This window comes from Vibrio sp. NH-7 (assembly GCF_053643215.1).
On the sequence record NZ_CM132187.1, the window covers coordinates 2,882,499 to 2,997,841 of the forward strand.

94 protein-coding genes, 11 tRNA genes and 6 rRNA genes (2 of these 111 cut by a window edge) are annotated in these 115,343 nt (G+C 47.3%); 39 read left to right on the forward strand and 72 right to left on the reverse strand.

The genetic code is table 11. The features are described 5' to 3' along the window. Positions 1 to 353 carry the final stretch of a tRNA (uridine(54)-C5)-methyltransferase TrmA gene (gene trmA, locus ACUALS_RS13390; RefSeq protein ID WP_038216085.1) on the forward strand. It extends 754 nt beyond the left edge of the window, so only the last 353 of its 1,107 coding nucleotides appear in the window; the start codon falls outside the window, past its left edge; its stop codon occupies positions 351 to 353. A gap of 63 nt (positions 354 to 416) precedes the next feature. On the opposite strand, the gene ACUALS_RS13395 is transcribed toward trmA, so the two are convergent. Together ACUALS_RS13395 and fabR are read right to left on the reverse strand one after the other, a co-directional pair. After that, positions 417 to 803, reverse strand: coding sequence for a YijD family membrane protein (locus ACUALS_RS13395; protein ID WP_005476634.1), 387 nt, complete (start codon positions 801 to 803; stop codon positions 417 to 419). Beyond that, the gene (gene fabR / locus ACUALS_RS13400; RefSeq protein ID WP_005476630.1) at positions 803 to 1,444 is read right to left on the reverse strand and encodes an HTH-type transcriptional repressor FabR; all 642 of its coding nucleotides are present in this window, start codon (positions 1,442 to 1,444) and stop codon (positions 803 to 805) included. Before fabR ends, ACUALS_RS13395 begins: the two co-directional genes overlap by 1 nt. A gap of 285 nt (positions 1,445 to 1,729) precedes the next feature. Here fabR and sthA point away from each other — a divergent pair, with 285 nt between their 5' ends. Beyond that, positions 1,730 to 3,130, forward strand: coding sequence for a Si-specific NAD(P)(+) transhydrogenase (gene sthA / locus ACUALS_RS13405; protein ID WP_005476613.1), 1,401 nt, complete (start codon positions 1,730 to 1,732; stop codon positions 3,128 to 3,130). Between the two features lie 77 nt (positions 3,131 to 3,207). On the opposite strand, the gene fghA is transcribed toward sthA, so the two are convergent. From fghA to lexA, 5 genes are all read right to left on the reverse strand, one after another. Next, a complete protein-coding gene (fghA, locus tag ACUALS_RS13410; RefSeq protein ID WP_454448511.1) occupies positions 3,208 to 4,047 on the reverse strand; it encodes an S-formylglutathione hydrolase in 840 nt (279 codons plus the stop codon). 71 nt (positions 4,048 to 4,118) lie between these two features. Next, positions 4,119 to 5,267 carry an S-(hydroxymethyl)glutathione dehydrogenase/class III alcohol dehydrogenase gene (locus ACUALS_RS13415; protein WP_039481774.1) on the reverse strand — a complete coding sequence of 383 codons (1,149 nt, stop codon included), beginning with the start codon at positions 5,265 to 5,267 and terminating at the stop codon, positions 4,119 to 4,121. 211 nt (positions 5,268 to 5,478) lie between these two features. After that, positions 5,479 to 6,750 carry an MATE family efflux transporter DinF gene (dinF, locus tag ACUALS_RS13420; protein ID WP_454449261.1) on the reverse strand — a complete coding sequence of 424 codons (1,272 nt, stop codon included), beginning with the start codon at positions 6,748 to 6,750 and terminating at the stop codon, positions 5,479 to 5,481. Between the two features lie 107 nt (positions 6,751 to 6,857). Continuing rightward, a complete protein-coding gene (locus ACUALS_RS13425) occupies positions 6,858 to 7,670 on the reverse strand; it encodes a class I SAM-dependent methyltransferase (RefSeq protein WP_038193436.1) in 813 nt (270 codons plus the stop codon). Between the two features lie 87 nt (positions 7,671 to 7,757). Next, positions 7,758 to 8,378, reverse strand: coding sequence for a transcriptional repressor LexA (gene lexA, locus ACUALS_RS13430; RefSeq protein ID WP_005476617.1), 621 nt, complete (start codon positions 8,376 to 8,378; stop codon positions 7,758 to 7,760). A gap of 439 nt (positions 8,379 to 8,817) precedes the next feature. On the opposite strand from lexA, the gene plsB reads away from it, so the two are divergent. After that, entirely contained in the window at positions 8,818 to 11,253 is a 2,436-nt protein-coding gene (gene plsB, locus ACUALS_RS13435) for a glycerol-3-phosphate 1-O-acyltransferase PlsB (protein WP_454448512.1), read from the forward strand. 32 nt (positions 11,254 to 11,285) lie between these two features. Here the strand turns inward: plsB and ubiA are convergent, their stop codons facing one another. Further along, positions 11,286 to 12,140, reverse strand: a complete 855-nt coding sequence (gene ubiA, locus ACUALS_RS13440; RefSeq protein ID WP_038216093.1) for a 4-hydroxybenzoate octaprenyltransferase — start codon at positions 12,138 to 12,140, stop codon at positions 11,286 to 11,288. After that, the gene (locus ACUALS_RS13445) at positions 12,127 to 12,678 is read right to left on the reverse strand and encodes a chorismate lyase (protein WP_005476626.1); all 552 of its coding nucleotides are present in this window, start codon (positions 12,676 to 12,678) and stop codon (positions 12,127 to 12,129) included. Before ACUALS_RS13445 ends, ubiA begins: the two co-directional genes overlap by 14 nt. Positions 12,679 to 12,843: 165 nt before the next feature. Here ACUALS_RS13445 and ACUALS_RS13450 point away from each other — a divergent pair, with 165 nt between their 5' ends. Then, positions 12,844 to 13,251: a flagellar basal body-associated protein FliL gene (locus ACUALS_RS13450; RefSeq protein ID WP_454448513.1), complete on the forward strand. Its 408-nt coding sequence runs from the start codon at positions 12,844 to 12,846 to the stop codon at positions 13,249 to 13,251. 30 nt (positions 13,252 to 13,281) lie between these two features. Here ACUALS_RS13450 and glpG read toward each other — a convergent pair whose 3' ends face one another. The 6 genes from glpG to ftsY form a co-directional block, all read right to left on the reverse strand. Next, positions 13,282 to 14,130 carry a rhomboid family intramembrane serine protease GlpG gene (glpG, locus tag ACUALS_RS13455; RefSeq protein ID WP_454448514.1) on the reverse strand — a complete coding sequence of 283 codons (849 nt, stop codon included), beginning with the start codon at positions 14,128 to 14,130 and terminating at the stop codon, positions 13,282 to 13,284. A 9-nt stretch (positions 14,131 to 14,139) separates the two neighbouring features. Then, entirely contained in the window at positions 14,140 to 14,466 is a 327-nt protein-coding gene (gene glpE, locus ACUALS_RS13460; RefSeq protein ID WP_005476615.1) for a thiosulfate sulfurtransferase GlpE, read from the reverse strand. Positions 14,467 to 14,878: 412 nt separating this feature from the next. After that, on the reverse strand, positions 14,879 to 15,736 hold the full coding sequence (rpoH, locus tag ACUALS_RS13465) for an RNA polymerase sigma factor RpoH (protein ID WP_038140594.1): 858 nt from the start codon (positions 15,734 to 15,736) through the stop codon (positions 14,879 to 14,881). A 167-nt stretch (positions 15,737 to 15,903) separates the two neighbouring features. Continuing rightward, a complete protein-coding gene (ftsX, locus tag ACUALS_RS13470; RefSeq protein ID WP_005475599.1) occupies positions 15,904 to 16,872 on the reverse strand; it encodes a permease-like cell division protein FtsX in 969 nt (322 codons plus the stop codon). Further along, the gene (gene ftsE, locus ACUALS_RS13475; protein ID WP_005475644.1) at positions 16,862 to 17,536 is read right to left on the reverse strand and encodes a cell division ATP-binding protein FtsE; all 675 of its coding nucleotides are present in this window, start codon (positions 17,534 to 17,536) and stop codon (positions 16,862 to 16,864) included. The genes ftsX and ftsE overlap by 11 nt, the downstream gene beginning before the upstream one ends. Positions 17,537 to 17,624: 88 nt before the next feature. Continuing rightward, on the reverse strand, positions 17,625 to 18,833 hold the full coding sequence (gene ftsY / locus ACUALS_RS13480; RefSeq protein WP_454448515.1) for a signal recognition particle-docking protein FtsY: 1,209 nt from the start codon (positions 18,831 to 18,833) through the stop codon (positions 17,625 to 17,627). 212 nt (positions 18,834 to 19,045) lie between these two features. Between ftsY and rsmD the strand changes: the two genes are divergently transcribed. Together rsmD and ACUALS_RS13490 are read left to right on the forward strand one after the other, a co-directional pair. Then, complete coding sequence (gene rsmD, locus ACUALS_RS13485; RefSeq protein ID WP_454448516.1) at positions 19,046 to 19,648, forward strand: 16S rRNA (guanine(966)-N(2))-methyltransferase RsmD; 603 nt, start codon at positions 19,046 to 19,048, stop codon at positions 19,646 to 19,648. Positions 19,649 to 19,658: 10 nt separating this feature from the next. Next, on the forward strand, positions 19,659 to 19,925 hold the full coding sequence (locus ACUALS_RS13490; protein ID WP_005475595.1) for a DUF1145 domain-containing protein: 267 nt from the start codon (positions 19,659 to 19,661) through the stop codon (positions 19,923 to 19,925). Positions 19,926 to 19,964: 39 nt separating this feature from the next. Here ACUALS_RS13490 and ACUALS_RS13495 read toward each other — a convergent pair whose 3' ends face one another. The 4 genes from ACUALS_RS13495 to ACUALS_RS13510 all read right to left on the reverse strand — a co-directional run bounded on the left by ACUALS_RS13495 (position 19,965) and on the right by ACUALS_RS13510 (position 22,914). Beyond that, a complete protein-coding gene (locus ACUALS_RS13495) occupies positions 19,965 to 20,549 on the reverse strand; it encodes a YhgN family NAAT transporter (RefSeq protein ID WP_454448517.1) in 585 nt (194 codons plus the stop codon). A 134-nt stretch (positions 20,550 to 20,683) separates the two neighbouring features. Beyond that, a complete protein-coding gene (locus ACUALS_RS13500; protein WP_454448518.1) occupies positions 20,684 to 20,917 on the reverse strand; it encodes a YecH family metal-binding protein in 234 nt (77 codons plus the stop codon). A gap of 66 nt (positions 20,918 to 20,983) precedes the next feature. Beyond that, complete coding sequence (locus tag ACUALS_RS13505) at positions 20,984 to 21,607, reverse strand: lysoplasmalogenase (protein ID WP_005475639.1); 624 nt, start codon at positions 21,605 to 21,607, stop codon at positions 20,984 to 20,986. Positions 21,608 to 22,545: 938 nt separating this feature from the next. Continuing rightward, positions 22,546 to 22,914, reverse strand: a complete 369-nt coding sequence (locus tag ACUALS_RS13510; protein ID WP_005475608.1) for a hypothetical protein — start codon at positions 22,912 to 22,914, stop codon at positions 22,546 to 22,548. Between the two features lie 327 nt (positions 22,915 to 23,241). On the opposite strand from ACUALS_RS13510, the gene ACUALS_RS13515 reads away from it, so the two are divergent. Further along, on the forward strand, positions 23,242 to 23,571 hold the full coding sequence (locus ACUALS_RS13515; protein WP_038140609.1) for a DUF2500 domain-containing protein: 330 nt from the start codon (positions 23,242 to 23,244) through the stop codon (positions 23,569 to 23,571). On the opposite strand, the gene ACUALS_RS13520 is transcribed toward ACUALS_RS13515, so the two are convergent. The 7 genes from ACUALS_RS13520 to rhtB form a co-directional block, all read right to left on the reverse strand. Then, the gene (locus ACUALS_RS13520; RefSeq protein ID WP_454448519.1) at positions 23,572 to 24,585 is read right to left on the reverse strand and encodes an acyltransferase; all 1,014 of its coding nucleotides are present in this window, start codon (positions 24,583 to 24,585) and stop codon (positions 23,572 to 23,574) included. Between the two features lie 102 nt (positions 24,586 to 24,687). Then, positions 24,688 to 25,908, reverse strand: coding sequence for an organoarsenical effux MFS transporter ArsJ (gene arsJ, locus ACUALS_RS13525; RefSeq protein ID WP_005475591.1), 1,221 nt, complete (start codon positions 25,906 to 25,908; stop codon positions 24,688 to 24,690). Between the two features lie 73 nt (positions 25,909 to 25,981). Beyond that, the gene (locus ACUALS_RS13530; protein WP_454448520.1) at positions 25,982 to 26,488 is read right to left on the reverse strand and encodes a cyclin-dependent kinase inhibitor 3 family protein; all 507 of its coding nucleotides are present in this window, start codon (positions 26,486 to 26,488) and stop codon (positions 25,982 to 25,984) included. Between the two features lie 10 nt (positions 26,489 to 26,498). Further along, positions 26,499 to 27,500: an ArsJ-associated glyceraldehyde-3-phosphate dehydrogenase gene (locus tag ACUALS_RS13535; RefSeq protein ID WP_005475641.1), complete on the reverse strand. Its 1,002-nt coding sequence runs from the start codon at positions 27,498 to 27,500 to the stop codon at positions 26,499 to 26,501. A gap of 23 nt (positions 27,501 to 27,523) precedes the next feature. Then, complete coding sequence (locus tag ACUALS_RS13540; RefSeq protein ID WP_454449262.1) at positions 27,524 to 27,865, reverse strand: metalloregulator ArsR/SmtB family transcription factor; 342 nt, start codon at positions 27,863 to 27,865, stop codon at positions 27,524 to 27,526. Positions 27,866 to 27,990: 125 nt separating this feature from the next. Next, on the reverse strand, positions 27,991 to 29,229 hold the full coding sequence (locus ACUALS_RS13545; protein ID WP_454448521.1) for an EAL and HDOD domain-containing protein: 1,239 nt from the start codon (positions 29,227 to 29,229) through the stop codon (positions 27,991 to 27,993). Between the two features lie 18 nt (positions 29,230 to 29,247). After that, entirely contained in the window at positions 29,248 to 29,865 is a 618-nt protein-coding gene (gene rhtB, locus ACUALS_RS13550) for a homoserine/homoserine lactone efflux protein (RefSeq protein WP_038140619.1), read from the reverse strand. A gap of 83 nt (positions 29,866 to 29,948) precedes the next feature. Here rhtB and ACUALS_RS13555 point away from each other — a divergent pair, with 83 nt between their 5' ends. After that, positions 29,949 to 30,950 carry an alpha/beta fold hydrolase gene (locus ACUALS_RS13555; RefSeq protein WP_454448522.1) on the forward strand — a complete coding sequence of 334 codons (1,002 nt, stop codon included), beginning with the start codon at positions 29,949 to 29,951 and terminating at the stop codon, positions 30,948 to 30,950. A gap of 103 nt (positions 30,951 to 31,053) precedes the next feature. Continuing rightward, positions 31,054 to 31,881 carry a Cof-type HAD-IIB family hydrolase gene (locus ACUALS_RS13560; RefSeq protein WP_454448523.1) on the forward strand — a complete coding sequence of 276 codons (828 nt, stop codon included), beginning with the start codon at positions 31,054 to 31,056 and terminating at the stop codon, positions 31,879 to 31,881. Between the two features lie 52 nt (positions 31,882 to 31,933). Here ACUALS_RS13560 and ACUALS_RS13565 read toward each other — a convergent pair whose 3' ends face one another. Beyond that, positions 31,934 to 32,413 (reverse strand): EVE domain-containing protein, encoded by a 480-nt coding sequence (locus tag ACUALS_RS13565; protein WP_454448524.1) that lies wholly within the window; start codon positions 32,411 to 32,413, stop codon positions 31,934 to 31,936. Positions 32,414 to 32,451: 38 nt separating this feature from the next. Between ACUALS_RS13565 and ACUALS_RS13570 the strand changes: the two genes are divergently transcribed. Together ACUALS_RS13570 and ACUALS_RS13575 are read left to right on the forward strand one after the other, a co-directional pair. Next, the gene (locus ACUALS_RS13570) at positions 32,452 to 33,984 is read left to right on the forward strand and encodes a COG3650 family protein (protein WP_454448525.1); all 1,533 of its coding nucleotides are present in this window, start codon (positions 32,452 to 32,454) and stop codon (positions 33,982 to 33,984) included. Between the two features lies 1 nt (position 33,985). After that, complete coding sequence (locus ACUALS_RS13575) at positions 33,986 to 34,591, forward strand: tRNA-uridine aminocarboxypropyltransferase (protein ID WP_454448526.1); 606 nt, start codon at positions 33,986 to 33,988, stop codon at positions 34,589 to 34,591. Here the strand turns inward: ACUALS_RS13575 and ACUALS_RS13580 are convergent. From ACUALS_RS13580 to lptM, 7 genes are all read right to left on the reverse strand, one after another. Then, the gene (locus ACUALS_RS13580) at positions 34,588 to 37,065 is read right to left on the reverse strand and encodes a bifunctional diguanylate cyclase/phosphodiesterase (RefSeq protein ID WP_039627826.1); all 2,478 of its coding nucleotides are present in this window, start codon (positions 37,063 to 37,065) and stop codon (positions 34,588 to 34,590) included. The genes ACUALS_RS13575 and ACUALS_RS13580 overlap by 4 nt on opposite strands. 97 nt (positions 37,066 to 37,162) lie before the next feature. Continuing rightward, positions 37,163 to 37,885: a 5-amino-6-(5-phospho-D-ribitylamino)uracil phosphatase YigB gene (gene yigB / locus ACUALS_RS13585; protein WP_005475646.1), complete on the reverse strand. Its 723-nt coding sequence runs from the start codon at positions 37,883 to 37,885 to the stop codon at positions 37,163 to 37,165. Beyond that, positions 37,882 to 38,814 carry a tyrosine recombinase XerC gene (gene xerC, locus ACUALS_RS13590; protein ID WP_454448527.1) on the reverse strand — a complete coding sequence of 311 codons (933 nt, stop codon included), beginning with the start codon at positions 38,812 to 38,814 and terminating at the stop codon, positions 37,882 to 37,884. The genes yigB and xerC overlap by 4 nt, the downstream gene beginning before the upstream one ends. After that, positions 38,786 to 39,490, reverse strand: a complete 705-nt coding sequence (locus ACUALS_RS13595) for a DUF484 family protein (RefSeq protein ID WP_005475618.1) — start codon at positions 39,488 to 39,490, stop codon at positions 38,786 to 38,788. The genes xerC and ACUALS_RS13595 overlap by 29 nt, the downstream gene beginning before the upstream one ends. 22 nt (positions 39,491 to 39,512) lie before the next feature. After that, positions 39,513 to 40,343 (reverse strand): diaminopimelate epimerase, encoded by an 831-nt coding sequence (gene dapF, locus ACUALS_RS13600; protein ID WP_038140637.1) that lies wholly within the window; start codon positions 40,341 to 40,343, stop codon positions 39,513 to 39,515. Positions 40,344 to 40,353: 10 nt separating this feature from the next. Further along, positions 40,354 to 41,607: a diaminopimelate decarboxylase gene (gene lysA, locus ACUALS_RS13605; RefSeq protein ID WP_038140639.1), complete on the reverse strand. Its 1,254-nt coding sequence runs from the start codon at positions 41,605 to 41,607 to the stop codon at positions 40,354 to 40,356. A 38-nt stretch (positions 41,608 to 41,645) separates the two neighbouring features. Continuing rightward, a complete protein-coding gene (gene lptM, locus ACUALS_RS13610; protein ID WP_005475620.1) occupies positions 41,646 to 41,762 on the reverse strand; it encodes an LPS translocon maturation chaperone LptM in 117 nt (38 codons plus the stop codon). A gap of 75 nt (positions 41,763 to 41,837) precedes the next feature. Between lptM and cyaY the strand changes: the two genes are divergently transcribed. Then, positions 41,838 to 42,152 carry an iron donor protein CyaY gene (cyaY, locus tag ACUALS_RS13615; RefSeq protein ID WP_005475593.1) on the forward strand — a complete coding sequence of 105 codons (315 nt, stop codon included), beginning with the start codon at positions 41,838 to 41,840 and terminating at the stop codon, positions 42,150 to 42,152. 44 nt (positions 42,153 to 42,196) lie between these two features. On the opposite strand, the gene ACUALS_RS13620 is transcribed toward cyaY, so the two are convergent. Next, the gene (locus tag ACUALS_RS13620; protein WP_038190177.1) at positions 42,197 to 44,725 is read right to left on the reverse strand and encodes a class I adenylate cyclase; all 2,529 of its coding nucleotides are present in this window, start codon (positions 44,723 to 44,725) and stop codon (positions 42,197 to 42,199) included. A gap of 336 nt (positions 44,726 to 45,061) precedes the next feature. On the opposite strand from ACUALS_RS13620, the gene hemC reads away from it, so the two are divergent. The 5 genes from hemC to ACUALS_RS13645 all read left to right on the forward strand — a co-directional run bounded on the left by hemC (position 45,062) and on the right by ACUALS_RS13645 (position 51,888). Continuing rightward, positions 45,062 to 46,000, forward strand: a complete 939-nt coding sequence (hemC, locus tag ACUALS_RS13625) for a hydroxymethylbilane synthase (RefSeq protein ID WP_454448528.1) — start codon at positions 45,062 to 45,064, stop codon at positions 45,998 to 46,000. A 5-nt stretch (positions 46,001 to 46,005) separates the two neighbouring features. Next, the gene (locus ACUALS_RS13630) at positions 46,006 to 46,749 is read left to right on the forward strand and encodes a uroporphyrinogen-III synthase (RefSeq protein WP_454448529.1); all 744 of its coding nucleotides are present in this window, start codon (positions 46,006 to 46,008) and stop codon (positions 46,747 to 46,749) included. A gap of 3 nt (positions 46,750 to 46,752) precedes the next feature. After that, the gene (locus tag ACUALS_RS13635; RefSeq protein ID WP_038140649.1) at positions 46,753 to 47,958 is read left to right on the forward strand and encodes a uroporphyrinogen-III C-methyltransferase; all 1,206 of its coding nucleotides are present in this window, start codon (positions 46,753 to 46,755) and stop codon (positions 47,956 to 47,958) included. After that, complete coding sequence (locus tag ACUALS_RS13640) at positions 47,958 to 49,136, forward strand: heme biosynthesis HemY N-terminal domain-containing protein (protein WP_454448530.1); 1,179 nt, start codon at positions 47,958 to 47,960, stop codon at positions 49,134 to 49,136. The genes ACUALS_RS13635 and ACUALS_RS13640 overlap by 1 nt, the downstream gene beginning before the upstream one ends. Before the next feature lie 172 nt (positions 49,137 to 49,308). After that, on the forward strand, positions 49,309 to 51,888 hold the full coding sequence (locus ACUALS_RS13645) for a DUF2339 domain-containing protein (RefSeq protein ID WP_454448531.1): 2,580 nt from the start codon (positions 49,309 to 49,311) through the stop codon (positions 51,886 to 51,888). A gap of 206 nt (positions 51,889 to 52,094) precedes the next feature. On the opposite strand, the gene ACUALS_RS13650 is transcribed toward ACUALS_RS13645, so the two are convergent. From ACUALS_RS13650 to trxA, 18 genes are all read right to left on the reverse strand, one after another. Further along, a tRNA-Asp gene (locus ACUALS_RS13650) sits at positions 52,095 to 52,171 on the reverse strand. A 42-nt stretch (positions 52,172 to 52,213) separates the two neighbouring features. Next, positions 52,214 to 52,329 (reverse strand): 5S ribosomal RNA (gene rrf, locus ACUALS_RS13655). A gap of 102 nt (positions 52,330 to 52,431) precedes the next feature. Further along, positions 52,432 to 55,319, reverse strand: a 23S ribosomal RNA gene (locus ACUALS_RS13660). A gap of 308 nt (positions 55,320 to 55,627) precedes the next feature. After that, positions 55,628 to 55,703 (reverse strand) — tRNA-Val (locus tag ACUALS_RS13665). A 29-nt stretch (positions 55,704 to 55,732) separates the two neighbouring features. Beyond that, a tRNA-Lys gene (locus ACUALS_RS13670) sits at positions 55,733 to 55,808 on the reverse strand. A 2-nt stretch (positions 55,809 to 55,810) separates the two neighbouring features. Beyond that, positions 55,811 to 55,886: transfer RNA gene (locus ACUALS_RS13675), tRNA-Glu, on the reverse strand. A gap of 88 nt (positions 55,887 to 55,974) precedes the next feature. Further along, positions 55,975 to 57,526: ribosomal RNA gene (locus tag ACUALS_RS13680) — 16S ribosomal RNA — on the reverse strand. Positions 57,527 to 57,844: 318 nt separating this feature from the next. Continuing rightward, a 5S ribosomal RNA gene (rrf, locus tag ACUALS_RS13685) occupies positions 57,845 to 57,960 on the reverse strand. Between the two features lie 102 nt (positions 57,961 to 58,062). Beyond that, positions 58,063 to 60,951, reverse strand: a 23S ribosomal RNA gene (locus tag ACUALS_RS13690). A 251-nt stretch (positions 60,952 to 61,202) separates the two neighbouring features. After that, a tRNA-Ala gene (locus ACUALS_RS13695) sits at positions 61,203 to 61,278 on the reverse strand. A 38-nt stretch (positions 61,279 to 61,316) separates the two neighbouring features. Further along, positions 61,317 to 61,393, reverse strand: a tRNA-Ile gene (locus ACUALS_RS13700). A 64-nt stretch (positions 61,394 to 61,457) separates the two neighbouring features. Then, positions 61,458 to 63,009: ribosomal RNA gene (locus ACUALS_RS13705) — 16S ribosomal RNA — on the reverse strand. Together the 16S, 23S and 5S rRNA genes with 6 tRNA genes alongside form the textbook arrangement of a ribosomal RNA operon. Before the next feature lie 496 nt (positions 63,010 to 63,505). After that, the gene (gene fre / locus ACUALS_RS13710) at positions 63,506 to 64,219 is read right to left on the reverse strand and encodes an NAD(P)H-flavin reductase (RefSeq protein ID WP_038193155.1); all 714 of its coding nucleotides are present in this window, start codon (positions 64,217 to 64,219) and stop codon (positions 63,506 to 63,508) included. 14 nt (positions 64,220 to 64,233) lie between these two features. Next, positions 64,234 to 64,503 carry a 2Fe-2S iron-sulfur cluster-binding protein gene (locus ACUALS_RS13715; protein WP_038139759.1) on the reverse strand — a complete coding sequence of 90 codons (270 nt, stop codon included), beginning with the start codon at positions 64,501 to 64,503 and terminating at the stop codon, positions 64,234 to 64,236. Continuing rightward, a complete protein-coding gene (gene ubiD / locus ACUALS_RS13720) occupies positions 64,500 to 66,356 on the reverse strand; it encodes a 4-hydroxy-3-polyprenylbenzoate decarboxylase (RefSeq protein ID WP_454448532.1) in 1,857 nt (618 codons plus the stop codon). Before ubiD ends, ACUALS_RS13715 begins: the two co-directional genes overlap by 4 nt. A gap of 95 nt (positions 66,357 to 66,451) precedes the next feature. Beyond that, complete coding sequence (locus ACUALS_RS13725) at positions 66,452 to 67,444, reverse strand: hypothetical protein (RefSeq protein WP_005475052.1); 993 nt, start codon at positions 67,442 to 67,444, stop codon at positions 66,452 to 66,454. A 108-nt stretch (positions 67,445 to 67,552) separates the two neighbouring features. Then, positions 67,553 to 68,812, reverse strand: a complete 1,260-nt coding sequence (gene rho, locus ACUALS_RS13730; RefSeq protein ID WP_005475035.1) for a transcription termination factor Rho — start codon at positions 68,810 to 68,812, stop codon at positions 67,553 to 67,555. 192 nt (positions 68,813 to 69,004) lie between these two features. Further along, positions 69,005 to 69,331, reverse strand: coding sequence for a thioredoxin TrxA (gene trxA, locus ACUALS_RS13735; RefSeq protein WP_038139762.1), 327 nt, complete (start codon positions 69,329 to 69,331; stop codon positions 69,005 to 69,007). Between the two features lie 111 nt (positions 69,332 to 69,442). Between trxA and rhlB the strand changes: the two genes are divergently transcribed. Together rhlB and gppA are read left to right on the forward strand one after the other, a co-directional pair. After that, entirely contained in the window at positions 69,443 to 70,744 is a 1,302-nt protein-coding gene (rhlB, locus tag ACUALS_RS13740) for an ATP-dependent RNA helicase RhlB (protein WP_005475024.1), read from the forward strand. 6 nt (positions 70,745 to 70,750) lie between these two features. Then, the gene (gppA, locus tag ACUALS_RS13745) at positions 70,751 to 72,241 is read left to right on the forward strand and encodes a guanosine-5'-triphosphate,3'-diphosphate diphosphatase (protein ID WP_454448533.1); all 1,491 of its coding nucleotides are present in this window, start codon (positions 70,751 to 70,753) and stop codon (positions 72,239 to 72,241) included. A gap of 120 nt (positions 72,242 to 72,361) precedes the next feature. On the opposite strand, the gene ACUALS_RS13750 is transcribed toward gppA, so the two are convergent. From ACUALS_RS13750 to recQ, 3 genes are all read right to left on the reverse strand, one after another. Next, positions 72,362 to 73,033 carry a 7-cyano-7-deazaguanine/7-aminomethyl-7-deazaguanine transporter gene (locus ACUALS_RS13750; RefSeq protein ID WP_038139764.1) on the reverse strand — a complete coding sequence of 224 codons (672 nt, stop codon included), beginning with the start codon at positions 73,031 to 73,033 and terminating at the stop codon, positions 72,362 to 72,364. Positions 73,034 to 73,237: 204 nt separating this feature from the next. Then, the gene (locus ACUALS_RS13755) at positions 73,238 to 73,555 is read right to left on the reverse strand and encodes a DUF3630 family protein (RefSeq protein ID WP_005475036.1); all 318 of its coding nucleotides are present in this window, start codon (positions 73,553 to 73,555) and stop codon (positions 73,238 to 73,240) included. Further along, the gene (recQ, locus tag ACUALS_RS13760; protein WP_454448534.1) at positions 73,548 to 75,383 is read right to left on the reverse strand and encodes an ATP-dependent DNA helicase RecQ; all 1,836 of its coding nucleotides are present in this window, start codon (positions 75,381 to 75,383) and stop codon (positions 73,548 to 73,550) included. Before recQ ends, ACUALS_RS13755 begins: the two co-directional genes overlap by 8 nt. 152 nt (positions 75,384 to 75,535) lie before the next feature. Between recQ and rarD the strand changes: the two genes are divergently transcribed. The 3 genes from rarD to ACUALS_RS13775 all read left to right on the forward strand — a co-directional run bounded on the left by rarD (position 75,536) and on the right by ACUALS_RS13775 (position 78,054). Continuing rightward, positions 75,536 to 76,450 carry an EamA family transporter RarD gene (rarD, locus tag ACUALS_RS13765; protein WP_454448535.1) on the forward strand — a complete coding sequence of 305 codons (915 nt, stop codon included), beginning with the start codon at positions 75,536 to 75,538 and terminating at the stop codon, positions 76,448 to 76,450. Positions 76,451 to 76,522: 72 nt separating this feature from the next. Next, positions 76,523 to 77,317, forward strand: coding sequence for an AraC family transcriptional regulator (locus ACUALS_RS13770; protein WP_334475462.1), 795 nt, complete (start codon positions 76,523 to 76,525; stop codon positions 77,315 to 77,317). 74 nt (positions 77,318 to 77,391) lie between these two features. Continuing rightward, positions 77,392 to 78,054 (forward strand): LysE family translocator, encoded by a 663-nt coding sequence (locus ACUALS_RS13775; RefSeq protein WP_039481820.1) that lies wholly within the window; start codon positions 77,392 to 77,394, stop codon positions 78,052 to 78,054. An 887-nt stretch (positions 78,055 to 78,941) separates the two neighbouring features. Here the strand turns inward: ACUALS_RS13775 and uvrD are convergent. After that, entirely contained in the window at positions 78,942 to 81,113 is a 2,172-nt protein-coding gene (uvrD, locus tag ACUALS_RS13780) for a DNA helicase II (RefSeq protein WP_005475069.1), read from the reverse strand. Positions 81,114 to 81,381: 268 nt separating this feature from the next. Between uvrD and ACUALS_RS13785 the strand changes: the two genes are divergently transcribed. The 4 genes from ACUALS_RS13785 (at position 81,382) to ACUALS_RS13800 (ending at position 83,808) form a co-directional block, all read left to right on the forward strand. Continuing rightward, complete coding sequence (locus ACUALS_RS13785) at positions 81,382 to 81,642, forward strand: BufA1 family periplasmic bufferin-type metallophore (protein WP_005475027.1); 261 nt, start codon at positions 81,382 to 81,384, stop codon at positions 81,640 to 81,642. 79 nt (positions 81,643 to 81,721) lie between these two features. Continuing rightward, positions 81,722 to 82,585 (forward strand): MNIO family bufferin maturase, encoded by an 864-nt coding sequence (gene bufB / locus ACUALS_RS13790; protein ID WP_454448536.1) that lies wholly within the window; start codon positions 81,722 to 81,724, stop codon positions 82,583 to 82,585. Beyond that, a complete protein-coding gene (locus tag ACUALS_RS13795) occupies positions 82,582 to 83,343 on the forward strand; it encodes an HvfC/BufC N-terminal domain-containing protein (protein ID WP_454448537.1) in 762 nt (253 codons plus the stop codon). Before bufB ends, ACUALS_RS13795 begins: the two co-directional genes overlap by 4 nt. Before the next feature lie 9 nt (positions 83,344 to 83,352). Next, positions 83,353 to 83,808, forward strand: coding sequence for a DoxX family protein (locus ACUALS_RS13800; RefSeq protein WP_038193125.1), 456 nt, complete (start codon positions 83,353 to 83,355; stop codon positions 83,806 to 83,808). Here ACUALS_RS13800 and ACUALS_RS13805 read toward each other — a convergent pair. Next, positions 83,805 to 84,023 carry a hypothetical protein gene (locus ACUALS_RS13805; protein WP_043887271.1) on the reverse strand — a complete coding sequence of 73 codons (219 nt, stop codon included), beginning with the start codon at positions 84,021 to 84,023 and terminating at the stop codon, positions 83,805 to 83,807. The genes ACUALS_RS13800 and ACUALS_RS13805 overlap by 4 nt on opposite strands. A gap of 95 nt (positions 84,024 to 84,118) precedes the next feature. Further along, on the reverse strand, positions 84,119 to 86,161 hold the full coding sequence (prlC, locus tag ACUALS_RS13810) for an oligopeptidase A (RefSeq protein ID WP_038216027.1): 2,043 nt from the start codon (positions 86,159 to 86,161) through the stop codon (positions 84,119 to 84,121). 152 nt (positions 86,162 to 86,313) lie between these two features. Here prlC and ACUALS_RS13815 point away from each other — a divergent pair, with 152 nt between their 5' ends. From ACUALS_RS13815 to ACUALS_RS13850, 8 genes are all read left to right on the forward strand, one after another. Then, positions 86,314 to 87,153: a 23S rRNA (adenine(2030)-N(6))-methyltransferase RlmJ gene (locus ACUALS_RS13815; RefSeq protein WP_454448538.1), complete on the forward strand. Its 840-nt coding sequence runs from the start codon at positions 86,314 to 86,316 to the stop codon at positions 87,151 to 87,153. Positions 87,154 to 87,355: 202 nt separating this feature from the next. Then, entirely contained in the window at positions 87,356 to 88,711 is a 1,356-nt protein-coding gene (gorA, locus tag ACUALS_RS13820) for a glutathione-disulfide reductase (RefSeq protein ID WP_038139790.1), read from the forward strand. Between the two features lie 160 nt (positions 88,712 to 88,871). Next, positions 88,872 to 90,197, forward strand: a complete 1,326-nt coding sequence (locus ACUALS_RS13825) for a serine/threonine protein kinase (protein WP_454448539.1) — start codon at positions 88,872 to 88,874, stop codon at positions 90,195 to 90,197. Position 90,198: 1 nt separating this feature from the next. Further along, a complete protein-coding gene (locus ACUALS_RS13830) occupies positions 90,199 to 91,650 on the forward strand; it encodes a chromosome partitioning protein ParA (protein ID WP_454448540.1) in 1,452 nt (483 codons plus the stop codon). Further along, positions 91,650 to 92,225 carry an ECF-type sigma factor gene (locus ACUALS_RS13835; RefSeq protein ID WP_005475111.1) on the forward strand — a complete coding sequence of 192 codons (576 nt, stop codon included), beginning with the start codon at positions 91,650 to 91,652 and terminating at the stop codon, positions 92,223 to 92,225. Before ACUALS_RS13830 ends, ACUALS_RS13835 begins: the two co-directional genes overlap by 1 nt. Continuing rightward, on the forward strand, positions 92,222 to 93,778 hold the full coding sequence (locus ACUALS_RS13840; RefSeq protein WP_454448541.1) for a hypothetical protein: 1,557 nt from the start codon (positions 92,222 to 92,224) through the stop codon (positions 93,776 to 93,778). Before ACUALS_RS13835 ends, ACUALS_RS13840 begins: the two co-directional genes overlap by 4 nt. Positions 93,779 to 93,969: 191 nt before the next feature. Continuing rightward, on the forward strand, positions 93,970 to 96,279 hold the full coding sequence (locus tag ACUALS_RS13845; RefSeq protein WP_454448542.1) for an acid phosphatase: 2,310 nt from the start codon (positions 93,970 to 93,972) through the stop codon (positions 96,277 to 96,279). Positions 96,280 to 96,404: 125 nt separating this feature from the next. After that, a complete protein-coding gene (locus tag ACUALS_RS13850; RefSeq protein ID WP_038192511.1) occupies positions 96,405 to 96,656 on the forward strand; it encodes a DUF6482 family protein in 252 nt (83 codons plus the stop codon). 35 nt (positions 96,657 to 96,691) lie between these two features. Here ACUALS_RS13850 and ACUALS_RS13855 read toward each other — a convergent pair whose 3' ends face one another. The 11 genes from ACUALS_RS13855 to ACUALS_RS13905 all read right to left on the reverse strand — a co-directional run bounded on the left by ACUALS_RS13855 (position 96,692) and on the right by ACUALS_RS13905 (position 105,985). After that, positions 96,692 to 97,942 carry an NADH:ubiquinone reductase (Na(+)-transporting) subunit B gene (locus ACUALS_RS13855; RefSeq protein WP_454448543.1) on the reverse strand — a complete coding sequence of 417 codons (1,251 nt, stop codon included), beginning with the start codon at positions 97,940 to 97,942 and terminating at the stop codon, positions 96,692 to 96,694. Between the two features lie 149 nt (positions 97,943 to 98,091). Continuing rightward, complete coding sequence (locus ACUALS_RS13860) at positions 98,092 to 99,045, reverse strand: SPOR domain-containing protein (protein ID WP_454448544.1); 954 nt, start codon at positions 99,043 to 99,045, stop codon at positions 98,092 to 98,094. A gap of 158 nt (positions 99,046 to 99,203) precedes the next feature. Further along, positions 99,204 to 100,142: an ABC transporter permease gene (locus ACUALS_RS13865; protein ID WP_005475087.1), complete on the reverse strand. Its 939-nt coding sequence runs from the start codon at positions 100,140 to 100,142 to the stop codon at positions 99,204 to 99,206. 2 nt (positions 100,143 to 100,144) lie between these two features. Further along, positions 100,145 to 101,122 (reverse strand): ABC transporter permease, encoded by a 978-nt coding sequence (locus tag ACUALS_RS13870; protein ID WP_005475081.1) that lies wholly within the window; start codon positions 101,120 to 101,122, stop codon positions 100,145 to 100,147. A 190-nt stretch (positions 101,123 to 101,312) separates the two neighbouring features. Continuing rightward, on the reverse strand, positions 101,313 to 102,866 hold the full coding sequence (locus ACUALS_RS13875) for an ABC transporter substrate-binding protein (RefSeq protein ID WP_005475040.1): 1,554 nt from the start codon (positions 102,864 to 102,866) through the stop codon (positions 101,313 to 101,315). Positions 102,867 to 102,956: 90 nt separating this feature from the next. Beyond that, positions 102,957 to 104,672 (reverse strand): dipeptide ABC transporter ATP-binding protein, encoded by a 1,716-nt coding sequence (locus ACUALS_RS13880; protein ID WP_454448545.1) that lies wholly within the window; start codon positions 104,670 to 104,672, stop codon positions 102,957 to 102,959. Positions 104,673 to 105,417: 745 nt separating this feature from the next. Further along, positions 105,418 to 105,494, reverse strand: a tRNA-Pro gene (locus tag ACUALS_RS13885). 53 nt (positions 105,495 to 105,547) lie between these two features. Further along, positions 105,548 to 105,623: transfer RNA gene (locus ACUALS_RS13890), tRNA-His, on the reverse strand. Positions 105,624 to 105,669: 46 nt separating this feature from the next. After that, positions 105,670 to 105,746, reverse strand: a tRNA-Pro gene (locus tag ACUALS_RS13895). Positions 105,747 to 105,799: 53 nt separating this feature from the next. Beyond that, positions 105,800 to 105,875 (reverse strand) — tRNA-His (locus ACUALS_RS13900). Between the two features lie 33 nt (positions 105,876 to 105,908). Beyond that, positions 105,909 to 105,985: transfer RNA gene (locus ACUALS_RS13905), tRNA-Arg, on the reverse strand. Positions 105,986 to 106,298: 313 nt separating this feature from the next. Between ACUALS_RS13905 and ACUALS_RS13910 the strand changes: the two genes are divergently transcribed. Then, entirely contained in the window at positions 106,299 to 106,712 is a 414-nt protein-coding gene (locus ACUALS_RS13910) for a c-type cytochrome (protein WP_005474391.1), read from the forward strand. A gap of 69 nt (positions 106,713 to 106,781) precedes the next feature. On the opposite strand, the gene rep is transcribed toward ACUALS_RS13910, so the two are convergent. Then, positions 106,782 to 108,800, reverse strand: coding sequence for a DNA helicase Rep (gene rep / locus ACUALS_RS13915; protein ID WP_454448546.1), 2,019 nt, complete (start codon positions 108,798 to 108,800; stop codon positions 106,782 to 106,784). Between the two features lie 199 nt (positions 108,801 to 108,999). Here rep and ACUALS_RS13920 point away from each other — a divergent pair, with 199 nt between their 5' ends. The 4 genes from ACUALS_RS13920 (at position 109,000) to ubiK (ending at position 114,226) form a co-directional block, all read left to right on the forward strand. Next, positions 109,000 to 109,581 (forward strand): TetR/AcrR family transcriptional regulator, encoded by a 582-nt coding sequence (locus ACUALS_RS13920; protein WP_331399424.1) that lies wholly within the window; start codon positions 109,000 to 109,002, stop codon positions 109,579 to 109,581. An 18-nt stretch (positions 109,582 to 109,599) separates the two neighbouring features. Continuing rightward, positions 109,600 to 110,706, forward strand: coding sequence for an efflux RND transporter periplasmic adaptor subunit (locus tag ACUALS_RS13925; protein WP_331399423.1), 1,107 nt, complete (start codon positions 109,600 to 109,602; stop codon positions 110,704 to 110,706). A gap of 11 nt (positions 110,707 to 110,717) precedes the next feature. Continuing rightward, entirely contained in the window at positions 110,718 to 113,840 is a 3,123-nt protein-coding gene (locus tag ACUALS_RS13930) for a multidrug efflux RND transporter permease subunit (RefSeq protein ID WP_334475444.1), read from the forward strand. Between the two features lie 134 nt (positions 113,841 to 113,974). Continuing rightward, complete coding sequence (gene ubiK, locus ACUALS_RS13935) at positions 113,975 to 114,226, forward strand: ubiquinone biosynthesis accessory factor UbiK (RefSeq protein ID WP_038139805.1); 252 nt, start codon at positions 113,975 to 113,977, stop codon at positions 114,224 to 114,226. A gap of 287 nt (positions 114,227 to 114,513) precedes the next feature. Here the strand turns inward: ubiK and ilvC are convergent, their stop codons facing one another. After that, a protein-coding gene (ilvC, locus tag ACUALS_RS13940) for a ketol-acid reductoisomerase (RefSeq protein WP_454448547.1) crosses the window boundary here: on the reverse strand, positions 114,514 to 115,343 show its 3' portion. Its footprint extends 655 nt past the window's final position; only the last 830 of its 1,485 coding nucleotides appear in the window; its start codon lies off the right edge, out of view; it ends in the stop codon at positions 114,514 to 114,516.

Sequence of the window (115,343 nt, forward strand, 5' to 3'; positions counted from 1 at the left end):
TTGCAGCCAACAAGATCGACAACGTGCAAATTCTGCGCCTTTCTGCTGAAGAATTTACCGAAGCGATTGAAGGCAAACGCGAATTCCGTCGCCTAAAAGATGCGGGCGTAGATCTTAAGAGTTACAACTGCAACACGATTTTTGTCGATCCACCACGTGCAGGTATGGACATTGACACGTGTAAGATGGTGCAAGGCTATGAGCGTATCTTATACATCTCATGTAACCCAGAAACCTTAAAAGAAAACTTAGACGTTTTGAGTGAAACACACAACGTGACTCGCTTTGCTCTGTTCGACCAGTTCCCATTTACCCACCACATGGAAGCGGGTGTGATGCTAGAGCGTAAATAGGCGCTTTGCTGAAACAAAAAACGAGCCATTTAGGCTCGTTTTTTTATATCTAGAATCGACTCACTATGACTCCGCTTTTGCTGTTGTCGGAGTTAGAAAACCCAGTTTCTTCGCAACCCATAGCAGCAAGCCCAGCGTGATGAAGATCGCTAGCATATTTGAACCCGCATCTGGGTACTGAGCCTTGATAAAGGCCGAGTGACCGAATGCACCCACAAAGAAACACGCTAGGCCCACTAACGGGATATCTTCTGATACAGGTTTACTTAGATACTCTTGGTACAGAGTCTGAACTGCTAGTACTAGAGCAATGAGTGGAAAAATTGAGAAAGAAACTTGGCTCATTGTTAGCCAAGACAGCATTGCGTCCCCACACATACCCGCAACAAGTGCCAGCACTAGGGTTTTCTTCTCAGAACCACGATTAACTTGGTTTGTTTCGTTCGACATTAATCTATCCCACCTTTTAATCGGTTACGTTCACGTTCTTTGCGATACCAATAAGCCCCTTTGGCCATCATTCGCAACTGCATAATTAGACGCTCGGCAAGTTCGTCGCGTTCACGTCCTTCTAAATCTAAAGCTTCTGCGCCAGAGTTAAAGACCAAGGTAACCGATGCTTCGGCTTGAGTGAAAGCTTCTTCACGGGTCATCCCTGTACCAATAAGGTACTCCGTTAACTCAGCTGAAAAATGTTGAATTTCTCTCGCAACTGCGGCACGAAACTCGGCAGAGGTGCCAGAGCGCTCACGCAGCAATAAACGAAAGACGTTGGGGCTACTTTCGATAAACTCCATAAAGGTTTCTACCGATGTGCGAATCACACTGCCCTCTTTAACAATGCGCTGGCGAGCCTGACGCATTAATTGACGAAGCAATAAACCGCCTTCGTCTACCATAGTTAACCCGAGCTCATCCATATCTTTGAAATGGCGATAGAATGAGGTGGGGGCGATTCCCGCTTCTCGTGCGACTTCTCGTAAACTGAGGTTAGAGAAACTTCGATCTGCACAGAGCTGACTAAAGGCGGCATCAATCAATGAACGACGCGTTTTCTCTTTCTGCTGTGCGCGGATTCCCATGGATTTCATAACTACGGATCTTTTTCTTATTTTGGTAGCCTTTAATATACAACGATTGACTTAGGGAGATAACCCAAAAATCTCGCTCTGTGACTACCGAGGGCAATTAAACCCAGTTCCACTCAATTTTCAATCTTTTCGAGTTCAATTAGAGATATACCGCATTCCTTTCTCAGATTTGAACGAATCTACGTGATCTCACCGACTCTCTAGTCGGCTGGTAGTGTACGCATTAACGGAATCAGTTAAAATCTCGCTACAGCAATGTTAAGACTATATAACAAGGAAAAAACTATGGCGGAGAGCAACCACTTTGATGTAATCGTAATTGGTAGTGGTCCCGGCGGTGAAGGGGCAGCGATGGGGTTAACCAAAGCGGGATTGAATGTTGCCATTGTCGAGAAAGAAAGCAGTGTGGGGGGCGGCTGTACCCACTGGGGCACCATTCCATCAAAAGCATTACGCCATGCAGTGAGCCGTATCATCGAGTTCAACAATAATCCGTTATTTTGTCATAACAACACCAGCCTACATTCGACCTTTTCAAACATTCTTGGTCACGCTAAATCAGTCATCGATAAACAGACTCGACTGCGCCAAGGATTTTACGACCGAAACCAATGCTCTTTGATTTTTGGTACTGCGCGCTTTATTGATAAGTACACCATAGCGGTCATGCAAAGTGACGGTACTGAAGAGACTTACAGTGCCGATCGATTCGTAATTGCCACTGGCTCTCGCCCTTACCAGCCCGCCGATGTGGACTTCATGCACGAGCGCATTTATGACAGTGACTCCATTCTGAGCCTTAAGCACGACCCGCGACATATCATCATTTATGGCGCAGGCGTTATCGGTTGTGAGTATGCGTCTATTTTCCGCGGATTGGGGGTGAAAACGGATTTAATCAACACCCGCGATCGTCTCCTGGCTTTCCTAGATAACGAAGTCTCAGATGCCCTTTCTTACCACTTCTGGAACAGTGGCGTTGTCATTCGCAATGATGAAACTTACGAGAAAATCGAAGGCACCGAAGATGGCGTAATCGTCCATCTTGAATCGGGTAAAAAAATGCGTGCCGATTGCATCTTGTACGCCAACGGCCGAACCGGTAACACAGACAAACTCAATTTATCAGCGGTAGGCTTAGAAGCGGACTCTCGTGGCCAGCTAAAAGTCGATGGCAACTACCAAACTGAAGTCGAGCACGTCTATGCCGTGGGCGATGTGATTGGCTACCCTAGCTTAGCAAGTGCGGCGTATGATCAAGGTCGCTTCGTGGCACAAGCCATTACCAAAGGTAAGGCTGATGGGAATTTGATTGATGATATTCCAACCGGGATTTACACCATTCCAGAGATCAGTTCAGTGGGTAAAACCGAGCAAGAGCTCACTGCCGCTAAAGTCCCTTACGAAGTGGGCCGTTCATCGTTCAAACACCTTGCGCGAGCCCAGATCGCAGGCAAAGACATAGGCAGTTTGAAGATTCTTTTCCACCGCGAAACCAAGGAAATTCTGGGCATTCACTGCTTTGGTGAACGCGCTGCGGAAATCATTCACATCGGTCAGGCTATTATGGAGCAAAAGGGTGAAGCGAATACCATCGAATACTTTGTTAACACGACCTTTAACTACCCGACGATGGCGGAAGCTTACCGTGTTGCGGCATTGAATGGATTAAATCGCCTGTTTTAAGGTTTTAAAAGCTCAAACCTGAACAAAGCCGCACTTCCATTGAAGGGCGGCTTTTCTATATCTGCGACCTGTGACACTTACTGATTTAAGTAAGCCGCATGAAACTGCAAATGGTCATCAATGAAGCTAGAGATAAAGTAATAACTGTGGTCGTAGCCGGGCTGCATCCGCACTTGCACCTCAGAATCGTGCGCCTTCGCAGCCGCAATCAATGCTTCTGGCTTTAATTGCTCAACCAGAAAGCCGTCTGCCTCACCTTGATCGACTAAAATCGGTAGCCTCGCTTGAGCCTGTTTCAAAAGCTCACTTGCGTCGTACTCCTTCCACGCCTCAAAATCACTCCCTAAGTAAGCGTTGAATGCTTTTTGCCCCCAAGGACATTGCATTGGATTACTGATCGGACTGAACGCAGAGATAGAACGGTAAGCATTAGGATTTTTAAGCCCAATGGTAAGCGCACCATGCCCACCCATGCTGTGACCCGAGATAGATTTGACGGTCGATACGGGGAAATTTGCTTCAATCAACGCTGGGAGCTCTTCGGTGACATAGTCGTACATATGATAATGACGAGACCAAGGCTCCTGTATGGCATTCAAATAAAAGCCTGCACCTTGCCCCAAATCGTAGCCGTCATCATCCGCGACATCGCTACCACGCGGGCTAGTATCTGGAGCAACAATCGCAATCCCCAACTCTGCCGCCTTACGAAATGCGCCTGCTTTCTGCATGAAGTTTTCATCCGTGCAGGTCAATCCCGATAACCAGTATAGAACTGGAACAGGCTGCGCCTTAGATGCATTAGGCGGTAGAAAAATCGCAAAGCGCATATCGCAATTGAGACGAATTGATGTATGTATGTATTGTTTATGCCAACCACCGAATACTTTGGCTTGGCTAATGTTTTCTATGGTCATGTCCACCTCAAGGGTTCATTCGACAATAAAAAGAAACGCCCGTATTTAAGGGCGTTACCTTTAAAAAGTGATTACTTATCCATGTGAAGAACAGTACGGATAGATTCACCTTTGTGCATCAATTCGAATGCTTCATTTACGTCTTGTAGACCCATGGTATGCGTGATGAATTCTTGCAGACCAAACTCACCCGCCATGTAACGGTTTACAATTTCAGGGAGCTCTGAACGGCCTTTAACGCCACCGAAAGCAGAGCCACGCCATACGCGTCCTGTCACAAGCTGGAATGGACGAGTCGAGATCTCTTGACCTGCCCCGGCAACACCAATGATGACTGACTCACCCCAACCTTTATGGCAGCACTCCAGCGCTTGACGCATCACGTTGACGTTACCGATACACTCAAACGAGTAATCAACGCCGCCGTCAGTCATCTCTACGATGACTTCTTGAATTGGCTTATCAAATTGCTGTGGATTAATCACATCAGTTGCGCCAAGTTGCTTCGCAAGATCGAACTTGCTCTCGTTGATATCGATACCGATGATGCGGCTCGCTCCAGCCATACGTGCACCGATGATCGCCGACAAGCCAATACCGCCTAAGCCGAAAATGGCTACGGTATCACCTTGCTCAACTTTTGCCGTGTTAAGCACCGCACCCATACCCGTCGTCACACCACAACCTAGAAGACAAACTTCTTCCAGTGGCGCTTCTTTGTTTACTTTCGCTAGTGAGATTTCTGGTAGTACCGTGTACTCAGAGAAAGTAGAACACCCCATGTAGTGGAATATGGTCTCACCGTTGACAGAGAAACGGCTTGTGCCATCTGGCATCAGACCTTTACCTTGAGTTTCGCGCACGGCCTGGCAAAGATTCGTCTTACCCGACTTACAGAATTTACACTCGCCACATTCTGCGGTGTAAAGAGGAATAACATGATCACCGACTTCAACGCTTGTCACACCCTCACCCACCATTTCGACGATACCGCCACCTTCGTGACCAAGAATCGATGGGAAGATTCCTTCTGGATCCTCACCCGATAAGGTAAATGCGTCAGTATGACAAACGCCTGTCGCAACAATACGAACAAGCACTTCGCCAGCTTTCGGAAGTTGTACATCGACCTCTTCCATTTTTAGCGGCTCGCCAGCAGCCCATGCAACCATTGCTTTGGATTTGATATGAGTTTGACCCGGTTTAAGTTCAAGTGCCATTGGAGTTTCCTTCAAATAGGGAGTTAGGATGACGTAATAAGCGTAGTCGAGCTTTCGTCTTACTTCTGCGTCGTTGTATGGCGCTTATTTTAGGCACTTATCCAACAATGATAATCCGTGCAACCTGCAAATCATTATTACCTATTTGTAATAATCGTTACGATGGACAAAAAACCGAGTCCTAAGACTCGGCCATTTCTACGCAATAGGGCTATACGAGGAACTGCTCTCTTCGCCACTGGCTAAATAATACCACCCCTAAAGTGATGCCTCTCATCGCCATGAAACTCAGCATTGCCATCCATAAAGAGTGATTACCTAAGTCGCTCGCAAAATAAAAGATAGCGAAGAAACTGCAGGTCGATACAAACATACTGTTGCGCATCTCTTTCCCTTTAGTGGCACCAATAAAAATGCCATCCAGCAGAAAGCACCACATCGAAACAAGCGGCATCGCCACCAGCCATGGTAGATACTCCAGCGCCATCGCATGCACTTGTTGAATGTCCGTGATCACACTGATCAAGCGCGATCCAAACATAGCAAACACCAGGGTGAGTAACGTGCAAATCACCAAGCTCCAAAAGAAGGTCCCGATCAATGAGTCACTGAGTTGTTGCCTGTCTTTAGCACCAATGGCTTTACCAACCATCGCCTCCATCGCGTAGGCAAAACCATCCATGCCATAAGAAATCATCATCAGAAAGCTCATCAATACCGCATTGGCAGCAACAATCTCATCGCCAAAACTTGCACCTTGAAAGGTCATAAAGGTGAAAGTCATTTGCAGGCACAGTGAGCGCAAAAAAATGTCGCGGTTAAGTTTTACAAATCGACTCAGACCGTTGGTGGTATCTTTAATTAACCCAAGTATTGGTGGCAAATTATCTTTATGCCACTTGCGCCATACACACCACAGACCAAAGCTCATCCCAGTATAATCTGCGATCACAGACGCCAGAGCTGCGCCCTCGACTTTCCAACCAAAACCAATGACAAAGAGAACATCCAACGCAATATTCGTGACATTGGAAATGATCACCATCCACATTGGCGCTTTGGCATTTTGTGTTCCAAGCAGCCAACCAAGCAGAACAAAGTTAGCCAATGCCGCAGGAGCACTCCACGCACGAATAGAAAAGTATTGCTGGCCATAGTGCTTGACTTGGTCACTGGCGCTGCTGAAAGAAAACACCCAATCAGCAATCAATTGATGAAACAAGAGGAAAACAGTCGCAAAGCCGAGCGCCATCAGCATGCCTTGGCTAAACACTAAACCAAGCTGATGCTTGCTACCCGCTCCGTATGATTGCGCCGCAAGCCCCGTAGTCGACATACGTAAAAAGCCGAGTAACCAAAAGGTCACACTGATCATAGTGCTTCCCAGCGCCACACCACCGAGATACCAAGCGTGGTCAAGGTGACCGATCACCGCAGCATCGACCAAGCCCAACAGCGGAACGGTAATGTTAGAGAGAACCATAGGAATCGCGAGCAGTAACACTTGCTTGTGTACATCGCGATTAGAGAGAGTCTGAAATAATTGCACGTCGCCACTCGAATAAAGATTGAATGGCAAGTGTAACGGGATCACCAGCGAAGCTGAACTAATACCGGTGTGAGTCGCTGCTTAAGTGGATGCAATTTTGTGAGCCATCGTTGCCATAACTTCCAACGGCCACAATCTCGCTCTAGAGGAGAATAAGTTTTTACCCAGCGAGACCAAGGTAAGTAGTTAAGCATCGCTTGGTTAGGGTTACTGTAGCCATGCGCATAGTGACCAGCCCCCATTTTTTGACCTAATTTAGACGCGCTTAAGTCCCCTGCCAGCACCACGCAAGCTCTAGCACTATCAAAGTGACAGCCAAGCGCTTGGACGAACTTAGCCACTTCTCGCTCAGTGCAATCAAGTAACGCGTGTTCACAAACGATCATAACCGGGGTTTTATCTGGGATAGGTAAAGATTCGAGCCAAGTGAGGTCGCTGACACTGCCACAGACATGATGATAGCGCTCACTTTTATGAAACAGCTTTTGCCGCCAGAGCAAGTTTTCTGTCACATCGAGTTCTAACCAATGGCAGCGACCGTTATCAACGCGGTAAAAACGAGTATCTAAACCCGCACCGACGTTAATAATCCAGCCATCTGGGTTGCGCTTAATGAAGGCTGAGACTTGTTGGTCACACAGTTGCGTTAGGGTAACGTGGAGGAGTTGCTTTTGGTCAATATCACCAGAAAAGCATTCGGGAGCAAGATGACAACGTTGGCAAGCTCGTGCTGCAATAGGATCGTAAACCAATCCATTATCGACCAAACTTTCACGGCTGCGAAGCCACAAAGGCTGCAATAAATTTGCCGGGATTTGATAGCGATGCTGAGCTAAATTTTGATTCGCCGCCATTATCATCTTCCTTCCATAGCAAGAGAGAAGATGATAATGAATATCAATTACAAAATCAACAAGTGAGAATTAATCTCATCTTTTGAGTTACATCCAATCGGTATTTCGGATGATGCCTACAGCTAAACCTTCAATCGACAGGTGCTGAGAAGTTAAATCCACCTTGATCGGTTCAAACTCTTCGTTCTCAGCATGAAGCAAGACTGTAGAACCTTTGCGCTCAAGGCGCTTAACCGTCACATCTTCATCAACGCGAGCTACAACCACTTGACCATCACGCACATCTTGCGTTTTGTGCACGGCTAATAAGTCACCGTCCATAATGCCGATATCTTTCATACTCTCGCCATTTACACGCAGCAGAAAGTCAGCTTGAGGTTTAAACATGCTAGGATCGACTTGATAGTGCGTTTCAACATGTTCTTGAGCCAAGATGGGTTCACCTGCAGCGACTTGACCGATTAGCGGCAAGCCTTGCTCATCATTGGCGGCATCTTCAAGTAGGATGCGGATCCCGCGTGAAGCGCCAGGAATTATTTCTATCGCTTCTTTACGAGCAAGCGCTTTTAAATGTTCCTCAGCGGCATTTGCTGAGCGGAAGCCAAGCTCACGTGCAATCTCAGCGCGTGTCGGAGGCATACCGGTGTCATCAATTTTACTTTTGATTAGATCAAATACTTGTTGCTGGCGTGGCGTTAACGGCTTCATAAGTCACCTGTCTTTTTATACAGTTAACTGTGAGTATATCCAGTAATCTTTTAAATGAAAAGCAAATTGATTGTTTTTTGAATAGCTTACCCATCACGGCAATTTTTCCACAGACCGAGACTCGCCTTCTCGCACGCCAACGCAACATGACCGAGCCTTACGTACGTTTAAACTCATTGACTCAACTCATACCGGATAAGAGGCTTAGCCAAGCAGGCTGTTTCACTTTTTACTTTACCGACATCAAAGTGAACAAATTCGTCGGATGAATAGATTTGGCGAAAATTGACGTTTTACTGGTCAATTTTAAGTAAAAGGTTCGACCAGTTTCTGATATCCTTGCTGGCTAAAAATATCCGCTTGGGCGCATCCCCACTTCTATACTTGAGAATTGGAAATGCGCTTATGCTATTTATCTATTTTGAGGCTCAGAAGCTTTATGTCTTCCGGACAATCATTTTCTCGTTCTTTACTAAAACTGCCACTGTCAGTTTTGGTAAAGGGGACAGCTATTCCTGCCAACCCGATTGATGATCTCAGTATCGACATCAATAAACCGATCATCTATGCACTGCCGTACCGTTCAAACGTTGACTTAATCACACTGCAAAAAAAGGTGGTGGAGTTAGGACTCCCTGACCCGTTTGAATCCGTGGAAATCAACGGTAAATCATTCAAGCGCTTTGTGTTCACTTCTTCCCGTGAAACCGTGATGAACAGTGACCAGGACGTACCTAACGAGTCGATCGCACAATTTTCGGACTTACTCGAACAGCACAAACTGGATTCAGAGCTCGATGTGCAAGTGATTCCGACAACCGTTTTATGGGGTCGTAAACCAGGTAAAGAGTCGCAGCAGAAACCTTACTTGCAGTCACTCAACGGCCCTCAAAAAGCCAAAGCCGTTATTTTGTCAGGTCGCGACTGCCTAGTGCGTATCAGCCCTGTTGTATCACTTCGATATATGGCGGACTCTCACGGCACCGATACGTCTATCGCACACAAACTCGCGCGCGTTGCACGCATACACTTTTCCCGTCAAAAGCTGGCGGCATCAGGGCCAAACCTGCCGAGTCGTCAGGCTCTGTTCAAACGCCTGATGAAATCAGAAGCGATCGAACAAGCCATTCTCGACGAAGCTAACTCGAAAGACATTCCGATCGAGAAAGCGCGTAAAGAAGCCCATGCCATCATGGATGAGATCGCCGCAGACTTTTCTTACTCGCTGATTAAAAACGGTGAGCGCATCTTAGGTTGGTTATGGAATCGTATCTACCAAGGCTTAAACATCACCAATGCTTCTACGGTGCGTAAGCTTGCGCAAGATGGCCATGAGATTGTTTATGTTCCGTGTCATCGTAGTCACATGGATTACCTTCTTCTGTCCTACGTGCTCTACCGTGAAGGGATGGTTCCTCCGCACATTGCTGCGGGCATCAACTTGAACTTCTTCCCAGCGGGACCGATTTTCCGCCGTGGTGGTGCGTTCTTTATTCGTCGTAGCTTCAAAGGCAATAAACTCTACTCAACGATTTTCCGCGAATACTTAGCAGAGCTGTTTGCCAAAGGCTACTCGGTTGAGTACTTCAGTGAAGGAGGCCGCTCACGAACAGGTCGCCTACTGCAAGCCAAAACGGGCATGCTCGCGATGACCATTCAAGCCATGCTGCGCGGTTTAAACCGTCCTGTCACCTTGGTTCCGGTCTATATTGGCTACGAACACGTGATGGAAGTGGGCACTTACGCTAAAGAGCTTCGCGGCAAACGCAAAGAGAAAGAGAATGCGGGGTTAGTGCTGCGCACAATTCGCAAGCTGCGCAATTTTGGCCAAGGTTACGTAAACTTTGGTGAGCCTATTCCGCTAAACCAATACCTTAATGAGAAAGCACCAGAGTGGAGCAAAGATATCGATCCTATGGGTAGCACTAAGCCTCAGTGGCTTAACCCTGTGGTGAATGACTTAGCGACCAAGATGATGACTCATATTAACGATGCGGCGGCGGCCAACGCGCTGACCTTATGTGCAACAGCCTTGCTTGCATCTCGTCAACGCGCATTGTCCCGCGACAGCTTGGTCAATCAAATTGATTGTTACTTATCGCTGCTGAAAAATGTGCCTTACTCGTCGACTTACACGGTACCGAGTGAAGATGCGGAAGCGCTGGTGAAACACGCAGAGTCACTGGATAAATTCCTGATTGAGTCAGACTCGATGGGCGATATTATTTCTCTCGATCGTAACCAATCGATCTTGATGACTTACTACCGCAACAACATCATCCACTTGTTAGCGTTACCATCGCTGATTGCTCAAATGCTCGTGCGCCAGCAACAACTGTCTCTTGAGCAGATCAAAACCAACGTGGCATTAGTTTACCCATTCCTCAAACAGGAGCTCTTCCTAAGTATTGAGGAAGAAAAACTAGGCGAGATGACAGAAGCCTACATCGAAGAATTGGCTCGTCAAGGCGCAGTGACAGTAGACGCAGAGCAAAATGTCGCGATTCGCCAAGCCAATACGCAAGTGCTGGTTCTGCTCGGTCGTACCATTACTGAAACTCTTCAGCGCTACTCTATTGCTCTGAACTTGTTGGTTGCCAACCCAGAATTGGGTAAATCGGATCTAGAGCAGAAGAGCCAAGATATCGCTCAGCGCTTGGGTCGCTTACATGGTATCAACGCACCTGAGTTCTTTGATAAAGGGGTGTTCTCATCAATGTTCAGCACCTTGAAGCAGCAAGCTTACCTCGATATCGATGGCAACTGTGACAAACAGCGATGCCAGACATTGGCGAAGCTGCTTTACTCTATGCTTTACCCAGAAGTGAAGTTGACCATCAAAGAGAGTATCTGTCAGACGACAGAACAGAAATAAACAAAAAGGGCATCTCGATGATGCCCTTTCTTTTAAATAAAGGCGATTAGCAATCCAATCGCGATAACCATGCCGACATAATTATTGTTGAGGAAAGCTCGAAAGCACAGCTCTCGTTCACGATGACGAATCAGGTGCTGCTGGAAAACAAACAAGGCACCTGCAATTAACAAGCTCCAATAGAAACTAGCCCCCAATTGATACCAAACGCCGAGGTAAATCAGCATGGCCAAGGTGATCAATTGCAAAACACCGATCACCATCTTGTCGAAACGACCAAATAGAATCGCTGTGGATTTAATCCCAATTTTCAAGTCGTCGTCGCGATCCACCATGGCATACTGCGTGTCATAAGCGATGGTCCATAGCGCATTAATGGCAAAGACAAACCAAACCACCATTGGCAGCTCATTTGCTTGCGCCGCCCAAGCCATCGGAATCGACCAACTAAAAGCCAAACCCAAAAATAGCTGAGGCAGATGAGTAAAGCGCTTCATAAATGGATAGATAAATGCCAGCACTATCCCCGCAAAAGAGAGCGCAATGGTGAGCGGATTCATGGTTAGCACTAACAAGAAAGAAGCAACACCCAAGATGATAAACAGCGTGATCGCTTCTTTGGAAGTAACCCGCCCTGAAGGTAATGGTCTTTGACTAGTACGCTTAACATGACCATCTACTTTTCTGTCAGCAAAGTCATTAATTACGCACCCAGCGGCACGCATAAACACAACACCTAAAATAAACACCACTAGCACTTTAGGATCGGGCACCCCTTGCGCGGCGATGATCAATGCCCACAAGGTCGGCCAAAGCAGAAGCAAGGTGCCAATTGGCTTATCCATCCGCATCAATTGCCAATACGCCTGAGCCTTACTCGCCGTCATGCCATTTCTCCTTGGTGTACATTGGCGCTGTGGGTAAAAAGAGTTCCGCAACCAACATAGGTTTATGATTCATCCATAATCTTGAGCGACGCGCGAGCATGTCACCTTGTGGTGTGTTTGCCCACCCGACTTGTAACGCATCTCGCTTAACATTATCTGCGCTGAACACCGTCAAACCCAAAGGGATCTCCCCTTGCTGTGCGAGGTCATGTTGTTGATCTTCCATTGAGGAAAGCGGAATTAAGGTCCGACCCAACACCCAAGCCTCTCCGTCACCATTTAATACTACCTTACGTAGCAAACAGGGCTCTTGGTTCAACAAGTCAACTTCTTGATGATTCAGCTTCTCCGCTTTCACAATTTTGTTGTGGACAAGGTCAACCGTTAGACCGTCGCAATAGGAGCTGAGCAAACGTGACAATGAGCCCTGTTCCAGCAGCCACTGCTTGGAAATCGCGTCGGGAAAGTTAAACTCAGCCGGTTCTTGCCAGCTTACTTGGCGCAATGCAGATAAATAGAGCGCAATCAATTGATTCATACTAGTATTCAATAAGTAGCCTTATCGGCGTACAATAAAGCTTCGATCTGAAGTGTTAACCACCACATCGAGTACTTAACGCATTTTTATTACAAACAGATGCTCCATTGTAACAAGACTCTGGCGATTCGAGTATCGTGATTGGAAGAAAGAAAAGTTATAAATATGATTAAACGTTACCTAGCCCAAATATTTGTCGCATGGACACTGTTGATGAGTCTTCCGACACTCGCTGAGGAAGAAGGGGTTCCAAAGCTCGCGTACTTTACACTCGAACCGGATCTAACGACCAACTTTTACACCAAGGGCAAAAAGCTCGGCTACATTCAAGTGCGCATCGATATTATGGTTGCAGCGGAAACCGACTTGGCCATTATTGAGTTGCACCAGCCACTGATTCGAGATGCCGTCATTGAGCTATTGGGTCAACAGTCAGAAGACACCATCACTTCGCTCGCCGGTCGTGAAGACTTACGTAAATCGTTAGTCGAGCAGCTAAACTCCATCCTACTGCCTGAAACAGGGAAAACGGTCATCGCAGACCTTCTCTTTACCAAGTATCTCTATCAGTAGCGAGCGAGTCAAAAGACGATAAAAAAGCGGCTAACTGCCGCTTTTTTGATGTTTGTTGTAACGCTCCGCATCCAGTAATCCGATTGCTACCCCTGCCAGTAATCCTGCCAGGTGTGCGGTATTGGCGATGGCCATAAATGGCTGAACAAAACCGAGTACGATCCAGACCAACATAAACCCAATCACAGGCTTTGGCATACTTAAACCCAATTGCGGGGCTTTGTACCCTATCATCCAAAGATAACCAACCAAGGCATAAACCACACCTGACAAGCCACCAAAGTTAGCGCCTTCTACCCAGTATTGACCCGCGCCAGATAATGCTGCTGACACCACAAACAATTGAAGAAGTTTGCCAGAACCCAAGCGCTGCTCAATATCGCCCCCCAACTGCCACCACCACAGTAAGTTGAAGGCGATGTGCATTACCGAAAAATGGAGTACTGCGTGACTCATCCAGCGCCACAGTTGCCACTCTTGTCCCGCAAACGCAGGAAAATGGAGCGCAGCAAAGACCGCATCCCCGGCCCCCAACTGTTGCATGGTAAAGATAACCACACAAATCAGCATGATGGCTAAAGTCATTGGCCCCGCTTTGGCTTTGATCATCGCCAGCATGCTCGGCGAGCGATAGGTAAACTGGTTGGTTCGTGATTCGGCCATATCCCATGACGCCGCTTGATATTTGGCATCATTAGGATTAGCCAAGAAGTGATTGAGCTCGGATTCGGCTTCAACTTGGTGTTCAGGATTACTCAACCACAAAGCAAACTGACCTCCTCCCTCAGGCATCATCTTAATATCGATCTGGCGAGAAGCCATATAATCGATAAAGGCTTGTGCCATTCTTGGGTTTGTTAATGAGATCAGTCTGACCATAACATCTTCCTAGTTCATGTTGGATTCAATCGGCAAGTTGGCACGCTGCCAAGCTTCAAAGCCGCCATCCACACTATACACCTGCTCAAAGCCTTGGTTAACCAAATACTGTGCTGCGCCTTGGCTACTGATACCGTGATAGCACATCACCAATACAGGCTGTTCGAACTCCACATCATTCATAAACTGGACAATGCTGTCGTTGGTAAGGTGATAAGCAGACTGTGGATGCGCGACAGCAAAGGATTGCGGATCTCGAATATCCACCAAGCGCGCTTCTCCTTGCTCTAGTAGGGCTTGCGCGCCCGCCACATCGATATGTTTAAACTGGTCCATTGACTTTCTCTTTAGGGAATTATTATTTGCTGCCATTGTAACCTATCCAGTGCTCAACAAGTACACGAGGTTAATAAGGTTATCCACTGGCGTTTGTTTGTTAACCATCTGTGGATAATTTTGTGGATTACGTTGATAAAGTATGATTCTAGAAATGGATCCACTATATGTAGTGATGATCCTTATTTAAATGTGTGTAAAAGTAAAAGTATCCCCACCAGGCGATTGCTCTCTGTGCCTTTATTCACCCTGCTTTCTGACATCTAGCAAAGAAATTTACCACAGAGTTACCCACAGGAAGGTCTGGCTATTTTCGATCCAAATCTTCCCTCAATCGGTGCAATTTTCGATCGGCAATAAAAAAGCCGAGATCATTTGATCTCGGCTTTTCTGAATCTTGCGCTATGTGGGGTTAAAAATCACCGACCGCCACTTTCAGCTTCTTCATCGCATTCTTTTCTAACTGACGAATGCGCTCTGCAGATACGCTGTAGGTCTCAGCTAATTCTTGCAGCGTCGCTTTGTTGTCGTCCAACCAACGAGAACGGACAATGTGTTGGCTACGCTCATCCAAACTCGCCAAAGCTAAGCTCAAACGATTGTTAGTGTGCGCTTCCCAGTTTGCCGCTTCAACGTTGTCAGCCACATCTGACGCTTTATCTTCCAAATAAAGTACTGGGGCTGTGTACGACGTACCAGTATCGTCATCGTCCGCTTGCATTTCAAATGTCGAGTCTTGCGCTGCTAAGCGAGACTCCATTTCGCGAACCTCTGAAGGCTCAACGCCAAGCTCTTTTGCAACAGTTTCAACTTCACCGTTGTTAAACCAACCTAGACGCTTTTTCGACTTACGCAGGTTGAAGAACAATTTACGCTGAGCTTTGGTCGTGGCAATTTTCACGATACGCCAGTTACGCAAAACGTACTCATGAATTTCGGCTTTGATCCAATGAACAGCAAATGACACAAGACGAACACCTACCTCTGGATTAAAGCGTTTTACGGCTTTCATCAGGCCGATGTTACCCTCTTGTACTAAGTCTGCCATTGGCAAACCGTAACCAGAATAACCACGAGCAACGTGCACAACGAAACGCAAGTGCGAAAGGATAAGTCCTTTAGCCGCCTCGATTTCACCGTCGTAATGCAGTTTCTCTGCGAGTTCACGTTCCTCGTCAGCAGTCAGCATTGGGTAGCTGTTTACTTTGCGGATGTAGCTGTCCAAGCTATCTTGTGTAACTACAGCCATTGGGTACGCTTGGTTAGTCATTCAATTCCTCATCAATCTCTGATCTGGAGTCATTTTTAACCCGATAATCTTGAACCTAAAATGAACAGGTTTCAAGCAAGGGAAAGTAATTATGCATAAACAAATTGTTTACACAAGTAAAAGTACACGGTAGCGTCTACTTTTTCAAATAGTAGGACACGCTGAAATTAAACTGGTTCAATTTCTTTTAGATGACGTTGCGCAGACACTTTCGCAGCTAGGCATCCAATGAAAGTTCCCAGCATTAAAAGCAGTAAGCTTTCATCCCAGCTCAGCCCAATGAGTCTGAAGCGGCTATCATAAAGTAAAGCCAATTGCTCGACACTGCTGTTCAGTAAAACTGTGATAATCGCCGTTAAAATCCACGCAGACAGCGCACCTAACAAGCCAAACCACATACCTGAATACAAGTAAGGGCGCAAAATAAAGCCATTGGTTGCGCCAATCAGTTTCATGGTTTGAATCTCTTCTTTATTGGCTAATACGTTGAACCTTAGCGTATTGCCCACAATGAGAAATACCGAACCCAACATCAATAACGACAGCGTAATCACAATGCCGCTGACTAAGTTTTTGATTGCGTCAAGGCGCGTTAGCCAATCTTCATCCATCCGAACATCAGTAATATCTTCTTCCGCGCGGATTAGGCTAGCGAGCTCTTTCACCTTGGCTTTCTCTTCCATGCTCGGAGTGATTACTAACACCCCTGGCAAGGCGTAATCATCCAACAACGAGATTGCTTGTTCAAAGCCTGAATACTCACTCAAATCATTAAGACCTTGCTGCGGCGAAATATATTGCACGGCCGCGACTTCTTTCATGCTCTCAAGATTATCTTTCAAAATCATGATGCGAGCTTCTGGTGTGCTTTCCGCAATATAGCCACTGATTTGAGAAGGGCTGGTGACATGTGACGAAGCCACTGACAGGTTTTTACCAAGCAAATAGAGCGCCGATGGCAGCGCCAAAGCCATAGAGATCACAGCAAGCGTAAGAAGATTGCCCAATGGTCGCTCGGTGAACTCCAATAAAGAGGCTTTTGCTTGCTTGAAATGAATGGTCAGAAAACCATCGCGCTTGACTCGATTCACCGTTCGCGCTTTGGTTGCTTTGCGGTTACGGGTGTTACTGGCCATAATCTTCAACCTCGCTCAAAAAGCCTTGGTTCAGTTCAAGGTGACGATATTGTGGGCGAGTATTCACTAACCCAATATCATGCGTGGCTAGAAGAATCGTCACGCCGGCGCGGTTAAACTCTTCAAGTAATTTCAATACGCGACTCGACAGCTCTGGGTCTAAATTACCCGTAGGCTCATCAGCCAATAACAAGGTAGGGCGATTGACCACCGCGCGAGCAATACCCACACGCTGCTGCTCACCACCAGATAACTGGCTAGGAAGACACTTAGCTTTGTCCAGCAGGCCCGTCTTATCCAGAGCGGCATTCACTCTGCGCTTTATTTCGTGCTCGGAGATCGACTCAATGCGCATTGGCAGCGCGACGTTGTCATATACAGGGCGATCCATCAGCAAGCGGTGGTCTTGGAAAACAATACCGATGTTACGACGTAAAAATGGGATATCTTTATTGGGAATACGTGTAATGTCGTGATCGTTGAAGTAAATCTTCCCATCCGTTGGGCGCTCAATCGCACAGATCAATTTAAGCAAGGTGCTTTTGCCCGCACCAGAATGACCACCTAAAAAGGCCATTTCTCCACGACGCAGATGAAAGTCGACTTTTTGCAGCGCTTGACGACCACCACGATACGCTTTACTGACTTGCTGAAACTTTATCACCCGTAATTCCTCTTACGAACTTTTCTACTTTCGTGATTCCCAATCCATAAAAGTGACCGTTCATTGGTCACTTTTATGGAGCAGACAGTTAGTCTTCGCGACTAAACAAAGCGTCGATAAACTCTTGGGTTTCAAATGGGCGTAAATCGTCGATGCCTTCACCGACTCCAATGTAGCGGATTGGGATCTGGAATTGGTCTGCCAACGCGAAAATAACGCCACCTTTCGCCGTACCGTCTAGCTTAGTCAGAGTGATACCGGTAAGCGGCGCAACGTCGCTAAACAGCTTCGCTTGGCTAATCGCGTTTTGCCCAGTACCCGCATCCAAGGTCAACATGATTTCATGTGGCGCTGAACCATCCACTTTCTGCATCACTCGAACAATCTTACGCAGCTCTTCCATCAAGTTCGATTTGTTTTGTAGGCGACCCGCGGTATCCGCAATCACCACATCCACGCCTTTTGCTTTGGCTGACTCAATAGCATCATAAATGACAGAAGCACTGTCTGCTCCCGTGTGCTGAGCAACAACCGGGACATTATTACGTTCACCCCAAACTTGCAGCTGTTCAACGGCCGCGGCGCGGAAAGTATCACCTGCGGCAAGCATCACTTTCTTACCTTCAGCTTGGAACTGTTTTGCTAGCTTACCGATTGTCGTAGTCTTACCAACACCGTTCACACCGACCATCAAGATCACGTATGGCGTTTTTGACGTATCCACTTCGAGCGGCTTTTCTACTGTCGATAAGATTTCCGCCATCTCTTCTTTCAGTAGACCATATAGGGCTTCACCATCTTTGAATTCTTGGCGCGACGCTTTTTCCGTCAGGCTATCGATGATCTTGGTCGTGGTATCCATACCAACATCAGCAATCAAGAGCTGCTCTTCTAACTCTTCAAACAGGTCATCATCGATCTGTTTTCCTTTGAACAAGCCAAAGAAACCGGCGCCAATATTGGCTTTCGTGCGTGCAAGGCTGCGCTTTAGTCGTGCGAAAAAGCTTTCCGTTGGCTTTTCTTGCTCTACTACGCGAGGCTCTTGCGGTTCCGGCTGCTCATCAACTGGAGCCTCTTCAACTATTGCTTCTGCTTCTGCTTCTGCTTCTGCTTCTGCTTCTGCTTCTGCTTCTGCTAGTTTAGTGTTCTCTTCCTGAGGCGCGTCTTCAATAGGTTGCGTCTCTTCGGCAACAACGTCACTTTCTACTTGTTGTTTCTCATCAACCGGTTGTTTTGCCTGGTCATCATCACCAAAGCCAAGCCAAGAAAGTAATCCGCGCTTCTTTTTTTCCGTCATCTGGGGCTATCCTAGATTGTCTTATATTTACTCTGTGACTCTTTTCTCTTGGGATTATCCCAAACAAGAAAAGAAAAATGACAACAGAGTGAAAAGTTTCCAGCGTATTGGCGATGGGGTACACTCTGTCATCAATGAATTTTGGGCTGTACTCAGGGCTTAATTGCTGAGCGACTGGGTATAGTATCACTTTATTAGCGGTCAAAAAATCTATGGTAAGACGTCGCCATCAAAACACATCACAAAAAAAGCCATCCACAGGCTTCGTTCGTATCATTAGTGGCTTATGGAGAGGTCGAAAGCTGCCTGTCCATGATGCAGAAGGATTACGCCCAACGACCGATCGCGTTAAAGAAACCCTCTTTAACTGGATCGCGCAAGATGTACCCAAAGCCAAATGTTTGGATTTGTTTGCAGGTTCTGGTGGCCTGAGTTTTGAATCAGCGTCTCGTCAAGCAGAGCATGTGACCATGGTAGAGCTCAATACCGCGGCATTTAAACAGCTCAAACAAAACATCGCCGCATTAAAAGCCACCAATATTAGCGCGCACAACACCGATGCATTGAGCTTTCTAAAGCAGCCAGGAACGCCGCATCACGTGGTTTTTATTGATCCTCCGTTTCGTAAAGGATTACTCGACGAAACCGTAATCTTGCTGGAGCAGAACAATTGGCTGGCGGAAGGCGCGATGATTTATATTGAAACAGAAAAAGAGTTGGCATTGGAGTCGATTCCGGCACACTGGCAACTGTATCGAGAAAAGACGGCTGGCCAAGTGTGCTACCGACTATTTGAGCGACAACAAGACTCGTAAGGACGTCGTCATGAAAGCATTACTATTACTCGCCAAAGCGGCTATTGGCTTTGTTTGGTTTATTTTGGTTCTCAACATTTTTATGCCCTTTCCAGGCAATGCCGCTATCGCGCTTTATATTATGGCGGCGTTCCTGTTATTCATGCACGGACTGCAAATGCTGATATTCATCGGTGCGTTTGGAGATAAGATCGCCATGAGCAAATGGGAAAAATGGTCGATTCTTATTTTTGGTATCTTTGCCTTGCTCGATATCCGACGTAAATACATGTCCTAAAAACCAAAAATGCCGCGAAGTCGCGGCATTTTTTATCTCTTAACCTAAATAGCTTTTTACGCCATCGAGGAACATTTGGGTTGAAATCATAATCAACAAAAGTCCCATCAAGCGCTCAATGGCTTTGAGTCCGCGCTCACCCAAAATCCTATGGAAGAAGCCATAGAACATCAACACCACAAACGTCACCCCCCAAGCTAACAGTACGGCAGCCGACAACTCCAAAAGCTTGTCGGGGTGCTGACTAGAAAGCAGCAGTAGCGCAGCGATTACCGATGGCCCCGCAATCATTGGAATCGCCATCGGAACAAAGAAAGGCTCTTCACCTGCCGCTAAGCCAACAATACTGCCGCCCGTAGGGAAAATCATCTTGATTGCGATGATAAAGAGAATAATCCCGCCCGAGATACTCAGCGTTTCTGGCGCAACGTGAAGGAAGTTGAGGATGCTCTTTCCTGCAAAGAGGAACAGCATCAAAATACCCAGCGCAAATAGAAGCTCTCGGACTAACACTTTGCGGCGACGTTTCGGATCTAAGTGCTTCAGTATAGACAGCACAATCGGCAAATTGCCTAGCGGGTCCATGATGAGAAATAACATGGTCGCGGCAGAAATTATATCCATGGATTAGCCCCCAAAGCAGCACGGTTTGAATAAATGAACAAAAAGACGGCGAAGTATAGCAACGTCGCACGTTAATTTGGAGGCAAAACAGATTGATTCAGTGAATAGAGATTAAATAAGCGTACTTACAGCGATCAATGACCACACACACGATCCATATTGACAGACCATTTACCATCATGCTGGACGATTTTCTGTTTTTGAATAAAGAACGTCAGCAACGCGTCTAGGTCAAAGCCATTCAATTTACAGGTTCGAAACATCGCGTGTTCACCGAACTCTTGATTCACTGCTTGACGCAGCTCCGCCTCATTCATTGGTTTTTCTCTAAGTAAGTTTAGAACGTTATGTGCATGAATTTCCGTCATGACTGCTTTCTCCGACAATGGCATTGCGGCAAAGCATAATCGTAACCAGAGAAAAGAACTTTGACTTTAGATAATCAAAGAAGCGGTAATCAAAGCGTGCGCCAGTAAGTAGCTACCAGATATGAGATAACGGCCAAAGGCTATCGGATGTCGATAATCATGAACCGCAAGCAAGCCTGCAGAAAGTGTCAGGATGATGGTACCAAGAAAACCAAGTGAGCCAGACACGGTGCCTGAAAACAACCAAACTTCTCCCGCAGCCCAATTCAACTGCAGCAGCATCATCCCCATGATCACAACGGGGAAAATCAGTTTATCGATCTTAGGTAGCATTAGGAAAAACACCACAATACCAATGGCAAGAAGCATGGCTGGTAACCACCACACAATTTCCCCTGACAACTGCTGCCAAAAAGAAGTGCTGTAACACAGCTGAGCGCCGATGTACGCCGAAAAGCAGAGTCGCTTGTGCTTATTAAAGAGATAGAGACTGTCCGCGAGCGCAGAAATGATAAGCCCGAGCGTCACCCACCATGCAGCAAGCCCAACCAAGCTTTCTTGGCTCCATAGCATGACCACCAGCATGAACATTGTCAGTGTTTTAAACACCGCTGCTTGCATCTTCTGATTGCTTTCACTGGCAGAAATACTAATAAAACCTGATAGTGCGACTGAAAGCCAACTCCACATGCGACCACCTCTTTTAAACTGAGTCGCTAGTGTAGGGAGGGCACTTCATATGTCCAGAGTGGGAAAGTAAAACTTGGATCTCGATTATGCTTCTACACGTTTGCATTTCTATCTGCAATGTCAGGTCAGGGCTAGCACCAGCCGTTTAAAAACCCCAAAAAAACCATTTTATACACCTACAAGGATGAAAACATAGCATAGTAACAAAATCCTCCTTGACCAACGAAAAAACAAACAAGCAAAACAAGATAAATTGACCTTAAAAACAAAAACTTAAGAAAAAAACACAAAATCCAACAGCACCATTCCCTCTCGTTTTACTTCCAGTTTTATCACTCATACTCTAATGGAACAAACCCAATAATGACATCAATTCTCATCCACCAAGAAAACACCAACAAAACTAACAACAAACTCTAAAATATCAACACCAGAAGACCACTAAGCCCCAAAAGAACAACAAACCTTTTATTAACATAAACAAAGAAGGATTATTTTTCATTTAAAACAGCAACTTAAAAATAAAACAATGATATAAGAACAAATAAAAACCAGCTCAAAAGTAACGATTTAAAATTGAAAAAACGCCTAAATAAACCCATAAGTACAAGTTTAAAATTGATTTTTTAAGCAGTAAGTAAAGAAAAACTTGATCAAACCATAAAAACATTGCTATTCTAAAAAGCATAGAGTTAAACATCACTATTAAGGAGCAGTGTTATGATTACTTCTTCACAAAAACAAGGACTTGTAATGATCGCGGTTGTTGTTGGCCTAATGACGCTGCCGATGATGTACTAGTCAGATTACAGAAAACAAAAAGGGACGCTTTCGCGTCCCTTTTTGTTATAAAGCAGATAAAACGATCAGATTCAGTTCAATAACTAGACACGCGTCTAATTACTCTCCAACCCTAAAATGTCCCACTTTTCTGGCGTTTATTGTAAATGCTTCGATAAAACATCCCAATGTGCATAATAGAAAAATAATGCCGCGACAGTGATGAGTGTCATCAAGGTGATAGCCGCCCGCCATACAAAACGACTGCTACGCGGAGTCAGCTCTTTTTCACACTCATCGCACGTGGTCAAAAAATCTCTCTGGCTATCGAGTTTGTAGTCTTCTTCGTGCACAACTTTATTGCGAATGGTCGCAATATAGCGCAGCTTACTTATGACATCGTGAGGCAATCGCTCTTCACAACTGGTGATAAGTTGATGAAGTCCTTTGCCTTCCGCGTGATACTGGGTACGAAGCAGCTTTTCCAACTTACGTGTGCGGATAACAACTTTCTCTATATCAGACATGGCTTCCCTCCATCGCTAGTAAAGTTTAGGGGCAAAACAAAGCCTTTTACAACTTCGAGTCTCCACTCTTGGTTAGCCTTTGTTCTTACAGTCACTGCGAATTATTATCTCCCTTTTCATTGCTGGACAAAATTGTTCCCCTAGTAAATTAATGTAAAGGAATCAATTACTAGCTATATCAGGATACTGACAATTTTCTGAATCCCTTGTGATGTGCGTCTAATAAATCATTCAAGATACGCACCAACTTATCACTCAATTGCGCCAAGCCTCATCTCTAATACAAATAACCGCTAGAATAGCCAACATTAGAAGGGAGATCTCATCATGCCAATCACACTGATTGTTGCGATTCTTGTGTTCATTTTAGTGAGTGCTTGGGCATTCCAGCGTTTTTTTAGTAAGCATATTCAAGGGCAAGGAGCTCCAGAGCAAACGGCTGAAGTGACCGTTTTGGATAAGCAAGCGATTGAAATTGAGGACCCAGCGCCAGGGCAAGATGACCAAGAATATTGGATATACGTTCAGAAAGGGCGTTTGGGGCCAAAGCGTGAATTCCAAATTGGCATCCATTATTACCACGCACTTAACCCTGGAGACAAAGGCACACTCACCTACCAAGGTGACAAATTCCTGCACTTTGCGCTGAAGCGTTAACTAAGGAAGCAACCATCTTGTTTTAGCGGAGCGAGACAACAACCAACTGGTAAACAGTGCTCCTCCGCCACTCAACACAATCCACACCGGAATCACCCAACCTGGGTGCCCCTGATACCAAGCATATTCTTTCATTGGCCATAAAAAGATAGGATGAAGAATATAAATCCCGAGACTGTGCTGGCTAATAAAACTAATCACGTGCTGAGCTCGCTCAGATAACCCTTCACCAAAGTATCGACAAAGCATAAAGACCATGCTCGCCGCCGCAACTACATTGAGCGTTTTATAGGACAACCAGCGACCAACCGTGTATTTATCTGCTGCCAGGCTATTGGTCACCACCATATAAACCGTAATGGCTAACGCCGCGCAGCCAAGCAAGCTCACTAGCGCTACGCTGCGTTTGGTTAGCGGTATTCTCTGCCATAGAATATAGCCAAGTGGTAAGTACCCACTATAGAGCCAGAGTTCATGACTCCAAACCCCATCAATCCCCATCAAGTAAAGCAGCGTTGTAACTAACCAAAGGACGGTGAACAAATATAGTGGCGTATCATCTTCGCGCTTCACTACCCATTGGAAGATGGGAATCACAAAGTAGAGCGGGATAAAGTAGTAAAAGAAACCAAGGTGATAGTAGGTCGCATGCTGAGGGCTATTGAGCAGAACCTCTTGGGAAACTTTGGCGTCAAAACCGTTGGCTGTCCAACCTGAGAGATAACCATAAAATAGCGACCAAACAAGAAACGGCACCAAAACCTTCCCTAAACGCCGCTTGACATAGTAGTGAAGATCAAAAGGTCGCTTATCACTCAACATCAAAGCGCCGGAGATCAAAATGAACACAGGAACAGCCCAACGTGTCACTCCGTTTGTTGCAACAGCCGTAAACCACTCGTCAAAAGGAATGACTCCCAGTTCATGGCGATACGGCGCTAGCACATGGATGGCAATCACAGCCACAGCCGCCACACAGCGCAGCAAGTCAAAAAACTGGACACGTTCTCTCATTATTCAACCTCAGTGTTATAACCCTCTGAATATAGCAACAAAAAAGCTGACCAAGGTATAAGCTTGGTCAGCTTTTAGTCATGAGAAGGTCGGAGGTTGCGTTTACGCCGTCGCGACTTGATTCACTTTCGGTAGCTTAAGTGAAATAAGCGTGGTCAGCGCTAAGAAGGCAAACGAGACCCACAAACACGCTGCGAGTCCAGCCATTTGGAACACCCAACCAGACAAAATCGTGCCAATCAGACGCCCCATGGCATTGGCCATGTAGTAAAAACCTACATCCAAAGAGACACCATCACCTTTCGCATAGCTGACGATTAGATAAGAGTGAAGTGACGAATTGACGGCGAAAATCGCCCCAAAAATCATCAATCCCCCGACAATCACGAACTCAGGTTGCCAGCCAATCTGAACAGCGTAAGCAATCGATGCGGTGACTATCGCTAATCCACCAGCCCAAAGCATTGCGGCGTGACCATCGGGCACTTTGCCTTGTGCTTTGCCGGTAATCTTGGGCGCAACGCCCTGAACAACACCATAAGCAATTGTCCAAGCTGCAAGAAATCCTCCAACCCACGAATGATCCCAACCAAAAACGCTGCCGAGATAAATGGGTAGTGCCACGACAAACCACACATCACGAGCACCAAATAGGAACATACGCGCCGCCGAGAGAATGTTGATCGACTCAGACTTAGAGAAAATTTGCTTAAACTTCGGCTTGGTCTTCGCTTTGCCCAGATTGGCTTCTAAGCTGAGAACACTACCAATAAACACCAGAGTCAGCACCGCCGCCATGGTCAACACCGCATAGGTAAAACCAATGGTAGAGAGAAGCAAGCCGCCGACAAAGAACCCTGCGCCTTTCAGTGCATTCTTCGAGCCAGTGAGGATTGCAATCCACTTATACAGCGCGCCTTGCTGTTCGTCTGGCACCAAAGTTTTAATCGAACTTTTGGCGCTCATTTTATTGAGGTCTTTGGCGATCCCAGACAGTGCCTGAGCGGCCATGACCCAAGGAATCGTCAGCCAACCACTAGGCACCGCTAACATGGCCAGCGCGACAATTTGCATCCCTAGCCCGAGGTTCATGGTCTTGTTTAAGCCCAGCCTAGCTCCCAACCAACCACCAACGAGGTTTGTCACCACACCAAAAAATTCATAGAACAAAAACAACGAGGCGATTTCTAGCGAGCTGTAACCCAAATCGTAGAAATAGAGCACCACTAGCATACGCAGTGCGCCATCAGTAATGGTGAAGTTCCAGTAGTTGAACGTCACCAACATATATTGACGCACGCTCTTGCTGAGAGTAGAGAACATAAGGTGAAATCCTCAAATGTGCGGTTCACAGAGCTTTCGGACACCCATGTTCCAAAAGCTCTGCTCCAATGCCTTACAACGTAGAAACCGCTGTAATGTATTCAACTTGAACAGGCTTAGTGAACGCGCCTGGGCGAAGGGCTTGAACTTGAGTGATGATGCTTTCTAGCGGCCAACCCTTTTCTAGCAATAGATGAGCGGCAAACAACCCAGTACGACCCGAGCCACCCATACAGTGCATCGCAACCTTACCGCCGTTATCGACGATCTTATGAAGTTCAGGGCTTGCAGCTTGCCACTTCGCAGCGAAGTCTTCATCAGGGGCACAATCATCTTCGATTTCTATTTGAAACCACTGCATTCCCAACTGCTTGGTCAAAGTCCCAAGCTCAGAGACCTCTTTGCTAGCAAGCTCGGCGTCATCTAGCGCAGTCACAATCGCGGCAACGCCTTGCTCTTTAAGCTGCTGCAGCGACGCCTCGAGCTCCACACCTTTAGTACCAGGACAAGGAGTCAGTACTAACGCACCAGCATCAACATCCAGTTGCCATGTCGGGTGAATCTGAACAGAATCTGTCATCTTATCCCCCTTACGCCATGCCCACGTTACGGACCAACTCAGCCGTACGTGTCGCGTAACCCATTTCGTTGTCATACCATGCGTAGATCTTCACCATACGTTTGCCAACGAGCATAGTTGATAACGCATCCACGATGGTTGAGCGCTGATCGCCTTTGTAGTCAATCGAGACAAGTGGACGCTCTTCATAGCCAAGAATGCCAGCCAGTTCATTTTCTGACGCCTGTTTAAGCAGCGCGTTAACTTCTTCAGCCGTCGTATCTCGTTTGACTTCAAAGATGATGTCAGTCAGGGAAGCATTCGCTAACGGTACACGGACTGCATGACCGTTGATGCGGTTTTCGAGCTCAGGGAAAATCTCGACAATCGCTTTTGCAGATCCCGTCGTTGTTGGAATCAGGCTCATACCACAAGCACGAGCACGGCGCAGGTCTTTGTGCGGCGCATCCAGAATGGTTTGGGTGTTAGTCAGATCGTGAATGGTAGTAAAAGAGGCGTTTTCAATACCAAGCTTCTCATTGATCACTTTCACAACTGGCGCGATACAGTTGGTAGTACAAGATGCCGCGGTGACAATTTTGTGTACGGCTGGGTCAAAGATTTCATCATTAACACCCACCACGATGTTAGCCACACCTTCTTCTTTAACCGGCGCAGAAACGACTACACGCTTCACACCTTGCTCTAAGTACTTATTGAGGAAAACACCTTCGCGATGAACTCCTGTTGCTTCAATCACTACGTCGCAACCAGACCAATCGATCGCATCTATATCGCGCTGCTGCGACGTTTGAATGCGCTTTCCATCGATGATCATCTCATCGCCTTCTGCGGTCACAGCGTGGTGCCAACGCCCCTGTACAGAATCGAACTCTAGCAGGTGTGCTAATGTTGCGGTGTCTCCTGCAACGTCGTTGATTTGAACAAATTCTAGCTCTGGCCAGTCAAACGCGGCGCGCAATGCCAAACGCCCAATACGACCGAAACCGTTAATGCCTACTTTAATCGTCATAATGCTATCTCTTCCATTGTCTATTATTGGCAGCAAACAGGACGAGCCTGAATCGCGTGTAATCGTTCTAGGTCTTGTTGGTACTCCGCCTTCAAGCAGTTTGAAGCAACAAGATCATCAATCAGTTTATTCATCCACCCCGGCAGATCCGAGGCCAAGCGATAGAACACCCACTGTCCTTGTCTCACATCGACTAAAATGCCGTTTGAACGCAGCTGGGCAAGGTGGCGAGAAATTTTAGGTTGGCTTTCTTGCAGCGCTTCGGTGAGTTCTCCGACGCATAAGCACTCTTCACGTACAATCAACAATAAGCTGCGAACACGTGTTTCATCGGACAATAGTTTGAAAAACTGATGCGGTAACATATAAAACATACTCATATATGGATATGCGCATATCTTTATTTATTTACGCGTAGAGATCAACACACGCGAGGCAGTGTCATAAAAATTTCATACTGACTGAAATGGGAAAGGCGAAGCGGTGTAGATTACACCACGCGATTGATGTCTTGACTCCAGCGCTGTGCAGCAGAGATTTTAGGCATGATATCGTCAACGGAGAGGTTAAGCTGATGACACGCCTCTTTAATGCCATACCAATCGGCGCGTTCATAGCACTCCTCAACCTTGAGCAGTAAACCATAAGGCCCTTGTCGCTCAAGGAGTGCAAGCTTGATAGATGAACACAAAGGGAGTTGTTCCACCAGCTCATCCAACGAGACATCGATGAGCGCATCAAGCATCGAGAACAGACCAATAAGAAACGCCTGATCCCGATATTCATTGAATGGGTTGTCATTCGACATCAACTGACAAAACTGAGCGCGCTGCAGTGACAGGTTGTAGAGCTCTTTGGGTTTCCTTGTCGAAACAAACGAGGCCACCGCTAAAGAGACAAAAATTTTGAGTTTATCTTGGCCAAGGTAAATCAGCGCTTGGCGAAAGGAAGAGATGGACACTTCCAAACGATCAGACATGGTATTAACAAAACGGAGCAATTGATAAGACAGCGACACATCTTTAGCGACAATTTTCTCTATCTTGACGAAGTCCACTTCCGGTTGGCAGACCTCTTTAAACAGCTCCATAGCAATCAGCTGTTCTGGGCTTAAATAGCCTTTACGAGTGATTTCAGGTTTACCAAAAAAGTAGCCCTGAAAAAAACTAAAACCTGCTGAACGCGTGGTCAGAAACTCCGCCTCGGTCTCAACACGCTCGGCAAGAAAACGGCGTTTTACCCCTTTGCCGATGCGCTCTTTTACAAAGTCACAGGCGGACTCAAGCCCCATCGCCATGATGTCGAGTTTAACGATTTGCACAAAGGGCAAAAAGCGCTCCCACTCAGCGCTGTAAACAAAATCATCAAGTGCAATTAAGTAACCGGCTTGGCTGAGCTTTTTGACCGCAAGGTAGAGCTCATCATTGGGCGTGCAAGTTTCCAGCACTTCGATAACGACCTTGTCCTTAGGCAATACCATAGGTAAGCCACGTATCAAGCTCTCTTGAGGGAAGTTAATAAAGCAACGAGAAGTGTCAATCGCTGGGTTGGTGCCCAGCGATAAAAAATTTTCGACAATCAACCTGTAGGTCGCACGATTCGATTCGATGTGGCTGGGGTAAGCATTCTTTTCGCCGTCACGAAACAGCAACTCATACCCTAAAGTTTGTCGCTTCGCGTTAAAAATCGGCTGACGAGCCACATAGGTATCGCGCGTTATACGTTGCATTCAAGTCCTTGCTGTCGTCTATGCTTTAGCAGTCGCCAAAAGCGCTCCACAGCCCACAAACATGGAGCCAAAGAGCTTATTGATTCTCGCCATCATACGATCCGAGCGAATAAAGCGCCCCATCTGAGAAGCCAATGTGGTGTAACCTAGCATTACGATAGAGTCAATCAATACCGTAGTAATACCCAATACCAATAGTTGCGAGACCTGGTCTTGAGCCGGATCGATAAACTGCGGAAAAAGGGCAACCAGAAAGACGATGGATTTAGGGTTGGTAAGGTTAATGAATACCGCCTTTTTCATCAAGGTAAAAGCCGATAATTCTTGCGCAACCGATGACGTATTGAGCCCAGTTGAATCTCGCCACTTTTGAATGCCAAGCCAAACAAGATAAACCACGCCTACCCACTTGATCACCGAGAACGCAAAAGCGGACTGCGCCACCAAGGCACCGATTCCGGCGCCAACGAGCATAATATGGATAGCTAAGCCAATCTGTAACCCTGCGATAGCCGCTACGGACTTACGTGTACCGTAACTCAAGCCGTTACTGATAGAGTTAACGGTTCCAGAGCCCGGCGCCAAGCTAAAAACGATCGCTGTGACCACATAAGCTAACCAAACATGTATATCCATTGTGTTTTCCTCTCGACTAAATGCACCTAGCCACACATAATCTAGCTGTGTTTTACCAAAACCCCTTCAGGCTAACAAAATCCATGAATAACTCGAGCTCTAGCATTACTGCTTCTTATACTCAAGAGTCGAATTTTGAGCAAGCAATCAATGGTCGAATTGCTGAGCTATGGCACTCTAGAGAAGAAGGCATGGTGAGATCTTTTGATAAAACCCAACTTTTCTGGGTCAAGTTGACCAAGCCTGAACATCGCAAAGCGATTGTTGTCGTTAATGGTCGAATCGAGTGTACTTGGAAGTATCAAGAGCTGTTTTACGACCTGTTCCAGCAAGGGTACGACATCTATTCGTATGATCATCGTGGTCAGGGCTACTCTGACCGACTGATTGACGATAAGCAAATGGGTTACGTGCATGAATTCGACGACTACGTAAAAGACCTCAATCGCATGGTCACTCACTTTGACTTAGCCGATTATCAGTCATGCTATCTGCTGGGTCATTCCATGGGAGGCAACATCGTCACCCGCTACGTGCAAAGCTACCCTCAGCACCCTTTTGACGCCGTGGCGTTGAGTGCACCAATGTTTGGTGTGAATCTCCCTGGCCACATCAAACCAATCGCCACCTTATTGGGTCAAATACTCACCGCCATTTACCCCAAGCCGACTTTTGCTCCAGGTCAAGTGGCCTACTTCCCGAAACCGTTTGAGGGTAACCTACTTAGCCAAAGCCATGTGCGTTATCGCTGGTTTCGTGCCCTTTACGATCAAAAGCCAGAGATTCAAATTGGTGGCGCCAGTACTCGCTGGGTATGGCAAGGCTTAATGGCTTCTAAACAATGCCTCTTGATGACCCGTCACATCAAAGTACCCCTGCTCTTGCTGCAAGCGAGTGAAGACCAAATCGTCTGCAATCAAGATCAAATCCGCTTTATGAAGAAGCTCGCCAAGACCAACACTCAATGTGCGATGAAGATTTTATATGGATCTCGACATGAGGTGCTGTTTGAGCAAGATGCGTATCGCAATGATGCATTAGACACCGTGATGATGTTCTTCGAGCAGCATCCGCGGCAAAAATAGGAAAAGCCAAGAAGTGATCTTTACCCTCTTTTTCCCCTTTCGCTTCAAGTAAACTGGTTGCTTAACCCATTTCGGGTCGCCAATAGTTGTTAATGAGGGTGATATGACCGACACACGCAAAGAAACGCCTTTTCACATCGTCGCATCAGATTTAGATGGGACTCTTCTAGCTCCAAACCACCAGCTGAGTGACTTCTCTAAACAAACGCTGAAGGAGCTTCATCAGAAGGGCTTGACGTTCATCTTTGCTACTGGTCGTCATCACGTAGATGTTGCTGGGATTCGCGAAATTGCGGGGATTCCGGCTTATATGATCACCTCCAACGGTGCTCGCGTCCACGACCAAAATGATCAGCTGATGTACAGCAAAAACGTACCAGAAGGCTTAGTACAAGACGTGATCGATGTGATCAGACAGGATCAAGATATCTTTATCCACATGTACCAAAATGAAGATTGGTTGTTGGATCGTGACGATGAAATGTTGGCAAAATTCCACAGCGAATCTGGTTTTTCCTACAAACGCTTTAACGCGGAACGTGCCCCAACCGATGGCATCGCTAAGATCTTCTTTACCCATCCAGAGCAGGATCACGACCATTTAGTCGTCTTTGAAAATAAACTTCGCGAAACCTTCGGTGATCAACTCAACATCGCTTTCTCTACCCCTTGGTGTTTAGAAGTTATGGCTGCGGATGTCTCCAAAGGCGAAGCTTTAAAGGCGGTCGCAGAGTCTCGCGGGCTTACCCTCGATAACTGCATTGCTTTTGGTGATGGCATGAATGATGTCGAAATGCTTTCAATGGCAGGAAAAGGGCTTGTGATGGGGACTTCTCACCACAAAGTGATGGATGTGCTACCAAACAATGAAGTTATCGGTAGCAACGCCGATGACGCCGTCGCTCACTACCTGAAAGCGCATCTTATCTAATAACAAAGTCAAAGGCTGCCACTGGCAGCCTTTTTCACGTTCTCCGCTTTACTTACCTTGCATCCCTCTGGCTTGGCAATTTCTCCTTTCCCAAAATGGCCTGCCACTCTTGATCTGTTACCGGCATGATCGATAAGCGATTACCTCGCTTAACTAAAGGCATATTCTCGAGCTCTGGCATCGTTTTCAACACACTCAACGGAATGACGCGTTCGGTTTTACGGACAAACTCAATATCAACCATCACCCAACGAGGGTTTTCTGGCGTAGACTTCGGATCGTAATAATCACTATCAGCGTCAAAGGCAAAATGATCTGGATAAGCTTCTCGAATCACTTTCGCGATACCCGCAACTCCCACCTTTTTACACGAGGAGTGATAAATCAGCACTAAGTCTCCCTCTTTGACATCATCACGCATCATATTTCTTGCTTGATAGTTGCGTACCCCTTCCCAACAAGAGGTCTCTTGTGTGCGAAGAGTGTCAATAGAGAAGGTGTCCGGTTCAGTTTTAAATAACCAATATGCCATAATAGCTTCCGATGAATTTCGTATGAGGAAGATATAGCATGAAGGCGTTGCAAAACCCAGTCGCACTGGCGACTTTACTGACACTCCAAGCCTGCTCGATGAGTGCTACGACGCCAGAGACGCCACCGCAGCCGACGGCAACGCTGAGCAACCCAACGTCAATCAAGCCGCAAACCTTCGTGATGCGCGGCCAGGTGGTGCTAGGGCATGAAGTCAGCTCAATCACGCCCTGTGGCAGTCAGCAGCAATATTGGCTCGACCTTCCTCGTGACCGCTTTAATCAAGGACTCACTCTGGTCCGAGCTCCCTACGAACCCCTTTATGGTGAAGTGATCGGCCACCTTGCCCCAGCAGGCAAAGATGGCTTCGCCTCCGATTACCCCGCGCGCTTTGTCGTTGATCAAGTCAACCTGCTGAGTGCGGAAAACCCAAACCGCTGCGATCGACCATTGAAGTCCACACACGCATTTGGCACTGAGCCATCATGGTCAGTTAAATTTAACCAAGGCGAACTGACGTTCAGCCAGATCGGCAAGCCCGTTCAATCGTTGGCCATCACTTCCAGTCGCATCGAGATGGAAAACCGCCGCTATACCTTTAAACGTGGCAACTTGGAATTGCAGCAACAGAGCTGTGTCGATGGCATGAGTGACAGTCTTTACGGTTGGACATCGACCTTCACGCTCGACAACAAAACCTATCATGGCTGCGCAACCCTCGCGAACCAAGATGCTACGCAGGACTGGGTCGCCACCTACCAAGCCCAAGCGGTAAAAAGTAACCCATTCAGCGTCACCTTAACTTTGAACCCCGACCACACTGCCGCCACCGTCTATCGTTACCCAAGCGGTGATGCCGATACTGTCGAAAAAGGTTACTGGCAGCAGCTTTCTCCCCAGCAAGTACAGGTTGTAGGCACTCACTTACAGGGACAACCTTTGCTGTCAGAGCGTTTGTATCTGCGTGATGGCTACCAGCTATCAACCCAACAAGAAAAGGTCGGTGACGTAGTCTATGATATTGCCAATGGCGGCTTAACCTTATTTAAAACCAAAGCCACCTCCAGCACTGAGACGATTACCAACCAACGTTCGCTTTCTGCGGATAAAGTCCCCTCCAGCGACCAGTACAATCCTGCCGTAGACAAGGCGCTGCGCGAATATTTCAAACAGCATAAAACCGATCCAACAGGGACTCGCTACCGCTGGCTCACCTACGATCTCAATGGAGATGGTAACCAAGAGCTATTAGCGCAACTCGATTGGTGCGGTTCTGGCGGTTGCACCCTACTAGTGTTTGAGAGCCATCAACAAAAATGGCGCTTCAATAGCCGCATTACGCTAGTGCAAACACCGATTAACTTAGGCAAGAAAACGCATCACCAATGGCAAGACTTAGTGCTGTTTGTGAGTGGCGGCGGCGCGGTGCCTAACCAGCATGTGATGCAGTACGATGGCATTAGCTACCCACTAAACCCAAGCACGGCTCCTACTGCAAACTATGACGAAATTAGCCAAGTTCAGCTGTTTTCTGATGGATTAACCCCATTCCAAGGAGGAGTGACGCTATAACATGGTAGCCTCAACCCCTTGCCCCGAGTGCGGACTACTGCATAACTGCGTCTGCGCTCAATTGCCTCAAGTGTCGGTCAATGCCCATATCGCGCTATTGATGCATGAGAATGAGCTCACGCGCGATACCAATACCGGCCAGTGGTTGCTCAAATCTTTGCCTAGCAGTAGCCAACATGTTTGGCAACGCACCTCACCGTGCCCGAAATTGCTAGCGTTACTGAAAGATGAACGCTATTTACCCGTACTGCTGTTTCCCAATGACCTAAGCCATCCAGTCAGTAGCGCGCAAGATCAAGCCACGCTAGAAGGGAAAATACCGCTGTTTATTATCCTTGATGGAACGTGGCAGGAAGCAAAGAAGATGCTGAGAAAAAGCGCGTGGCTTGCGGATATCCCCTTAGTCCACATCACGCCTTCTCACGCTTCTGTCTATCAACTAAGACGAAATCAATCGCAAGGCAATCTATGCACTTTGGAAGTCGCGGCGGAGGTGATAAGAGAGTTGGGCGGGAAGAGCCAAGCTGATAGTCTGATCCACTTCCTCGCCCATTATATGCGGGTGTTCAAAGCAGATAAGAGCGGTCATCCCTACCGCTCCAATTAGAATAAGCGTGTCGGCTCAGCCAAGTGGAAACCTTGGAGGTAGTCGACACCTAAGTCTTCTGCGATTTGGCACACTTTCGGGTTATGAACAAATTCCGCCACTGTTTTGGCATTCAGTACTTGGCATAACTGCACCAACTGCCCCGTGATTTGGCGCTGCTTGTTGTCGACATCAATGGTCTTAATCAAGCTGCCATCGAGCTTAATCACATCGGGCTCTAGACGAATGATTTCATCGATATTGGAGTAGCCCGATCCAAAATCATCGACCAAGATACGCACGCCCATTTTCTTGAAGTGACCACACACTTCGGCCATCCGCGCAAAGTCTTTGATTTGCTCAGACTCAAGCACCTCTATCCCTAGTCGGCTTGGATCATTGAGCTTTCTCACCGCTTGTTCCAATATCGAGAGCGTTCGATCGCTCAACATATCTTGTGGCGATAAGTTGATGGAAAATGACTCCTGTTTATCCGCCATAAAATCTAACGTTGAAGTCATCATGTATCGGCTCAAGCGCGTGTAAAGATGCGTCCCTTCGATGATCGGTAAAAAACGTCCTGGGGAAATGATCTCTCCATCGTCTTCAATGCGCACCAAACATTCTTGGGAAATTTGCTCGCGACTGTAAGCAGCAAAGATCGGCTGGCTATAAGTAATAATCCGCTGATTGAGAATCGCTCGACTGACACTGCCCATTAAACCTAATCGGTCTTGGTGCTCTTCCATCGTCGTGCCGCAATCGCGCGCGTTCATAAAGTGGGTGTTGCGCTCTTTACCACGGCGCCTAGCATCAATCGCTTTGAGTAGAAGCTCATCCCCCGTTACATCAGGAAAATCCGCCACACTCGCAATCCCACCGATAATCGAAACAGATAAGTAGTCGACATCAGGTAGACCATATGGCTCAAAGTTGATGTGCTCTATCTGATCAGCAAACTGAGAGAACTCCTGTTTGATCAAATCGCTCGGTTGCTGAGAGTGAAAGACGATCGCCCATTCCGCAGTGCCAATGTAGTAAAGACTCTTCACCATCTCAGAGCCGTGACGGCTCGACAAACGGTCAACAAAGTGGTCACTCAAATCACTGATGAGTTCATCGGCAACTTGATAGCCATACTTCTCGTTCACTTGGTGAAAATTTGACAGCTTAAGCGTGATCACATGTTCATCAGGCGCCACCACTTTCAGCGCTTCTTGCAAGGCCACACGGTTTTTCAATCCGGTTCGTTTGTCCAAGCGATAACTGTTGATGAGTTTTTCGGTTTGCGCGGCGAGCTTGCGTTCCATCTCAAGACGCACCTCATCCAACTCCTCAATGGAGTAACGAATTAAGTGGAAAAGCGGAGAGATAGGGTACGATTCGGTTTGTTCTGAAAGGTCGATAGGCGGTCGGCGAGAGTCTTCACTGAGGGCAAGATAAGTCATGCTATGGTGCAACACATCTTGATGCTTCTCTCTGAAAAGCTCGCCCATACAATAAGAGCCGTTACAAGATTCAAACTTATCGAAGGGTTTGATTTCACTCATCCCTTCGATGAATTCGAGCCGAGATTCGCAGTTATAGATAAAAATGGCTTGCGGATTAAACTGAGCTAAGTTGCGAACATCATGCCCAACTTGCTCCAATGTCAGTGAGGGGTGGTTGTAACACAATTGCAGCTCATCGCCGAGTTCAATCGGCTTATCGAACTCAATGCTGCCGTCTGGGTAAATGGCCGTGGGAATACAGATTTGTTGATTCGTCAGTTGCAGTGGAAAGCTCAGCATCTGCTCCAAACTCAACTCTCGACCGTCCGCTAAGCGATCACGATAAACCTCATGCGCAGGTTTGTGATTGATCGTGTGTAAGATTGAGCCTGAAACACTGGTCGCGCATAAAGGGCTACCAATGGTATTCCACTCCGAAAACGCATTACGCCAAATTTGCAGCACCTCACTGTGTAAGGCTACAAATACCGCCCCTTTGTGATACGTTTTCACACCATGCAGCAACCACTCCTTACGTCCATTCACCGACGCAGCCAATCCACCACAGATTGGTACATCGCATCGCTTACCTAACGCTTGGTACAGGTTGTAGTCCCAACTGTTGGTAACGTGAGAGAAGCTAATGATCGCTTTGGACTTCTGATTAATCGCCAACTGCTCAATGACCGTGCAGGCATCTTGCTCTGGGTCATCATTCAGATCGAGAGAAAAAGAAGAGAATTGCGTGTGTTCAAATTGAGCGACACAAATCAACGTCCCACCATGATGAATTTGACTCTCATACACCACATGCCGAGTGCTATGCCCAATCACTTCGCTGTCAGGGAGAACTTGCTTGATATAAGCCGCATATCGAGACGCGATCGTCGCTGGTTGAGTCGACAATATTTGTACTAAATTCGAACTACCTAATCCTTTGGGCAGTTGATTGATAAACGTCATCAATTGCTGGTTGTCAAAAACCAGCGCGGAGTAAGTGCGCATTCTATAAGCCTAAGACGTTGATATAATGAGATCTCTTCTGAATATAACCTAATCTATGTCTCGGCAGATGAAAAGCGATTATTTTGTAAGAATGTGCCTAAATCTCACTCAAAAGTAGTAAGTCTTGCAATCGTTTCACCTCGACATCGGGCAAAGTTGTTGCTCTAGGCTGGTCGTAGATGGATTGAAACTGGTCATTGAACCAACAAGCGGATAATCCACTGTTTTTAGCGCCCAAAACATCCGTAACAACATGGTCGCCAACATGCAATATCGAAACGCGAGGCAAATCTAAAAATTGCACCGCTTTGTCAAAAAGTTGCGGGTGCGGTTTCGCATAACCATCAGGACCCGCCTTTAGAATTAACGAAAAATACCCCGCTAAGCCAATCTTATCGACATCCACATTGCCATTCGTGATTGCCACCAGCGGCATCACTGACGCAAGTTGAGCCAACACCTGATGTGATTCATCTGGAACGGTAAAATCACTGCGAAATTCCAGCACTCGCTCAATCAGTTCACTGGCGGCTAAATCTGCTTGCGCTTGGCTGTAACCCAGTTCCATCAATCCGGTTAGGATCTGTTGATATCGCCAAGCCGTTACATCATTTTTTAGCCAAGCATCGTCGCTGAGCACCTGACGCTTTATCGCTCGCCACCAATCAGAAGAACGTGTCGCAGAGACAGGATGATGCTGATGCAGCCACGCCATCGCTTTGGCTTCCACCTGACGAATGACCGGACGGTTGTCGTACAAGGTATCATCCAAATCAAATGTCATTGCCTGAATCGGGCCAAGTTGGCGATAAAAAATCATTCCTTGTTGCTCCGTTTTTTCGCTCGTGGATGGGCTTGATCGTACACTTCTGCTAGATGTTGAAAGTCTAGGTGGGTATAGATTTGCGTCGTCGAGATATTCTCATGCCCTAAAAGCTCTTGGACGGCCCTCAGGTTGTTGCTCGACTCCAAAACATGGGTTGCGAAAGAGTGGCGCAGTTTATGTGGACTGATGTGACTGGCGACTGCCTGCTTTTGTCCCCACTCTGCCATCCGCTTTTGAACATTACGATGAGAAATACGCACACCGAGTTTAGACACAAAAAGCGCGGACTCATCGGATTTTGCCAAGGTTCCACGCACTTTCATCCACTTGCCGACCCACTCAGACGCCATGCCAGAAAAAGGCACTTTACGTTCTTTGTCGCCCTTACCAACGACACGAATTTCACCGGAGAAAAAACTGACGTCTTTCACATTGATGCTCACGAGCTCCGCCAGACGAAGGCCTGCTCCATACATCATTTCCATCATGGCGCGATCGCGAATCGACAACGGATCGTCTTCGTTCACTTCGAGCAGTTGCCCCACCTCATCGACATCGAGGTTTTTCGGCAATGGGCGCTTCTTACGCGGAGCAGACACGCCTTTGGCGGGATTCGCGCTCATCTCTCCACGCAAAATAAGAAAATCGAAAAAACTGCGTAAAGAAGAGAGTCGCGTGGCTAAGCTGCTCGCCTTCATGCCATCACGCATGCCTTTACTCGCCAACTGTCTTACCCACGCAGAGTCAACTTGAGACCAATCTTTCAGACCAAGTTGTACGAGGTGCTGCGCCATGGTTTCAAGTTGCTGCTTGTAGTTGCGTTGAGTGTGGAGACTTAACCCCTTCTCACTTCGTAGATATTCGTAGAAGCGTTCAAGGGGCTTTTGTAGACCATTAGGAAGAGGTGTTGCTGATTCGCTCATCTTGTTCACATTGCCATGGAAGAGACTCAATTAAATGAGAAAGCACCAACGCTAAATGGCGTAAGAAAAGAGTATCCATATGCGGTTGGAAGTGCCCACCATCGGTACTGGAAAACGCCAATACGCCCTGTAACGACTTTCTCTTTAATGGTAGCACGACATAAGAGCCCATCTCTGGTGCGCGATGGTTGTCACCAAATAGGAGCTCTCGATCCGCTTTGCGCATGCGCCCCAAGTAAGCCTCTTTGCCATTCAAATGATTGGTAGCAAAACGCAAGTAGGACTCTTTCGCCAATGAGTAGTAGCTTGATTCAGACTCCAGTAGACGCACATACGCGACCAAACCTAAAGACTTTGCCATCTCTTCAATTGCTTTAACAACCGACAACAACGAATCGCATTTTAGGATTTGCTCCTGCAGAGCCATAAACTCGTGGAAGGTTTGATCGTTACTTTTAGCAAGCGACATCAGCGAAGTGATGTCCTCTTCGAGCTCTTCAATACGTTGACGCTGACGGTTCAATTGTACATGTACAAGCGACACCGTTCCTTGCTCTTGATGGGGTAGCGCAAGGCGGTCCACTAACTCACGACGACTCAGAAAAAAATCGGGGTTGTCACGTAAGTATTCTGCAATGACTTCTTCCGTCAGAGCGTCCGCTTCAATTTGAGACACGTTGATTCCTTGATTGTGTGATTTAGCAGCTCAACTGCCCATCAAAAACATGAGTCGCAGGTCCTGTCATAAACAGAGGTTTACCCGGCCCTTTCCAACTGATCTTTAAGTCGCCACCTGGTAAATGTACTGTGACATGTTCATCCAGCAAACCTTGAACAACACCGACTGCGACGGCGCCACACGCACCACTGCCGCACGCTTGTGTTTCACCCGCACCGCGTTCGTAAACACGCAGGTTCACTTCGTTGCGGCTAATCACCTGCATAAAGCCAGCATTGACCCGCTCAGGAAAACGCTCGTGAGACTCAAGCAGTGGTCCTAAGGTTTCCACATCGGCGGTGGCGACATCATCCACCACGGTCACCACATGCGGATTACCCATACTCACAGCGCCACAGAAAAGCGTTTTGTCTTCGGCACGTAAAATGTAGGTTTTTTCCGTTTGTTTGGCTTTGAATGGGATCTTGTTTGGTTCAAACTCAGGCACACCCATATTGACGGTGACTTGGTCATCCTCTTCAATATTGAGCACCATTTTGCCTTTCTTTGTGCTCACGCTAATACTGTATTTGTTCGTCAATCCTTTCATTCGGACAAAACGGGCAAAGCAGCGTGCGCCGTTACCACACTGTTCAACTTCACTGCCATCGGCATTAAAAATCCGGTAGTGGAAGTCGGTTTCAGGATCATAAGGCGCTTCAACCACCAGCAGTTGGTCAAAGCCAACCCCTGTATGACGATCCGCCAAACGGCGGATCAGATCAGGCGAGAAAAAAATGTTTTGGGTAATGCAATCCACGACCATAAAGTCGTTACCCAAACCATGCATTTTAGAAAAATGGAAATGCATACAGGTCCAATTACTCCGGAAGAATGTTTTCTAGTGCCCATAAACTGGACAGCTCTTCACGTTGACGCACAAGATGAGACTGATCGCCATCAACCATCACTTCAGCAGCACGCACGCGAGTGTTGTAGTTTGAAGACATCACGAAGCCATAAGCGCCAGCAGAGCGCACAGCCAGTAAGTCATTTTCCTCTAAAACTAAGCGACGGTCTTTACCTAAGAAGTCACCAGTTTCACAAATTGGCCCGACCAAGTCGTACTCTTTTGCTTCCCCTTCACGAGGAGCGACAGGGACGATATCTTGCCACGCTTGGTACAACGCAGGGCGCATCAAGTCGTTCATTGCAGCATCAATGATGGCAAAGTTTTTGTGTTCTGTGTGCTTTAAGAATTCAACTTTGGTCAACAAGATACCGGCATTCGCGGCAATCGCACGACCCGGTTCAAAGATAAGCTCAAGGTGCTTGTGGTTATCAAGGCGGCTCAATAATGCTTTCGCATAGTCGGATGGCTCTGGCGGCATTTCATCGCGATATACCACACCAAGGCCACCACCAACATCAAGGTGTTTGATGTCAATGCCTTGCTCTTTCAAGTCATCAATGAGGGCAAGCAGGCGATCTGTTGCATCGATAAAAGGTTCGATGTCTGTCAACTGAGAACCGATATGGCAATCAATGCCTTTCACATCGAGGTTCTCTAAGCTCGCAGCAAATTGGTATACAGCGGGAGCGCGGTCAAACGCGATACCAAACTTGTTGTCACGTAAACCAGTAGAAATATAAGGGTGCGTATTGGCATCGACATCAGGGTTGATACGCAAAGAGATAGGCGCTTTGACACCGAGCTGTCCCGCGACTTTATTCAAGCGTTCAAGCTCAGGTTCAGATTCAACATTAAAGCACTTAATACCCAGCTCAAGCGCGCGCTGCATCTCTTGCTCGGTTTTACCCACCCCAGAGAAGACCACCTTGCTTGCATCACCGCCTGCGGCAATCACACGCTCTAGCTCACCACCAGAGACGATATCGAAGCCCGACCCAATGCGCGCTAACGCATTCAAAACACCTAGGTTTGAGTTCGCCTTCACCGCGTAACAGACAAGGTGAGGATGGTCACCAACCGATTTATCGAAAGCGTTCCAATGGCGCTCCAGCGTTGCTCGAGAGTATACGTATAATGGGGTTCCGTACTGCTGAGCCAAATCAGACAATGCGACGTTCTCGGCCCAGAGTTGGCCATCATCCTGATAGTTGAAGTAATCCAAAGTGCTTTCCCTTATATTCTGATATTACTTAGTCATTATTATGAAGATTGTTCATTTTGAGGCGCTTCATCTGGCATGTACAACGAACCTGTTTGGCCACAACCAGCCAAACCCAGTACGGAGACGACAAACAGCGCTAAGATTGATTTTTTCATCGGTTCTATCGTGATTATTTCATCAATGCCCCCTATAATCGCACCACACTCAGGAAAAGCAATAGGATAGATAGGATGAACGAGACTGAATTTCATCAGTTGGTGGATGTAAAAATGCAAATCATCGAAGAAATGATTGATGATTCAGGTGCGGACATCGACTATGAAACGTCTGGCAACGTGATGACGCTCGAGTTTGAAGACCGCAGTCAGATTATCATTAACCGCCAAGAGCCAATGAAAGAGGTTTGGTTGGCGTCTAAGTCTGGCGGCTTCCACTTTTCTCTGCAAAATGATCAATGGATCTGTTCTAAAACAGGCTTAGAGCTGATTGCGATGGTAAAGCAAGAATGTGAAAAGCACTGTGCGGAAGAGATCGAGTGGGAATAAACCCACCAGTACATCAAAAAAGGCCATCACGATGATGGCCTTTTTTACGCATTTACAATTCTATTTGGCTTGGGACAACCTGCACTATCGCTGCGATATGGCACGATATAGGCTTCACCCTCTTCTGGGCGAACGATTTGATAGTACTGCGGCAAATTAAAATTAATAAACTTAGATGCAACCTGGCTATCATCCTGAGACGACGTGTAAAAGCCGTTTACACTCGCAATCATCTCATCTTTTTCGCCACTAAACTGGTGATAAACTTCAACCCGATTCGACTCATCTAACACATAGATATTGAAACCTTGCTCGTTGTCTTCAAAGAAGAACTGAACGAGACCTTCACTGGCGAATCCATCAACGATTTCTGGCAACGGATGATCTTGCTCTTTATCGAGCATCAGCAGCGGCGAACCCTTCAGTTTATTCGTTGAGATACTGCGGTAGAAGTCGACTGAATTTTCAAGCATTTGTACCGACACGCCACGACGTTCAAAGAACAAGCCGTAGGTTTGCTGCCCAATACGCAACGCTTTGAAACGGCGACGCTTCTCTTGTTCCACCGGTTTCAAACGTAAATCGATACACTCGGCAAGCAGTTGGTAAACCATGTTTCGCATCACGCCGCGCAAGTTCTTGCTGTAGCAGAACACATCTACCGATTCAGGCGGTAACGCATCTTGGTGCATTTTTCCTAGTACGGTTTTCAGCGCGTCTAGCATCGCTGTTTCACCCTTGAAGTGAAGCGTGCGCACTTCTTGCCATGAGTTTCGGTACACCAAGTCGACACTGCCTACCAGACACTTTTGCTCAGGTCCAAAGCTGAAAATATCCATGCTCTTTGGATCAAGCTTTAGAGATTTGCCACCGAGCTGAGCCGTTGGATCCTCTTCAAAGTTGATGAACATCGCGAGCTGACTGATTTCACAAGGGCTGGCGAGGGCTTGCATCGTTGGGCGACGTTTACGCAGCGAAAATGTGTTACGTAAATCACTCACCATCTGATAGAACTTGTCGATATCTAAATGCGCATCACGGACGACAGAATGCAAACGTGTCGACTCCGTAATCATGCCATTAAAGAACGACCAAGCGACTAACTTACTGAGGTATTCGTTATGCTCTAGCGGAGATTGACCAATAATGCGGTGCGGGGTAAGCGGCTGCTTGTACAGGTACCAGCCCTGTTTATTGGTGCGTCCAGGACGAACTTCAATAAAGGTCAGATCGGGCTCGTGTAAATCCGGAGAGATTTGCGGATTCAACAAGGTAATTTTACCCGGTAGAACTTCAAATGCCGCATACAGCTTACGCGCCAGAATACTGATGTCTTGAGGACTAATCGCGGACGTGATGTCATTGCGTCGAGCAAATTGAATCAGGTTGCGATAGCTTTGCATCAACGCATCAAGTAATGCGTGATGCACCACTTTGACTTGCTCAACTTTCCAATTACGGCGATCGTCTAACTCACGAATGACGCTGTCATCCCATCCCCAGTTGTTGACCATGTCACGCAGCGCTTCACGACGCCAAGCCACCGAGCCAACGCTTGGTTCGCGAGACAATTTCTCATGCGTTTTCAGATAGAAACAGCGGCGAACCAAATCAAGACGAGTATCATCACCAATACGTTCTAGGTATCGGGTCACCTTCTCAAGCATTAAGTAATACGCGTCCATACCATAGAGATCGGGCTCATGAGCAAAAAAACGACGTTTAGTATCAAGGCTTAATAGCTGAGTATTCGGGTATTCCCAAGAGTATGCTTCAAGCAAAATGGCTTTCAGCACCGACTTATAAGGCGAGTCGATACTTTTGTACAACTGCCACAAGTTAGAGCCGAAATATTCTTCCGCTGGAATACGATTCAATTTACCGAAATCGATCCACTGTGAGCAGTCAATGTAGCCTTTGTTGCAAAGATCGTGAACGTAATCGTCATAACACTCTTCCATTTCTGGAGGAACGATTTGCCATAGTAGGCGCATACCAGCAAGGCGCACCGCACTACGATAAAACTCATCAAGTAACAACAGGTGTTGAGATGAACCACAGTTGTCGCCCGTCATCTCTTCCGAATGATTGGAACGAAAACGCTCCTCATCCATTAAAAAAAAGTTCGCTTCGACACCCTGAGTTTGTGCCCAATCGGTAATCAATAGGCATTTGTTGGTCAGAGACTCTCGTGCATCCTTATCCATGTCCGGCGACACACAAACCCAAATATCCAAATCACTTGAAGTGCTTTGGCCAATCGAGGATGTACTGCCCATGGTGTATAGACCAAGTATGGCCGGCGTTTCGCTAGTTGCTAATGATTGACCTATCGTCAGCTCGGTGTCATCAACAAACTGACGCTGAACATCATTAAACTCAAATTGGCGAATGCCGTAAGGAACGTGATCATCGTAGTAACCGGGAATAACCGGATGATTGAAATGCAGTAAGGTAGGAATAAGGTGGAATACACGCTGACTTTGCAAATCCATAAGAGCCAGCGCACGTTCAGTACGTTGCTGGTTTAGGTTATCAAGTCTTTGAACTAACGTTTTCGTGTAAGCCTGCAAGGGAGAGTCCTTGGTTATTTACCTATCGTGTACCCTGAACAAAAAGCGTTCTAAAGCACCGCTGAAATGTGATCAATCTAACACTTTTATTTGTATTGGTAAAGAATTGTACGATCGAATCGACATTATAATCCGTCATTAACCACTGTGGCATTAGTGTGGTACGGAACCTAAGTTAATTATAATAGCGAATCATACAAACGAGACATTAATCACACTCTTTTGATGATTTTATGCTAGCTCGCTTACCATCCTCCCTCCTCGCGAGATTGCAGTAATACTTTTCAACGTACAGTGGTAGGATTAAGCATTATTTAAAACCACTAGCAGAACATCATGACTCAATCTTCTCCAATTCGTATCGCTACACGAAAAAGTCCTCTCGCACTATGGCAAGCATACTTTGTAAAAGACGCTCTACAAGCCGCTCATCCAGGCCTTGAAGTAGAGTTAGTAACGATGGTAACGAAAGGTGACATCATTCTTGATACACCGTTAGCGAAAGTGGGGGGCAAAGGTCTATTTGTCAAAGAGCTTGAAGTCGCCATGCTAGAAGGTCGTGCTGATTTAGCAGTCCATTCGATGAAAGATGTTCCAGTAGACTTCCCAGAAGGTCTTGGGCTAGTCACGATTTGTGAACGAGAAGACCCACGCGACGCTTTTGTCTCCAACACCTACAACAACATTGACGAACTGCCACACGGAGCGGTTGTCGGCACCTGTAGCTTACGTCGTCAATGTCAGATTAAAGAGTATCGACCAGACTTGGTCATCAAAGAGCTACGAGGCAATGTAGGCACGCGTTTAGGAAAACTTGATGCCGGAGAATACGACGCAATCATTCTCGCCGCAGCGGGATTGAAACGCTTAGAACTTGAAGAACGCATTCGTAGTTTTATTGAACCTGAGCAATCCCTACCCGCGGTAGGACAAGGTGCCGTTGGCATCGAGTGTCGCCTCGATGACGAGCGCCTAATCAAACTCCTAGAGCCATTAAATCACCAAGACACAGCCGATCGCGTGTTATGCGAACGCGCAATGAACCTAACGCTGGAAGGCGGGTGTCAAGTTCCGATCGGCAGCTACGCACTACTAGACGGTGATGAGATTTGGTTGCGAGCTCTGGTTGGCGAGCCTGATGGTTCAGAGATTGTCCGCGGTGAAATCAAAGGCGCGCGAGCTGACGCAGAAAACTTAGGCGTCACCTTGGCAAATCAGTTGCTTGACAACGGTGCCCGCGAAATTCTGACCAAGCTCTACGCTGATCACGAGTAATCGACATGGCAGTTTTGGTCACCCGACCTGGTGAGCAGGGCCACGCCTTATGCCAACAGCTCCATGATGCAGGGATAACAGCCCTGCATCATCCAATTATCTCTATCCAGCCCGGAAGTGAACTTCCGACTCTCCCTGACCACTTGGCAGAGTGTGAAATCGTGATTGCGGTCAGTCAACATGCGGTGACCTTTAGCCATCAAGCTCTTCAATATCAGAACCAAGTATGGCCAGATCGCGTCACTTACCTTGCCGTTGGTCAAAAAACTGCACATGTTTTAAGCAAAGTTACGCAACAAAAAGTACACTATCCGCAGATTGGAGACAGTGAGCATCTATTGCTGCTGGACATGCTTTCCCGAGTGAAAGGTAAAAAGGTTGTCATTCTACGAGGCAATGGTGGGCGAGAACTCATTTATGACACACTCATAGAGCGCGGTGCCAAGGTAGACTATGTCGAAACCTATAAGCGAGAAAACATTACTTTCCGCTCAGATTTACTGGTTCCAATCTGGCAAGATAAGCAAATTACACAGTTAGTCATCACCAGTTCAGGTCAGCTATGCCATTTTGTTGATCAGCTATCCGCCTCACAACGGGTATGGCTCTGTGGGTTGCAACTCTTTGTACCCAGTGAACGCATTGTACAAGAGGCACTGAAGTTAGGGTTCGAAAAGGTTATCAATACCCATAGTGCTTCAAATAAAGATTTGTTGGCTGCTCTAAGGTCAACGACAACAGGACAATAAACAATGACAAGTAAAAATAAAAACGATCACATTGAACCTGAGAAAGAAAACAACTCTGTGAAAGACGAAGCCGCTCAAAAGGAAAACATTGAAGCGACGGAATCTACACAGACGCCAAATGAAAGCAGCGCAGCGCCAGCCGAGCCAAAGCAAGAAGAAGCGCCTGTTTTTGAAGAAAAGCAAGGCAAACGCGGAGTAAAACTCGGTACGGTTGCGATCATTTTGTCACTTATTTTCGGTGGCGGTTTAACCTTTTATATGCAGCAGAAAAATGCACAGTATCAAGCGCAAATTGATGCTTTGCAAAAGCAGCTCAGCCAAACTCAAACCTCTATTGAACAAGACCTCAGCGCCACCAAGCAAGCTGCAATTGCACAAGCAACTGAGATTACTCACCGCGCAGAAACAGTGCTTGAGCAACAGCAGAAGAGTATCGAGAGCTTACAACTAGCCATCGCTGATGTGAAAGGACGCCGTCCAAATGATTGGCTATTGGCTGAAGCCGACTACCTCGTAAAACTAGCAGGACGCAAATTGTTCCTCGAGCATGATGCCGTTAGCGCTACCAAACTGATGGAAAGCGCGGACCAACGTATCGCGGCACTGAACGACCCAAGTTTAGTGCCACTGCGCAAAGCGATGGCCAATGACATCACGAAACTCAAGTCGATTCCGTTGATCGACCGCGAAGGTTTGGTCCTACGTTTAACCTCCCTTCAACAACAAGTCGATCAACTGCCGTTAGCGAACGCCCTGCTACCCGAAGCTCAGCAAGTCGAGCAACGTAAAGTATCTGAAGATATCTACGATTGGCAGGATAACTTGATGACCTCGCTAAAAGATTTTTCCGAGAACTTCATCACTTTCCGAACTCGAGATGGCAACGTAATCCCACTACTTTCACCTCAACAGCACTTCTACTTGAAAGAGAACATCAAGGCGAAGCTCGAAACCGCAATTAAGGCAGTCTACGTTGAACAGCAAGAAATCTACTCAACGGCACTGACCACCGCAGACAAATGGTCGAGCACATTCTTTAATCAAGATGCAAACAGCGTCATTGAGTTTAATAAGACGCTCGAAAGCTTGAGCAAGCAAAATATCCATGTCGATTACCCAGTCAAGCTAGAGACACAGCAACAGTTGTCTGATGTCATTCGCGATCGCTTGCGTCGTGAAGTCACTACCCTGATCACGGAGGAGAAATAATGTTTCGTATCATTTTCCTCTTTGTCATATTGGGAGCGGGCTTGTTTGCCGGCACACAATATGCGGGTCAGCAGGGCTACGTGCTGATCTCAATTGCAAACAAAACCATTGAAATGAGTGTCACCACACTGGTTATCTTTATCATTGCCGCCCTTGCCGCTCTGTTTGCCTTAGAGTTCTTTATCAAAAAAGCGCTTTCCGCAAGCTCCGCGACCTGGAACTGGTTTAGCGTTCGCAAGATGCGTCGTTCTCGTCGCTACACGAACGAGGGAATCATCAAGCTACTCGAAGGCGACTTTAAGTTAGCGGAGAAGAAAGTCACCCGTTGGGCAAACCACCACGATATGCCTTTGCTCTGTTATCTCGTCGCGTCTGAAGCTGCGCAAGGAATGGGAGAGAGTGACAAGCGCGATCGCTACCTAGAACTCGCCGCCCAGCAAGAAAACTCGCTCTTGGCGGTCGAACTCACACGAGCCAAGCAACAAGTTCGCGAATCAGATTTCACTGCGGCACTCGAAACCTTAACCGTACTGAAAGCAAGCTACCCTACCAACACCATCGTGCTCAACTTGCTTAAGTCGGTCTACATCGAACTTAAACTGTGGCAACCGTTACTGGATGCACTACCAAACTTAGTCAAAGCGAAGATCATCAGTAAAGATGAGCAGGCTCAGCTAACACAGCGTGCTCAATGTGGTTTGTTGGCAGAAGTTGCGGAACAAAAAGGCAGCGAGGGCCTTGTCAGCCATTGGAACAACTTACCGCGTAAGCTGAAAAGTGATAGCCATCTGGTCGAATGTTTTGCAAAGCAGTTGATCTCAAGAAAAGCGGATAACGAGGCCTTTACTCTAATCAAAGAGAACATCAAGAAACATCCAAATTCCTCGCTTTACGCACTGCTGCCAGAAATGAATCTAGCAGATAGCCATCCAGCTATTGTCTTCTTAGAGACGGTCCTAAACAAAGATGGTAACAACGCAGAAGCACACAGCGCACTGGCTCAATTCCACCTTCGAAATGAAAAGTGGAGCGAAGCTCAGCAGCACTTAGAAAAGGCATTATCACTGCGCCCCAATGTCTCTGACTATGCCTACCTTGCTGATGCGTTAGAGAAACAGAACCTCACAAAAGCCGCACACGAAGTCTCGCGAAAAGCGCTGACACTCGTCCAAACGTAGAGTTATTAGACAAACAAAGCCGGCCACTGAGCCGGTTTTTTTGTACCTGCTAGCTTGGCTAGTCGATATGCTAATGCTCAGTAAACAAAGCAAGTTTTCTGTCTTGGGTTGCAAAATAAAGACCTGCGATTCAGTACTATAGATAGGCATTGCTTATTGAAAGGACTCATCAATGGAACTTGTGGGATTGCTACTAGGTCTTCTTCTCATTATCGTCATTTTGGTTTCACCACTAATGAGTCTATGGGCTTGTAGAAAAATCATAAAACTAGAAAGCCGAGTTCACGAGCTCGAACAATTAGCCAGTGTTCGTCAACCTCAAAAACAAGCGCAAAGCACTCAACAAGACACCCCATCTTATCAATCTCCAAAAGTACCTCTCCCTAGAGCAAAAGTGGAGCCTGCCATAAGAGCAGCAAAGCCTGTAGCAAAAGTGGATACCACGAAAACCGAATGGTTTGATAACACCCTGAGTCACATAAAAAAGAACTGGCTTATTTGGATTGGCGGGATCGCCATGGTGATAGGTGCTGGCTACTTAGTACAAGCCATTGGCAGCAACTTCATTCTTACGCCGATTACACGCACAGCACTCGCAGTAACTATCTCTCTGATCTTTTTTGCCGCAGCAGAATGGCTGCATCATAAGATCGGTAGGACTGAGCGCCATCTATTCCATGCAAAAGTAGATGCCTACATTCCAGCAGTTTTGTATGCGACGGGCATGAGCGGTCTCTACGCGACCATCTGCTTCAGTGCAATTGTCTATCAACTGATACCCCCGCCTATCGCGCTCACCGCAATAGGCATTCTAGCAATAGCTGCGATTGCACTCAGTCTGCGTATGGGGCCACTAATGATAGCCCTAGGGTTATTTGGGGGCTACAGTGCGCCACTTTGGATTGGAGGAGAGGATCCCAGCTACCTATTACTAAGTGCTTACATTACAACGATTACCGCTGCAGGCTTAATGATACGACGCTTTATACGACCACATTGGTTAATCTGTTCTGTCACCACAGGCCAAGTCCTATGGCTGCTTCTCATCAGCATCGATATCACGCAAGAGCAATCGTTAATCTGGTTTGTCTTATTTATTCCTGTATCCGTCTATCTGCTTATTTTTATTCCTCATCTAGGCTGGAGGTTAGAAAAGCCAATCCGAGTCAAAGAAGTCTACAACCACCCACTCATCGCCGCTACTTTGCTGGCACTCGTGACCTCATTAACACTAGCTCGGATTGATATAAACCAGCCTCAAGCCGTTCTTCTTTTCCTTTTCCCTGTGGCATTGCTCATTTTTCCAATGATGAAAAGCCGTGCAGCTCCGCGAGTGCTTAGTCTAGTCACCTTAGTTGCGATGGCAATCACAGAACACATTAGCGTGACACTCACCAATGGAATCGATGAATCGTACGGAAAGCTGGTCTGGATAGCTACGGGAGGTGTTATTTTCTTAGTTGGCACTCGAACCATAGGGCAGTACTTTCTGGGAGATCGGAAGCCAACGAGCTATTGTTTAGCCCTCTTATCACTTCCGTGCATGCTGATTGGCTCTCAGCTTTACATTAACCTTCATTACTCGAACTTGTTGGAAACATGGAGTTCATTTAGCTTAATTCTGGGGCTAGGGTTTGTGGCTAGCTCCCATAAGTTCAAGCAGTTGCAACAAGAATCTTCTACCGTATTGCATCTCATCATAGCCTCAGCATGCTACTGTTTGCTTCCTGCAGATTGGTTTACGCTAGCAGTGTCCATTCAGGTGCTTCTTGCATCGTCTCAGTACCGATTCGATCACCTCGAACCTAATCTATGGCTGATAAAAGGGCTTGTTGGACTGCTCACTATACGCCTTACATTGTTACCCTTTGTCCCAGCATGGCAGGCGACAAGCATTCCTGAATCAATCACGCTCGTAACAAGCTTTTTGCCGGCACTTATCTTGCTCCAATTGTCAGGTAGGATACTCCAACCACTTGCCCCCAACTTAAAGCAGTGGCTAGAAGTCACCTGTCTCAATTTGGGCGCTTTACTGATTTTTAGCCAATCGAACTTCTTGCTACTAGGTAGTTATAATTTCATAGCCGATTTTGACTTTCGTTCCGTTAGTTTATTCACCCTCCAAAGTTTGGCTATGTTTGCCATCTATAGCCTAAAAGCTCGAAGTGCGCGCTTTACTGCAAACTTGTATCTTTATGCATCATACATAATGCTGGCTATAGCCATCACTTTGAGCGTCGCACTCAACACCGTCTATCAGCCTTTGCTAGGTTTGAACATCTCTGGGGAGGCAACACCGATTGTTAACTGGTTATCGGTAGGTTGGCTCCTGCCCGGACTACTCTCGATTACTATAGGTAAAAGACTAAGGACTCCTTTGGAGCCCGCTTATTTCTACTGGGCGTCCTCTATTCAAATTGGGCTTTGGGCCATTTATTCCATACGCCAGTTCTGGCAAGAGGGAAGTATGAGCATTAATCCACCAACCAGCATGGCAGAGCTATTTAGCTACACGGCACTCTTTATTTTTGTCGGTGCAACAGTCACTTATAATGGCGCCCAACGTTCAGATACAAGGCTACAAAAAGTGGGGCTGATCGTTCTGGGTGTCGCGGTGTGCAAAGTGTTCTTGATTGATACATCCAACTTGGAAGGGTTGTGGCGAGCCATTAGTATGTTGGGGCTAGGAGCAAGCTTGGTTGGGCTTGGATGGTTGTTCCAGAGATTGCGCAGTAAAAATATTGTGATGTAATCGGATGTTTATCGCGAGTGGTTTTCCATACTTCCAGACCCTGTATATGTTGGGAAGAAGATGGATAAGTCCCGTAGCTTCAAGTGACACTTATCCATAAATGGTAGGCTCGATGGTCCAATACTCCAGCCCCGAAAAAGTGTGCAGCATTTTCGGAAATCTAAAACGTAAAAAAGCCCCAGTCTTTCGACTAGGGCTTAGATAAGTGGCGGAGTGGACGGGACTCGAACCCGCGACCCCCGGCGTGACAGGCCGGTATTCTAACCAACTGAACTACCACTCCGCAGTGGCGTACTCGCTATGAAGCAAGTGTCCATAATTTAAAGCCTGGCGATGTCCTACTCTCACATGGGGAAGCCCCACACTACCATCGGCGCTAATTCGTTTCACTTCTGAGTTCGGCATGGAATCAGGTGGGTCCAAATCGCTATGGTCGCCAAGCAAATTCTTAAATTCGGAAAGCTGCTTTCTCTTAATAAAGAGTAAGTTCTAATACACATTCAATGTTCTTACATCGAGTCCACAAAACCCTTTGGGTGTTGTATGGTTAAGCCTCACGGGCAATTAGTACAGGTTAGCTCAATGCCTCACAGCACTTACACACCCTGCCTATCAACGTTCTAGTCTCGAACAACCCTTTAGGACCCTCAAGGGGTCAGGGAAGACTCATCTCAGGGCTCGCTTCCCGCTTAGATGCTTTCAGCGGTTATCGATTCCGAACTTAGCTACCGGGCAATGCGTCTGGCGACACAACCCGAACACCAGAGGTTCGTCCACTCCGGTCCTCTCGTACTAGGAGCAGCCCCCTTCAATCTTCCAACGCCCACGGCAGATAGGGACCGAACTGTCTCACGACGTTCTAAACCCAGCTCGCGTACCACTTTAAATGGCGAACAGCCATACCCTTGGGACCGACTTCAGCCCCAGGATGTGATGAGCCGACATCGAGGTGCCAAACACCGCCGTCGATATGAACTCTTGGGCGGTATCAGCCTGTTATCCCCGGAGTACCTTTTATCCGTTGAGCGATGGCCCTTCCATTCAGAACCACCGGATCACTATGACCTGCTTTCGCACCTGCTCGAATTGTCATTCTCGCAGTCAAGCGGGCTTATGCCATTGCACTAACCTCACGATGTCCAACCGTGATTAGCCCACCTTCGTGCTCCTCCGTTACTCTTTGGGAGGAGACCGCCCCAGTCAAACTACCCACCAGGCACTGTCCGCAACCCCGATAAGGGGTCAACGTTAGAACATCAACACTACAAGGGTGGTATTTCAAGGACGGCTCCAACGATACTGGCGTACCGTCTTCAAAGCCTCCCACCTATCCTACACATGTAGGGTCAATGTTCAGTGCCAAGCTGTAGTAAAGGTTCACGGGGTCTTTCCGTCTAGCCGCGGGTACACTGCATCTTCACAGCGATTTCAATTTCACTGAGTCTCGGGTGGAGACAGCGTGGCCATCATTACGCCATTCGTGCAGGTCGGAACTTACCCGACAAGGAATTTCGCTACCTTAGGACCGTTATAGTTACGGCCGCCGTTTACCGGGGCTTCGATCAAGAGCTTCGTGCAAGCACTAACCCCATCAATTAACCTTCCGGCACCGGGCAGGCGTCACACCGTATACGTCATCTTACGATTTTGCACAGTGCTGTGTTTTTAATAAACAGTTGCAGCCACCTGGTATCTGCGACTCTCAATAGCTCCATCCGCGAGGGACTTCACCGTCAAGAGCGTACCTTCTCCCGAAGTTACGGTACCATTTTGCCTAGTTCCTTCACCCGAGTTCTCTCAAGCGCCTTGGTATTCTCTACCCGACCACCTGTGTCGGTTTGGGGTACGATTCCTTACAATCTGAAGCTTAGAGGCTTTTCCTGGAAGCATGGCATCAATGACTTCACACCCGTAGGTGCTCGACGTCGTGTCTCAGCCTTAAAGAGAGCCGGATTTACCTAACTCTCAAGCCTACGCACTTGAACCTGGACAACCGTCGCCAGGCCCACCTAGCCTTCTCCGTCCCCCCATCGCAATTGTAAGAAGTACGGGAATATTAACCCGTTTCCCATCGACTACGCCTTTCGGCCTCGCCTTAGGGGTCGACTTACCCTGCCCCGATTAACGTTGGACAGGAACCCTTGGTCTTCCGGCGAGGAGGTTTTTCACCCCCTTTATCGTTACTCATGTCAGCATTCGCACTTCTGATACCTCCAGCATGCTTTACAACACACCTTCAACGGCTTACAGAACGCTCCCCTACCCAATGACTAAAGTCATTGCCGCAGCTTCGGTTTATAGCTTAGCCCCGTTACATCTTCCGCGCAGGCCGACTCGACTAGTGAGCTATTACGCTTTCTTTAAATGATGGCTGCTTCTAAGCCAACATCCTAGCTGTCTAAGCCTTCCCACATCGTTTCCCACTTAGCTATAATTTGGGACCTTAGCTGGCGGTCTGGGTTGTTTCCCTCTCCACGACGGACGTTAGCACCCGCCGTGTGTCTCCCGGATAGTACTTACTGGTATTCGGAGTTTGCAAAGGGTTGGTAAGTCGGGATGACCCCCTAGCCTTAACAGTGCTCTACCCCCAGTAGTATTCGTCCGAGGCTCTACCTAAATAGATTTCGGGGAGAACCAGCTATCTCCAGGTTTGATTGGCCTTTCACCCCTAGCCACAAGTCATCCGCTAATTTTTCAACATTAGTCGGTTCGGTCCTCCAGTTGATGTTACTCAACCTTCAACCTGCCCATGGCTAGATCACCTGGTTTCGGGTCTATATCCAGCAACTCGACGCCCAGTTAAGACTCGATTTCTCTACGGCTCCCCTAGATGGTTAACCTTGCTACTGAATATAAGTCGCTGACCCATTATACAAAAGGTACGCAGTCACACCACGAAGGTGCTCCTACTGCTTGTACGTACACGGTTTCAGGTTCTATTTCACTCCCCTCACAGGGGTTCTTTTCGCCTTTCCCTCACGGTACTGGTTCACTATCGGTCAGTCAGTAGTATTTAGCCTTGGAGGATGGTCCCCCCATATTCAGACAGGATATCACGTGTCCCGCCCTACTCGATTTCACTGAACACACATCGTCAACTACGGGACTATCACCCTGTATCGTCGGACTTTCCAGACCGTTCGTCTAACGCGTGTAAAGCTTAAGGGCTAGTCCAATTTCGCTCGCCGCTACTTTCGGAATCTCGGTTGATTTCTTTTCCTCGGGGTACTTAGATGTTTCAGTTCCCCCGGTTCGCCTCGTTATGCTATGTATTCACATAACGATACTTGCTTATGCAAGTGGGTTTCCCCATTCGGAGATCCCAGACTCAAATGGTTTTTACTACCTAATCTGGGCTTATCGCAAGTTAATACGTCCTTCATCGCCTCTGACTGCCAAGGCATCCACCGTGTACGCTTAGTCACTTAACCATACAACCCCAAAGGGTCTTTGTTAGTAACCAAAGTTGCCTGCATTTTTATACATGTGCAGACACGATTTTGCCGGACTCAAATTCCAAGAACACTTGAATGTGTTGTTTGGTGTTTGTCTTAAAGACAAACATTGAGAACTTTACAAACAATCTTTAAAAGATTGTTTTGTCAGCTTTCCAAATTGTTAAAGAGCTATGTTTTCCGAAGAAATACATTTTCTAAAGATTCTTAGACGGTCGAAAACCCCAACCACACACGTTTTACTGAAGTGGTTTGGAAATCCTAATCCAAAAACATTTAGAGAATGGTGGGCGATACCGGGCTCGAACCAGTGACCCCCTGCTTGTAAGGCAGGTGCTCTCCCAACTGAGCTAATCGCCCACATTATTTTTTCATTCTCGTGGAGAGAATGGTGGGTCGTGCAGGATTCGAACCTGCGACCAATTGATTAAAAGTCAACTGCTCTACCAACTGAGCTAACGACCCAATGGTATCCCGTAGGGGAGTCGAACCCCTGTTACCGCCGTGAAAGGGCGGTGTCCTAGGCCTCTAGACGAACGGGACACTAAGTTGAACATCTTGGGGGATGTTCCATCTCTTAAACTACATAAACCATCAATCTGTGTGAACACTCATCGCAATAATCATCGTATAAGGAGGTGATCCAGCGCCAGGTTCCCCTAGCGCTACCTTGTTACGACTTCACCCCAGTCATGAACCACAAAGTGGTGAGCGTCCCCCCGAAGGTTAAACTACCCACTTCTTTTGCAGCCCACTCCCATGGTGTGACGGGCGGTGTGTACAAGGCCCGGGAACGTATTCACCGTGGCATTCTGATCCACGATTACTAGCGATTCCGACTTCATGGAGTCGAGTTGCAGACTCCAATCCGGACTACGACGCACTTTTTGGGATTCGCTCACTCTCGCAAGTTGGCCGCCCTCTGTATGCGCCATTGTAGCACGTGTGTAGCCCTACTCGTAAGGGCCATGATGACTTGACGTCGTCCCCACCTTCCTCCGGTTTATCACCGGCAGTCTCCCTGGAGTTCCCACCCGAAGTGCTGGCAAACAAGGATAAGGGTTGCGCTCGTTGCGGGACTTAACCCAACATTTCACAACACGAGCTGACGACAGCCATGCAGCACCTGTCTCTCAGTTCCCGAAGGCACACTCGTATCTCTACAAGCTTCTGAGGATGTCAAGAGTAGGTAAGGTTCTTCGCGTTGCATCGAATTAAACCACATGCTCCACCGCTTGTGCGGGCCCCCGTCAATTCATTTGAGTTTTAATCTTGCGACCGTACTCCCCAGGCGGTCTACTTAACGCGTTAGCTCCGAAAGCCACGGCTCAAGGCCACAACCTCCAAGTAGACATCGTTTACGGCGTGGACTACCAGGGTATCTAATCCTGTTTGCTCCCCACGCTTTCGCATCTGAGTGTCAGTATCTGTCCAGGGGGCCGCCTTCGCCACCGGTATTCCTTCAGATCTCTACGCATTTCACCGCTACACCTGAAATTCTACCCCCCTCTACAGTACTCTAGTCTGCCAGTTTCAAATGCAATTCCGAGGTTGAGCCCCGGGCTTTCACATCTGACTTAACAAACCACCTGCATGCGCTTTACGCCCAGTAATTCCGATTAACGCTCGCACCCTCCGTATTACCGCGGCTGCTGGCACGGAGTTAGCCGGTGCTTCTTCTGCAGCTAACGTCAAACGAGCACGCTATTAACGTACCCGCCTTCCTCACTGCTGAAAGTACTTTACAACCCGAAGGCCTTCTTCATACACGCGGCATGGCTGCATCAGGCTTGCGCCCATTGTGCAATATTCCCCACTGCTGCCTCCCGTAGGAGTCTGGACCGTGTCTCAGTTCCAGTGTGGCTGATCATCCTCTCAGACCAGCTAGGGATCGTCGCCTTGGTGAGCCCTTACCTCACCAACTAGCTAATCCCACCTGGGCATATCCTGACGCGAGAGGCCCGAAGGTCCCCCTCTTTGAGCCGAAGCTATTATGCGGTATTAGCCATCGTTTCCAATGGTTATCCCCCACATCAGGGCAATTTCCCAGGCATTACTCACCCGTCCGCCGCTCGACGCCGTTATCGTTCCCCGAAGGTTCAGTTAACTCGTTTCCGCTCGACTTGCATGTGTTAGGCCTGCCGCCAGCGTTCAATCTGAGCCATGATCAAACTCTTCAATTTAAGATTTTGTTCGGCTCAATGAATACTGAACATTACATAAAGTAATGTTTGAATTGACTGTGCTGAATCCGAAGATTCAATGGTCACTTCGTTTCATTGAAACCTAATTTGATACCGAAGTATCTAATTGGATTATCATCAACGAGTGCCCACACAGATTGATAGGTTTATATTGTTAAAGAGCTTTGCTTTCAGTGCCTTAGCACTTAAGCAGGACGCGTATAATACGCGATTGACTGTTGAAGTCAACATAAAACTCTAAAATAATTTAGAACTTTATGGTGACTTGCTTAGTAAATAAGCAAAGTCGAAATTAAAGCCTGGCGATGTCCTACTCTCACATGGGGAAGCCCCACACTACCATCGGCGCTAATTCGTTTCACTTCTGAGTTCGGCATGGAATCAGGTGGGTCCAAATCGCTATGGTCGCCAAGCAAATTCTTAAATTCGGAAAGCTGCTTTCTCTTAATAAAGAGTAAGTTCTAATACACATTCAATGTTCTTACATCGAGTCCACAAAACCCTTTGGGTGTTGTATGGTTAAGCCTCACGGGCAATTAGTACAGGTTAGCTCAATGCCTCACAGCACTTACACACCCTGCCTATCAACGTTCTAGTCTCGAACAACCCTTTAGGACCCTCAAGGGGTCAGGGAAGACTCATCTCAGGGCTCGCTTCCCGCTTAGATGCTTTCAGCGGTTATCGATTCCGAACTTAGCTACCGGGCAATGCGTCTGGCGACACAACCCGAACACCAGAGGTTCGTCCACTCCGGTCCTCTCGTACTAGGAGCAGCCCCCTTCAATCTTCCAACGCCCACGGCAGATAGGGACCGAACTGTCTCACGACGTTCTAAACCCAGCTCGCGTACCACTTTAAATGGCGAACAGCCATACCCTTGGGACCGACTTCAGCCCCAGGATGTGATGAGCCGACATCGAGGTGCCAAACACCGCCGTCGATATGAACTCTTGGGCGGTATCAGCCTGTTATCCCCGGAGTACCTTTTATCCGTTGAGCGATGGCCCTTCCATTCAGAACCACCGGATCACTATGACCTGCTTTCGCACCTGCTCGAATTGTCATTCTCGCAGTCAAGCGGGCTTATGCCATTGCACTAACCTCACGATGTCCAACCGTGATTAGCCCACCTTCGTGCTCCTCCGTTACTCTTTGGGAGGAGACCGCCCCAGTCAAACTACCCACCAGGCACTGTCCGCAACCCCGATAAGGGGTCAACGTTAGAACATCAACACTACAAGGGTGGTATTTCAAGGACGGCTCCACCGATACTGGCGTACCGGGTTCAAAGCCTCCCACCTATCCTACACATGTAGGGTCAATGTTCAGTGCCAAGCTGTAGTAAAGGTTCACGGGGTCTTTCCGTCTAGCCGCGGGTACACTGCATCTTCACAGCGATTTCAATTTCACTGAGTCTCGGGTGGAGACAGCGTGGCCATCATTACGCCATTCGTGCAGGTCGGAACTTACCCGACAAGGAATTTCGCTACCTTAGGACCGTTATAGTTACGGCCGCCGTTTACCGGGGCTTCGATCAAGAGCTTCGTGCAAGCACTAACCCCATCAATTAACCTTCCGGCACCGGGCAGGCGTCACACCGTATACGTCATCTTACGATTTTGCACAGTGCTGTGTTTTTAATAAACAGTTGCAGCCACCTGGTATCTGCGACTCTCAATAGCTCCATCCGCGAGGGACTTCACCGTCAAGAGCGTACCTTCTCCCGAAGTTACGGTACCATTTTGCCTAGTTCCTTCACCCGAGTTCTCTCAAGCGCCTTGGTATTCTCTACCCGACCACCTGTGTCGGTTTGGGGTACGATTCCTTACAATCTGAAGCTTAGAGGCTTTTCCTGGAAGCATGGCATCAATGACTTCACTACCGTAGTAGCTCGACGTCGTGTCTCAGCCTTAGAGAGAGCCGGATTTACCTAACTCTCAAGCCTACGCACTTGAACCTGGACAACCGTCGCCAGGCCCACCTAGCCTTCTCCGTCCCCCCATCGCAATTGTAAGAAGTACGGGAATATTAACCCGTTTCCCATCGACTACGCCTTTCGGCCTCGCCTTAGGGGTCGACTTACCCTGCCCCGATTAACGTTGGACAGGAACCCTTGGTCTTCCGGCGAGGAGGTTTTTCACCCCCTTTATCGTTACTCATGTCAGCATTCGCACTTCTGATACCTCCAGCAAGCTTTACAACTCACCTTCAACGGCTTACAGAACGCTCCCCTACCCAATGACTAAAAGTCATTGCCGCAGCTTCGGTTTATAGCTTAGCCCCGTTACATCTTCCGCGCAGGCCGACTCGACTAGTGAGCTATTACGCTTTCTTTAAATGATGGCTGCTTCTAAGCCAACATCCTAGCTGTCTAAGCCTTCCCACATCGTTTCCCACTTAGCTATAATTTGGGACCTTAGCTGGCGGTCTGGGTTGTTTCCCTCTCCACGACGGACGTTAGCACCCGCCGTGTGTCTCCCGGATAGTACTTACTGGTATTCGGAGTTTGCAAAGGGTTGGTAAGTCGGGATGACCCCCTAGCCTTAACAGTGCTCTACCCCCAGTAGTATTCGTCCGAGGCTCTACCTAAATAGATTTCGGGGAGAACCAGCTATCTCCAGGTTTGATTGGCCTTTCACCCCTAGCCACAAGTCATCCGCTAATTTTTCAACATTAGTCGGTTCGGTCCTCCAGTTGATGTTACTCAACCTTCAACCTGCCCATGGCTAGATCACCTGGTTTCGGGTCTATATCCAGCAACTCGACGCCCAGTTAAGACTCGATTTCTCTACGGCTCCCCTAGATGGTTAACCTTGCTACTGAATATAAGTCGCTGACCCATTATACAAAAGGTACGCAGTCACACCACGAAGGTGCTCCTACTGCTTGTACGTACACGGTTTCAGGTTCTATTTCACTCCCCTCACAGGGGTTCTTTTCGCCTTTCCCTCACGGTACTGGTTCACTATCGGTCAGTCAGTAGTATTTAGCCTTGGAGGATGGTCCCCCCATATTCAGACAGGATATCACGTGTCCCGCCCTACTCGATTTCACTGAACACACATCGTCAACTACGGGACTATCACCCTGTATCGTCGGACTTTCCAGACCGTTCGTCTAACGCGTGTAAAGCTTAAGGGCTAGTCCAATTTCGCTCGCCGCTACTTTCGGAATCTCGGTTGATTTCTTTTCCTCGGGGTACTTAGATGTTTCAGTTCCCCCGGTTCGCCTCCTGCTGCTATGTATTCACAACAGGATACTTACTTATGTAAGTGGGTTTCCCCATTCGGAAATCCCAGACTCAAATGGTTTTTACTACCTAATCTGGGCTTATCGCAAGTTAATACGTCCTTCATCGCCTCTGACTGCCAAGGCATCCACCGTGTACGCTTAGTCACTTAACCATACAACCCCAAAGGGTCTTTGTTAGTAACCAAAGTTGTCTGCATTTTTATACATGTGCAGACACGATTTTGCCGGACTCAAATTCCAAGAACACTTGAATGTGTTGTATTGGTGTTTGTCTTAAAGACAAACATTGAGAACTTTACAATCAACAATAATTTGTTGATTTGTCAGCTTTCCAAATTGTTAAAGAGCTAGATTTTCTGATGAAAACCATGTTTAAAGATTCTTGTGAAAGAACACTTAAAGATGGTGGAGCTATGCGGGATCGAACCGCAGACCTCCTGCGTGCAAGGCAGGCGCTCTCCCAGCTGAGCTATAGCCCCATCAAGGTGTCGATACTGTATGCCAATTTCAAGGAAATTGGTGGGTCTGAGTGGACTTGAACCACCGACCTCTCGCTTATCAGGCGAACGCTCTAACCACCTGAGCTACAGACCCAGTATCGTCTCTAAAACGTATAAACCATCAATCTGTGTGAACACTCATCGCAATAATCATCGTATAAGGAGGTGATCCAGCGCCAGGTTCCCCTAGCGCTACCTTGTTACGACTTCACCCCAGTCATGAACCACAAAGTGGTGAGCGTCCCCCCGAAGGTTAAACTACCCACTTCTTTTGCAGCCCACTCCCATGGTGTGACGGGCGGTGTGTACAAGGCCCGGGAACGTATTCACCGTGGCATTCTGATCCACGATTACTAGCGATTCCGACTTCATGGAGTCGAGTTGCAGACTCCAATCCGGACTACGACGCACTTTTTGGGATTCGCTCACTCTCGCAAGTTGGCTGCCCTCTGTATGCGCCATTGTAGCACGTGTGTAGCCCTACTCGTAAGGGCCATGATGACTTGACGTCGTCCCCACCTTCCTCCGGTTTATCACCGGCAGTCTCCCTGGAGTTCCCACCCGAAGTGCTGGCAAACAAGGATAAGGGTTGCGCTCGTTGCGGGACTTAACCCAACATTTCACAACACGAGCTGACGACAGCCATGCAGCACCTGTCTCTCAGTTCCCGAAGGCACACTCGTATCTCTACAAGCTTCTGAGGATGTCAAGAGTAGGTAAGGTTCTTCGCGTTGCATCGAATTAAACCACATGCTCCACCGCTTGTGCGGGCCCCCGTCAATTCATTTGAGTTTTAATCTTGCGACCGTACTCCCCAGGCGGTCTACTTAACGCGTTAGCTCCGAAAGCCACGGCTCAAGGCCACAACCTCCAAGTAGACATCGTTTACGGCGTGGACTACCAGGGTATCTAATCCTGTTTGCTCCCCACGCTTTCGCATCTGAGTGTCAGTATCTGTCCAGGGGGCCGCCTTCGCCACCGGTATTCCTTCAGATCTCTACGCATTTCACCGCTACACCTGAAATTCTACCCCCCTCTACAGTACTCTAGTCTGCCAGTTTCAAATGCAATTCCGAGGTTGAGCCCCGGGCTTTCACATCTGACTTAACAAACCACCTGCATGCGCTTTACGCCCAGTAATTCCGATTAACGCTCGCACCCTCCGTATTACCGCGGCTGCTGGCACGGAGTTAGCCGGTGCTTCTTCTGCAGCTAACGTCAAACGAGCACGCTATTAACGTACCCGCCTTCCTCACTGCTGAAAGTACTTTACAACCCGAAGGCCTTCTTCATACACGCGGCATGGCTGCATCAGGCTTGCGCCCATTGTGCAATATTCCCCACTGCTGCCTCCCGTAGGAGTCTGGACCGTGTCTCAGTTCCAGTGTGGCTGATCATCCTCTCAGACCAGCTAGGGATCGTCGCCTTGGTGAGCCCTTACCTCACCAACTAGCTAATCCCACCTGGGCATATCCTGACGCGAGAGGCCCGAAGGTCCCCCTCTTTGAGCCGAAGCTATTATGCGGTATTAGCCATCGTTTCCAATGGTTATCCCCCACATCAGGGCAATTTCCCAGGCATTACTCACCCGTCCGCCGCTCGACGCCGTTATCGTTCCCCGAAGGTTCAGATAACTCGTTTCCGCTCGACTTGCATGTGTTAGGCCTGCCGCCAGCGTTCAATCTGAGCCATGATCAAACTCTTCAATTTAAGATTTTGTTCGGCTCAATGAATACTGAACATTACATAAAGTAATGTTTGAATTGACTGTGCTGAGTCTTACGACTCGTTGGTCACTTCGTTTCATTGAAACCTAATTTGATACCGAAGTATCGAATTGGATTATCATCAACGAGTGCCCACACAGATTGATAGGTTTATATTGTTAAAGAGCTTTCTTCTTTGTGACTTACATCACTTCGAAAGAGGCAGCCATTCTAGCGTTTCATTCTCAAGTGTCAAATACTTTTTTGAATTTTTTATTTCAAACTTTTCAATTCGAAATTTGCTCAGTTGGCTTTACTGATTTATCGCTGAAGCCTTGTGGCGTCTGCCGTGTCAGTGGATGCGCATTATAGGGAGTTCTTGCTCTAGCGCAACCCCTTTTTTAAATAAATTTGGAAAAAATGACTGTTCGTTGAATTTGTATTCAAAATCATAAAAAAAGAGAGCAAATTGCTCTCTTTTTGGTCTTATTTAACTAAGTTTAGATAAATGCATAGGCATCAGCGAACATTCGATCGCTTTGCGCGCCTTTATTTTGTGTAAATTGTTCGCGCGCAGCACCAGCCATTTCAAAGCGCCCTGCTATATAGATGTCATATTCTGCGAGAGAGTCAAAATCTTGCTCTACAGCCTGCAGCACATTACCGACCTTTCCTGTCCACTCTGTTGGAGCATCTTCGACAACAGGGACAAAGTGAACATTTTCATGTTTAGCTTCAATTTGCTCTAGCTCTTCTTTTGCATACAGTTGGCAATCATCACGGCCCCCCCAATACAAATGAATTTGGTTATTCAAGCTTTGAGCCACACAGTGATCCAGAATTGAGCGTACGTAACTAAAACCTGTACCACCCGCAATTAAAAGAATAGGACGTTCACTTTCTTCTTGAACCCAAGCATCACCATGTGGCGCATCGATAGTAATATCACCACCGTTTGCTAGCGCGTCTTTCATTGCTTCAACAACTTCTAGAGCATACGCATTCTGCTCTGCCGCACCAATGTGCAACTCTAGCTCACCTTCATGGCGACAAGGGCTACTTGCAATCGAGAAAGGACGTTTGTCTTTTTCACCCATCACTACCATAAGGTATTGCCCTGCTTTAAATGCCACAGGCGTTTCTGGGTGAAGTAGAATTTGATAAGTATTACAAGCTAACGGCTTAATAGACTTTACTTTACATTGGATGGTCATGGTCTTCCTCTTACTTACTCCTCAAAAGTAAGTACTAAATTACTTTCGGCTACTGCCTGACAAGCAAATATCCAACCTTGTTGCTGCTCTTTCTCTGTGAGCATGGGTTCAAGATCGTAACTTACTGTTCCTTCAAGTTTACGGCACAGACAGGCTGCACACGCTCCAACCTGGCAACGATGTGGAAAGCGTATATTATTGTTGAGCGCCGCTTCCAGCACCGTTTGCCCATCTTGCGCCTCAAAACAAATTCCTTGAGGCTGCAAGCGTATTATTTTGCTCATGATATACCGAGCTTACTCCACTTAGCATCGACTTGTGCGACTAACTGTGGGTCTTTCTTAATTGGGATACCCCACTCTCGATTAACTTCCCCAGCAAATTTATTTGTCGCATCTAACCCTAGTTTAGAACAGCGTCCGTTCTCAGCTCGAATTTGTACTGTGTCTCTGGCTGGATCCATACGAGTTGTCATCGCCCAAATCACATCATTCCAATCATGGACATCGACATCTTCATCGCAAAGGATGGCAAATTTACTGTCGGTGTGTTGCTCTAACCACGTCCAGACTTTTTCCATCAGCTGTCTTGACTGACCTGATTGGTTCTTACGCATAGAGATAATCACAAAGCGATCATTCTGTGCTGAACTTGGCAGCGCGATATCCACCACCTCTGGATTATCGGATTTAAACCTTACGAGCGCCTCACTATCTACTGAAACAGGAGAGATTGCATTCAGTTCTGGCGAAGTGGCGTTTTCTGCATCCCATTTAATCGTTGCGTCCATTCCCATCTTCGAGCCAAGACCGACAACAGGAGAAGCAAAATCGAGAGAATCAATAGGTGTATTTTCTATCATGAGTGTGTCACGCACTGGCTCCATATTGTCAGCCATAGCTTTGACCACATCGTCCCAGCAACGTGCATTAACGCTCTCATCGCATACCACTACAAATTTGGTATACATAAACTGGCGTAGGAAAGACCATACCCCAAGCATTACGCGCTTAGCGTGACCTGGGTATTGCTTCTTCATGGTTACCACCGCCATTCGGTACGAGCAACCTTCTGGTGGTAGATAAAAATCTTCTATCTCCGGAAACTGCTTTTGCAGAATTGGCACGAACACTTCATTCAGCGCGACGCCCAATACCGCAGGTTCATCTGGCGGACGACCTGTGTAGGTACTGTGATAAATGGGATCTTTACGCATGGTAATGTGCGTGATGGTAAACACGTGGTGCTTTTCTTTTTCGTTGTAGTAGCCAGTATGATCGCCATAAGGCCCTTCATCCGCATATTCGCTTGGATCGATATACCCTTCCATCACGATTTCAGCACTTGCTGGTACTTCAAGATCGTTACTGACCGATTTGACGACTTCAGTTTTACTACCACGTAGTAAGCCGGCAAATGCATACTCAGATAATGTATCTGGTACTGGTGTTACCGCTCCTAATATGGTCGCCGGATCTGCACCAAAAGCTACTGATATAGGGAAAGGCTTTCCTGGGTTGGTTTCCATCCAATCACGCAGATCAAGAGCTCCACCACGGTGTGCTAGCCAACGCATGATGATTTTGTTTTTACCAATCTTCTGCTGACGGTAAATACCTAGGTTCTGGCGTTTCTTATGCGGGCCGCGCGTAACAGTCAAACCCCAAGTCAGTAAAGGGGCCACGTCATCTTGCCAGCAACTCATCACTGGGATTTTATCGAGATCCACATCTTTACCCTGCCAAACCACTTCTTGGCAAGGTGCTTTGCGCAGCCTTTTAGCTGGCATATTGAGTACTTGTTTAAAGACGGGGATCTTTTCAATCGCGTCTTTAAAACCACGTGGCGGTTCTGGCTCTTTCAGGTAAGCCAACAATTTCCCCACTTCACGTAGCTCTTTAACTTCGCTACGTCCCATACCAATAGCAACGCGCTCTGGCGTGCCAAATAAGTTGGTAAGCACGGGCACGTCATAACCAATTGGGTTTTCAAACAACAAAGCAGGACCTCCCGCTCGAAGCGTTCGATCGCTGATCTCAGTCATTTCATAATGTGGGTCAACAGGGTGAGTAATGCGTTTCAGCTTACCCTCTTGCTCTAAGTGGGCAATAAAGTCGCGTAGATCCTTAAAACTCATAGGCCTTCTAATGGCTGGTTAAACTACAGGCAGTATATCAAAAAGAGGGATCATCCGATCCCTCTTTTTATTGTGGTTATTTCACGCTAAGTCAGCTATTTAGCCAGAGCATTGAGAATGGCACTACTGCGGACCTTTTGGTTGTGGCTGGCTAACTCTTCAAGCCAGTTACTGTACCCCTGACGGGCTAACTCTTGAGCGACAAACGGGGCATCATCTTTCAGTGCCATACGCTCAATCAAGAAGGCTTTTACCTCTTGATTCATAGGTTTTATCCGTGTGAGCTCTTTTAATGCGTGTTCTTTTAAACTCGGGTTTTGCGAAGCAAGCATGATCTGTTGTAGCGAGAAGTCATCGCCAACCTTAGCCAACCTCGTGAGTTCTTGCTGGCTGTTAAAATCTGCGCGCATTAGCCACACCAGTTTATACACATCCGCATCTTCACTCACTTGCGCCAAGCGAACCATCACATCGGAAGATGGCAACCAACTTACAATGGCAGAGTCTGTGAACTGCTGGGTGATACTTTTCACCGCCTCTGGAGACAAGCTATCTAGTTCACGGATAAGTAATGCTTCACGTGTTTGGACCTGATATTCACTGCCAGATAACCAATCTTGTAGAACAAGCTCCCCTCGCTCTGCTTGCAAGACAAAATCGAGAGTTGATTGATCTTGACGCCATTGCTTGAGTAAGCGACTTGCGATGGCGGGATAGTTAAACGCGGGAACTGAAAACTCATAACCATCCCCCCGTTCTAATACTTGATAGGTAGGGACTCGTGTTTTTTGCTGCTCTACAAATAACGCCATTTTAGGGGTAAGCACGACCTGTTGCTGCTCGATTTTGTCAAGAAGCAGGTATCTAGAAACCTCTTGCTGAGGTAAAGAAAGTCGTTCGAGCGCGAAATTGAGGGAATCGATATTATCTTCAACAGCATATTGAAGTAATTGAGCGACTTTTTGGTGAATTTGCTCATCTTCCAAGAGCAATTCCACTCGAGCAGGTGCCATCTCCGTTGCTGAGACGGTTGGCGCTCCTAAAAGTAATGCGGATAGGAGTACCGACGACAACATTCCTTGTTGCATGTTAACCTCCTTGTAACATTTAACTCCATTGTGCGTGTTATCAGTAGATAATGCAAACAAAAACGCCACCGGCTTAGCGGTGGCGTTTGGGAATCAAATCTTCAGCGATTACTGACGACGCATTGCATCGAAAAACTCATCATTGGTCTTTGTCATCGCAAGTTTATCGATTAGGAATTCCATTGCATCGATCTCGCCCATTGGGTGGACAATCTTACGCAGAATCCACATCTTCTGTAGCTCATCGTTCTTCGTTAGAAGTTCTTCACGACGAGTGCCCGAGCGGTTGAAGTCAATTGCTGGGAAGACGCGCTTCTCTGCAATCTTACGGTTCAGGTGGATTTCCATGTTACCTGTACCTTTAAACTCTTCGTAGATAACTTCATCCATTTTAGAGCCTGTATCAACAAGCGCTGTTGCTAGGATTGTTAAGCTACCGCCTTCTTCAACATTACGAGCTGCACCGAAGAAACGCTTAGGACGGTGAAGTGCGTTTGCATCCACACCACCCGTTAGTACTTTACCTGACGAAGGCACAACAGTGTTGTATGCACGAGCAAGACGAGTGATTGAGTCAAGCAGGATAACCACGTCTTTTTTGTGTTCAACAAGACGTTTCGCTTTCTCGATTACCATCTCTGCGACTTGAACGTGGCGAGATGCTGGCTCATCAAACGTTGACGCGACTACTTCACCTTTAACTAGGCGTTGCATCTCGGTTACTTCTTCCGGACGTTCGTCGATAAGAAGTACCATCAGCTCACACTCTGGGTGGTTGTAAGCGATGCTTTGAGCGATGTTCTGTAGCAACATTGTTTTACCCGCTTTTGGCGGAGCAACAATCAGACCACGTTGACCTTTACCAATTGGTGAAGCTAAGTCTAGAACACGTGCTGTGATATCTTCTGTCGAACCGTTACCACGCTCCATCACCATACGCTCATTGGCGTGCAGTGGCGTCAAGTTTTCAAATAAAATCTTGTTACGCGCGTTGTCAGGCTTATCATCATTAACTGTATTGACTTTCAGTAGCGCAAAGTAGCGTTCACCGTCTTTAGGTGGACGAATCTTACCAGCGATTGAATCACCCGTACGTAAGTTAAAACGACGGATCTGACTCGGTGACACGTAAATGTCGTCCGGACCTGCTAGGTAAGAGCTGTCTGCACTACGCAAGAAACCAAAGCCGTCTTGCAGAATTTCTAGAACCCCGTCGCCGAAAATGTCTTCGCCGCTCTTAGCATGCGCTTTTAGGATTGCGAAGATAATATCTTGTTTTCTTAGACGAGCTAGGTTCTCTAGGCCTAGGCTTTCGCCAAGTTTAACAAGATCAGACACAGGTCTGTTCTTCAGTTCTGTTAGATTCATGGTGGTTGATGCTTGTTTAGTCAAAATAAGGATCTGTTATTTGGTTAAGATGGATTTGGTCACAGGATCGACCAAGAAGAGAACTTGTATAATTAACGTGCGATAAACTAGCACTAAATAGTAGCCTAGTCTAGATTTTGTTGATGTTCAAAAACAAAACCGTGCCTTAAGCACGGTCTTCTTTCACAACGCTTATAGGTTTGCGTCTAGGAACTCTTTTAGTTGAGTTTTAGACAGCGCGCCCACTTTCGTTGCTGCTACGTTACCGTCTTTAAATAGAAGCAACGTTGGAATACCACGGATACCAAATTTAGGTGGTGTACCTGCGTTTTGGTCGATATTTAGTTTACCGATAGTGAGTTTGCCTTCGTACTCATCTGCGATTTCGTCTAGGATAGGAGCGATCATCTTACAAGGACCACACCACTCCGCCCAAAAATCAACAAGAACCGGGCCTGCAGCATTGATTACATCGTTTTCAAAACCGTCATCAGTAAGCTGCAAAATCTTATCACTCATCTTCCACTCCAATGTGTTTTTCTGAACTGGTTGCATGATAACCAGTATTTAGATGCCCTATTGGAATGTATTTACTTTCGTATTGCAAGCTTAAGCTGATATTCTATAGCCATGAAAAAGACGCATATCACAGAGCAAAAGTTCGCCGATTTGGGTTTACACCCTCAAATTACTGAAGGTCTGGAGAAAAAAGGGTTCGAATTTTGTACCCCGATCCAAGCCTTGGCGTTGCCGGTACTGCTCACCGGCCAAGACATCGCAGGCCAAGCCCAAACGGGTACAGGTAAGACATTAGCCTTCTTGACTGCTACTTTTAACCACTTACTCACGACGTCTGAGCATGAAGGCCGTAAGCCGACTCAGCCACGCGCAATCATTATGGCGCCAACACGTGAGCTGGCGATTCAGATCTATAATGATGCTGAGCCACTTATCGCAAGCACAGGTATCAAAGCTGCGCTTGCTTATGGCGGTGAAAGCTATGATAAGCAGCTCGCTAAGCTTGAAGATGGTGTTGACGTATTGATTGGTACAACGGGTCGCATCATCGATTTCTACAAGCAGCGTGTGTTTAACTTAAACCACATTCAAGCTGTCGTCCTTGACGAAGCAGACCGTATGTTCGATCTTGGCTTTATTAAAGACATCCGTTTCTTGTTCCGTCGTATGCCTGAGCCAAAAGAGCGCTTGAACATGCTGTTCTCAGCAACACTTTCTTACCGTGTTCAAGAGCTTGCTTTCGAACACATGCATAACCCTGAGCATGTTGTTGTTGAGCCAGAAGTCAAAACTGGTCACCGCATTCAGGAAGAGTTGTTCTACCCTTCTAACGAACACAAAATGGCGCTACTGCAAACACTTATTGAAGAAGAGTGGCCAGAGCGTGCGATCATTTTCGCCAATACTAAGCACAAATGTGAATCCATTTGGGGTCACTTGGCGGCCGATGGTCACCGCGTTGGTCTGCTGACTGGTGATGTTCCACAGAAAAAACGTGAGCGCATCCTAGAGCAGTTCACTAAAGGTGATGTCGATCTGCTGGTTGCAACCGATGTTGCCGCGCGCGGTTTGCATATCCCGCAAGTGACGCATGTATTTAACTTCGACTTGCCTGATGATTGTGAAGACTACGTGCACCGTATTGGCCGTACAGGTCGTGCTGGCGCAAGCGGTCACTCAATCAGCTTTGCGTGTGAAGATTACGCGATCAACCTCCCACCGATCGAAGAATACATTGAGCACACAATCCCGGTATCGGATTATGACCCAAGTGCCCTAATCGAAGATTTACCTGCGCCTATTCGCATGCGTTCAAACCGTCCGCAGCAGCGTCGCACCAATACAGGTGGATCTCGCTCGGGTAACCGTCGTCAAAACAATCGCTCTCGCCAGCGCCAACCAAAGGATTCTTAAGCGTCTATGAGCCAAGCCGTTTCATCTCCGCTTTACGCAGCCATCGATCTCGGGTCGAACAGTTTTCATATGCTCGTTGTGCGTCACATTGATGGCAGCGTTCAAACCATGGCCAAAATCAAACGTAAAGTTCGCCTTGCCGCAGGTTTAGACGAACATAACGCCTTGAGTCTAGAAGCCATGCAACGCGGCTGGGACTGCTTGAGCCTTTTTGCCGAGCGCTTGCAAGATATCCCCACAGAGAACATTCGCATTGTCGGCACCGCCACATTGCGTACCGCGACCAACGTGGACGTTTTCTTGGAAAAAGCGAATCAAATCTTGGGTCACAAGATTGAAGTGATCAGCGGCGAAGAAGAAGCGGCCACCATCTACAAAGGGGTGGCTCATACCTCTGGAGGCAGTGGGCGTCGTTTGGTGGTAGACATTGGCGGCGCAAGCACCGAGCTAATTATTGGTGAAGGTTTTGAAGCCAAAGCACTAACAAGCTTAAAGATGGGCTGCGTCACTTGGCTTGAGCGTCACTTTAAAGATCGCCAGTTAACCGTCACAAACTTCAACAACGCGATTCTTGCCGCCAAAGTGACCTTACAACCAATCTTAGAGCAGTACCAAGAGATTGGTTGGGATGTCTGTGTCGGCGCCTCGGGCACGGTTCAAGCGCTACAAGAAATTATGCTAGCGCAAGGCATGGATGAGGTCATCACCCATGCCAAACTCAAACGCCTACAAAAACAGGCCATGCGAGCGGATCACTTAGAAGAGTTAGAGATTGAAGGGCTCACACTAGAGCGTGCTTTAGTGTTCCCAAGTGGCTTATCAATTCTGATTGCGATCTTTGAATTGCTAGAAATTGATTCGATGACACTGGCTGGCGGCGCTTTGCGTGAAGGCTTAGTGTACGAGATGGTGGATGAACTCAAGCAGGACGATATTCGCGCCCGCACCATTGCGAGCGTCCAACATCGTTACCAACTTGATCAAGCATATGGTGAGCAAGTGGCTCATCTAGCGCAGCGTTTACTCTCTCAGTGCCAACAGGATTGGATTGTCGAGGAGCAAGGGAAAGTGTTGCTCGATACAGCGGCCAAACTGCACGAAGTCGGCTTAACGATTGACTTCAAAAAAGGTGGTGAGCACAGCGCTTACTTGCTGCAAAGCTTAGATCTGCCTGGCTACACTCGCGCTCAGAAGCACTTACTGGGCGAGATTGCCCGTCGTTACAGAGAGCAATTGACCTCTCTACCTGAGCAGCACGCCGTGTCAGGTTCAAGTGCAAAACGCATTTTGCGCCTACTTCGCCTAGCCGTGCTACTAACGCATCGTCGTAACCCTGAGCTTGAGCCAAACATCAGCCTAAGCTCTGAGGGTGACAAACTCACCCTAACCATTGATGCAAAATGGCTAGATGCCAACCCACTGACCAGCGCAGAGCTTGAAATTGAAGCTAACCGCCAAAGTGATATTGGCTGGCCTCTTACTGTTATCGCCCAATAATGACCGCATAAAGAGAAAAGCCCGAGTGACTGTCACTCGGGCTTTTTGTTTTTGAATCTCGATTTAGAATCGAGAGAACACTGCTACGAATCCGAAGGCGTTACTTACCCTCTCTTCCTATCACTGGTTCGCACCAACCACTTTAAAGTCTGGATTGACGGCAGTGAGCTTTCTCACAAGGAAGTTCAATAGCACGCCGTACATAGGCACAAACAAACCTAAGCTGATGACCAATTTGAAGCCGTAGTCCACCAGCGCAATTTCCGTCCAGTGCTCCGCCATAAAGGGATCTGGGCTCTGATAGAAAGCAATCGCAAAAAACGCGATCGTATCTAGCGCATTGCCAAATAGTGTCGAACAGGTTGGAGCTACCCACCACTGCTTTAACTGACGCAGGCGGTTAAATACATGCACATCAAGAATCTGACCTAATAGATAAGCCATAAAGCTTGCGATCGCGATACGAGCCACAAACAAGTTAAACTCCCCAAGATGGGAAAAGCCTTGAAATTGCCCTTCGAAAAACAGTACCGACAGTGCATACGACACCGCCAGTGCTGGTAGCATCACTAAGAAGATAATACGACGTGCAAGCTGAGCACCGAAAACGCGCACGGTTAAATCAGTCGCTAAGAAGATAAATGGGAAGGTAAATGCGCCCCAAGTGGTGTGGAAACCAAATACCGTAAACGGTAACTGAACCAAATAGTTGCTCGATGCAATAATGATCAGATGGAATAAAACCAATAAAAGAAGGGCTTTGCGCTGCTGCGCAGGGGTAAAGTTACTCATGCGATACCTTTTTAGTTTGGTTTGGGGGTGAGGGAACCCAAATCGACACCATCTAAGCCAACAGACAATGTCTCACCAACAATGTGAATAAAAAACTTAAGCACTATCGAGTATGTGACTCATAGCGCGGCGGGCGATTATACATTAACCAATTCACGCCGCAAGCAAGAGTTATTACGCAATCGTTGGCGTATTATTTTGGCACTAAAAGCCGCGTTGAAACAGCCCAGCGAGAAAGTCGAGTTCTTCTTTTGAATCATCAATAGCCAGCGCTTCAAACCAAACACTTTCGCTGTAATGCTCTGACTTTAAGAACAGTTGGCAACCTTCAAAATCAATCAACCATGAGTGGATATCGGCATCCCACTGCTTCTCAATCACCGACGCTGACAGCGACTTGACCAACTTCTCCGCTAGCTCAGGAAAGCTGTCAAAATCAAAACGCGGCGCCGTGATCACGATCCGTCCTTCTTGTTGCTGGTATTCAGCTAAACCAAATTCCTTTTGCGTCGAATCAACCATGATGGGTTAAATGCTCCTGAATCAAATCTAAGAAAGGATCGGCGTATTTTTCCAACTTGCGTTGGCCCACACCGTTGACCGCCAACATTTCTCCGTAAGATGTCGGCAGAATTTCAGCCATATCAATTAATGTGGCATCACTGAACACCACATAAGGTGGTAAGCCATCTTCATCTGCAATCGCTTTACGTAATTTGCGCAATTTGGCAAACAGCTTTTTATCGTAGTTTTTGCTGACAAGCTTGTCTGATTTGGCCGCCCTTGCTGCGGTGTCTAAGCGAGGCACCGCTAACTCCAATGACACTTCACCACGCAATAGAGGTCGCGCTTCTGGCGTCAGTTGCAAGGTGGAATTACGGGTGATGTTTTGAAACAGTAACCCTTTGTGGATCAGTTGACGGAATATACTCACCCAATAGTCATGGCTGTTTTCTCGACCAAGACCGTAAGTAGACAGCTTGTCGTGACCGTTTTCGCGTACTCGGATATTTTGCATGCCGCGCAGCACTTCGACCACATAGCCAATACCAAAACTTTGATTCACCCGATAGACGCACGAAAGCGCTTTTTGCGCCTGCTCTGTGGCATCAAAATGCTTGGGGGGATCGAGGCAAATATCGCAGTTGCCACACGGCTGCTCGCGATACTCACCAAAGTAATTCAATAGCACTTGGCGACGACAAGTTTGCGCTTCCGCAAAGGCACTCATCGCATTCAGTTTGTGCGCCTCAACCTGCTTTTGTGGGCCATCATCTTTTTCATCCAGCATGCGACGCAACCAGCCGATATCCGCAGGGTCATACAGCATCATCGCTTCTGCGGGTAAGCCATCTCGCCCTGCTCGCCCCGTCTCCTGGTAGTAAGACTCGATATTACGTGGAATATCAAAGTGAACCACAAAGCGCACGTTGGGTTTGTTTATTCCCATACCGAAGGCGACGGTCGCCACAACAATTTGCAAATCGTCACGCTGGAAGGCGTCTTGGACGTAGGCTCGCTCATCGGCATCCAGCCCAGCGTGATAGCTCGCCGCCCGCAGACCGTTGTTGCACAGTTTTTCGGTGACCATTTCCACTTTTTTACGGCTACCGCAGTAAATGATGCCGCATTGACCACGTTGGCCTTCAAGAAAACGCACCACCTGAGAGACAGGTTTGTGCTTTTCCACTAGCGTGTAACGGATATTCGGTCGGTCGAAACTGCCCAAATAGGTGTGCGGATCATTCAGTTGCAAACGCTGCATGATGTCTTTGCGCGTTGCATCGTCAGCGGTTGCCGTCAGCGCCATCACGGGCACATGAGAGAATGCTTGTTTCAGTTGACCTAACGATGCGTACTCAGGACGAAAATCATGTCCCCATTGGGAAATGCAGTGCGCTTCATCCACCGCAATCATCGACAACGGTAGACCTTGCAGCCTTTCAATAAAGTCACGCATTAACACTCGCTCAGGGGAAACATACACGAGCTTAGTCACGCCAGCATTCATGCGATTGTACACCGCAATCAACTCTTCCCGAGACATGGTGGAATTGATGCACTCCGCCGCGACACCATTGGCTTTTAGCTGGTCGACTTGGTCTTTCATCAGCGAAATCAAAGGGGAGATCACCAACGTCAGGCCGCTGCGAACAAGTGCCGGAATTTGGTAGCACAGCGACTTACCGCCACCGGTTGGCATGATCACTAGGCTGTCTTGTCCTGCTACCGCAGATTCAATCACCTCTCGTTGACCATCGCGGAACGTTTGATAACCAAACACCTCCTCCAAAACACTTTGCGGAGTGAGGATCGGTTCAGATTGTTCAGCTAACAGTGTGGCAGTCATTGAATTCTCAGTTAGGGGTGATGTGCAGAAGAGCAAAACGCTAATTGTAATTGGGATTGATGGTGAATAAAACTGCAAATTACTAGGTGATTATCAGAGTCATTCGTATACTGGATGTTTCATTTTGTAAACGAAGTGTTGGGAACCGACCGATGACACTAGAAGAACAACAAAAAGCTCGGCAAGGGGTACTGCTTGCCATCGGAGCCTACACCATGTGGGGTATCGCCCCTATCTACTTTAAAGCCATCAGCGATGTCTCTCCGCTTGAGATCTTAAGTCACCGCGTGGTCTGGTCTTTTGTTCTGCTGGCTTTCTTGCTCCATATCGGCCGTCGTTGGCGCGGGGTTCGTGACGTACTTCGCTCAAAAAAGAAGATGGCGTTTCTCATCTCGACCTCACTTTTGGTCGGGGTTAACTGGCTGATTTTTATTTGGGCAGTCAACGCCAACCATATGCTGGATGCCAGTTTAGGCTACTACATTAACCCACTGATCAATGTATTACTCGGCATGCTGTTTCTTGGCGAACGACTCAGAAAGCTTCAGTGGTTTGCGGTAGTGCTCGCTGCGTGTGGCGTGTTGGTTCAGCTGATAGCGTTTGGCTCAGTACCAACCGTGGCAATCGCGCTTGCCCTCAGCTTTGGCTTTTATGGCTTGCTACGTAAGAAAGTGAGCTTGGATGCGCAAACTGGATTGTTTATCGAAACTCTTATCATGCTCCCTGCGGCCGCCATCTACCTAGTTTGGATTGCAGATAGCGCCACATCTGATTTGATGAACAACCCAATGACACTCAATCTGTTACTGATTTCCGCAGGTGTTATTACAACCTTGCCACTGCTTTGCTTCACAGGCGCAGCAACACGATTGAAGCTATCAACATTGGGTTTTTTCCAATACATTGGCCCAAGTTTGATGTTTTTGCTCGCCGTCTTGGTCTACGGTGAAGCCTTCACGGCAGACAAAGCCATTACCTTTGCCTTTATCTGGGGTGCCTTAGTCATCTTCAGCTTTGATGGCCTTAAAACGAATCGACAAACACGTAAAGCCGCTTTGGCCAAGTGATCGTTTTTTACAAGACATACTCAAACAGTCGCGCTAAGCTTGGTGATATATTCGCCAAGCTTTTTTGTATTTATGGATAAGGTTCAATACCAAACAGTACCCAATCAAGAGATAGGTTTGATCGACGCAAACTACCGAACGTTTGCCTTTCAACGCCACTATCATCTTGATTTCCATATTGGCCTTATCACTCAAGGTGAGCAGAAGTTTCATTATCAAGGCAACTCATATCATGCAGGAAAGGGGCAAATCGTCTTAATGCCGCCTGACGAAATGCATGATGGGCAATCCAAGCTCGACTCAGGTTACCAAGTGAAAGTCTTCTCATTGGATCCACACTGGCTTAGTGATCTTGCGGATCTAAAACGATCATCCGACATGGTGGGATTTAACCAGTTGGTGATTAACGATACCTTTTTATTCAATACCTTAGTGGAGCTACATCAGAGCCTAGCAAATCCTAGCCTCAGTCAACTCGCACAAGACTGTTTACCCTATGAAGGTTTTGCTCGGTTATTTGAGCAGTATGGGGCGAAGGAGCAAAAAAGCGTCGTGCCATTGGGCAATCAATCGGTAGCGACACTTAAAGAGTACTTGATGGCGAATCTTGACCAGCCCGTCAAACTGGAGCAGTTATCGAGCTTATGCCAGTTGAGTCCCACTCAATTTCAACGCCACTTCAAGGCGAAAGTGGGCCTAACCCCATACGCTTGGCTAAGTCGCTTGCGCCTTGAGCACGGCATGAAGCTTCTCAAAAGCGGAGTCTGCGGTACCGATGTCGCTCACCAAATCGGCTTTTACGATCAAGCCCACTTCAGCAAAGCATTTAAAGCCACCTACGGCGTCTCCCCTTCTCAAGTTGGCTAGTGCCAATAATTTACAATTCCTCATTCAATGAATTTGGCACACTAAGCGAAATTTCGTATTAAACAGTGACTACCATGAGTGAAATCACCATCCTTGCAACGTTAGCAACCGTCCACTTCATTGCCCTTATGAGCCCAGGCCCAGATTTTGCCCTCGTCGTACAAAACGCGACACGCTATGGTCGCCAAACCGGTTTGTACATCGCACTCGGGCTATCTTGTGGCATTTTGCTCCACTCAATTTTGAGTTTAACGGGCGTCAGTTACTTAGTGCATCAGCAGCCGACTCTGTTTGCTTTGGTACAAATTGCCGGCGGCAGCTACCTGTTCTACTTGGGTTATGGGGCCTTAAAAGCAGCTTGGGTAAGTTGGCAGCGCGAGCCCGCAAGCACAACCCATATCGAAGCTCCCCAGTTGCTGCTCAGTAACAAACGCCAAGCCTTCTCTCGTGGCTTTGCGACCAACATCCTCAACCCAAAAGCGTTGGTCTTTTTTGTGAGCCTCATGTCATCACTGGTTCCCGCAACGATGTCTCTGAGTGGAAAAGGCGCTGCACTCGCCATTTTGTGGATACTCTCTTTAGCTTGGTTCTCATTTTTGGCTTGGGCGCTGTCCACACAACGGATGCAGCGCAAGTTGCAGGCCATCACCCTATATATTGATGGATTGTGTGGCGTGATCTTTTCACTCATTGGGGCAGGCATTTTGTGGCAATCGGCAAGCAGTTTACTGATTTAGCCTCCACAACCTTGGCGAATAGTTAGTCACCAATCCTGCTTTTAGAGGCATTTTTATTCGCCGAAGAGTGAATTTGTGTGCAAAAAAACGTCATTATTGGATTTAAGCGTGAGAGGTTTGATCAACGATCACCCCGAAGCTTTGTGCGAGATCTCTTACAAGTGAGTGAGCAAAAATAGCTTTTTAGCTAAGAGTAATATCACTATAAACACATAAGTAACTGATTTAGATGGCTTTGTACAAAAAAAAGCCAAAGAGATTATTAGGAAATCGTTTTCGTCATATTGCTGAAATCTACGACTGGCGTAATATGAACCTTGTCGGAAGGATGCTGACACGGAACAGGAAATTACCACGGATTAGGTAATCTTCAGGAAGAAGATACGGTTGCTTAGGATGAGTAATCGGCACGGATAGCAAATTGGACATTGAACGGACGCAATAGTGACTAGGATGGTTGCTACTAAGGAAGGGAAATGGACACCTCTGGACGAGGCAAGGAACGATCATCAGGATGATGAAAGGGACACCGCTCAGGGAACAAGCGAAGTGAGCTAACGAGGATTGTTAGTGGACCAGGATAGGGTCAAGGACACCGCTAGGATGGCGAGAAAAGGACTAAGCTGAAGGACATCAGCATACTATCAAGGATTTGATGCATGGAGCACTTTTAGTAGCCGGATTGCTGCGAGTAAGACTATAACCCCGATGGGCGCAAGCCCTCGGGGTTTTTCTTTATCTTTTATCTACATAATTGAACTATAGCTGCTACGTTGGCCGCTTTCACTTTCAACCAGCCCCATCACATCGGTTTACTATGCTCAGGGGTCTCGCTTGATTGGTCGCCTCGTCTAAAGCTCAAACATTTTGAAAATCACTTACAGAAACTACAACTTTTCTAATTTAGCGTACGCCGTTACCAGCCATTTGATCCCTTCGCCGTTAAAAGCAACTTGAACTCGGCTTTGCGGGCCACTGCCTTCAAAGTTAATGATAGTGCCTTCGCCAAATTTCGGATGCATAACGCGTGAACCCAAACTAAAACCTGTTTCATTGAAGTTCTCTTTCACCACAGTTTGGCTAAAGCGACCCGAACTGGTTGGCCTGCTTACCTGCGCCTTCATACGCACTTCATCCAGACAGGTTTCTGGCAACTCACGGATAAAGCGTGACGGCTTGTGGTACTTATCTTGACCGTACAAGCGACGCATTTCCGCGTAGGTGATGTAGAGCTTTTCCATCGCACGAGTCATGCCCACATAACAAAGGCGACGCTCCTCTTCCAAGCGGCCCGCTTCTTCCGCAGACATCTGGCTTGGGAACATCCCCTCTTCGACACCGACCATAAAGACCAATGGAAACTCAAGGCCTTTAGCGCTGTGTAGCGTCATCAGTTGGACGGCATCCTCAAACTCATCCGCTTGGCCTTCTCCCGCTTCTAAAGCCGCGTGAGTTAAAAACGCAGTCAATAGCGTCATCTCTTCCGCTTCTTCTGGTTTTTCAAATTGGCGGGTTGCCGTAACTAGCTCTTCCAAGTTCTCAATACGCGCTTTAGACTTTTCACCTTTCTCTTGCTCGTACATGGCGAACAGACCCGAATACTTGATCACGTGGTCGGTTTGTTCATGCAGCGGCATTTCACAGGTGTCATCTTCTAGTGCGTTGACCAATTCAACAAAACGACTCAGGGCACCTGCAGCACGGCCAGCCAGCACTTTATCGTCTAGCAGGCGAATGCTCGCTTCCCACATCGTGCAACCTTGATCTCGGGCGGCAAAGCGAATCGTTTCTAAGGTTTTATCACCCAAGCCACGAGTCGGAGTATTCACAACACGTTCAAATGCTGCGTCGTCGTTGCGGTTGGCCATCAAACGCAGGTAACTAAGAGCATCTTTAATTTCTTGACGCTCGAAGAATCGCATTCCGCCATAGATTCGGTAAGGCAACCCCGCTTGGATTAGCGCTTCTTCTAGAACACGTGACTGGGCGTTGTTGCGGTAGAGCATGGCGGCATCATTCAAAGCACCGCCTTTGTCTTGCCACTCTTTCACTTTGTTGACGGCAAAGCGTGCTTCATCAAGCTCGTTGTAAGCCGAATAAACCGAAATAGGCTCACCTTCCGCGCCTTCCGTCCACAACTCTTTACCCATGCGCTCAGTGTTATTGGCGATCAGAGCATTCGATGCTTCAAGGATGGTTTTGGTTGAGCGGTAGTTTTGCTCCAAACGAATGGTATTCACGCTTGGAAACTCTAAGGTGAACTTCTCGATGTTTTCGATTTTAGCACCACGCCAACCATAGATAGATTGGTCGTCATCCCCAACAATCATTACATGCGAATCTGGCCCTGCCATCATACGCAACCAAGCATATTGGATGTTGTTGGTATCTTGGAATTCGTCAACCAGAATGTGCTTAAAGCGCGCTTGGTAATGCTCACGAATGTGCTTTTTATCGCGCAGAAGTTCATGGGCACGAAGTAGAATTTCGGCAAAGTCGACTAAGCCAGCACGATCGCACGCTTCTTGATACGCGGTATACAGTTGAAGGTAAGTTTTGGTGATTGGATCGCCATAGGCATCAATGTGATTCGGGCGAAGACCTTCATCTTTTTTACCGTTAATCCACCAGCTGACCTGGCGTGCTGGCCACTGTTTCTCATCCAGATTTTGTGCCTTAATTAAGCGGCGTAGTAAGCGTTGCTGATCGTCACTATCGATGATCTGGAAGTCTTCTGGCAGCTTGGCATCAAGATAGTGAGCGCGAAGGATTCGATGGCAAATACCATGGAAAGTCCCGTTCCACATCCCAGAGGCACTGCCCATCATTAACTCTTCAATACGACCACGCATTTCTGCCGCGGCCTTGTTGGTAAAGGTCACCGACATGATAGAAAACGGTGATGCCTGCTCAACCGACATTAACCAAGCAATGCGGTGCACTAGGACTCGTGTCTTACCACTTCCCGCACCAGCAAGGACAAGTAAGTTTTCTAGAGGGGCGGCAACGGCTTCACGCTGTTTATCGTTCAGACCATCGAGGAGTAATGAAGGATCCATTCTGTGCTCAGCTACTGGTTATCTATACATGAAAAGTGATTATAACCTAAACAGCCCCCGCATTTCAGAACAAAAACAAGAAAAATTTACGCGATAAAAATCGATATAAATTAACCACTTAAATAAAAATAAAAATGGATCAGTGGTTTTCGATAAATTTTTTGAAAGTTTTTTCATCCCCTTTCTATCTTGTTTAGTAAGCAAGTTGCTGGAAAAACAACCGCCACTTGCCCACATAAGTAAAGGAATTAAGTCTGAGGATAATACAATGAAAAAATCGAATCTTGCTGTTACTGCTGCTGTTACGGGTTTACTGGCTCTAGGTGGTTCAATGTTGACTGCTGCCCCTGCGCTAGCGGCAGAAAAAGAGAAATGCTACGGCGTCTCTAAAGCGGGTAAAAATGACTGTGCAACTAAAACCAGTTCATGTGCGGGTACTGCAAAAGAAGACAATCAAACTGACGCGTTTGTGGTTGTCCCTAAAGGACTGTGTGGCAAGTTGACAGGCGGCAGCACTCAATCTTCATAACACCTATTGTCTGTCCGTAAGGTAAACGGTTTAGGCTCAACAAGCCGTTTACCTTCCCCCACTCGCCAAGGATTCGCCCGTGAAAAATCATAACTATCACAACCATATTGGTGTGGGGTTGCGAACGCCACACTTGGATTATTTTACCCACCAGAAGCCTGCGCTCTCTTGGTTAGAAATCCACAGCGAAAACTACTTTCGTCCTTACTCAGCCGCTCGCCAGCAACTGCGCCAAATCGCCCAAGACTACCAAATTAGCTGTCATGGGATTGGTTTATCTTTAGGCAGTGTTGCTCGGGTAGATAGAACACACCTTCAACAACTCAAAAGCTTAGTCGACGAGTTAGAGCCGTTTCTTGTCTCTGACCATTTAAGCTGGAGTGAAAACGGCGGTCACCACTTCAATGACCTGCTGCCACTTCCCTACACCGTTGAAGCGCTAGACGTTTTTTGTCGTAACGTCGCGGAAGTACAAGACCACTTACAACGCCCAATCCTGATAGAAAATCCGTCAAGCTACGTTAAGTTTGCCCATTCCACCATTCCTGAGTGGGAGTTTCTTGCAGAGGTTCAGCGTCGCACTGATTGTCGACTTCTATTGGATTTAAACAATATTCACGTTTCCGCTTTCAATCACGGCTTCGATACCCAGACCTATTTGGATGCGATTCCGGCTGAGCATGTGGATGAAATTCATTTGGCAGGATTCACCATCAAACAGCTAGAGAAAGGCGAAGTCTGGATTGATACCCATAGCCAACCAGTCAGTGGCGAAGTTTGGCAACTCTACACACAATGGCTATCGCAACACGGATCTCGCCATACGCTCATCGAATGGGATCTCGATATTCCGCAGCCTGAGGTTTTACTCGCGGAAGCTGACAAAGCGAATGATTATCTGCACCAGCATCTTGAAGAAAATCAGCCAAGGAGAGCGTCATGACTCTTTCCCTAGCCCAGTTACAACATCAATTTGCCAAGGCGCTGCACTACCAAGCAACCGGTGAAGAGTGTGAGATAGTCAGCGACCACTTTACCGCTGATGAACGTATGCAGATTTATCGCAACAACTTCATCATTGGCTTGAGTGAAGTTCTAGAGGCAACGTACCCCATGGTTTGCGCTTTGGTTGGCGAAGAGTGCTTTGGCCAATTAGCCCGCCAGCATGTGCTTGCCCACCCATTGCAAGTCGGGGATGTCAGTGACTATGGAGAGTATTTTTCGCACACTATCGAACGCTTCCCTGCGGTTGTTGAAGCTGCGCCTTATGCCGCCGATGTCGCCCGTTTCGAATGGTGTATCGATATGGCTCAGCAGCAACAAGGCAATGTATCTGCGCCAGACACTCTATTGCCTTTAACCAAGCTAGCCGAGGTAGAGCCGACGCAGCAAACCTCAATTCATCTACATTTGTGGCCAGGTGTGATGCCATTTCAATCCCAATATGCGCTATTTGCGCTAAAAACGGCCATTGAGAGCAATCAGTTTGATGATTTGGTTTTAGATAAGCCTCAACAGGGCGTGATTTGCTGCTCCCAACAGGGTGAAGTGTGGATGCAGTCTCTCGACGGTGAGGCTTTTGAACTGCTGCAACACCTGCATTCTGGTCGCACCTTGGGTGAGATACCACCTCATACACTTCAACACCTAAATTATTTTGTCGAAAGCAACATGGTTGCTGGATTTTCGCTCGCGCGGTAAGGGGACACGATGTCTGAATCTATAAAAAACATGCTCAATCACTACGACGCGCTGATCGAAAAATCGCAGTCAGTTGTGGTGCCATTACTTTTGCTTTTTTGTCGAGTGTGGGTCGCTTGGGTCTTTTTCAATGCGGGCTTAACCAAAATATCGACATGGGATAGCACACTGTTCTTATTTGAATATGAATACCAGGTTCCGCTACTACCTTGGCAACTGGCGGCTTATTTGGGAACGGGTGCAGAGCTTATCTTGCCTATCTTTGTTGCGTTGGGCTTGTTGACAAGACCCACTGCGGCGATGCTATTTGCGTTCAACATTATTGCCGTCGTCTCTTACCCGGTATTATGGGAGCAAGGCTTTTATGACCACCAACTATGGGGGTTAATGATCCTAATCGTTGTGGTATGGGGACCAGGACCACTATCCGTTGATAAGTTATTACGTGGAAAGCTGGCTGGTTAGTTACCGTCGTTCAAGTCTTCTTTGACTGAATTCACGGCGTCACGTGAGGCATGGCCAATGGCTTTGGTGGTGTCTCGCGTTGCATGACCAATGGTTGTCGCAGCATCACGAGTCGCATGACCAATTTCCGTACCTGCTTGCTTTAACTCCGCACAACCAGACGCACCTAGTAGTACTAATGCGCTCAATACAAACATCTTACCTAGTTTCAGCATATAACCTCCTTGCGTACTAAGGTGATTATCATATCAATAAAAAACGCCCCTGACTCAATGAATCAGGAGCGTTTTATGATTGCGACTAAAACAAATTAAGCGCTGATACCCGAGTGGCGCAATAGCGCATCAATTTGAGGCTCACGACCACGGAAGCGTTTAAACAGCTCCATTGGCTCTTCACTGCCACCCATTTCTAGAATGTTGTTTAAGAAGCTTTGACCGGTTTCCGCGTTGAAGATGCCTTCTTCTTCAAAACGTGAGAAAGCATCCGACGACAACACTTCCGCCCACAGGTAGCTGTAGTAACCCGCGCTGTAACCACCAGCAAAAATATGGCTAAAGCTATGCGAGAAACGGTTCCACTCTAAGCTTGGCAACACCGCCACTTTCGACTTCACTTCAGCTAGGGTTTCTAAGACACGAGGTCCTACTTCCGGATCAAATTCCGTGTGCAGCGTGAAATCAAACAAGCCAAATTCTAACTGGCGCAAAATAAACATCGCTGATTGGAAGTTCTTCGCCGCCAGCATCTTATCCAGCATTTCTTTTGGCAGTGGCTCACCCGTTTCAAAGTGACCCGAGATAAACGCCAGCGCTTCTTCTTCCCAGCACCAGTTTTCTAGGAACTGGCTTGGCAATTCAACCGCATCCCACGGCACACCGTTGATGCCCGATACCGCACCGGTATCCACTTGCGTCAACATATGGTGAATACCATGACCAAACTCGTGGAATAGCGTCACCACTTCATCATGGGTGAACAGCGCAGGCTTGTCTCCCACTGGGCGGTTAAAGTTACACGTCAGATACGCCACAGGCGATTGCAGTTCACCTTGAGCATTGATACGACGCACTCGACACTCATCCATCCACGCACCACCGCGTTTATGTTCACGAGCATACAAGTCTAGGTAGAAGCTGCCACGCAAGTTGTTGTCAGCATCGAAAATATCGAAAAAGCGTACTGACTCATGCCATGTATCTACGCCCTCTCGCTCTTGAACCGTCATGCCGAAGACACGTTTTAGCACTTCAAACAGACCACTCACGGCTTTCGACTCAGGGAAGTAAGGACGCAGCTCTTCATCCGAGATTTGGAATAGGTGCTGCTTTTGTTTTTCGCTGTAGTAAGCGATATCCCACAAGTTGAGCTCTTCCACACCGAACTCGGCTTTAGCGAATTGACGCAATTCTTCTACCTCACGCTCGCCTTGCGGTTTCGCTTTGCTCGCCAAATCATTTAAGAAACCAAGTACTTGAGAGGTATTCTCTGCCATTTTGGTTGCTAGAGACTTCTCGCTGTAGGTATTAAAACCAAGCATACGAGCAATCTCATGGCGCAGCTTGAGCTGTTCATTGATGATTTCTGTGTTGTCCCACTCACCTGCTTTCGGACCTCGGTCTGACGCTCGCGTCACGTACGCTTCATACAACTCTTTGCGTAGCTCTTGGTTATCACAGTACGTCATCACGGGTAGGTAAGACGGGATATCAAGCGTGAGCAAGTAGCCCTCAAGCTCTTTGGCTTCTGCCGCGGCTTTGGCTGCCGCTAGCGCTGACTCTGGCATACCCGCAAGCTCTTTCTCATCTGCAACATGCTTAGTCCAACCCATAGTGGCATCTAGCACGTTGTTAGAGAATTTAGAACCTAGCTCAGACATACGTTTGCTGATCTCACCATAACGATGCTGCTCATCCGCAGGCAAGCCAATGCCCGACAGCTCAAAGTCGCGTAGAGAATCAGTAATGGTTTTCTGCTGCGCTTGGCTCAGTTTCGCAAACGCATCGCTCGCTTTGATCGCTTTGTACGCTTCAAACAGTCCTTTGTGCTGACCAACCCAAGTACCGTACTCAGAAAGTAATGGTAGGCAGCTTTCGTATGCTTCACGCAGCTCATCACTATTGACCACTGAGTTCATGTGGCTCACCGGAGACCAAATACGACTTAAGTGATCATCCACCTCTTCGATAGGCGCCACAACGTTCTCCCAGCTTGGCGCGGTATTGTTTTCCAGTACCGAGTCAATTTTAGCGCGGCACGCCTCGATAGCTTGCTCTACCGCAGGCTTAACGTGCTCAGGCTTAATCTGTGAAAACGGGGGAAGATCCGTGAAAGTCAGTAATGGGTTAGACATAAAGCATTCCTTTTGATTCAAAGACGTTCTTCAGCGACATCTTTTATTTCTGTTAGATACTAAATATAGGTAGGTTCAGCAATTTTCAATAGTAACGTATACTAAGAGCCATCATTCATCATGCTCTTTGCACCTATTCTGAGAGAAATATTTTGTTAAGTTACCGCCACAGTTTTCACGCAGGCAACCACGCTGATGTGATTAAGCATATTGTTCAAAGCCTTATCTTGGATTCTCTAAAGCAAAAAGATAAGCCTTTTGTTTACCATGACACGCACTCTGGCGTTGGTCGCTACGATTTGACTCACGAATGGTCAGAGAAAACCGGTGAATACAAACAAGGCATTGCCCGCGTGTGGGACCAAAAAGCGATTCCAGCTGAGCTTCAGGGCTACCTTGACGCCATCAAAACACTCAACAACGGTGACACTCTACGCTACTACCCTGGCTCACCACGAGTCGCACGCGCGCAGATTCGCCCGCAAGATCGCATGGTTCTAACCGAACTGCACCCTGCGGATCACCCATTGCTTGAGCAAGAGTTCCATCGCGATCGCCAAGTGGCCATCTATAAAGAAGATGGATTCAAACGCCTAAAAGCGAGCTTGCCACCGCAAGAGCGCCGTGGTCTGGTGTTGATTGACCCACCTTACGAACTGGCAAAAGAGTATCGCGATGTGGTGCAAGCGATCTTCCAAAGTTACAAGCGCTGGGCAACGGGCATTTATGCGATTTGGTACCCAGTGGTCAACCGCTGTGACATCGAAGACATGATTGAAGGCTTGGAAGGGTTGGGTATTCGCAAAATTCTACAAATCGAACTTGGCGTTGTCCCAGACACCAACGAACGTGGCATGACGGCATCGGGCATGATTGTGATCAACCCACCATGGAAGCTAGAAAGCCAAATGAATGAAATTTTGCCATTTTTGAAGGAAGCGATCGCACCTGCAACCGGTCATTTCAAAGTGGAATGGATTGTTCCGGAATAATCGATTTCTAGACGGCAGAGCCAAAACGCTCTGCTTTATCGCTAAATGTCATAACGACACGCACTTTTTCCCATTGGGAAATCGATGATGGTCGATTTATGATAAGAGATAAGGACAGCTATGTGCTGCGATTGAGTTTCAGACTCCTCGCCCCAATGTCATTGGCATAGCAATCAATAATTCAAAAAGCTCGGAGAAAGTAATGGCGACTCATTTTGATTACATCTGTATCGGCGGCGGCTCAGGCGGCATCGCATCAGCAAACCGCGCGGCGATGTACGGCGCGAAAGTAGCCCTAATCGAAGCTCAAGACCTTGGCGGTACCTGTGTCAATGTAGGCTGTGTACCGAAGAAAGTGATGTGGCACGGCGCTCAAATTGCAGATGCAATGAATCTATACGCTGAAGACTACGGCTTCGATATCGATGTAAAAGGCTTCGACTGGAGCAAACTGGTAGAAAGTCGCCAAGCGTACATTGGTCGTATTCACCAATCTTACGACCGCGTACTGGGCAACAACAAAGTCAACGTCATCAAAGGCTTTGCTAAGTTTGTTGATGAAAAAACAGTGGAAGTGAATGGTGAGCACTACACTGCCGATCATATCCTGATTGCTGTTGGCGGTCGTCCGACTATTCCGAACATTCCAGGTGCGGAATATGGCATCGACTCTAACGGCTTCTTCGAGCTAAACGAGCAACCAAAACGCGTGGCCGTGATCGGCGCAGGTTACATTGCGGTAGAAATCGCTGGTGTACTGAACGCGCTAGGTACTGAAACTCACCTGTTTGTGCGTAAAGAATCTCCACTACGTAGCTTTGACCCAATGATCATTGAAACGCTAGTTGAGGTAATGGACGCAGAAGGTCCAAAGCTGCACACGCATTCGATTCCAAAAGAGATCGTAAAAGAAGCAGATGGTAGCCTGACTCTGCACCTAGAAAACGGCAACACGCAAAACGTCGACCAACTGATCTGGGCAATCGGCCGTCACCCTGCCACTGATGCTATCAACCTTGCATCTACTGGCGTTGAAACTAACGACCGTGGTTACATCAAAGTAAACGAATACCAAGAGACCAACGTCAAAGGCATCTACTGTGTCGGTGACATCATGGAAGGCGGTATCGAGCTGACTCCTGTTGCGGTTAAAGCCGGTCGCCAACTTTCAGAGCGTCTGTTCAACGGCAAAACCAATGCGAAAATGGACTACAACCTAGTGCCAACTGTTGTGTTTAGCCACCCACCGATCGGCACGATTGGTCTAACAACGCAAGAAGCTGAAGAGAAGTACGGCAAAGACAACGTGAAAGTGTATACGTCTGGCTTTACCGCAATGTACACCGCCGTCACTAAGCACCGTCAGCCATGTAAGATGAAGCTGGTTTGTGCGGGCGAAGAAGAGACAGTTGTTGGTCTACACGGCATCGGTTTCACCGTTGATGAGATGATTCAAGGCTTCGGCGTAGCAATGAAGATGGGCGCAACCAAAGCAGACTTCGACTCTGTTGTGGCAATTCACCCAACTGGCTCTGAAGAGTTTGTAACCATGCGCTAAGCAACAAATTAATGTCATAAAGCAGCCTCATGGCTGCTTTTTTATTATGAGATTTATCAAATAAGACTCAAGTATTCTCAAATTCGATAAATTTAGTAAGAAAGACACCCGGTTTTTCTATAGACTGTGCCGATAAAAATGAAATATAAACTGACGTTCAGTGAAGCTAGATTCAAGTAAAACCGAAGTGTATTACTTGCTGTTGGATTTAGATGACCAGCAAAAAAGAGAAGCGCTAGACAAGCTCCAAAAGCACCAACCCGAACTGTATCAACAAGTTGCGCCACTAGTTGCGGCTGAAAGCTCTGATCATCTTGATCAGTTGTTTCAGTTCACTTTTGAGCATAGTGCCTCTTCGCAAGTAGACTATACCGATCAACAAATCGACAAATACCACATTCTCCATGAGCTCGGCCGTGGAGGAATGGGCGTGGTTTACGCTGCCTGTCGTGCTGATAAAGCCTTTGAGCAGAAGCTCGCCATCAAACTCCTGCAATCCGATTTAGCCCAAGTGTTCGACAATCGAGCGCTATTTGGTGAAGCGCAACTGCTGGCGAAGCTCAATCACCCTAATATTGCCAAAGTCTTCGATGGCGGAATCCACAATGGCGAAGTCTACATTGTGATGGAACATGTCGAAGGCACATCGCTCGATACATTTCTTAGTCAACACGCTCTTTCTTTGACACAAAAATTGAACCTGTTTGGTCAAGTATGCAGCGCGCTGGAGTACTCCCATCACCAAGGCATTGTTCACGGTGATATTAAGCCGGAGAACATCTTGGTTGATGAGTATCAGCACATCAAACTGATTGATTTCAATCTCACTCAGAAAGCGAATGTCTCATTGGGTTACTCTGAGTGTTTAACCGCATTTAGCAAAGCGTTCGCCAGCCCAGAGCAACAAGAAGGCAAACCGGTGACCGCCAGCAGCGACATTTATGCACTCGGTAAATTACTGATGTGGCTATGCCCTCATCAAGCCCGTTTTTCCGACCTAGGCATGATTCAGCAGCGCGCAACAGAACACCATAGCGCCAAGCGTTTTGGCTCGGTTACAACGCTCAAGCAAGACATCGAAGCCCTGCTTGAGAAAAGACCTATCTCACTCAAACGTCACGTGCCGTTTTATCGCAGCTTGCGCTTGTTTCAACGCAACCCAGTTATCAGTTCTTTGTGCCTATTGCTGATCGGTTTAGGCGGCTACTTCTCGTCTTCTCTTGCGTATAAAAATCAGCAACTGGAACACGAAAAGCGCATCGCTGAGAACATGATCTTTGAGGTTTCTAGCATGATGTTTCATTCCAAAAGCCAAGCCGCGCAACAAATGCCGCTCCCGTCGTTTCTGGACCTCACGCGTCGCCGGATTCTAGCCAATCCCGACATGCCCAAACACATCAAGCAAAAGTTGCTTCTCGTGATGATGACGCCAATCGAAGAGAAAGCGGCGTCGCCTTCCTCAACAGACAAGGACAAAGTCAAATAAAATGCGCACCTCAACACTTTTAACCAACGTATTGCTAATGAGTGTGTCAGCAATGAGCCTTGCCCAACCTGACAACATTCAAACAGGGTTCTTTATTGATGCGCCTGTGACGGGCTTGCACTACCAAACCAGCTCGCAGCTCTCTGGACAAACCGAGAAAGGCGCGTTCCAGTATCGCCCCGGTGATGTGATCAGTTTTTATCTTGGTGACAACAACCGCCGTTACTTGCTCTCTACCGTGTCGGCTCAAGAAGTCATAACACCGACATCCATATCAACCAAGCCCAGTCGCAGTATCAATATCACCCGACTGCTGCTCTCGTTAGACAGCACACCGGAGAATCGTAAAGAGATTCTGCTGCTTGATTCGCAGCTCAGCAATCGTGAGTTTCAAGACAACCTAAGAACACTAGATTTAAACCAGTTGGTGGACGCTGACCTACAACGGCTCACCCAATCACAGCCCGCGTCTGTCAGCGACGCTGTCGAGCACCTCAACGAGAGCAATGTCTACATTCGTGACCATTTTCAGTCAGAGGCGATTGTGTTTGAGCCACTTAACCTCGAACTGCAAAACGTTATCGTCAAACAGCGTGACGGTAATGGCCGCTTATGTGCCTATGATGTGAGGCTCAAAAACCACCCTCACTATCGCCCGCCGATTGGTAGCTTAACCTATCGCATCACCGCCGACTCGGTGATCGAATACCCGAGCCTTGGTGACCACTTCAATGGCTGTCAGCTTCAGCCAAGTGAACGCAAGCACACTATCACCACCCCCATCGAACACTATCCTGATGACTTTGGCACCTTCCATTGCGCGAACCGGGGCTGTACTCGCAATGACCTTAATGGCTTTGCTATTGATGACTTCAATGACGAAGGGGATTGGAAATACCGCTCGTTGGCAATCAATTTCGACCCGACCACTCAGCTATTGATGGAGAAATCTCAAGGTCTTGGACAAACCGACAAGGTCACTCGACCGAATAAAGGTGAGATGCTGTGGTTTACCTACCCGAAACACCAATATACCCAAATCGACTATCAAGGCGTATGGCAACAAACCACCTACCACCAAGGTGAGCTTCAAGAAACCTGCCTTCTAATCGAACAGAGTCGTATCAAGCAAAGCAAGCTCATTGACGGTCAATGCCCAACACAGGCGCGCGACTACGCAGAGGATGTCACTCATGCCTATGGCGATATGTGGTGGGTCTCGCCGGAGTCGCCAACCGCATCAATCGAACAGCTCAATTTAATTGTCCGCTGGTATCAACCCAAACAACCAAAGCCTCTTTACACCACGTGGGAATATCTACCCGCTGGAAAATCGTGGGACAAGGGTGTTCTGTATCGCTACCAACAAAACCTCACTCGCAGTGCGCACGGTGATGAACAGTTAGACACCTACTCCATCTCTGAATTTGTAAAAGTGCAGGAGACCATTTAGTGACGACCAAACATTCACTGACTGAAATCATCCAACTGTGGCAAGCGGGTGACAAACAGGCAGAAAACAAACTCTATCAATTTGCGTATTTGCAGTTGAGGAAAATTGCTCAGCAAGAGCGAGCTCGCAGCGCAGAAAAATATGGCGATGAAAACCAAGTACTCGCTGATAGTGTCAACAGCACTACCGCGTTGATCCATGAAGCCTACTTGAAGATGTCGACCGCCGACCTCAGCGACGTACAATCTCAACGCGAGTTCTACCTGATGGCCGCGAAGATTATGCGTCAGATATTGATCGATAACTCGCGGGCGCATCAAGCACAAAAGCGTCAGCAGCAAGCTGAAGAGCAAGACTGCCAACAGCATAAATTCGAGCAACTGTTTATCCTTGACCGTGCGTTAGACAGTTTCAGCGTCCGCTATCCGAGGCAATCCAATGCGCTCAAGCTCAAATATCTGATGGGACTAAAAAACCAAGAAATTAGCCAACTGCTTGAGTGCAGTAATAGCCTGATAGAAAAGGACCTTAAGTTCTCTCGCAGCTGGCTACAGGCGAGAATGACACTGTCATGAAAAAACGCGTTACCGCCGCTATTGTCACGCTTGGCGCATTCATTGGCTGGTGTGTGTTCCCCCTTCAAGTGAGTACACACACTGCCCCTGACGAAATCAAACCTCGCCACCAAGTGTTAACCCTAACGCCCACTCCTTCGGCCACGGCAAAAGACCAAGTGAAAGGACCACGCACTGTTGAAGTGGCTAAGCAGCCTAACCCTAGCGCGGCATCGGAAAGTAAGCCACCGGACGAACCAGCGAAAGCGCCACAGGCAGAACGTCAAGACGAGCAATTGCCACTCGAGGAGTCCGTTGAGCCAACCACTAGCACGCTCATTACTCGCGACACGCAAGTTCACATGGCAAGCCGTGAAAACTCGCCCCCATTTATCGTCGAAGAGGAATACCAACGGCTTCTCACTCTTATCAATCAATGGCCGCTCACTGTGGGGGAGCCTGCCCAGTTTAAGCTCAATATCAGTAACTTATTTGATGACCCAGACAACGATCTGCTTGCCACTCGCATCTCCTTGAATCTCGCGGGGATGAGTCTGAGCGGAGGTCCAATACTCACCATCAGTGGCACCCCCGCCTCTACATCCAACCCATCACTGACAATCTCCGCCCGAGAGAGTGCTCAGTTTGAAGAGAACTGGATAAGCGCACGGTTTGCACTGCCACTGCATGATCGTTTGGCCCATGCTCAACATCCGCTAGAAGGCGATATCCTCTATCGACTTGAAACGACTCATGAGCTGAATGGGCAATTTACCCTCTACGAAGTGGTTTACTGCCAAGCGTTTCAATTCACTCAGCAAGAGGTCTACTTTGCGGCATCAAACAATAAAACGTCATGCCCGACAGAGTCTCAGCTACAGAAAATTGGCAGTTATTACCTCGACGGAGATAAGCTCATCATGGCTAGCCAACTTTCCAGTCTCGATGCGGACCAAATATGGACACTCAAACATCAGTACTCATCCAACGTGTCGCCAGAGGTGAGCAACTATTTGGTGGCCATTGATAATGGTCGAAAGTTTGAAAGCTACACCATGCAAAAATCACGCGCTGAAATGGAGAAAAGGCTCACAGCGGTAACGGGGCAAAAGCAGTTTCAATTGACCAAATTTGACTACCTACTGCCACTTCCAGATGACCAATACCTGCCCATTGAGGTGGGCAATTATCTTTATGATTACGGCCATCAGGTGGTGGGGCCAAACAATGAAACCGTCGACTCGGATCTGAATCTCGTCGCGCCACAGCACAACCTAAGCTGCGCTCAAATTGCCAAGTGGTATCAAATGGATGTGGTGGGTGGTCTAGGTGAGTATGGTATCGACATCATTTCATCGTCTGACCACACCATTCCAGACCACAATGTGGAGTGTGTTGAGTTTCAAAGTAATAGTGTGACAGGCCGAATATCTATCGCCTTTGATGGCGCTTACACGCCGTACGACAAGTTCGCGGAAGGAGAAATATACAGCTATATTCTCAGGCCTTATCCGCAGTACGCTGAACGGTTAGAAGAACTTAAAATCAATATGATTTATCGTTCAACCCCTTAGCTCCCCTTCTGCCAAAAATTGAGCAAATAAACCTAAATTAAATTACGGTTTTTGCTCTGCTTTTCGTGTCTTGAGTTTATTAAGTAGAGGTTATAAAAAGTGACTAATTTATCAGCGAACTAAACTTTTGGCTTAGAGTTTGGTTCGCTGAGTACAAACAAGCAGCTTAACCAAGCAAGGAACAATTCAGAATGAAAAAGATCAGTTTACTGGCAACATCAGTGGCAATCGCACTTACCGGCTGTGGCGGCGGTTCGGGTGGCAGTGGCGATGATAACGTTGCACGTCAAGGCGTGGTGCTTACAGGCTTTGATGGTTACTTTAAAAATGCCGTGGTGTTTATCGATAACAACCAAAATGGCAGCTGGGAGCCAAGCACCGATAGCTTCTTGGGTCTGACAAACAGCAAAGGCCAGTTGGATGTTGGCGAGACCAAGCCTGAAGGCACGTTGGCGATTCAAACCCTGACACCGGGTGGCACAGCGCAAGGTAAACTGATCGCGATTGACTCAGAGAAGTATGCTGGCATTTACACGGTTGATATGGACCTACCAGGCCAACCAATGGAGCATGAACTCGTGTTCCGCGCGCCAAATTCATCAAACGTGATCTCTCCTATCACCGATCTTGTCGCCATTGAGGTAAGCAAGGGCAAAACCATCGAACAGGCGGAAGCCGCGGTTGCCCAAGCACTTACAGGTGACCCATCGGGTGACATCGATCTCTACTCTGACTACGTGGAAGGGGCAAAAGCTGACTCAAAGCTGCACAAAACTGCGCAAATTCTAACTGAAACAAAAGCCGCAAACCCAAGCACCTACCACGATGCTGCCACAGCAATTGCTAAAGAAGCGGACAAAGCAGTTGAAGCCATCGCACAGAGCAAACCTGAACTGCTTGACGAAGACAGCTTCAAACCCGTTGTCCCAGTCGATACTGACGGCAACGTCACGGAAATTCCATCAGGTGAGATTGAAAACCCAAGTTATAAAACCACCGTCAACGATGATGTCTACGACGCGGTGCAAGAAGCGCTAGATGATGTCGAACTCGAATTAGGCATGCAAGGTGCGAGCAACTATCTTGTTCAATTGGACCTGAAAGGCCTATTTGAAGATAAAGACGTTGACGAAATCGATCTCGGCTTAATTAAAGTTGACGACACCGCACTTGCGGGTAGCAATATCAAAGCGGTATATGACTACGACAACAACAAACTCAACATTGGTGTTAGCAAAAGTGACAAGATTACCAAGGCGGGTGAGTTTGAAATCATCGTCATGATCGGTAACTCAGACAATACCAATTACACGCCTGCCTATTTCACTCTCGAAGTGGATGAAGGCGATGCCACAAAGCCGACCTATTTAGATGACACTCTAGCAGGTCTGCAGGTCGGTGTGGACCTTTGGGAACTGGTCGAAGGTAAAGATCTAGGTGAAGGCTACACCGTGGATTTCACCAACCTATTTGTTGGCGATAATCTAACCTTAACCTTCTCTTCAAACGCGACAGCTAACGGCCTTATCTTTGACAACATGGGCTCTGGGTTGATTGGCGTTCAGGGAAAACCTGTTCGCTCTGCAGAAGACGATGACACCGACTACACCATAAAACTGACTGCAACAGACGAGCTTGGCTTGTCGACCACTGTGGAGCTCGAGCTACCGGATGTTCAGCAAGCAGCAACACCAGAGCCAGGTCCATTACATCCATTGGAAGGTAAAACGTTGTACTTTATCGAAACACCAGAAGGCGACGATGAGGTTCAGCTGAATTACTGTGAAACCTTCTATTTGGAAAACGGTAAAGTCTACTTCGGCAGTGAGTCTTATACTGGCGATGTCACCAAGAGCTGTGCACCTGTGGCGGAAAGCGCAAGCGCAACCTACACCATTGAAGGGGACGTGATCACCATTGTCGAAGACCATTATGATCCGATGACGCTAGAGATTGCGCATACTTCAGCATTGGGTGACAACACTCGTTACATTGTAAACAGTGTCGAGCTAGACACTGGTGATGATGACTACTACTCCGCATTTGAAGCGCTGACGAACAAAGCGGATGCAGAAGGTCGACTAAGTACTCTCTCGACAGGTTCATGGGAAAATACTGCTCAATTAACCACACTCTTCATTAATGGAGATTACGTCGAGCTGTACATCACCCCACAAATGCGTAACGAAGAAGATGGTGGTAATGACGGGATTGCCGATGCCGATCTATTCATTGATAACCCAAATGGTGATATCACTTGTTCAGATATGCAAAACTCGTTTGATGGCGGCTTCTTTGGTGACCAACGCGCAAGCTTTAATGAAGGCTTCAATTGCTGGACACAGACTGAAGACGGTAAGGAATACGTAAGCTTAGACTTTGACTACAGCAATGAGTTTAGCAACCCAAGCACTCATCGCATCCACCTAATGGGCCTTACTGATCAAGTACCTTCCTTCAATATGAACATTCAGTATGTCGGTGATAGTGCTTACGACTAAATCAAGCGCCTACCAATACTAACTACAAGCCCCGCGACTGCGGGGCTTTTTCGCTCTCACATACATTTGAACTTCTGCCACCAGCCTTCGTAACAAACACTAGCATTCACACAAAGGAGCTTGTTATGAATTTGCTTATCGAGTCATTTGAAGGCGGTATTTACTTAGCTTACCGAGTTGAGAACCAGCAAAAACACCTAATCAGAGACGAAAAACAGCACCCTCTCAAATTTCTCAGCTTGGAACAAGTCAGACACCACTTTCGGGACGACTCATTTTCATCTGCCACTCTAATTCACAACAACGCCTACGATGAAATGTGCGGTGAAGATGATGGTAACTCTCCCCCACTCGAGATTGATTTATGCTGGCACTAAATGTTTAAGGCCACCCCAGTTAGGGTGGCCTTTCTTTATGCTTGGCGTTTGATCGCCCGATTGCGTCGCCGCTTTATGTTGCCTTCTTTGACTAAGTGGTCAAACAGCGGAGCAAACAAGTTGGCGAACAGAATAGCGAGCATAATCCCCTCTGGGTAGGCAGGGTTAAGCACTCGAATACCAATCGTCATTACACCAATCAACAAGCCATACGCCCACTTACCTTTATTTGTAAACGCAGCCGAGACAGGATCGGTGGCCATGAAAAAGGCACCAAATGCTAAGCCGCCTAACACCAGATGCCAATAGAACGGCATTGAGAACATTGGATTCGTGTCTGAGCCAATAAGATTCAAAAGCGTCGATGTGAGTAGCGCACCCAAAAACACACCAGCGACAATCCGCCATGACGCAATGCGCATTGCGATCAACGCTAAGCCACTCAAGGCAATCAGCAAGGTTGAGACTTCACCCATCGAGCCCGGCATGTTGCCAATAAACGCGTCGGTCCAAGATATCGCATCGCCACTGATGTTATTGATTAAGCCGTCTCCACCTGCCTCATACCACTGGCTGAGCGGCGTAGCGCCCGTGTACCCGTCCGCGGCAACCCACACCGCACCACCAGACATGTTTGCTGGGTATGCAAAATAGAGAAAAGCACGACCAGCCAGCGCAGGGTTAAGGAAATTTCGCCCCGTTCCGCCAAATATTTCTTTCGCCACCACAATACCAAAGGTGATCCCCAACGCAGCCTGCCAGAGCGGAATGGTCGGCGGCAAGGTTAATGAAAACAGGACCGAGCTAACAAAAAAACCTTCATTAATTTCGTGTTTGCGAACAACAGCAAACAGTACTTCCCAAAATGCACCAACAATAAACACCGTCATATAGATGGGTAAAAAATAGCTGGCGCCCAGCCACATTTGCGTCGACCAATGGCTGTCGACCATGGCTTGTGGAGAGCCAAATACCCAGCTCAACCGCCAACTTTGCTCGATTAAGGCAACAAGCTCCGATTGTGAATAGGTGGCAAGTAAGGCACTAACAGCCTGATGACCAGTGTTGTACATCCCCCAAAACATCACAGGAAAGGTCGCCAACCACACCATGATCATAATGCGTTTTAGATCGATACTATCTCGGACATGGGTTTGACCTTTATTCACCGCGCCTGGCGTATAAAAAATGGTCGCGGCGGCCTCATACAAAGGATAGAAACGCTGAAACTTTCCCCCAGCTTCAAAATGCGGCTCCCACCGCTCTAAACGGTCTTTAAGACTCATCACAACTACCTCTCTTTACTTGAGCTGTAGTTTCTTACGTTGTTCGAAACCAATTGGCACAAGTTGAGTGGTAATTTCGTGTATTTTTAAAGCAGAAGAAAAGAAGGGACCAGCTCCGTCACCAAACGGAGCTAAGATAAGGTTAGAGGTTACTTCACGCACATCACATTAAGTAGTGAGCTGCCTTTCAGTTGGTTGACCTTGCCGCTGTAGAATAAACCTGTTTTCTGAGCGCCCCAATAAGGTAAGTGCATTGGCCATTTGTCTTTCGCCATCACGCCAGAATCGAGCAACGCTTGCCACTCATCCGCACTCGCTAAACGCATCCCCTGTCGGTAACAGGTTTTATACGCTCTTTCGTAACTCATACGATTCCAAGGCAAATCGTGTTCCATGTAGAACTGGTCATCGCTGAACATGAGGTAAGGAACTTGATACTCAACCCCATTAATCGTTGTCGCTAAGCGAACCGAAACCTCAGTCTCTAGCTTTTTCTTTGGCGAGGACTTTGCCATATCGACACTCGGAGCGACCACGGCAGGTAACACCGTTGCGGCGCGAGCAACTTCTGGTTTTGGTTTAGGCGTGGCGACTGGTGCCGGCTTACTCGGGACTTTTTGGGGATTAGATTTAGACTCAGATTTGAGAGGTTTCGCAGGTGCGCCCCTGACAATTTCACGGATAAACGCTTCTTTGTATCCTGGCTCTTTTTGGACTTGCTTAAGCTCCGAGCTAGCCACTGAAAACTGCTTATAAGGGCCAAGTAGGCAACGATAAGTCTTACCTTCTGGTTTCAGCCAGACGTCTTTTGAGATGTGTTTGTAGAGGTTTTTGGCTTTATCAAGCGAGAGAGGCTTACTGTAAACGCCACATTGGATCCAAAACTGGGACGATTGACCTTTAGGTTTCTGCTTTCCCCAAAGCCCTTTGCCGATTGGGCAAGCTTGATCCAACTGGGGCAACTCTGTTGCTGATACCTGAATGGCATCACAGAGAAATTCTTGCGCATGCACAGACGAAGAAAACACCGGCACCGTTAACAGTGCAAAGCTCAACAGTTTCACAAAAGGTCGTTTTGGCTTTACTGCCATCCTCATATCCATACTCTATATTCCAACCTTCTAATTCTGATCCAAGCCTTTGGATAGTGTGACATTATTGACGACTCATCGCTGAGACTAAAAATAATGCAAAAAAAGAGCCGTAACACGTTACGACTCTTAGTTTAGTGAGGTTTTTATATGAAAATCTAAGGGTTAGATCAACCTTTGTAGATTTTCGGGTTAAATACATCACGTAGCCAGTCACCCAGAAGGTTAATCACCAACACTAGCGTCACCAACACAATGCCAGGAAACGCCGTGATCCACCAAGCACCTGAGAAGATGTAGTTAAAACCAATACTGATTAATGCACCCAACGAAGGCTGATCTACCGGCAGCCCCAAACCTAGGAAAGAGAGTGCCGCTTCTGACATGATCGCATTTGCAACCTGCACCGTTGAGATAACCAAGATCGGTGACAAACAGTTTGGCAAAATATGACGGAACATAATACGCGGCGCTTTAAAGCCCATGACGCGCGCTGCTTCGACATACTCTTTCTTCTTCTCTGCCAACACGGAAGCGCGTATGGTACGGGCGTATTGCGGCCACTCAGCGACACCGATAATCACCACCAGCATCACCACCGCGTATTGGCTGTAAAAGTCACTACCAAAGCTGGCTTTAAAGATAGCTGATACGATAATCGCCACCATCATGGTCGAAAACGATAATTGAACATCGGCAAAACGCATCAAGAAGCTATCAATACGACCACCAAAGTAACCCGCTGATAAGCCGATAACGATACCCAGAATCAGTTGAAGACCAACGGCAAGAAAACCGATCGTCAACGACAGGCGAGAGCCATACAGAATCGTCGAAAAAATGTCGCGTCCTTGCTCGTCAGTACCCAGCAGGAAGCGTTCATCGCCATCTTCCATCCAAGAAGGAGGAAGCTCCGAGTCCATGATGTCAATCGACGACAAATCATAGGGGTCGGTTGGAGAAATAACCGGCGCAGCCAAGGCCATTACCAAGAACATCATAAACACGGTAAAGCTCGCCATAGCGACTTTATCGCGCTTAAAGTAGTACAAGAAATCCGATTGCTTGAATCGCTCCCAGCGAGAAGGAGCTGCAGCTAATTGAGTCATGATTACGCTCCTTTACCAGTTAGATTAACCGTTGGGTTGATGATGCCGTACAACAAGTCAACAATGGTGTTGGTCACAACGAAAATTAGACCAACAAAAATGACGTATGCGGTGATAAGCGGTGTATCAACACGGTTGATTGCTTCTAGGAAAAGGAAGCCAGTTCCAGGCCACTGGAAAACGGTTTCAGTCAAAATGGTGTAAGCCACCATGGTACCGATTTGCACGCCACCAACCGTCAACACTGGCAGCATGGTATTTTTCAAAGCGTGTTGGTAATAGATCTTGTTCAGTGCCAGTCCTTTCGCTTTACCAAACTTGATGTACTCAGAGCTGAGCACTTCCAGCATTTCTGAACGAACCAAGCGAATAAACAGTGGCAACATGATGGACGCCAGTGCGATACATGGCAGAACAAGGTGTGCTAATCCATCTAATGTAAAGTAGCCCGATTCCCAACCGAGCACATTCGCGGTCTCGCCACGTCCATAAGACGGCAGCCAGCCAAGCTCAATCGAAAAGACATACATCAGCATGATCGCGGTTAAGAACACCGGGATAGAGATACCGATACTGCTGCCCGCCATCACGATTTTGGTGAAGATACTTTTTGGATGGATGGCCGAATAGACGCCAAGTGGAATCGAACAGACTATGATGATCAGTGTCGCGCCAAAGACTAACTCGAGTGTCGCAACCAATTTATCAAGAATCACTTCAACCGCTGGGCGTTTGAAGAAGTACGATGTACCTAAGTCACCTTGTAGGGCATTGCCGACAAAGCGAGTGTATTTTGTAATGAAGGGATCATTCAGACCGAGTTCGTCACGCAGAGCTTGACGCTCTGACTCTGAAACCGATTGACCAACAAGCTCACGCAGCGGGTCTCCGAGGTTATCCTGAATGGCAAACGCCACTAAACTGATCACAAACATCACTATCAGTGCCTGAAACAGGCGCTTGACCAGAAACGAAAACATTCCTTGCCCCTTTAACTTTCCATAGATTTCAGTCTGCGACTTTCTCTTTCACCAGTTGGTATTACCAAACTCGCCGCGAAATCGGTCGCAACTTTCAGTCTTAAAAATGGCACCTAACCCGACTGAAACAGAGCTAGGCACCAAAAAATGACCAAGCACTCTGCGAGTACTTGGTCTGGTTGACTAGGGTTTACTTAACAACTAGGTCACCGAAGTATGGGAAGTTCATACCGTTGATGATTGGACCAATCTCAACGTTACCTTTCGCTGCCCATGATGGATCTTGCCAATGTAGAGGGACAAACGCCGCTTCATTGTAAAGAATCTCTTCAACCTTCTTCAGTGCTGCACTGCGTTTCTCTAGGTCAGTCATCTTGTTGGTCTCTTCGATCAACTTGTCGACTTCTGCGTTTGAGTAGTGGCCACAGTTGTATTGGCCTTTACCCGTTTCAGCATTACGCGTCATCGCTAGGAACTCAGTGAAGTTACCTGAATCTTCTGTATCTGGGTGCCAACCGATCATCAGCATATCCGCCGCACACTTGTCGAACTCAGGCCAGTATTGCGCTTTAGGCATGGTCTTCAAGTCAACCTTGATACCTATCTTAGATAGCATAGCCGCCGATGCTTGAGCGATTTTGTCATCGTTCACGTAACGGTTGTTTGGTGCCATCATCGTTAGCGTGAAACCTTTCTCGTAACCCGCTTCTTTCATTAGCTGTTTGGCTTTCTTCAGATCGTAGCGAGGTTTTAGGTCTGGGTTGTGACCAACGAAACCAACTGGGCTTTGTTGACCCGCAGCCGTTGCCGCGCCCTTCATGACTTTCTTAGTGATACCTTCGTTGTTGATGGCATACACAATCGCCTGACGAACACGTACATCTTTCAGTGCTGGGTTGCTGTTTTGGTTCATTTGGAACGTAATAACACGCGTACCAGGCATGGTGTACAGATCTACACTGTCCGCTTTCTCGATACGTTTGTAGTCGTTTGGTGCAACCGGTGCGATCATGTCTACGTCACCAGAAAGTAGCGCAGCAACACGAGTCGCGTCTTCTTTGATTGGTACTAGAGTCAGCTTATCAACGTTACCGCCAGATGCATTGTCCCAGTAATCATCAAAACGCTCGAACGTCACTTTAACGCCCTGTTCACGCTGAGTGATCACAAATGGACCTGTACCAGAAACGTTGGTTGATGCGAACGAGTTACCGTGCTTCACTAACTCTGCTTTGTCTTTGCCATCATCCGTTTTCCCTGAGTAGAACTTGCTATCCATTGGGAACAGGTAAGTCATGACGTTTTCTACCAGTGGGTAAACGCCATCTGTTTTGATCTCTACTTTGTAGTCACCCGCTTTGGTAATTGACTTGATTGGGCCAAAAATACCTTTGAAGTCTGGTGAGTTTTTCAAACGATCGAATGTCCAAACAACGTCGTCAGCCGTCAGCATGTTACCGGAATGGAACTTCACGCCTTGGCGAATGTTGAAGTGCATGGTTTCGCCGTCAATACGCTCCCAAGACTCAGCCAAACGAGGTTCAAATTCCATTTTCTGGTTAAAGCGAATAAGTGGATCAAATACCATGTGAGACATTTGCAGTGTGCCACCAGATAGCTGCTCATGTGGATCCAGTGATACTGGGTCTGCATCATAAGCGACGGTAATATCTGCAGCGGCTGCACCAAAGCTAAGGCCAGCTGCCATTAAAGCCACTACCAGTTTGCTTTTCATGGTTTTCATTGCATAACTCCTTATGCGGGATTTCTATCCCTAGTTGTTGTGTGTGCTTCTGTTTTGTCCGCCTGTATTGAAAGGCGTAAGGGTCACGGCTTAAGCCGTTTTTACTTCTTCTCTTAAGCCAGTAAATTCTGGCATTAAAGAAATCAGTTGCTTGCTGTACTCATGCTGAGGCGAGTTGAACAATTGCTCAGTAGGTGCTACTTCCAGTAGTTTCCCCATTTGCATCACGCCAACACGGTCACACATCTGACGAATGACAGGTAAGTCGTGACTAATGAACAGCATGGTAAGGTTCAACTCATCTTGTAAGTCTTTCAACAGGTTGAGGATTTGCGCTTGTACTGAAACGTCCAAAGCTGACGTTGGCTCATCACAAATCAGCAAACGTGGGCGGGTCGCCAAAGCGCGAGCAATAGAGATACGCTGTCTTTGACCGCCAGAGAATTCGTGCGGATATTTCACTCCCGCCATCTGCCCCAAGCCGACGTGATCAAGCAGATCATTAACGATCTGTCTGGTTTCCGCCTCACTGTTAGTCAGCTTATGGAAACGAATAGGCTCAGCGATGATATCGAAGATTTTCATTCGCGGGTTCATCGAGGTATACGGGTTTTGGAACACCATCTGCATCTGGCGACGAAGTGGTCGACGCTCTTTCTCAGATTTTAACGACGTCAGATCGATCCCTTCAAACGTCACTTTGCCCGAGTTCGGTTCGTACAGACCCGCTATCACTCGTGCAATGGTCGACTTACCAGAACCCGACTCTCCAACAAGACCAAACGTTTCACCTTCAAAGACTTCAAAACTAACATTGTTCGATGCCTGTACGTATTCACGGCGGCTCTCAAACAACGAGTCTTTGGTGACAAAGCGTAGGTTTACGTTCTCGACATTCAGCAAAGAGCCGGTGTATTCACGGTGATCTTGGCTCTGCCCTAACCAGTGATTTTTGACATCGAGCGGCTCCATCTCGTGTGCTTCTTCGATGTAGCTAACCAGTGGGAAGCGATCTAGCTTCATATCTGAACGCGGCACTGCTGAAATAAGACTGCGAGTATAAGAATGATCTGGGTTGCCGAGCACCTTCGCTGTTGGGCCAAATTCGACTAAGTCACCACGGTACATAACCGCCACGCGATCCGTCACATTCGACACGACCCCCATATCGTGGGTTACCAACATACAACCCACATTGTTCTTGATACATAGGTCGCGAATCAGACTCAAAATCTGATCTTGGATGGAAACATCAAGTGCCGTGGTCGGTTCATCAGCGATAATAAGGTCAGGCTCACCAGCCAGGGCAATCGCAATAACCACACGCTGACGCATGCCGCCAGAAAATTGGTGAGGGTATTGTTTTAAACGGTTTTCAGGTTGTGGAATACCCACTTGCTGCATTAAAGAAAGCGCGCGCTTGTAAGCCTCTTCATCCGACACCTGCATATTGGCATGGATGGTTTCTTTCAGTTGTTGTTCGACAGTGAATAGAGGGTTTAGCGAAGTCATCGGGTCTTGGAAAATAAAGCCGATTTTTGAACCACGGACAGAACGCATTTGTTCTGGTGAAAGACCTGAGATGAGCTCGCCGTCAAGATAGACATCACCACTTGCGATGCGGCCTGGAGGGCTGAGAAGATCAATCACGGCATTACCCACGGTAGACTTACCCGCGCCAGATTCCCCAACAACACCCACAATTTCACCGCGTTCAATATTGAACGATAGTGACTTAACAGCCGCATGCACACCATGACGTGATGGGTACTCGATGCGAAGATTTTTTACTTCTAAAAGTGACATTAACCAGACCTCTACTGCTTCGGCAGCTTTCTGCCCTGTCTGAAAATTGAATCCATTCGAGTCAGGGAAAATCGGTATGACATCCTGACAATTTATAAGGTCATCAATTTGGCAAAAAATTCACAGAAAAGCAACAAAGGTAGTATAAAAAGTTGAAATCGAACAAAAAACAAGCAGCATAACAAAATAAATATGCACAACAACAAAACGATTCGTTGATCGGACCTGATAAAAAAAAGCCTCTAGCCCTCTAAAATACTTACTCAGCGTTATTTATTAAGTTCTTTTCTAATTTCAACCCAAGTTTAAAAAATGAATACTAATTCAAAGAACCGCACCAGGCTATGATTAACAAAAATAAAACATAAAACTATAAATAAAGACAAAGTCAGTCAATAAGACCAAATGTAACGAATTATTCCAAATTTAAATAAAGACATAGCGAACTGATTTGGTGACAACCACTACCTCCAATAATGTACATCAACGCACGACCAGATCATCGTTAATGCTTAAGTATGAGAAAGTGGTGCGAGGGGAAAACCGATGCTTTTAGCATGGTCAGATAAGGCGATTTGGTTGGACTTGAGCGGATGCAAAAAGCCCTAGCATTTCTAATACGGCTTTTCAAATAGTGGTCGGTGAAGAGACATTCCTTGAACATCAGACGACCCCCGCTTTGAGTTCGAATCGACCAAATTGCAAACAGCAAAAAGCCCTAGTCTTTCGACTAGGGCTTCAATAGTGGTCGGTGAAGAGGGATTCGAACCCCCGACCCTCTGGTCCCAAACCAGATGCGCTACCAAGCTGCGCTATTCACCGACTTGTGTTTTGTTCCAATTTATCGGAACAGGAAACCGAAGTTACCTAAATAATGGGGTGGCTAACGGGACTTGAACCCGCGACAACTGGAATCACAATCCAGGGCTCTACCAACTGAGCTATAGCCACCGCTAACTTTTTGAGTTTACCGCTAAATCAGCGTTAAACGAAATAGTGGTCGGTGAAGAGGGATTCGAACCCCCGACCCTCTGGTCCCAAACCAGATGCGCTACCAAGCTGCGCTATTCACCGACTTGTGTTTTGTTCCAATTTATCGGAACAGGAAACCGAAGTTACCTAAATAATGGGGTGGCTAACGGGACTTGAACCCGCGACAACTGGAATCACAATCCAGGGCTCTACCAACTGAGCTATAGCCACCACTGATATTTCACCGATAAACCTTTAGGCGATTGGCACGCCCGAAAGGATTCGAACCTTCGACCTTTGGCTCCGGAGGCCAACGCTCTATCCAACTGAGCTACGGGCGCATGCCCCATCGGCGGAGTGGAATAATACGTATATCACACTAGGGCGTCTAGTACTTTTTCAACTTTTTTTATCGTTTGGCGCCTTTTTCAACAATTAAAGTGTGATAAACCCCTATTTCCCATTAGATAACTGATTACAAGGGGGTAACTTGCTGTTTATTGCAACAAGTTAACAGGATATAATCACCCATTATTTACATTGATTTAACAGCCAATGCTTTTCTTTCTACGAAAAGTTAAACACTGTTGGTCATAATCACACTCTAATAATGGGTAAGCACGAACTTACCTTCAGGAATGTAAAGTGAGTTTAATGGATATGTCTCGAAAAATCTTAACCGCTTTGGTCGCTGCAGTTACTTTTTCTAGCGCCTCTTTCGCAGCTAACGTAAGCCAAGAAGAATACGACGCAATTGCTGAGCGCATTGCACCTGTCGGTGATGTTTACCTTGCGGGTGCAGAACCTGTTAAAGCAGAACCAACTGGCCCACGTGATGGCGCAACGGTCTACGGCACTTTCTGTATTGCGTGTCATGCGTCAGGCGTTAGCGGAGCACCTAAGACAGGCGACGCGGGTGATTGGGCACCGCGTATTGCACAGGGCCGCGATGTACTCAACAACCATGCTATCAACGGTTTCAACGCGATGCCGGCGAAGGGTTCATGTATGGATTGTTCAGATGACGAAATCATCGCTGCAATTGATCATATGATTAAAGGTCTTTAAGACTCAAACCTAATATAGAAGAAGGGCTTGGTATTTATACCAAGCCCTTCTTGTTTGTCTTACTTATCGCTAGCTTTTATTAAACATTGCTTTTAGGTTCGCAATGTGTGCCTGCCCTTTTGCCATTCGCTCTTCTTGAGTTTGTGGCTTCTTATTCACTTCCCACTCCACATCATCAAATGGTAATTCATCAAGAAAACGACTTTGGCTTGGCTTAATCAACTCCCCAAACTGGCGGCGTTCTTTACACATGGTAAAAGTTAGCTCACGCTGCGCACGCGTAATACCCACGTACATTAGACGACGTTCTTCTTCAACATTGTCTTCATCAATGCTGGTTTGGTGCGGCAAGATGCCCTCTTCTGAGCCAATTAAGTAGACGTAAGGAAACTCCAAACCTTTCGACGCATGCAGTGTCATTAACTGCACCGCATCGCTGTCTTCGTCTTCTTCACCACGCTCCATCATGTCACGTAAGGTTAGGCGCTGAACGACTTCCTTAATGGTTTTCTCTTCTTGGTCATAGTTATCCCCTTCAAGGTCTGCAACGATCCAAGAATACAGGTCAGAAACGTTCTTCATGCGCATCTCTGCCGCTTTCGGACTCGCAGAGGTTTCATACAACCAATCTTCGTAGTTAATATCTCGAACCAAAGAACGCACCGCTTCGACTGTGTCACCGCGCTCTGCTTGATCAGCAATCTTCACTAACCAAGCCGTAAAGCGGCGCAAGTTCTCCAACCCGCGCCCCGACAAAGTTTGCTCAAGCCCCATCTCGAAACTCGCTTCGAATAAGCTCTTACCGCGCATATTGGCGTAGCTACCGAGCTTTTCTAATGTCACTGGGCCAATCTCACGGCGTGGTGTGTTTACAATGCGTAGGAAAGCGTTGTCATCATCTGGGTTCACGAGCACGCGCAAGTACGCCATGATGTCTTTGATTTCCGCTCGAGCGAAGAAGGAGGTTCCACCAGAGAGCTTGTACGGCACTCGGTTTTGCATCAGTGATTTTTCAATCAAACGTGACTGATGGTTGCCACGATACAAAATCGCGTAATCTTTGTAGTCGGTTCGATTGAGGAACTTATGGGCAATCAGTTCCCCCGTTACCCGCTCCGCTTCATGCTCTTCGTTTTTCGCCAACAGAACTTTGAGTTTTTCGCCGTCGGGGATTTCTGAGAACAGTGATTTTTCATACACATGTGGGTTATTGGCGATCAAAATATTCGCCGCGCGCAAAATACGACTGGTTGAGCGATAGTTTTGCTCCAACTTGATGAGGCGTAAATTATGGTAGTCTTGCCCCAACAGCACTAGGTTTTGCGGCTTTGCGCCTCGCCATGAATAGATAGATTGATCGTCATCGCCTACCACGGTCAGGCGGCCACGCTCGCCGACAATCAATTTCACCAAATCATATTGGCTGGTGTTGGTATCTTGATACTCATCCACCAGCAAATAGCGAATTCGATTTTGCCAACGCTGACGTACTTCTTCATTGGTTTTCAGCAGCAACACAGGCAGTGAAATTAAGTCATCAAAATCGAGCGCGTTGTACGCTTTCATCTGCTTTTGGTACATCTCGAAGCAGAAAGCAAACAGTTGCTGTTGCTCACCTTTAGCCTGCGCTTTTGCTTGGTCAGGCGTAAGCATGTCATTTTTCCAGTTGGAGATGCAGCTTAACAGTTGGCGCAGAAGATCTTTGTCGCCATCCAATTGTTGTTCGGTCAGCTCTTTAAGCAACGCAAGCTGGTCTTGATCATCAAACAGCGAAAATCCCGATTTTAGCCCGAGCGATTTGTACTCTCGCTTGATGATGTTGAGACCCAAGGTATGAAATGTCGATACCATTAAGCCTTTGGATTCGTTCTTACCCAGCGTTTGCCCTACTCGCTCTTTCATCTCGCGAGCTGCTTTATTGGTAAAGGTGACCGCGGCAATATTTCTCGCCTTGTAACCACACTGCTGAACCAAGTAGGCAATCTTATTGGTAATCACACGTGTTTTACCTGAACCAGCGCCAGCCAGCACAAGGCATGGTCCTGATACATATTTGACGGCTTCGTCTTGTCTTGGATTCAGCTTCATAAGTGTCTCAAAGGTGAAAAATGTGGCGCATATAATAATGGTGCCATTGAACGATTGCTATGGTTAATCGTAAACCAAACTCAAGCACCCTATTTTCTTAATTAGAATAATTTTATCTGATTAATTAAAATACTTTATTGCACAACCGTATAGTTTTAAGGCTATAATGAATGAACGTTCATTCATTGTGGTGTAGATCATGTCTAATAACACCCAGGTAGATAAACGGGAACAAATCCTTCACGCAGCGGAAAAGCTGATTGCAGTGTCTGGTTTTCAAGGGCTCTCAATGCAAAAGCTCGCCAATGAGGCGGGCGTGGCCGCGGGCACAATCTACCGTTATTTCTCAGATAAGGAGCACCTCCTTGATGAAGTACGTTTAATGGTTTCAAAACGCATTGCTGACGCTGTACAAGCTGGAGTCAGTGATGACATGCCTTTAAAAGAGCGCTACCGCAAAATGTGGATCAATATTTGGAATTTAGCCGCTTCAAACATTGATACCATCAGCAATCGCGCCCAATATGAATCTTTACCATGTGCAAACAGACACACAACGAGAAAACTCGAACGCGAGATGTTTTCTCAAGTCGAGCGGATGTTTGTTGAAGGTAAAGAGCAAGGGGTTTTTAAACCACTCGATAACGAAATTTTGTCAGGGCTGAGTTTTGAGGTCAGTGTTGCACTGGCGCGAAAACACGCTTTGGGATTTTACCAGCTGAACGACGACGCGTTAGATGCTGCGCTCGAAGCCAGTTGGGATGCAATCATTAATCATTAACTTGGAGTTCTAGTAAGAATGAAAAAGTGGACTTTCTTTATGTTGCTTATCGCAATACTGCTGTTTGGCAGTGTGATAGGTTTCAATCTAATTAAACAGCAGAAGATCGCCGAATATATGGCAAATCGTCCTGAGCCTGAATTCCCTGTTACTGTTACAGACGTTCAGCCTGTTGATTGGGTTCCTGTCATTGAAGCGATCGGTTTCATCGAACCTAACCAAGGTGTCACGGTTGCCAATGAAACAAGCGGCGTGATCGACAAGATTTCTTTTAATTCAGGTACTCAAGTAGAAGAAGGTCAGCCTTTGGTTCTGCTGGATTCTGAAGTTGAAAAAGCGAACTTGAAGAGCGCTCAAGCGAAGTTGCCTGCTGCAGAAGCGAAATACAAACGCTATCAAGGCCTGTACAAGAAAGGCTCTATCTCTAAAGAAGCGTATGATGAAGCGGAAGCTAACTACTTCTCACTTCAAGCAGATATTGAGAGCCTAAAAGCGGCGATCGATCGCCGTGAAATCAAAGCGCCGTTCGCGGGCGTGGTTGGTATCCGTAATGTGTATCTTGGTCAGTACCTTCAATCGGGTACCGACATCGTTCGCCTAGAAGACACTAGCGTAATGCGCCTTCGTTTCACGGTTCCTCAAACCGATATCTCTCGCATCAGCCTAGAGCAAGAGGTGGATATCTTCGTTGACGCTTACCCAGAAATTGCCTTTAAAGGATCAATTTCGGCGATAGAGCCTGCCGTTAATATCCAAAGCGGTCTGATCCAAGTTCAAGCGGACATTCCAAACAGCGACGGCAAACTTCGTAGTGGTATGTTCGCTCGTGCCAACATCATCCTACCTAAGTTGGAGAATCAGGTCACGCTGCCACAAACGGCTATCACGTTCACGCTGTACGGTGACAATGTCTACATTGTCTCTGAAAAAGATGGCGAAAAGCGGGTAACACAACAAGTAGTGAAAGTGGGCGAACGAACTCAAGATATCGCACACATTCTAGAGGGCGTTAAGCCAGGTGACGTTGTTGTTACTTCAGGCCAAGTTCGTCTAAGCAACCACGCAAAGGTTCGTGTAGTAGAAAGCGATGCAACTACTCCACCAGCTGAAACACCAATGCTGTAACTGGAGGCTTCATGCGCTTTACTGATGTTTTTATTAAACGTCCAGTTTTAGCGGTATCGATCAGCTTTTTGATTGCACTGCTTGGCTTACAAGCAGTCTTCAAGATGCAGGTTCGTGAATACCCTGAAATGACGAATACCGTTGTGACGGTCTCAACCAGTTACTACGGTGCCAGTGCAGATCTTATCCAAGGTTTTATTACTCAACCTTTGGAGCAAGCGGTCGCACAGGCTGACAACATAGATTACATGACTTCACAGTCGGTACTGGGCAAATCGACCATTACCGTCAACATGAAGTTAAATACCGATCCGAACGCTGCCTTGTCAGACATTCTGGCAAAGACAAACTCTGTTCGCTCGCAACTTCCTAAGGAAGCTGAAGACCCAACAGTGACCATGTCCACTGGCTCGACAACGGCGGTACTTTACATTGGTTTCACCAGTGATGAGCTCTCTTCAAGCCAAATCACTGACTACCTAGAGCGTGTAATTAACCCTCAACTGTTCACGGTAAACGGTGTTTCTAAAGTTGACCTTTACGGCGGCATGAAATACGCCCTGCGCATCTGGTTAGATCCAGCCAAAATGGCAGCTTTGGGCCTTACCGCAACAGATGTCATGGGTGTTCTCAATGCCAATAACTACCAGTCAGCGACAGGTCAGGCAATTGGCGAGTTCGTCCTTTACAACGGCAGTGCAGACACACAAGTATCGAACGTTGATGAGCTATCAAACCTCGTCGTAAGTACCGATGACGGTGACGTTACTCGCCTGAGCGATATTGCCAAAGTATCACTTGAGAAGAGTCACGATGTCTACCGTGCTAGTGCAAATGGCCAAGAGGCCGTTGTAGCGGCAATTAACGCCGCGCCAAGTGCGAACCCAATCAACATCGCAGCGGATGTACTTGAGTTATTGCCTCAACTTGAGCGCAACCTACCAAGTACCATCAAGATGAACGTGATGTACGACTCAACGATCGCGATCAACGAGTCTATCAACGAAGTTGTCAAAACGATTGTTGAAGCCGCACTTATCGTACTCGTGGTAATTACCCTGTTCCTCGGATCGTTCCGCGCGGTAATCATCCCTATCGTCACTATCCCACTCTCTTTGATTGGTGTTGCGATGGTAATGCAAGCGATGGGCTTCTCATGGAACTTGATGACACTACTGGCGATGGTTCTCGCTATCGGTCTGGTAGTAGATGACGCGATCGTGGTCCTTGAGAACGTTGACCGTCACATCAAATTGGGTGAATCCCCATTCCGTGCAGCAATCATTGGTACGCGTGAAATTGCGGTACCAGTTATTGCGATGACCTTAACGCTGGGTGCCGTTTATGCACCGATTGCACTAATGGGTGGTATTACAGGCTCGCTATTTAAAGAATTCGCCTTGACGCTAGCAGGTTCGGTATTTGTTTCGGGTATCGTGGCACTGACGTTATCACCAATGATGTGTTCAAAAATGCTGAAGGCCAATGAACAGCCAAGTAAATTTGAACAAAAAGTGCATCATGTTCTTGATGGCATGACGAATCGCTATGAAGGCATGCTCAAAGCAGTCATGATGCATCGTCCAGTAGTGCTCGCGTTTGCGGTTATCGTATTTGCAAGCTTGCCAATGCTGTTTAAGTTCATTCCAAGTGAACTTGCACCTTCAGAAGATAAAGGCGTGGTGATGCTAATGGGTACTGCCCCATCAAATGCTAACCTAGACTTTATGCAAAACACCATGAACGACGTAAACCAAATTCTGTCCGATCAGCCTGAAGTGGCTTTCGCACAAGTGTTTACTGGCGTACCCAACTCTAACCAAGCGTTTGGTATTGCCTCTATGGTGCCATGGAGTGAACGTGAAGCGAGCCAATCTGAAGTCGCAAACCGCGTGGGAGCGCTAGTTGGTAATGTACCTGGCATGGCAGTCACGGCCTTCCAGATGCCAGAACTACCAGGCGCAGGCTCAGGCCTACCAATTCAGTTTGTTATCACTACACCAAATGCGTTTGAGAGCCTATTCTCAATCGCAACGGATGTGTTAACAGAAGTGAAGTCGAGCCCAATGTTCGTCTACTCAGATTTAGATCTGAACTACGACTCAGCCACGATGAAAATTAACATCGATAAAGACAAAGCCGGTGCATACGGTGTGACAATGCAAGACATTGGTATCACGCTAAGTACCATGATGGCAGATGGCTACGTAAACCGTATCGACCTAAATGGTCGCTCATACGAAGTTATCCCTCAGGTCGAGCGTAAATGGCGTCTCAACCCTGAGTCGATGAACAACTACTATGTTCGTAGCGCGAATGGCAAAGCGGTACCGCTTGGTAGCCTGATCACCATTGATGTTGTCGCTGAGCCACGCTCACTACCTCACTTCAACCAGCTCAACTCAGCAACGGTTGGTGCGGTACCTGCGCCAGGTTCTGCAATGGGTGATGCAATCAACTGGTTCGAAGGCATTGCGGCAGAAAAACTGCCTAGCGGTTACAACCATGACTACATGGGTGAAGCTCGCCAGTACGTAACAGAGGGCAGCGCACTGTACGCAACCTTCGGTCTGGCACTGGCGATAATCTTCTTGGTTCTAGCGATTCAATTTGAATCTTTGAAAGACCCAATAGTTATTATGGTATCGGTTCCTCTGGCTGTATGTGGTGCGTTGATTGCCCTTGCATGGGGTGCTGCAACCATGAACATCTACTCGCAGGTTGGTCTGATTACTCTAGTTGGTCTGATTACCAAGCACGGTATCTTGATTTGTGAAGTTGCGAAAGAAGAGCAGCTGCACAACAAACTTGGCAGAATGGAAGCGGTAATGGAAGCGGCGAAAGTACGTCTCCGCCCTATCCTAATGACCACGGCGGCGATGATCGCAGGTCTGATTCCACTGATGTATGCAAGTGGTGCAGGTGCAGCTCAGCGCTTCAGTATCGGTATTGTTATCGTTGCTGGTCTTGCGATTGGTACTCTGTTTACGCTATTTGTACTGCCAGTGATCTACAGTTACCTAGCCGAGAAACACAAACCTCTACCGGTGTTTGTTGAAGACAAAGATCTAGAGAAGCTAGCACGCATCGATGAAGCGAAAGCTGCGCAGCGTGAATTGGCAGACAACCACTAAGTGGTCGTCCAAATACTCCTAAAAGGTCACTTCGGTGACCTTTTTTATTACTGGTCTCTTTTTTACCATTGAACTAGCGACTTTCTTGCAACGTTTAAATAGAATGTAGACAAAGATATAGGAGTTTTAGTCACATGTTTGACCCAAAGAAACTAGAGCAGATTGCTAAACAGATTCATGAGTCGATGCCAACGCCAGTTAAAGAGCTTGGTGCGGACGTCGACCAAAAAGTTCGCCAAGTTATCCAAGGCCAACTAAACAAACTCGATGTTGTCAGCCGCGAAGAGTTCGATGTGCAAACTCAAGTCTTGCTACGCACTCGTCAAAAGCTGACGGAAATGGAAAAGAAACTGGCTGACCTAGAAGAAAAACTGGCTGACAAGTAACTGCTTCATGTATTGATGTTCAAAGCTCACCCTTCATGGTGAGCTTTTTTTATTCCCAACACATCGACCAAAACAGAAAAACAAAAAGGCTTGGTCAACGGAGACCAAGCCTTTTAATTAGATGTTGTGTTTTATTTTGTATTTATCACCCCAGTCTGCCTGGAGTTCTTTACTAACCTAGGTTAGTGAATTACGAAGAATTAAGGTTTCATTTCTAGGAGAAGGCGCGGAGTTTACGATAGTAAATGAGCACCTTCGACACCGAAATGGGACCTTAAGGCAAGTAATTAGCCGCCTACCGCGATGTTCTTCATATCCGTCATGTAACCACGTAGCTCTTCACCGATGTACTCAACTGGGTGGTTACGGATAGTATCGTTTACTGCGATTAGCGTTGCGTTATCAACTTGGTTAGATGTTTCGCCTAGACCTTTACCGATTACGTCTGTACCTACTGAAGGCATGAACTTCTCACGTAGTAGCGGCGTTGCTACGTTAGCGAATAGGTAGTTACCGTATTCTGCTGTGTCTGAGATTACGACGTTCATTTCGTATAGACGCTTACGTGCTACTGTGTTTGCGATTAGTGGTAGCTCGTGTAGTGATTCGTAGTACGCTGACTCATCGATGATGCCTGATGCTGTCATCGCTTCGAATGCTAGTTCAACACCAGCGCGAACCATTGCAACCATCAAGATACCGTTGTCGAAGTACTCTTGCTCCGAGATTTCAACGTCGCCTGCTGGGTAGTTTTCGAATGCTGTTTCGCCAGTCTCTGCACGCCAGCCTAGTAGGTTTGCATCATCGTTTGCCCAGTCAGCCATCATAGTGCGAGAGAATTCACCCGTGATGATGTCATCCATGTGCTTGTTGTAAAGCGGACGCATTAGCTCTTTTAGCTCTTCAGAAAGCTCAAATGCTTTGATTTTCGCAGGGTTAGATAGACGGTCCATCATGTGCGTGATACCACCGAATTTCAGCGCTTCAGTGATGGTTTCCCAACCGTACTGTAGCAGTTTACCTGCGTAACTTGGGTCGATGCCGTCAGCAACCATCTTCTCGTAAGAAACGATAGAACCAGCTTGTAGCATGCCACATAGAATAGTTTGCTCACCCA

Excerpts from the sequence above, each read along its gene's own strand:
- ACUALS_RS13865 (WP_005475087.1), bottom strand. The coding sequence starts at position 100,142 with ATGACTCAATTAGCTGCAGCTCCTTCTCGCTGGGAGCGATTCAAGCAA.
- ACUALS_RS13855 (WP_454448543.1), bottom strand. The coding sequence starts at position 97,942 with ATGAGTCTTAAAGACCGTTTAGAGCGGTGGGAGCCGCATTTTGAAGCT.
- xerC (WP_454448527.1), bottom strand. The coding sequence starts at position 38,814 with ATGAGCGAATCAGCAACACCTCTTCCTAATGGTCTACAAAAGCCCCTT.
- ACUALS_RS13500 (WP_454448518.1), bottom strand. The coding sequence starts at position 20,917 with ATGACGGAAATTCATGCACATAACGTTCTAAACTTACTTAGAGAAAAA.
- rsmD (WP_454448516.1), top strand. The coding sequence starts at position 19,046 with ATGGTAAGACGTCGCCATCAAAACACATCACAAAAAAAGCCATCCACA.
- ACUALS_RS13850 (WP_038192511.1), top strand. The coding sequence starts at position 96,405 with ATGAATTTGCTTATCGAGTCATTTGAAGGCGGTATTTACTTAGCTTAC.
- ACUALS_RS13645 (WP_454448531.1), top strand. The coding sequence starts at position 49,309 with ATGGAACTTGTGGGATTGCTACTAGGTCTTCTTCTCATTATCGTCATT.
- ACUALS_RS13715 (WP_038139759.1), bottom strand. The coding sequence starts at position 64,503 with ATGAGCAAAATAATACGCTTGCAGCCTCAAGGAATTTGTTTTGAGGCG.
- ACUALS_RS13515 (WP_038140609.1), top strand. The coding sequence starts at position 23,242 with ATGCCAATCACACTGATTGTTGCGATTCTTGTGTTCATTTTAGTGAGT.
- fabR (WP_005476630.1), bottom strand. The coding sequence starts at position 1,444 with ATGAAATCCATGGGAATCCGCGCACAGCAGAAAGAGAAAACGCGTCGT.
- ubiA (WP_038216093.1), bottom strand. The coding sequence starts at position 12,140 with ATGACGGCGAGTAAGGCTCAGGCGTATTGGCAATTGATGCGGATGGAT.
- ACUALS_RS13640 (WP_454448530.1), top strand. The coding sequence starts at position 47,958 with ATGTTTCGTATCATTTTCCTCTTTGTCATATTGGGAGCGGGCTTGTTT.
- ACUALS_RS13530 (WP_454448520.1), bottom strand. The coding sequence starts at position 26,488 with ATGACAGATTCTGTTCAGATTCACCCGACATGGCAACTGGATGTTGAT.
- ACUALS_RS13545 (WP_454448521.1), bottom strand. The coding sequence starts at position 29,229 with ATGCAACGTATAACGCGCGATACCTATGTGGCTCGTCAGCCGATTTTT.
- dinF (WP_454449261.1), bottom strand. The coding sequence starts at position 6,750 with ATGGTTCTCTCTAACATTACCGTTCCGCTGTTGGGCTTGGTCGATGCT.
- ACUALS_RS13725 (WP_005475052.1), bottom strand. The coding sequence starts at position 67,444 with ATGCAACAAGGAATGTTGTCGTCGGTACTCCTATCCGCATTACTTTTA.
- ACUALS_RS13805 (WP_043887271.1), bottom strand. The coding sequence starts at position 84,023 with ATGCTGAAACTAGGTAAGATGTTTGTATTGAGCGCATTAGTACTACTA.
- ACUALS_RS13875 (WP_005475040.1), bottom strand. The coding sequence starts at position 102,866 with ATGAAAACCATGAAAAGCAAACTGGTAGTGGCTTTAATGGCAGCTGGC.
- gppA (WP_454448533.1), top strand. The coding sequence starts at position 70,751 with ATGAGCCAAGCCGTTTCATCTCCGCTTTACGCAGCCATCGATCTCGGG.
- sthA (WP_005476613.1), top strand. The coding sequence starts at position 1,730 with ATGGCGGAGAGCAACCACTTTGATGTAATCGTAATTGGTAGTGGTCCC.
- fre (WP_038193155.1), bottom strand. The coding sequence starts at position 64,219 with ATGACCATCCAATGTAAAGTAAAGTCTATTAAGCCGTTAGCTTGTAAT.
- rho (WP_005475035.1), bottom strand. The coding sequence starts at position 68,812 with ATGAATCTAACAGAACTGAAGAACAGACCTGTGTCTGATCTTGTTAAA.
- ACUALS_RS13555 (WP_454448522.1), top strand. The coding sequence starts at position 29,949 with ATGAATAACTCGAGCTCTAGCATTACTGCTTCTTATACTCAAGAGTCG.
- ACUALS_RS13770 (WP_334475462.1), top strand. The coding sequence starts at position 76,523 with ATGGATAAGGTTCAATACCAAACAGTACCCAATCAAGAGATAGGTTTG.
- ACUALS_RS13540 (WP_454449262.1), bottom strand. The coding sequence starts at position 27,865 with ATGTTACCGCATCAGTTTTTCAAACTATTGTCCGATGAAACACGTGTT.
- rarD (WP_454448535.1), top strand. The coding sequence starts at position 75,536 with ATGACACTAGAAGAACAACAAAAAGCTCGGCAAGGGGTACTGCTTGCC.
- ACUALS_RS13580 (WP_039627826.1), bottom strand. The coding sequence starts at position 37,065 with ATGCGCACTTACTCCGCGCTGGTTTTTGACAACCAGCAATTGATGACG.
- ACUALS_RS13930 (WP_334475444.1), top strand. The coding sequence starts at position 110,718 with ATGCGCTTTACTGATGTTTTTATTAAACGTCCAGTTTTAGCGGTATCG.
- ACUALS_RS13795 (WP_454448537.1), top strand. The coding sequence starts at position 82,582 with ATGACTCTTTCCCTAGCCCAGTTACAACATCAATTTGCCAAGGCGCTG.
- ACUALS_RS13635 (WP_038140649.1), top strand. The coding sequence starts at position 46,753 with ATGACAAGTAAAAATAAAAACGATCACATTGAACCTGAGAAAGAAAAC.
- ACUALS_RS13560 (WP_454448523.1), top strand. The coding sequence starts at position 31,054 with ATGACCGACACACGCAAAGAAACGCCTTTTCACATCGTCGCATCAGAT.
- ACUALS_RS13450 (WP_454448513.1), top strand. The coding sequence starts at position 12,844 with ATGATTAAACGTTACCTAGCCCAAATATTTGTCGCATGGACACTGTTG.
- ACUALS_RS13425 (WP_038193436.1), bottom strand. The coding sequence starts at position 7,670 with ATGGCGGCGAATCAAAATTTAGCTCAGCATCGCTATCAAATCCCGGCA.
- ACUALS_RS13880 (WP_454448545.1), bottom strand. The coding sequence starts at position 104,672 with ATGTCACTTTTAGAAGTAAAAAATCTTCGCATCGAGTACCCATCACGT.
- rhtB (WP_038140619.1), bottom strand. The coding sequence starts at position 29,865 with ATGGATATACATGTTTGGTTAGCTTATGTGGTCACAGCGATCGTTTTT.
- ACUALS_RS13830 (WP_454448540.1), top strand. The coding sequence starts at position 90,199 with ATGCGCACCTCAACACTTTTAACCAACGTATTGCTAATGAGTGTGTCA.
- yigB (WP_005475646.1), bottom strand. The coding sequence starts at position 37,885 with ATGATTTTTTATCGCCAACTTGGCCCGATTCAGGCAATGACATTTGAT.
- ACUALS_RS13870 (WP_005475081.1), bottom strand. The coding sequence starts at position 101,122 with ATGTTTTCGTTTCTGGTCAAGCGCCTGTTTCAGGCACTGATAGTGATG.
- gorA (WP_038139790.1), top strand. The coding sequence starts at position 87,356 with ATGGCGACTCATTTTGATTACATCTGTATCGGCGGCGGCTCAGGCGGC.
- ACUALS_RS13630 (WP_454448529.1), top strand. The coding sequence starts at position 46,006 with ATGGCAGTTTTGGTCACCCGACCTGGTGAGCAGGGCCACGCCTTATGC.
- lptM (WP_005475620.1), bottom strand. The coding sequence starts at position 41,762 with ATGAAAAAATCAATCTTAGCGCTGTTTGTCGTCTCCGTACTGGGTTTG.
- glpE (WP_005476615.1), bottom strand. The coding sequence starts at position 14,466 with ATGGACCAGTTTAAACATATCGATGTGGCGGGCGCGCAAGCCCTACTA.
- ACUALS_RS13520 (WP_454448519.1), bottom strand. The coding sequence starts at position 24,585 with ATGAGAGAACGTGTCCAGTTTTTTGACTTGCTGCGCTGTGTGGCGGCT.
- ACUALS_RS13910 (WP_005474391.1), top strand. The coding sequence starts at position 106,299 with ATGGATATGTCTCGAAAAATCTTAACCGCTTTGGTCGCTGCAGTTACT.
- ACUALS_RS13575 (WP_454448526.1), top strand. The coding sequence starts at position 33,986 with ATGGTAGCCTCAACCCCTTGCCCCGAGTGCGGACTACTGCATAACTGC.
- ACUALS_RS13800 (WP_038193125.1), top strand. The coding sequence starts at position 83,353 with ATGTCTGAATCTATAAAAAACATGCTCAATCACTACGACGCGCTGATC.
- ACUALS_RS13925 (WP_331399423.1), top strand. The coding sequence starts at position 109,600 with ATGAAAAAGTGGACTTTCTTTATGTTGCTTATCGCAATACTGCTGTTT.
- plsB (WP_454448512.1), top strand. The coding sequence starts at position 8,818 with ATGTCTTCCGGACAATCATTTTCTCGTTCTTTACTAAAACTGCCACTG.
- recQ (WP_454448534.1), bottom strand. The coding sequence starts at position 75,383 with ATGACTGCCACACTGTTAGCTGAACAATCTGAACCGATCCTCACTCCG.
- ftsX (WP_005475599.1), bottom strand. The coding sequence starts at position 16,872 with ATGGCCAGTAACACCCGTAACCGCAAAGCAACCAAAGCGCGAACGGTG.
- uvrD (WP_005475069.1), bottom strand. The coding sequence starts at position 81,113 with ATGGATCCTTCATTACTCCTCGATGGTCTGAACGATAAACAGCGTGAA.
- cyaY (WP_005475593.1), top strand. The coding sequence starts at position 41,838 with ATGAACGAGACTGAATTTCATCAGTTGGTGGATGTAAAAATGCAAATC.
- ftsY (WP_454448515.1), bottom strand. The coding sequence starts at position 18,833 with ATGACGGAAAAAAAGAAGCGCGGATTACTTTCTTGGCTTGGCTTTGGT.
- ACUALS_RS13845 (WP_454448542.1), top strand. The coding sequence starts at position 93,970 with ATGAAAAAGATCAGTTTACTGGCAACATCAGTGGCAATCGCACTTACC.
- ubiD (WP_454448532.1), bottom strand. The coding sequence starts at position 66,356 with ATGAGTTTTAAGGATCTACGCGACTTTATTGCCCACTTAGAGCAAGAG.
- fghA (WP_454448511.1), bottom strand. The coding sequence starts at position 4,047 with ATGACCATAGAAAACATTAGCCAAGCCAAAGTATTCGGTGGTTGGCAT.
- ACUALS_RS13565 (WP_454448524.1), bottom strand. The coding sequence starts at position 32,413 with ATGGCATATTGGTTATTTAAAACTGAACCGGACACCTTCTCTATTGAC.
- ACUALS_RS13505 (WP_005475639.1), bottom strand. The coding sequence starts at position 21,607 with ATGTGGAGTTGGCTTTCAGTCGCACTATCAGGTTTTATTAGTATTTCT.
- glpG (WP_454448514.1), bottom strand. The coding sequence starts at position 14,130 with ATGGTCAGACTGATCTCATTAACAAACCCAAGAATGGCACAAGCCTTT.
- ACUALS_RS13775 (WP_039481820.1), top strand. The coding sequence starts at position 77,392 with ATGAGTGAAATCACCATCCTTGCAACGTTAGCAACCGTCCACTTCATT.
- ACUALS_RS13415 (WP_039481774.1), bottom strand. The coding sequence starts at position 5,267 with ATGGCACTTGAACTTAAACCGGGTCAAACTCATATCAAATCCAAAGCA.
- ACUALS_RS13495 (WP_454448517.1), bottom strand. The coding sequence starts at position 20,549 with ATGGATATAATTTCTGCCGCGACCATGTTATTTCTCATCATGGACCCG.
- ACUALS_RS13395 (WP_005476634.1), bottom strand. The coding sequence starts at position 803 with ATGTCGAACGAAACAAACCAAGTTAATCGTGGTTCTGAGAAGAAAACC.
- ACUALS_RS13490 (WP_005475595.1), top strand. The coding sequence starts at position 19,659 with ATGAAAGCATTACTATTACTCGCCAAAGCGGCTATTGGCTTTGTTTGG.
- ACUALS_RS13750 (WP_038139764.1), bottom strand. The coding sequence starts at position 73,033 with ATGAGTAACTTTACCCCTGCGCAGCAGCGCAAAGCCCTTCTTTTATTG.
- ACUALS_RS13535 (WP_005475641.1), bottom strand. The coding sequence starts at position 27,500 with ATGACGATTAAAGTAGGCATTAACGGTTTCGGTCGTATTGGGCGTTTG.
- rep (WP_454448546.1), bottom strand. The coding sequence starts at position 108,800 with ATGAAGCTGAATCCAAGACAAGACGAAGCCGTCAAATATGTATCAGGA.
- arsJ (WP_005475591.1), bottom strand. The coding sequence starts at position 25,908 with ATGTTCTCTACTCTCAGCAAGAGCGTGCGTCAATATATGTTGGTGACG.
- lexA (WP_005476617.1), bottom strand. The coding sequence starts at position 8,378 with ATGAAGCCGTTAACGCCACGCCAGCAACAAGTATTTGATCTAATCAAA.
- rpoH (WP_038140594.1), bottom strand. The coding sequence starts at position 15,736 with ATGACTAACCAAGCGTACCCAATGGCTGTAGTTACACAAGATAGCTTG.
- prlC (WP_038216027.1), bottom strand. The coding sequence starts at position 86,161 with ATGTCTAACCCATTACTGACTTTCACGGATCTTCCCCCGTTTTCACAG.
- hemC (WP_454448528.1), top strand. The coding sequence starts at position 45,062 with ATGACTCAATCTTCTCCAATTCGTATCGCTACACGAAAAAGTCCTCTC.
- ACUALS_RS13445 (WP_005476626.1), bottom strand. The coding sequence starts at position 12,678 with ATGAATCAATTGATTGCGCTCTATTTATCTGCATTGCGCCAAGTAAGC.
- ACUALS_RS13840 (WP_454448541.1), top strand. The coding sequence starts at position 92,222 with ATGAAAAAACGCGTTACCGCCGCTATTGTCACGCTTGGCGCATTCATT.
- ACUALS_RS13920 (WP_331399424.1), top strand. The coding sequence starts at position 109,000 with ATGTCTAATAACACCCAGGTAGATAAACGGGAACAAATCCTTCACGCA.
- trxA (WP_038139762.1), bottom strand. The coding sequence starts at position 69,331 with ATGAGTGATAAGATTTTGCAGCTTACTGATGACGGTTTTGAAAACGAT.
- ACUALS_RS13570 (WP_454448525.1), top strand. The coding sequence starts at position 32,452 with ATGAAGGCGTTGCAAAACCCAGTCGCACTGGCGACTTTACTGACACTC.
- rhlB (WP_005475024.1), top strand. The coding sequence starts at position 69,443 with ATGAAAAAGACGCATATCACAGAGCAAAAGTTCGCCGATTTGGGTTTA.
- ACUALS_RS13510 (WP_005475608.1), bottom strand. The coding sequence starts at position 22,914 with ATGTCTGATATAGAGAAAGTTGTTATCCGCACACGTAAGTTGGAAAAG.
- ubiK (WP_038139805.1), top strand. The coding sequence starts at position 113,975 with ATGTTTGACCCAAAGAAACTAGAGCAGATTGCTAAACAGATTCATGAG.
- ACUALS_RS13785 (WP_005475027.1), top strand. The coding sequence starts at position 81,382 with ATGAAAAAATCGAATCTTGCTGTTACTGCTGCTGTTACGGGTTTACTG.
- dapF (WP_038140637.1), bottom strand. The coding sequence starts at position 40,343 with ATGCATTTCCATTTTTCTAAAATGCATGGTTTGGGTAACGACTTTATG.
- ACUALS_RS13755 (WP_005475036.1), bottom strand. The coding sequence starts at position 73,555 with ATGGTTGATTCGACGCAAAAGGAATTTGGTTTAGCTGAATACCAGCAA.
- ACUALS_RS13860 (WP_454448544.1), bottom strand. The coding sequence starts at position 99,045 with ATGGATATGAGGATGGCAGTAAAGCCAAAACGACCTTTTGTGAAACTG.